The organism is Flavobacteriales bacterium, from assembly GCA_016124845.1.
Lineage (GTDB): Bacteria > Bacteroidota > Bacteroidia > UBA10329 > UBA10329 > UBA10329.
The window spans coordinates 1-96,108 of sequence record WGMW01000027.1 but is presented as its reverse complement, the minus strand read 5'-3'; the positions used below and the strand labels follow the sequence as shown (position 1 = coordinate 96,108).

74 protein-coding genes, 1 tRNA gene and 1 pseudogene are annotated in these 96,108 nt (G+C 47.4%); 41 read left to right on the top strand and 35 right to left on the bottom strand.

The features are described 5' to 3' along the window. The 9 genes and pseudogenes from GC178_11025 to GC178_10985 form a co-directional block, all read left to right on the top strand. On the top strand, positions 1-181 hold a 181-nt coding region (locus tag GC178_11025; protein ID MBI1288093.1), incomplete at its 5' end, for a hypothetical protein. A gap of 228 nt (positions 182-409) precedes the next feature. Next, a complete protein-coding gene (locus GC178_11020; protein MBI1288092.1) occupies positions 410-763 on the top strand; it encodes a hypothetical protein in 354 nt (117 codons plus the stop codon). A 130-nt stretch (positions 764-893) separates the two neighbouring features. After that, on the top strand, positions 894-1,103 hold the full coding sequence (locus GC178_11015) for a hypothetical protein (protein ID MBI1288091.1): 210 nt from the start codon (positions 894-896) through the stop codon (positions 1,101-1,103). Positions 1,104-1,109: 6 nt separating this feature from the next. After that, positions 1,110-1,667: a DDE-type integrase/transposase/recombinase gene (locus GC178_11010; GenBank protein MBI1288090.1), complete on the top strand. Its 558-nt coding sequence runs from the start codon at positions 1,110-1,112 to the stop codon at positions 1,665-1,667. Positions 1,668-2,436: 769 nt separating this feature from the next. After that, a complete protein-coding gene (locus GC178_11005; GenBank protein MBI1288089.1) occupies positions 2,437-2,808 on the top strand; it encodes a hypothetical protein in 372 nt (123 codons plus the stop codon). Further along, positions 2,795-3,091, top strand: coding sequence for a hypothetical protein (locus GC178_11000; protein ID MBI1288088.1), 297 nt, complete (start codon positions 2,795-2,797; stop codon positions 3,089-3,091). Before GC178_11005 ends, GC178_11000 begins: the two co-directional genes overlap by 14 nt. A gap of 979 nt (positions 3,092-4,070) precedes the next feature. After that, positions 4,071-5,270 (top strand): DUF445 family protein, encoded by a 1,200-nt coding sequence (locus GC178_10995; protein ID MBI1288087.1) that lies wholly within the window; start codon positions 4,071-4,073, stop codon positions 5,268-5,270. 86 nt (positions 5,271-5,356) lie between these two features. Further along, positions 5,357-8,791, top strand: coding sequence for a T9SS type A sorting domain-containing protein (locus tag GC178_10990; GenBank protein MBI1288086.1), 3,435 nt, complete (start codon positions 5,357-5,359; stop codon positions 8,789-8,791). Between the two features lie 32 nt (positions 8,792-8,823). After that, a pseudogene (locus tag GC178_10985) lies at positions 8,824-9,377 on the top strand (DUF1768 domain-containing protein). Positions 9,378-9,384: 7 nt separating this feature from the next. Here GC178_10985 and GC178_10980 read toward each other — a convergent pair. Further along, entirely contained in the window at positions 9,385-10,215 is an 831-nt protein-coding gene (locus GC178_10980) for a hypothetical protein (GenBank protein ID MBI1288085.1), read from the bottom strand. Beyond that, a complete protein-coding gene (locus tag GC178_10975) occupies positions 10,212-11,381 on the bottom strand; it encodes a hypothetical protein (GenBank protein ID MBI1288084.1) in 1,170 nt (389 codons plus the stop codon). Before GC178_10975 ends, GC178_10980 begins: the two co-directional genes overlap by 4 nt. A gap of 85 nt (positions 11,382-11,466) precedes the next feature. On the opposite strand from GC178_10975, the gene GC178_10970 reads away from it, so the two are divergent. Continuing rightward, the gene (locus tag GC178_10970) at positions 11,467-14,076 is read left to right on the top strand and encodes a S8 family serine peptidase (GenBank protein ID MBI1288083.1); all 2,610 of its coding nucleotides are present in this window, start codon (positions 11,467-11,469) and stop codon (positions 14,074-14,076) included. A gap of 57 nt (positions 14,077-14,133) precedes the next feature. On the opposite strand, the gene GC178_10965 is transcribed toward GC178_10970, so the two are convergent. The 3 genes from GC178_10965 to GC178_10955 all read right to left on the bottom strand — a co-directional run bounded on the left by GC178_10965 (position 14,134) and on the right by GC178_10955 (position 17,836). Next, complete coding sequence (locus GC178_10965; GenBank protein ID MBI1288082.1) at positions 14,134-14,415, bottom strand: hypothetical protein; 282 nt, start codon at positions 14,413-14,415, stop codon at positions 14,134-14,136. 92 nt (positions 14,416-14,507) lie between these two features. After that, a complete protein-coding gene (locus GC178_10960; protein ID MBI1288081.1) occupies positions 14,508-15,644 on the bottom strand; it encodes a hypothetical protein in 1,137 nt (378 codons plus the stop codon). A 92-nt stretch (positions 15,645-15,736) separates the two neighbouring features. Then, a complete protein-coding gene (locus GC178_10955; GenBank protein MBI1288080.1) occupies positions 15,737-17,836 on the bottom strand; it encodes a prolyl oligopeptidase family serine peptidase in 2,100 nt (699 codons plus the stop codon). Between the two features lie 124 nt (positions 17,837-17,960). Between GC178_10955 and GC178_10950 the strand changes: the two genes are divergently transcribed. Next, positions 17,961-19,934, top strand: a complete 1,974-nt coding sequence (locus GC178_10950) for a tetratricopeptide repeat protein (GenBank protein MBI1288079.1) — start codon at positions 17,961-17,963, stop codon at positions 19,932-19,934. A 66-nt stretch (positions 19,935-20,000) separates the two neighbouring features. Here the strand turns inward: GC178_10950 and GC178_10945 are convergent, their stop codons facing one another. The 8 genes from GC178_10945 to GC178_10910 form a co-directional block, all read right to left on the bottom strand. Further along, positions 20,001-20,264: a rhodanese-like domain-containing protein gene (locus GC178_10945; protein MBI1288078.1), complete on the bottom strand. Its 264-nt coding sequence runs from the start codon at positions 20,262-20,264 to the stop codon at positions 20,001-20,003. Positions 20,265-20,303: 39 nt separating this feature from the next. Next, complete coding sequence (locus tag GC178_10940; GenBank protein ID MBI1288077.1) at positions 20,304-21,728, bottom strand: MBL fold metallo-hydrolase; 1,425 nt, start codon at positions 21,726-21,728, stop codon at positions 20,304-20,306. Between the two features lie 771 nt (positions 21,729-22,499). Continuing rightward, the gene (locus GC178_10935) at positions 22,500-22,862 is read right to left on the bottom strand and encodes a hypothetical protein (protein ID MBI1288076.1); all 363 of its coding nucleotides are present in this window, start codon (positions 22,860-22,862) and stop codon (positions 22,500-22,502) included. Positions 22,863-23,064: 202 nt separating this feature from the next. Beyond that, positions 23,065-24,558, bottom strand: coding sequence for a T9SS type A sorting domain-containing protein (locus GC178_10930; protein ID MBI1288075.1), 1,494 nt, complete (start codon positions 24,556-24,558; stop codon positions 23,065-23,067). Between the two features lie 916 nt (positions 24,559-25,474). Continuing rightward, positions 25,475-26,203 (bottom strand): DDE-type integrase/transposase/recombinase, encoded by a 729-nt coding sequence (locus GC178_10925; GenBank protein MBI1288074.1) that lies wholly within the window; start codon positions 26,201-26,203, stop codon positions 25,475-25,477. Positions 26,204-26,340: 137 nt separating this feature from the next. After that, positions 26,341-26,592, bottom strand: coding sequence for a transposase (locus GC178_10920; GenBank protein ID MBI1288073.1), 252 nt, complete (start codon positions 26,590-26,592; stop codon positions 26,341-26,343). Positions 26,593-27,228: 636 nt separating this feature from the next. Then, positions 27,229-28,014 (bottom strand): SH3 domain-containing protein, encoded by a 786-nt coding sequence (locus GC178_10915; GenBank protein ID MBI1288072.1) that lies wholly within the window; start codon positions 28,012-28,014, stop codon positions 27,229-27,231. Between the two features lie 9 nt (positions 28,015-28,023). Continuing rightward, positions 28,024-29,202 (bottom strand): acetyl-CoA C-acyltransferase, encoded by a 1,179-nt coding sequence (locus GC178_10910; GenBank protein ID MBI1288071.1) that lies wholly within the window; start codon positions 29,200-29,202, stop codon positions 28,024-28,026. 105 nt (positions 29,203-29,307) lie between these two features. Here GC178_10910 and GC178_10905 point away from each other — a divergent pair, with 105 nt between their 5' ends. From GC178_10905 to GC178_10870, 8 genes are all read left to right on the top strand, one after another. Further along, entirely contained in the window at positions 29,308-31,377 is a 2,070-nt protein-coding gene (locus GC178_10905; protein MBI1288070.1) for an HDIG domain-containing protein, read from the top strand. A gap of 109 nt (positions 31,378-31,486) precedes the next feature. Beyond that, positions 31,487-33,517: a hypothetical protein gene (locus tag GC178_10900; GenBank protein MBI1288069.1), complete on the top strand. Its 2,031-nt coding sequence runs from the start codon at positions 31,487-31,489 to the stop codon at positions 33,515-33,517. A 2-nt stretch (positions 33,518-33,519) separates the two neighbouring features. Continuing rightward, the gene (locus tag GC178_10895) at positions 33,520-34,791 is read left to right on the top strand and encodes an amidohydrolase family protein (GenBank protein MBI1288068.1); all 1,272 of its coding nucleotides are present in this window, start codon (positions 33,520-33,522) and stop codon (positions 34,789-34,791) included. A gap of 112 nt (positions 34,792-34,903) precedes the next feature. After that, entirely contained in the window at positions 34,904-35,602 is a 699-nt protein-coding gene (locus tag GC178_10890) for an outer membrane beta-barrel protein (protein ID MBI1288067.1), read from the top strand. A gap of 58 nt (positions 35,603-35,660) precedes the next feature. After that, on the top strand, positions 35,661-36,884 hold the full coding sequence (locus GC178_10885; protein ID MBI1288066.1) for a bifunctional 3,4-dihydroxy-2-butanone-4-phosphate synthase/GTP cyclohydrolase II: 1,224 nt from the start codon (positions 35,661-35,663) through the stop codon (positions 36,882-36,884). Between the two features lie 108 nt (positions 36,885-36,992). After that, positions 36,993-37,065: transfer RNA gene (locus tag GC178_10880), tRNA-Lys, on the top strand. A gap of 507 nt (positions 37,066-37,572) precedes the next feature. Next, positions 37,573-38,643, top strand: coding sequence for a M20/M25/M40 family metallo-hydrolase (locus tag GC178_10875; protein MBI1288065.1), 1,071 nt, complete (start codon positions 37,573-37,575; stop codon positions 38,641-38,643). A 48-nt stretch (positions 38,644-38,691) separates the two neighbouring features. Continuing rightward, on the top strand, positions 38,692-39,801 hold the full coding sequence (locus tag GC178_10870) for a hypothetical protein (GenBank protein ID MBI1288064.1): 1,110 nt from the start codon (positions 38,692-38,694) through the stop codon (positions 39,799-39,801). Here the strand turns inward: GC178_10870 and GC178_10865 are convergent. The 3 genes from GC178_10865 to GC178_10855 form a co-directional block, all read right to left on the bottom strand. After that, positions 39,791-40,492, bottom strand: coding sequence for an FKBP-type peptidyl-prolyl cis-trans isomerase (locus tag GC178_10865; GenBank protein MBI1288063.1), 702 nt, complete (start codon positions 40,490-40,492; stop codon positions 39,791-39,793). The two genes, GC178_10870 and GC178_10865, sit on opposite strands and share 11 nt — an antisense overlap. A gap of 2 nt (positions 40,493-40,494) precedes the next feature. Next, on the bottom strand, positions 40,495-41,091 hold the full coding sequence (locus GC178_10860; protein MBI1288062.1) for an FKBP-type peptidyl-prolyl cis-trans isomerase: 597 nt from the start codon (positions 41,089-41,091) through the stop codon (positions 40,495-40,497). A gap of 91 nt (positions 41,092-41,182) precedes the next feature. Beyond that, a complete protein-coding gene (locus GC178_10855) occupies positions 41,183-42,241 on the bottom strand; it encodes a tetratricopeptide repeat protein (GenBank protein MBI1288061.1) in 1,059 nt (352 codons plus the stop codon). 1 nt (position 42,242) lies between these two features. Here GC178_10855 and GC178_10850 point away from each other — a divergent pair, with 1 nt between their 5' ends. Beyond that, positions 42,243-42,983, top strand: coding sequence for a ferritin-like domain-containing protein (locus GC178_10850; GenBank protein ID MBI1288060.1), 741 nt, complete (start codon positions 42,243-42,245; stop codon positions 42,981-42,983). On the opposite strand, the gene GC178_10845 is transcribed toward GC178_10850, so the two are convergent. After that, entirely contained in the window at positions 42,975-44,489 is a 1,515-nt protein-coding gene (locus GC178_10845) for a hypothetical protein (protein ID MBI1288059.1), read from the bottom strand. The genes GC178_10850 and GC178_10845 overlap by 9 nt on opposite strands. Positions 44,490-44,821: 332 nt before the next feature. Between GC178_10845 and GC178_10840 the strand changes: the two genes are divergently transcribed. The 3 genes from GC178_10840 to GC178_10830 all read left to right on the top strand — a co-directional run bounded on the left by GC178_10840 (position 44,822) and on the right by GC178_10830 (position 55,551). Continuing rightward, a complete protein-coding gene (locus tag GC178_10840; GenBank protein ID MBI1288058.1) occupies positions 44,822-50,554 on the top strand; it encodes a hypothetical protein in 5,733 nt (1,910 codons plus the stop codon). Positions 50,555-50,584: 30 nt separating this feature from the next. After that, complete coding sequence (locus tag GC178_10835) at positions 50,585-54,808, top strand: hypothetical protein (protein MBI1288057.1); 4,224 nt, start codon at positions 50,585-50,587, stop codon at positions 54,806-54,808. Between the two features lie 533 nt (positions 54,809-55,341). Continuing rightward, positions 55,342-55,551, top strand: coding sequence for a hypothetical protein (locus GC178_10830; protein MBI1288056.1), 210 nt, complete (start codon positions 55,342-55,344; stop codon positions 55,549-55,551). Between the two features lie 78 nt (positions 55,552-55,629). Here GC178_10830 and GC178_10825 read toward each other — a convergent pair whose 3' ends face one another. The 8 genes from GC178_10825 to GC178_10790 form a co-directional block, all read right to left on the bottom strand. Next, complete coding sequence (locus tag GC178_10825) at positions 55,630-56,373, bottom strand: hypothetical protein (protein MBI1288055.1); 744 nt, start codon at positions 56,371-56,373, stop codon at positions 55,630-55,632. A 294-nt stretch (positions 56,374-56,667) separates the two neighbouring features. Further along, on the bottom strand, positions 56,668-57,159 hold the full coding sequence (locus GC178_10820; protein ID MBI1288054.1) for a hypothetical protein: 492 nt from the start codon (positions 57,157-57,159) through the stop codon (positions 56,668-56,670). A gap of 32 nt (positions 57,160-57,191) precedes the next feature. Beyond that, on the bottom strand, positions 57,192-58,019 hold the full coding sequence (gene panB / locus GC178_10815) for a 3-methyl-2-oxobutanoate hydroxymethyltransferase (GenBank protein ID MBI1288053.1): 828 nt from the start codon (positions 58,017-58,019) through the stop codon (positions 57,192-57,194). A 365-nt stretch (positions 58,020-58,384) separates the two neighbouring features. Continuing rightward, positions 58,385-59,941, bottom strand: coding sequence for a hypothetical protein (locus GC178_10810; protein ID MBI1288052.1), 1,557 nt, complete (start codon positions 59,939-59,941; stop codon positions 58,385-58,387). 554 nt (positions 59,942-60,495) lie between these two features. Continuing rightward, complete coding sequence (locus tag GC178_10805) at positions 60,496-61,200, bottom strand: cyclic nucleotide-binding domain-containing protein (protein ID MBI1288051.1); 705 nt, start codon at positions 61,198-61,200, stop codon at positions 60,496-60,498. Between the two features lie 106 nt (positions 61,201-61,306). Beyond that, a complete protein-coding gene (locus GC178_10800) occupies positions 61,307-63,157 on the bottom strand; it encodes a tetratricopeptide repeat protein (protein MBI1288050.1) in 1,851 nt (616 codons plus the stop codon). Between the two features lie 32 nt (positions 63,158-63,189). Beyond that, positions 63,190-65,550, bottom strand: coding sequence for a TonB-dependent receptor (locus tag GC178_10795; protein ID MBI1288049.1), 2,361 nt, complete (start codon positions 65,548-65,550; stop codon positions 63,190-63,192). An 84-nt stretch (positions 65,551-65,634) separates the two neighbouring features. Then, positions 65,635-66,642, bottom strand: coding sequence for a hypothetical protein (locus tag GC178_10790; protein MBI1288048.1), 1,008 nt, complete (start codon positions 66,640-66,642; stop codon positions 65,635-65,637). A gap of 211 nt (positions 66,643-66,853) precedes the next feature. Between GC178_10790 and GC178_10785 the strand changes: the two genes are divergently transcribed. Genes GC178_10785 through GC178_10775 form a run of 3 tightly spaced genes read left to right on the top strand, consistent with a single transcriptional unit; the run spans position 66,854 to position 69,683 of the window. Then, the gene (locus GC178_10785; protein MBI1288047.1) at positions 66,854-67,528 is read left to right on the top strand and encodes a cyclic nucleotide-binding domain-containing protein; all 675 of its coding nucleotides are present in this window, start codon (positions 66,854-66,856) and stop codon (positions 67,526-67,528) included. 25 nt (positions 67,529-67,553) lie between these two features. Continuing rightward, positions 67,554-69,158, top strand: a complete 1,605-nt coding sequence (locus tag GC178_10780; GenBank protein MBI1288046.1) for a sulfatase-like hydrolase/transferase — start codon at positions 67,554-67,556, stop codon at positions 69,156-69,158. Positions 69,159-69,161: 3 nt separating this feature from the next. Then, positions 69,162-69,683 (top strand): HD domain-containing protein, encoded by a 522-nt coding sequence (locus GC178_10775; GenBank protein MBI1288045.1) that lies wholly within the window; start codon positions 69,162-69,164, stop codon positions 69,681-69,683. Here the strand turns inward: GC178_10775 and GC178_10770 are convergent. After that, positions 69,673-70,035 (bottom strand): DUF4112 domain-containing protein, encoded by a 363-nt coding sequence (locus GC178_10770; protein MBI1288044.1) that lies wholly within the window; start codon positions 70,033-70,035, stop codon positions 69,673-69,675. The genes GC178_10775 and GC178_10770 overlap by 11 nt on opposite strands. Positions 70,036-70,077: 42 nt before the next feature. Further along, entirely contained in the window at positions 70,078-70,647 is a 570-nt protein-coding gene (locus GC178_10765) for an acyltransferase (protein ID MBI1288043.1), read from the bottom strand. Between the two features lie 82 nt (positions 70,648-70,729). Here GC178_10765 and GC178_10760 point away from each other — a divergent pair, with 82 nt between their 5' ends. Together GC178_10760 and GC178_10755 are read left to right on the top strand one after the other, a co-directional pair. Beyond that, a complete protein-coding gene (locus tag GC178_10760) occupies positions 70,730-71,737 on the top strand; it encodes a GHMP kinase (protein ID MBI1288042.1) in 1,008 nt (335 codons plus the stop codon). Then, positions 71,734-72,561 carry an NTP transferase domain-containing protein gene (locus tag GC178_10755; protein MBI1288041.1) on the top strand — a complete coding sequence of 276 codons (828 nt, stop codon included), beginning with the start codon at positions 71,734-71,736 and terminating at the stop codon, positions 72,559-72,561. Before GC178_10760 ends, GC178_10755 begins: the two co-directional genes overlap by 4 nt. Positions 72,562-72,594: 33 nt before the next feature. On the opposite strand, the gene GC178_10750 is transcribed toward GC178_10755, so the two are convergent. Beyond that, a complete protein-coding gene (locus GC178_10750; protein MBI1288040.1) occupies positions 72,595-78,162 on the bottom strand; it encodes a hypothetical protein in 5,568 nt (1,855 codons plus the stop codon). Between the two features lie 328 nt (positions 78,163-78,490). Between GC178_10750 and GC178_10745 the strand changes: the two genes are divergently transcribed. Then, on the top strand, positions 78,491-79,978 hold the full coding sequence (locus GC178_10745; GenBank protein ID MBI1288039.1) for a hypothetical protein: 1,488 nt from the start codon (positions 78,491-78,493) through the stop codon (positions 79,976-79,978). A 16-nt stretch (positions 79,979-79,994) separates the two neighbouring features. On the opposite strand, the gene GC178_10740 is transcribed toward GC178_10745, so the two are convergent. The 3 genes from GC178_10740 to GC178_10730 form a co-directional block, all read right to left on the bottom strand. Next, positions 79,995-80,198 (bottom strand): hypothetical protein, encoded by a 204-nt coding sequence (locus GC178_10740; GenBank protein MBI1288038.1) that lies wholly within the window; start codon positions 80,196-80,198, stop codon positions 79,995-79,997. 7 nt (positions 80,199-80,205) lie between these two features. Continuing rightward, the gene (locus tag GC178_10735; GenBank protein MBI1288037.1) at positions 80,206-80,940 is read right to left on the bottom strand and encodes an outer membrane beta-barrel protein; all 735 of its coding nucleotides are present in this window, start codon (positions 80,938-80,940) and stop codon (positions 80,206-80,208) included. A 74-nt stretch (positions 80,941-81,014) separates the two neighbouring features. Then, complete coding sequence (locus GC178_10730; protein ID MBI1288036.1) at positions 81,015-82,196, bottom strand: hypothetical protein; 1,182 nt, start codon at positions 82,194-82,196, stop codon at positions 81,015-81,017. Positions 82,197-82,352: 156 nt separating this feature from the next. On the opposite strand from GC178_10730, the gene GC178_10725 reads away from it, so the two are divergent. From GC178_10725 to GC178_10700, 6 genes are all read left to right on the top strand, one after another. Continuing rightward, positions 82,353-82,982, top strand: a complete 630-nt coding sequence (locus GC178_10725) for a hypothetical protein (GenBank protein ID MBI1288035.1) — start codon at positions 82,353-82,355, stop codon at positions 82,980-82,982. After that, positions 82,976-83,608 carry a hypothetical protein gene (locus GC178_10720; GenBank protein ID MBI1288034.1) on the top strand — a complete coding sequence of 211 codons (633 nt, stop codon included), beginning with the start codon at positions 82,976-82,978 and terminating at the stop codon, positions 83,606-83,608. Before GC178_10725 ends, GC178_10720 begins: the two co-directional genes overlap by 7 nt. A gap of 119 nt (positions 83,609-83,727) precedes the next feature. Continuing rightward, positions 83,728-84,399: a YdcF family protein gene (locus GC178_10715; protein MBI1288033.1), complete on the top strand. Its 672-nt coding sequence runs from the start codon at positions 83,728-83,730 to the stop codon at positions 84,397-84,399. A 26-nt stretch (positions 84,400-84,425) separates the two neighbouring features. Beyond that, positions 84,426-85,115 carry a YdcF family protein gene (locus GC178_10710; GenBank protein ID MBI1288032.1) on the top strand — a complete coding sequence of 230 codons (690 nt, stop codon included), beginning with the start codon at positions 84,426-84,428 and terminating at the stop codon, positions 85,113-85,115. Positions 85,116-85,234: 119 nt separating this feature from the next. Then, entirely contained in the window at positions 85,235-85,645 is a 411-nt protein-coding gene (locus GC178_10705; protein ID MBI1288031.1) for a hypothetical protein, read from the top strand. A 224-nt stretch (positions 85,646-85,869) separates the two neighbouring features. Continuing rightward, complete coding sequence (locus GC178_10700) at positions 85,870-86,310, top strand: hypothetical protein (GenBank protein ID MBI1288030.1); 441 nt, start codon at positions 85,870-85,872, stop codon at positions 86,308-86,310. A gap of 1 nt (position 86,311) precedes the next feature. Here the strand turns inward: GC178_10700 and GC178_10695 are convergent, their stop codons facing one another. After that, positions 86,312-86,956 (bottom strand): protein-L-isoaspartate(D-aspartate) O-methyltransferase, encoded by a 645-nt coding sequence (locus tag GC178_10695; protein MBI1288029.1) that lies wholly within the window; start codon positions 86,954-86,956, stop codon positions 86,312-86,314. A gap of 113 nt (positions 86,957-87,069) precedes the next feature. On the opposite strand from GC178_10695, the gene GC178_10690 reads away from it, so the two are divergent. The 4 genes from GC178_10690 to GC178_10675 all read left to right on the top strand — a co-directional run bounded on the left by GC178_10690 (position 87,070) and on the right by GC178_10675 (position 91,296). Then, the gene (locus tag GC178_10690; protein MBI1288028.1) at positions 87,070-88,068 is read left to right on the top strand and encodes a gfo/Idh/MocA family oxidoreductase; all 999 of its coding nucleotides are present in this window, start codon (positions 87,070-87,072) and stop codon (positions 88,066-88,068) included. Positions 88,069-88,149: 81 nt separating this feature from the next. Beyond that, complete coding sequence (locus tag GC178_10685; GenBank protein MBI1288027.1) at positions 88,150-88,977, top strand: hypothetical protein; 828 nt, start codon at positions 88,150-88,152, stop codon at positions 88,975-88,977. After that, complete coding sequence (locus GC178_10680) at positions 88,977-90,392, top strand: exopolysaccharide biosynthesis polyprenyl glycosylphosphotransferase (protein ID MBI1288026.1); 1,416 nt, start codon at positions 88,977-88,979, stop codon at positions 90,390-90,392. The genes GC178_10685 and GC178_10680 overlap by 1 nt, the downstream gene beginning before the upstream one ends. A gap of 40 nt (positions 90,393-90,432) precedes the next feature. Beyond that, positions 90,433-91,296 carry an OmpA family protein gene (locus GC178_10675; GenBank protein ID MBI1288025.1) on the top strand — a complete coding sequence of 288 codons (864 nt, stop codon included), beginning with the start codon at positions 90,433-90,435 and terminating at the stop codon, positions 91,294-91,296. Here GC178_10675 and GC178_10670 read toward each other — a convergent pair whose 3' ends face one another. Then, complete coding sequence (locus tag GC178_10670; GenBank protein MBI1288024.1) at positions 91,297-93,009, bottom strand: hypothetical protein; 1,713 nt, start codon at positions 93,007-93,009, stop codon at positions 91,297-91,299. 53 nt (positions 93,010-93,062) lie between these two features. Here GC178_10670 and GC178_10665 point away from each other — a divergent pair, with 53 nt between their 5' ends. Beyond that, entirely contained in the window at positions 93,063-93,887 is an 825-nt protein-coding gene (locus GC178_10665; protein ID MBI1288023.1) for an EamA family transporter, read from the top strand. Positions 93,888-93,933: 46 nt separating this feature from the next. Here the strand turns inward: GC178_10665 and GC178_10660 are convergent, their stop codons facing one another. Further along, positions 93,934-94,872, bottom strand: a complete 939-nt coding sequence (locus GC178_10660) for a T9SS type A sorting domain-containing protein (protein MBI1288022.1) — start codon at positions 94,870-94,872, stop codon at positions 93,934-93,936. A 92-nt stretch (positions 94,873-94,964) separates the two neighbouring features. On the opposite strand from GC178_10660, the gene GC178_10655 reads away from it, so the two are divergent. Then, on the top strand, positions 94,965-95,975 hold the full coding sequence (locus GC178_10655) for an isopenicillin N synthase family oxygenase (protein MBI1288021.1): 1,011 nt from the start codon (positions 94,965-94,967) through the stop codon (positions 95,973-95,975). A gap of 52 nt (positions 95,976-96,027) precedes the next feature. Here GC178_10655 and GC178_10650 read toward each other — a convergent pair. Then, positions 96,028-96,108: IS200/IS605 family transposase (locus GC178_10650; protein MBI1288020.1), on the bottom strand; the 81-nt coding region annotated here is incomplete at its 5' end.

The following is a 96,108-nucleotide window of genomic DNA, read 5'->3' as shown; positions in this document are numbered from 1 at the left end:
CGATATTGAACCCGATGGACGTGTGACAAACGCCAAAGTGAAAAGCGGTGTGAACGGCCCTTTGAATGAGGATGCGTTACGTGTAGTACGTTCCATGCCTAAATGGAATCCTGCCAAGGATGCTTCGGGAGAAAACATCCGCAGTTCCCGAACGGTGGTGATCAAGTATGGTGAGGATTAACAAGAAGTGAAGTTTTTCACATTCTGAGCTTAAACCCGGTATCTCAAAACTGATATGGCCATTTGAAAAGGCCACTTATTCCTTTACCACTTTCACTAACGAGCGGAGGCCTTGGGCATTCGTGGCTTGCAGCAGATAGATGCGGCTGGGTCAAGTGGAAGCATCCACCGCCCACTTGTCTACTCCTGAAATAGCTTGACACATTTTGAGGGATAAAAAACCCGAAAAATGGAAAAGAAAAAGACGTTCAAGGTATCAGAGAAAAGATGGATGAGAAGAGAGCTGGATGCCAGAAGGCTGAGCATGTCAGAAGCGTGCGAGCTGATCAGCGGGGCCAGCAAAGGTCCACGTTCACTGATCCAGTACTGGAAGAAGAAGTATGCGCCCGGCATAGCAGTAACTTTACCGGTGATGACAGAAAAGGAGCGACAGAAGCTGAAGGCCGCACAGAAGCGGATGAAAGCGCTGGAGAAGCAGCTTGAGGATGCACAGATGAAGAACATCGCCCTGGAGACGATGATCGACATTGCCGAGGAGGATCTTCGGATCAGCATCAGAAAAAAGTCTGGGCCCGGACGGTAGAGCGGCTCAGGCAGTTCTACCCGTCCGCCTCAGGCGGATGCGGTACTGCTGCCAGCTGTTCGGCCATAGCCGTCAGGGCTACTACGAGCAAAAAGGAAAGAAAGAAAAACAGGACATGGCCGATCCCCTGGTGCTGCGGCTAGCGAAGGAGGTCCGCCAGGAGCTTCCGCGTGCGGGAGTACCCAAGCTACAGGTGTTGCTGAAGGACAGCCTTGCGGAGCACAATATCAAGATGGGGCGCGATGCGTTTTACCGACTGCTGGGCGAGCACGGTCATATCATCCGCAAGCGCAGGAGAAGGCCCTACACCACCGACAGCAACCATCGGTACAGGTTGTAACCGAACCTGATACGGGACATCAAACATCTGACACATCCCGGCCGGCTATGGGTGAGCGACATCACCTACATCCGCCTGAGCAACGGCTTCTGCTACCTGAGCATCGTCACCGATGCCTACTCGCACCGCATCATCGGCCATTGTCTGCATCCCACCCTTCACAGCAACGGTCCCATCAATGCACTGGTGATGGCCTGCGGTTCCAAGCGGCAGGCCACGCTCATACATCACAACGACCGTGGTTCGCAATACTGCTGCGATGAGCATGTGAAAATGCTGGAGCACTACGGTATCCGCATCTCCATGACCGAGAACGGAGACCCCTACGAGAACGCCATTGTCGAACGGGTCAACGGCATCCACAAGACCGAGTTCGAACTGCACAGGACATTCTCCGGCCTTGCTGAGGCCGAAGGAGCAGTACACAGCGCAGTGGATCGCTACAACCGCATCCGCCCCCACGCCAGCTGCGACAACCTCACCCCCGACCGGGCACATGAGGGCAGTGGAGTACTCCGCAAACGCTGGAAGACAAGGGCCGAGCATGAGAAAATGATGAACTGAAACAATGGAAATGAGAAGCAGAGAACCACCGTAATGCCCTTTCAGGAATACAGAACAGAAGTGTATAGGCCGTTCAGTAATAAGGCCGAAGCTGCAGGCCCCGAACAGGAATAGCGGCAAGACCGTCAACCCGCATCAGGAACAGCAACAACAGTTGCCGACCAAAAGCAGGAATACACATCCGTTCTGTATCTCAGAAAAAGGAAAAGATCAATAAGCTGTAAGTTTGGTTCAGGGTTATCCTCAAACCCTGTAATGCACTTTTAGAAATCCCCTCTAAATGTGTAAGTTTTTTTTTTGGAAGGGTCACATTGGTATTCAATTGTTGAAGATGTGGATTCTCAGCGGGTGCCTCCGACTTTCAATGTGCAGCATTGGTAATGCAGACCAGGACATTGGAATATCGACCTTGCACATCGGTATTCGCAACCGCTACTCCGATATTCCAATGTTGCAGTTCAAACGCAAATGCTCAATATCGGTATTCCGATCCGCTACTTTGGTCTTTCAAACTCCTGCATTGGTATTGCCATGCGGCACGTTGGAATACCGAAGAGGTCTGTAGAAATACCGATGTTGGATATGGAAGGTTTGCAGAGGAGGAATCAATCAGCGAAGTGTGCGACCAGAAGACCGGATATAGTTCAGAAAAGTTGATACCGAAATTCCCCATCTCAAAGAGGCGACTGTAAAACACCATTTTACAACACTCTACAGAATTAGCTAACGCTAACTGGTTATCTTTAGGCAGTAGTTGTAGCACATAGAAATGAGACACCTTAAACACATCATAATAATTGCCGCAGCGGTTTTTACTTCTTGCAATTCACAACATGACCCGACACCAGCGGACAATAATGACAAACCAAAGGTCATTCATGACACGGTTGAAATAGTAAAAAGAGTAGTTGACACTATCTACCTCGACCAACAGGAAACAAATGACCTTTCTAAAAGCGAATTCTACATACAAGAAAGGCTGCCTGAATGGTTTCTTGAAACAGGTTTACTTAATGGACTTCAAATTGGAAGTCAGTATGAATTTGACAATAGGCTAAATCCGCTCTATCTGGAAGCCGATTTTAACGGTGACAACAATCTCGACATCGCAATACCAAATCAGACACATGACAAATGGTAAAGTTGGTTTTGCAATTATTCACGGCAAGACCAACAAGATTTACATCATAGGTGCTGGGAAAGAAATAAAAAACGGACTTTCAGATGACATGTTTTACATCGACATCTGGAAAGTCAACCGCAATAAAACCAACGCTCCAGGGCTGAACGTTAACGGGGAAATTGACAAAAACGGCCCACTCGTTCTTGATAATCCATCTTTGGAAGTATCGAAATCTGAAGTGGGTGGTGGACAGATTTACTGGAACGGACATGAGTACGTTTATTTCCACCAAACATGTTAAAAGAAAGAAACTACGTGCTACAACAATGCCTAAAATTATTGCGTGGGACGGTGCGTCAATCGGTCTCAGTTTCGTTCTGCCATGTTTCCGTATCTCGAAAACTCAGTAGTTTCAAAACGCAATACTTTTAGGCGCACTGCTGGGGCGCATTGTGTGAAGCCTGAAAGGTTAGCGGTTGACTGAAAGCTTATGAGGTATCTAACATTCATTCTGACACTCTTTCTGGTCGTTGACAGTTTAGCTGTTCAAGGACACACAGCCGACCCAATTGATAGTTTGGAAAGCGCTTTGACAGAACTGTTGACAACAAAAGCTTTGTCTGTGTTCGAAGCGGACTATAGGAAATGGAATACAGTCGTTGCTTCAAATTACGTTTTATGTGACAAATGGACATCTGATTCTACGACACAGATTGAACAGTTTTCAATTATTGGAAATCACCTCGAAACGAATTCGGACATAGGAACTCTATGGACGATTAAAAGCTCGCCCGACTACACGTTTAATCCTAGGGACTCAATAATTGGTCTCTGTACTCGGAGTTCAAGTTTCGTTAGTCTGCCATTTATGGAAATCGGGACAAGGACGGAACGATTACGCAAACTATTGAAGGACAGAATTTCATATGCAATGGACATGAAGACCAAGAATGATGAAACGTTTGTTGTTTTGACCACGAAATGGTTTCACATTATAGTCGTGTGTAAGGACGACATCATAGGTTCAGTCAGTATACATAGAATCTGTAAATGAGACACAACGTCACAACAACACCTGCTACAAAATAGGGCGTGAAGACAGGTTCGCAAGTCTCAGTTGGTTCTGTCAAGTTCGGTTTCGGGCGAAAGGTCGAAGGAATTAAAGCCCTATCTTCTAAGGTGGCAATGAGGTCTGAATGGATGTCTGTGGCAGAATTGAACTACCTTCCCAATAAAAGTAGAATATTGCACCGGAAGTATTTCAAGAACCGACACCGACCGTGCAGATAGCGTCCATCTTCCTCCTGTCCATTCCCATTATTGCCGCGCTGGTAGGTTGGCTTACCAACAAGTTGGCGGTGTGGATGACCTTTTACCCGTTGGAATATGTGGGCATGCGCCCTTTCGGCTGGCAGGGCATCATTCCGGCCAAGTCGCACAAGATGGCCACCAAGGCGGTGAAGCTGGTCACTTCCAAACTTATTTCGGTGGAGGAAGAGTTCGAGAAGCTGAACGCCCATGGAATTGTGCAGGAAATGAAACCGCAGTTGGATGCGCTGAGCCGTTCCATCATCGATGAGGTGATGCAGCAGGAAATGCCGCTTATCTGGCGGCTGTTGCCGCAATCGCAGAAGGATGCGCTGCAACAGGCTGCGGCTGCGCAGTTTCCCATGGCCATTGAGAATGTGCTGCTGGATGTGAAGCAGAACATCCACGAACTGTTGGATATTGACCGCATGATGATAGAAGGGCTTACCGCACGGCCCGAACTGCTCAACACCATCTTTCAGCGTTGTGGCGAGGCCGAGTTCAAATTCATTGAGCGCTCGGGATTCGCGTTCGGGTTCCTCTTCGGCCTCATCCAAATGGTCATCTGGTATTACTATCAGGTATGGTGGCTGCTACCGTTGGGCGGACTGGTGGTGGGCTATCTCACCAACTTCCTGGCGCTTAAACTCATCTTCCGCCCCGTTCATCCGGTCAAGATCGGGCCGTTCACAATACAGGGTCTTTTTATGAAACGGCAGAATGAGGTTTCGGAAGAATACGCACGCATTCTGGCCTCCGAACTGCTCACCTCCGAGCATATCTTCGAATTCGTATTGGAAACCAAGGGAATGGAACCGATAGCCGACATCTGCCGAAAGCAGGTGAAGCAACTGACTGACACGGCCGTTGGAAACACGCGCAAAACATTGGTGAAACTTGCCATCGGCACCAAAGGCTACGAACGCATCAAGCACGTGGCCGCAGAACGGTTGGTGGACGTGTTTCCGGCATCCATCTCAAGCATGTTCGGTTATGCCGACCGCTCGCTACAGATAGGAAAAACGTTGGAGACCAAACTAAAATCGCTTTCCAAACTTGAGTTTGAAGATGTGCTGCATCCCATCTTTCAGGAGGATGAACTCACGCTGATACTTGTGGGTGCGGTACTTGGCGCCATTGCGGGCTTTATACAGATCGCTTTTGTGATGTGAATGGTTGTCCTTACTGAAAGTGTCTTTTCTTCTACCCTGCGTTCCAAAATGTTGCCGTTATCTTTATCGCAAATCCACCTTATCCGATGAGAAGAATTCTACTTGCCCTCGCAGTCCTGTTTTCCGCAAACGCCTTTGCACAGGATACCACTTGGATACAGACCCTCAACTTTAGCGACATCACCAAACGGAGAGACTGGTATCAGTTTCCGGATGGTTCGGACGAATACCGCAAAGTGCTGATGTACTACACGCTGAAGTGTGATGCGGCCACCACACAGGATGGTTACGCCTGTGGCGAATGGGATTACCTCACCTACACCTACGTTTACGACCACACGGGCGTGCTTGACAGCAACCTGCTCAACCACCCGCATTACATGGTTGGCAATGCCAACTGGACCGATTCGCTGCATTACAGCTTTGGTCCCGTTTACGACACCATCGAAACCTATCAGTATCAGCAGATCATTGACAATATCAACTCTGAAACAGCCTACTCAGTAGGAACCACAGATGGTACAACGAACCATCCGTTCAGCGGGCAACAGCATGTGCGAACACAGTTTCTTTGGACGGCCACGGAATTGAGCAATGCGGGGCTTGCGACTGGCGACATCCAACAACTTCGATTTGATGTGTCATCGCTGGGAGACGACCTCTCGAATGTGACCATCCGCATGAAAAACACTTCCACTTCGCAACTCACCATGTTTGAGAATGGTGGTTTTGGCGATTACTTCCTCTCTCCTGTCTCCTTTGCGACAACGGGTTGGCAGAATTTCAATCTCCTCACCCCCTTCAATTGGGATGGGGCCTCGAATGTGATCGTTGAGGTCGGCTATGACCTTCCAACTACGGTGAACGGAACCGAACTGAATTCAGAATCGGTAGATTCCATGGCGGTGGTCAACCAGACCGAAGACCGAATGGTGACCTTTGATGAGGGGAACTATCTTGGAATTCCTTTGAACGGTCATGACTTTGGAGATGAAGTAACCATTTCCTTCTGGGCGTATGGAGATACGGCCGTAATGCCCGATAACTCGTATGCCTTTGAAGCAGTGGACATTGACAACAATCGCGTGCTGAACTGCCACCTTCCTTGGGGTAACGAGAACGTTTACTGGGATGCGGGCGAAGGAAGCGGTTACGACCGTATCAATAAGGCCGCGACAGCTGCGGAGTATGAAGGAAATTGGGTGCATTGGGCGTTTACCAAGAATGCCGCCTCAGGCGAAATGAAGATCTACAAGAATGGCAGCCTTTGGCATTCCGGCACCGGACTGAACCGCTCCATCGGTGCCATCACCAAATTCAATTTGGGAAAATCGGCCACCGGAAACGGCATTTGGCATGGCAATATGGATGAGTTTCAGGTTTGGGATGTGGAATTGGATGCCGCAACCATTTCTGACTGGATGTACCGAACGGTCGATAACACGCACCCGAACTGGAATGACCTGGTGGTCTATTACGATTTCAATGATGAGACCATGGTGAGTGATGCTTCTGGCAATGGAAACGATGCTGCTATGTTCGGCCCTGCGGCCCAGCCGCTCAAATTCGGAGATGACAATTTCTTCAACACGCAGATCTTGGCAGAACGTCCTGTCATTCAATTCGTTCAAGGCGATTACGATACGCATTTGGATTCGGTGGTGGTCTCGAACACACAACTCTCCGAACCGAGCACGCTCACGTCATTCACCACCACGGACCATAGCGTTCACATCGAAGCAAGTGCACAAGTCTACACTGGATATGCTTACACCTACCATCCTGATGGAACCATGGATTCTGTGGCCATCGATGCAACGGGGTCCATGTACAATGACACGCTTTTCTATTACGGTGTTCCTTTCGAGGTCATTGACCGTTACGAGATCGCGCGTTACATCACCCCTTATGGCATTCAGCTTTCATTGGGCCCACAAGGCTTCACATGGATCTATGATGTGACCGACTATGTCGATTTTCTTGTTGACTCGGTCGATCTTTCTGCCGGGAACCAACAGGAGCTGATCGATGTGAAATTCGCCATGATCAAAGGAACACCGATGGCCGATGTGGTTGAACTCAGCCGTCCTTGGGGACAATCGGGTTCTTACTCGTACGGAAACCTCGATAATGACGTGTCGCTTTCAGCTGTAGATGTGGACATTCAACCGAATGCAGAGACCTTCAAGCTCCGCACACGATTAACCGGACACGGCCACAATACCAGCGATCCGAACGGGAACTACCCGCATTGCTGCGAGTGGAAAGACAATACACATTACCTGAAAGTGAACGGTTCGCAAGCGGAATCTTGGCATATCTGGCAAACGCATGATTGTGCCCAGAACCCGGTCTATCCGCAAGGCGGAACATGGCCCGATGCCCGCGAAGGCTGGTGTCCGGGAGATGTGGTGAAAGACCACGATTTCCTTCTCACCGACCTCATTTCAGGAAACTCCGTAAATCTCGATTACGACATCACTCCTGTTCCATCTAACAACCCCGGAATGGCGGGCGGCAACTACATTATTGCCATGCAACTTTTCCAATATGGGGCAGCCAAACACACCTTGGATGCTGAGGTTTATGAAGTGCTTTCACCCACAGATTGGGAATATCGTTCGCGTACCAATCCGTATTGTGATGACGCCAAGATCGTTATCCGCAACGCGGGAGCCACTACGCTTACCAGCCTTACCATCACCTACATGGTAGAAGGAGGTCAGCCGCAGACCTACGATTGGACAGGAAACTTGGCATTCATGGAAACAGAGGAAGTGACCCTTCCGATAGATGACGCCACCTTTTGGCAAGGGGCCAACACGTGGAAGTTCATTGCAACCGTAAGTGCTCCGAACGGTGGAACGGATCAATATGCGGGTAACGACTCGTACACATCATCATTCGAGATGCCACCAGTGTATGAGGGAAATTTCATTGTGCGGTACAAGACCAACAACTATCCGTATGAGAACTATTGGGAGATCCGCGACATCAACGGAAGTGTGGTCGCATCGCGTACAACAGCAGATGCCAATACGCTTTACAACGACACGATGAACCTTGCTCCCGGCTGTTACACCTTCTATCTCTACGATTCGGAAGATGACGGTCTTTCTTATTGGGCGTGGCCGAACCAAGGGAGTGGCTATTGCCGCCTCAAGGCCAATGGTGGAGGCTATTTGAAATACTTTCAAGCTGAATTCGGTGGACAGATAACACACGGGTTCTCGGTGGGCGTACTTGCCAGCGTGAACGAAATTGAATCGGAACACAATATTGAGGTTTATCCGAATCCGAACACAGGTCAGTTCACACTCGAAATGGCCGGATTGACAGGCGAATACCGCATTCAGGTGATCAATACGCTGGGCCAAGTGGTAAGCACAAAGTTTGCAGACATGAACGGTTTCTACGAAACGCAGTTCAACCTGAACAGCGAAGAAAATGGACTGTACTTCGTCCGAATAGTTGGTGATGGAGTGAATGAAACGCGCAGGGTGGTGGTCAGTGCGCCTTAGACTGAATTGTCCTCGAAATTTATACCCTGCAGGTGAGATACTCCATTCAAGATTTAACGGAGCGGTACGATGCCGGGGATAATCTGAAGTATATTTTCTTTTGGGGACACACTAAATCCGAAAACCTGACCAAGACATGTTTCAGTCAATGGTATGAATCGAAATTTGAGGTTGATGGAATAGTCTTCCCAACAGCGGAACATTGGATGATGCCCAAAAGGCTCTTCTTTTCGAAGACGAAGAAGTTTATCAGCAAATCATTGAAGCTTCAAAACCAGGAAATGCAAAAGAACTGGGTAGGCACATTCGAAACTTTGACCAGCAGGTTTGGGATGAAAACAAACTCGAAATCGTTGTTAAAGGCAACTTGCATAAGTTTTCTCAAGATCCAGATTTATCGGATTTCCTAATAAAGACCAACAACAGGATTTTGGTAGAAGCGAGTCCACTGGATACCATTTGGGGAATTGGATTATCACAAGACGATCGAAATGTTTATAACCCGAAATGTTGGAATGGGTTGAATCTGTTGGGATTTGCGATAATGGAAGTACGCGACATACTAAGCAACCAAAGTATCCTGTGAGATAGGGTTACTTGGAAGATTTGGATTCAGGATGTTTGGATAGAATCCTCTTGAACAGTTCCAACCTTTTCTCCAAGGTAATATCCCGGAACCGATAGGTTGGCGTGGAGCCCACTCCCTGTTCTTTCGGCTCAGCCGTTCCATTCAGCACAGACTGAATTACTGGAACATAATTCTCCAAGGTCATCACCGTATTGATGGCCCGCAGCATGTTCGGATTTGGATTTTCGCCCACTTCCTGCTTTTTCTGAAACAGGATCTTACCTGTATCCACTCCTTTATCAACGAAATGAAGCGTCATGCCAACATGATCATAATCCTGATTGTAGCATTGCCAGAACTCCGACCGCGCTCCTCTGTATTCGGGAAGAATCGATGTATGTGCGTTGATCATTCCCAACTTGGGAATGGATATCAATCGAGGTTTGATAATGGATGTTCCGAGAACAACACATACATCCGGTTTGGCCTGCGTTACGGCTGTAACCACTGTGGCCTCATTCAAACTCGGTGTCTCCAGATATTCTACTCCATCAGGACGACCATTTACCTGTAGCGAGGCGATATAATCATTCACAAACGCATTGGCCCGTTGCTGGGTTTCTTCTTCGTACTTAAGAGCTTTGCGCTCCTCAGCACTCAGGGAAATCATGTTTTTCATCCATCGGTAAGATGGCCCAAGTACTGGGCGTAGCATCGTTTTGAGATGGCTTTCCCTTGGAGCGGATGTAGAAGCATCCTCAACCACTACCAGTTTCAGATCCAGACCTGCACGCAACATAAGATGCGCCAGCGTCTGACCGCGATTCGAATTATTGGTTAGGAGAACGACACTCATTCGGATTGAAAAACAACGGAAAAGATACCGTCCGATTCCTTCCGTATAACTGCTTCCTGTTTGATGTTGTCCACAAATACTTCCATAGCATCGGCATTGCCTTTGAAGCTGAAAACCTTGCCTGAAAGGTCATTTGGGGTGAGCGTTTGATAACGGATGCCATCAGCCACAAAGCGAATCGTGTTGCCCGACACTTCAACATGGTCGCGGAGGATGAGATAATCCAACAGTTCGGACGTGGCGGAAAGCATGAGTTCCTTGCTTTTGAATCGTTCCGACAGATTCTTCAAGTCGTTCCGAGTTGTTTCGGGAATGTGCAATGGTCGGTCCATCCCTTTCGGATGACGCTTACCTAAGTGAGAATAAACGATGGCAGTTCCTCCATTGCGAAGCAGCGCATCAATTCTATCGGATGAGATCAGATTGTGAAGTCCATCGATATCTGCATCGGGCCAAGTGCCATAGCGTCTGAAACAATAGAGTGTGGAGCCATCCGCAAACCGTTGTGGGTAATATTGGCGATTATCAATGGGTGGGAACTTTTTGGCTCCCGTTGGCAAATACTGAAAAGCGGATTTCACCGAGGCTTTCATCGTGCTGCCACCCGATCGCTTCACCTCATCATCAAAGGTCGGGTCGCGGTCCTGTCCAATTATGTCGGTCACTTCTCCGTTCCAGATGTAGCGGATGCCAAGCCCTCGGGCAATATCCAGCGAATAGACGAAGTTCTCGTACTCCAATCCAGAACTGTCCTTCAGTTTCGGCACGGCACCTTTGTTGGTTCCATGCATCATGTTGCCCACAAAACTGGCATGATCGATCCAAACCCGGGGTTGGATGCCTGCCTTCTGCAACAGACCTGCTGCCTCAATGGCGTCATCTCGATCGAAGCCACGTTTGCGCGCATGCATATAATCTCCCCACGTATGGATGATATCGTGCAAGTGCGCCTTTCCGATCTCTGGGTTTTCCACAAGATTCACTTGATCCGGCAGATTCTGATTGAAAGAACTGACGAAAAGACTGTCACCGAACGGTATCTCGAGTTCTTCCCAAATAAAACCGTGCAGTTCCTTCCACGCTTCAATGGTCGTATTGTCGGGGTCATTGGCCATGGTAAGCCATGCCTTGTACGGATACGGATATTTGAGAAGCTGCAAACTCATGCGTGGCTAAAATTAGCAGATCGGGTGCGCCACGCAACCCGGCCACAGCCAACGGTTTCTTAGTTTTAGGCCAAACAACTTCGGCATGAGCAAATTCACCTATGCAACCATTCTATTTCTGATAGGATTTCTACCATTTCGGGTAGATGCACAACTCTCTAATCGATTGGCTGAAGCCATAGAAGCGCATCCGAACAGTCTTCACCGCATCCGTATCGAATTCAAAGACAACGTGGATTGCTACGCGCTGAACCATACGTTCAAACAGCAACGCTTGGCCGTTTCCGAACGACCCAAGACCGTCATCACGCAACTACAACAGCAGGCTGATGTTTCGCAGTCAGATATTCTGGAAATGCTACGCACAGAACTGGCTGACCAAACGCGGAATATTCAGCCTTTCTGGATTGTGAACATCATCGTTTTGGAGGCAACTTCAGAAGCCATTCAGACCATTGCCGAATTCCCTCAAGTGGCGCTTATCGATATCGAAGATTCAAGGATACTTCCTCATGACCCGATCATCCGAGGAGAAGAACAGAACAGCCGTTCGGTAGATGGTGTGGAACCGGGTCTTGTAGCCATCAATGCCCCTGGTATGTGGGCATTGGGCTATACAGGTCGTGGCCGATTGGTGTATGATTACGACACAGGCGTTTGGCCCACGCACCCTGCATTTGCAGAACGTTTCATGGCACATCGTTATCCGCTGAGCCAATGCTGGCACGGTTTCTTCAGCAATGTGCCGAATGGAAATGTAAGCGACCATGGCACGCACACGCTCGGCACCATGACGGGACTCGTAGAACAAACCAACGACACCATTGGGGTGGCCTTCGGTTCGTATTGGATCGCCAACGATTTTGTGACCACCACCGTGGAGGCACTTCCACCGCTTACCGATATGATCGGGGCGTTTCAGTGGGCGCTGAACCCCGATGGCGACATCAATACATCGGATGACATTCCAGATGTGATCAACAACAGTTGGCGCTGGCGCGATGACCCCGACACGGTTCAATGCGCTGGAATGATCGTCAGTCTCATGAACGCCATTGAGGCGGCAGGAATAGCCAATGTTTTCTCAGGTGGAAATTCCGGTCCGAACAACACCACGGTAAATGCTCCGCAACGCATCAACACCTCCGAGGTGAACACCTTCTCCGTGGGAAGCGTGAATGGAAATCTACCGTTCCCCTATCCTATCAGCAATTTCTCCACGCGTGGTCCCACGCAATGTCCGAGCAACGGCAACAGTTCGTTGGAGATTCATCCTGAAGTAGTGGCCCCGGGACAGAATGTCCGTTCCGCTTGGGCAACAGACGGCTACAATACCATTTCAGGAACCAGCATGGCCGCGCCACATGTTTCGGGTGCCCTTCTGTTGTTGAAAGAAGCCTTCCCCTATCTGAGCGGTGAAGAACTGCTTTGGGCGCTCTACCTCACAGCGGTCGATCTTGGAGATACAGGAGAGGACAATACCTACGGCATGGGCATCATCGATGTATATGCAGCTTTTCAATACCTCGCACAGACGAATACGCCTGTTGATCCCAACGCGGTGGCATGGGATATCGCCATCAAAATGGAGACAACTGATAATGGAATTATTTGTGGCAATTCCATCAGCCCAGCGGTGGTCATCTCCAACTTGGGTGACAGCACCATCAGTTCGGCTCATTTCGATTACAACATCAACGGAGGAAGCGGACAGACGTTTGATTGGTCGGGAACGCTTCTGCCAGGAGCTACTGCCACGGTCTCATTGCCTACCATCACAACTTCCGATTATGGCGAACTGGGACTTTCCATCGTGGCCAGCATCCCGAACCATCCGAACGAATACGATCTTTACAACAACCATTGGTACTACAAGACCGACCGTAGAGAACCCACTCCGCTGCCGTTTGTGGAGGATTTTGATCACGGTTTCGGATTGCATGATTGGTTGGTACAGAATGAAGACGGTGGTGTGAGCTGGGATACGGTTGTCACATCCGGTTTGGATTGGAATGAGTACTCGGCATCTGTTCAGATGTACTCGTATCTGCCGCGCGCCAACCAGAAGGATGGGTTGGTCAGCCCGCTCCTACAATTGCCAGCAACCACCGAACAAATATGGTTGTTGTTCGATTTGGCCTACCAGAAATGGTCGCAGAGCGCCTCATCTCAGGACACATTTGCCATTCAAGTTTCCACCGATTGTGGAGATACTTTTCAGGAGGTTTACCGAAAATATGGCGATGAACTGAGCACCTCCGATACGATAGAACCGAACTTCCTGCCCGAATTTGCGTGGAATTGGAGACGTGATTCGGTCAATTTGAGTGCGTTTGCAGATTCAGATGTACTGCTGCGATTTGAGACCGCGAACCGAAAGGGGAATAATCTCTACATCGATAATGTGAAAGTGTTTGTGGGAAATACGGAACCTGCGGGAATTACCGACCTGAGTGCGGAAGTGAAACTCTACCCCAATCCTGCCAATGAGACCGTCTATGTAGCGTTGACCAGAAAGTGGTCAACATCGGTTCAAATGCAGCTTTTCAACATGTTGGGAGAGCGAATTGAGACCATCTCCGCAGCACCAAGTGATCGAATAGCGATGGATGTTTCCGAACTTGATGCAGGGCTATACTTCTTGCAGGTAACTGTAGAAGGGCTTTCGACCGTCAAGCGTTTTGTGAAGCAGTAAAAAAGCGAAGGCCCGACCGGATTGGTCGGGCCTTCGCTTTCTAAATAAGATCAACGATTATTTCGGGCTGCTCTCGTTTCCGTGCTCTTCTTTTTTGCCTTCCATTTCTTTATGGGCGGCACATTTTGCCTGATCGGCATGCGAGCAGTTTTTCTTGTCGGCCTCGCTCTTTCCTGCACAGCACGCCATCGTACATCCCGGAGGACACGAATGCTTTTCAGCGCTCTCAGCCTTTACTTCTGTTTTGGCGGCCTCAGCAGCCTCTTTCTTGTCCTGCGCCATTGTAGCGGTTACACCTACAAACAGCAACATCACCAATGTCAATCCAATGTTCTTCATGGTCGAATAGATATTAAAATTTGAAGCGAAGATACCGAGAGGAACCGCTAAAGGTTACGCTTATGTGGAAATTCTGATCAAAATCAGCCATGCTACCGATCATCCGAGCGTCTCAGATATTGCCGCGCATCTTCAATGGACACCTTTTTCCCCTCGTTGAAAGCGACAATGAACGCATCCTTGAATCCCATCAGACGCAGTTCATCCCTCCGTTCCAACGCATTTCCATAACTCTTGAAACGGCCAACGGTAAGCAATGTCAGATCATCCAAGGATACTTCCGAAATGCTGTCCACCATCAGGTAGAAGCGGGCCGACTCTTCAGGCATTGATTCTCTGAAAGCCGCCAACTGGATGCGATAGTCCACATCTCCCCGTATCTGCGCCTTGGGCGATCGCTCATCCAGCGCCACCACCTCCAGCGGAAAACGATCCTCATCTGTGATGTTCACCACGAAGGCATCTGCATAGCCAACGTTCTTCACCACTTCCAACATTTTCTCGGCCTGCGAACGGAAATTGAAATTGCCGATCACGTAACGATACACTCCGTTCATGTCCACATACACTTCCACGTTCTTCAGGCCATCAAATTTGCGCGTCATCTGAGGTTCGAGCAAGGCTGCAACCTGCACGCCATACAGCGTTGCAAGCGTAGAATACTTGTGCGGTTGGGTCTTTATGCGCAGGTCTGGTTTCACCAAACGTTCAGGCACCTCAAGCAACTGCACGGTCGGCTCCTTGCACAGGTTGGCCCACTTCCGCCCGTCCATCAGGTAGTATTCATCATCGGCCAGAAAATCCTGATTTGAGGAAAAAGCCTCCTCTAATCTGGCCAAACTCTCTTTGGCCTTGTCGCACGCACCACAACGGCAATAGGCCAATATCATGTAATAGAACAGATGTTCGGGCGGCCCTACTCCAGGATTGTCCCAAAGTTCTGCAAAGTTGGCATCGGCCCGTTCAAAGAGCCGTGCGGCCCTTTTCGGTCCTTTTCCAACGATAACCAAAGACACACCGAGCAGATAGCTCACATTTGGGTTGAGCGTGTCGAGCTGATAAAGTTCCTCCAGTATTTTGACCGAACGCCCAGCATTGTGCTTGGCAATATTAAGTCGCGCCTGATCGAACCTGTCCCAGTAGGCTTGGTCTTCTGCTTCCTGCGCAGTTGCGATTCCCCATACGAACGAAAGCAATCCGATTACGAGAAAGGAAAAGATAGATTTCACAAACAGATCAGTTGGTCAGTATGAATTTACAGACCGATAATCTAACTACGACAACAGAAATGACTGTATTTCAAGAATCGGGTGTGGATAACCTACTCCACCTTCATTCCCAAATTCTCAAACACGAATGCCCAGATGTCCGCACTCTCATCCAAGGTTTTAGAGAGCGGTTTTCCTGCTCCGTGACCCGCGTCCACATCAATACGAATGAGTACAGGAAGGTCGCCCGTCTGATCATGTTGCAACTCTGAAATGAACTTGAACGAATGGGCAGGTACCACGCGGTCGTCATGGTCGGCCGTGGTGACCAACGTTGCGGGATATGCCTGCTTTTTGATGTTGTGCAAAGGCGAATACGCATACAACGCGTTGAACTCCTCCTTGTTATCGCTGGAACCATAATCGCCCGTCCACGCCCAACCGATGGTGAACTTATGGAACCGCAGCATGTCCATCACGCCCACGGCTGGCAAGGCTACTTTGAATAAATCGGGGCGTTGCGTCATGCACGCGCCCACCAAAAGCCCGCCATTGCTTCTTCCCGAAATGGCCAACCTGTCTGAATTGGTATAGTTCTGCGCAATGAGGTATTCGGCCGCAGCGATGAAATCATCGAACACGTTCTGCTTCTGCAGTTTGGTACCCGCTTCGTGCCATTCCTCGCCATACTCGCCACCACCGCGCATGTTGGCCTGCGCGTAAATGCCTCCGTTCTCCAAGAACACCAATCGGTCGGCAGAGAAACTGGGCGTGATGCTGATATTGAACCCACCGTAGCCGTACAGCAGACAGGGATTCTTCCCGTCCAGTTTCAATCCTTTTTTGTGGACAATGAACATCGGGATCTCCGTACCATCCTTACTTGGAAAGAACACCTGCTTCACCTCGTATTTTTCGGCATCGAAATCGATGGAAGGCGCTTTGAACACTTCGGAGGCACCCGAGACCATATCGTATTGGAAGATGGTTGTAGGATAAGTGTAGGAAGTGAACGAATAGAAAGCCGTGTTGTCCTCTCGGTTTCCACTGAAATTGGCCGTGCCTTTTGTGGGCAGTTCAATGGAGCTAGTGAATGTTCCATCCAGTTCATGCACGTTTATCTCTGACGATACGTCTTTCAGGTAGGAACAAACGAGCTTCCCTCCTGCCAGTTGAGCTCCTTCCAAAACCTGTTCCTTTTCAGGAATAATGACCTTCCAATTCTCAGGTTGCGGATGCTTCGTATCTATTTCCACCACGCGATAGTTGGGAGCGCCCTGATTGGTGTATGCGAGGAGCTTGCCATCCTTGTGATCGAGCAGGCCATACTCAGCGTCAAAGCCATTGACAATCTGTGTGAAATCCTTATCGCCATCGGCCTTGTAATACAACTGCACCCCGAATGTGCTTTCCGATTCGAAGATCACCACCGCATCTTCCGAATAAGGCGTCCAAGCGTAGTAGTTGCGAAGCGGTTCGTTCTGGTTCCAGTAGATCAGCTTATCCTGTTCCTGCGGAGTTCCCAACACGTGGTAATACACCTTATGGAACTCATTCTTACCCGAATAGGCTTTGCCTTCTTCGGGCGCATCGTACCGACTGTAAAAGAACCCGTTCCCCTTCCACGAAACACCAGAGAACTTGACCCAATGGATCACTTCTTCCAGATCATTCCCTGTGTTGAGGTCTTTGATATGGATCTCGTTCCAGTCCGACCCGGCTGCCGCCAACTGATAGGCCATATATCGGCCATCCTTTGAAACGGATGTTCCGCCCAACGCCACGGTCCCGTCTTCCGAAAGTGTGTTCGGATCAATGAGCACGCGTGGTTCTCCACTCAGCGAATCCTGCACATACAGCACGCTTTGGTTCTGCATGCCATCATTCTTGTAAAAGAAGAACTTCCCTCCTTTCTGAAATGGCGTACCATAGCGTTCATAATTGTAAAGCTGTTCCAACCGTTCGCGGATGGGTTTGCGCTGCTTCAGCGTGGCCAGATAACTGAATGTGAGCTCATTCTGTCGTTTCACCCAATCGGCTGTTTCGGCAGAATTATCATCTTCCAGCCAACGGTACGGATCGGGCACTTCCGTGCCGAAATAATCATCCACAATGGTGGAATCTCTGCGCGTTTCAGGATAATTCAAGGTGTGTTGCTTTTTCTCGGCACAGCCGAACAGTAAAACCAGGATGGGGATTGCAATCTTCTTCATTGGAATGGAATTGGTTGTGAAAGGTATACAAACCCGCTCATCGGAATTGAAAAGTGTCGCAGCCGATACATTTTTGACTACTTTTCCGATCATCAACTTCCCCCTCTAACAAACCCAAGGAAGAATGCGAGTTCTTGCCTTTCTGTTTATTTCTCTCGTTCTCTTCCAGTTTGGTGTGGCACAACCAGATGATGAGACAATCGCGAAACAGGGTCGTGTGGTGAACGACATTGAGGTTGGCGACATGATCGTTGACATTGAACCGCATGAGGCCATCAAGTACTACGAAAAGGCGCTGAATACGGCAAAAAAGAAGAACGATTCGTTGGAAATTGCTGCGGCCTTGGTAAAGATGGGCGATGCCAATTACATTCTTGGCAGTTATGGCGAATCACTGGAGAATCATTCGATGGCGCTGGGTATTTATGTGAAACTTGGTGTGGATTCTTTAGAAGCGCATCAGCTCAGCAAGATCGGTTCGGTGTATTATTTCAGCGAACAGAACGAATTGGCGTTGGCCCTCAAATACTACGAGGAGGCCTTCAGTAAATTCAATTCGCTGGGGCTGACAGCCGATGCGGCCTTCAATCTCAACTATTCGGGCTATGTGGAATGGGCGCGTGGAAACGAGGCCAAGAGTCTGGAAATACACCAAGAGGCTTTGAAGATGTTCGAGGCGATAGGCGACCAAAAGGGAATGGCCACTTCGTTGAGTGATATTGGATTCACTCTCAACTCATTAGGCCGTTTTGATGAAGCCTTGAACTATCATTTCAAAGCCCTTGAACTGGAGAAGGAACTTGGGGAGGAACTGATGCAGATACCGACCCTCAACAATATCGGCATCAGCTACCAGAATCTGAAAAAATACGAACTGGCCATCAAATACTCTTCAGAAAGTCTGGCCATGGCGGAAGAACGGCAGGCCACCAACCGCATTGTGGAGGCAAGTCGCACACTTGCAGAGACCTACGAGAAAATGGGGGATCTGAAGAATGCCATTCGCATGCTGAAGAAATTCAAATCCAAATCGGACAGCCTTCTGAACCTGAATGAGGTAAAGAAACTTACGCAACAGAGCATGAAGAATGAGTTTGAGAAGACGAAGACCCAGATGATGCTCGAAGAGGAAAAACGGGAAGTGTTGCAACAGGCCGAGTTGAAGCGGCAGAAACTGCTGGGCGATGGGATGATCATTGTGACGCTGTTCATCGGCATCTTGGCACTTATCCTCTACCGAAGCTACCATGCCAAGAACAAGAGCCATGAAGAACTGAGCCGTATGAATGCGGTTATCCTGAACCAAAACACCCTTGTGGAGCGGAAAAACCGCGACATTACAGACAGTATCAACTACGCGAAACGCCTGCAAGAGGCCATTCTTCCGAATGAGAATCGGATGAAGCGGAAGTTGGCGGATGTGTTCACGTTCTATCTGCCCAAGGACATCGTGTCAGGAGATTTCTACTGGCTTGAAACGATTGATGAATATACATTTGTGGCTGTGGCCGATTGTACAGGTCATGGAATTCCAGGGGCCATGGTAAGCATGGTGTGCTACAGCGCACTGACCCGTTCCATCCGAGAGTTCGATCTACGGAATCCGAACGAGATCCTTGACAACTGCCGCGAAATGATCGTTCGCACGTTTGACGGTGGAAACCACGAAGTACATGACGGCATGGATATTTCGCTGTGCTGCATCAACAGAAAACAGGACAGGCTGCTTTTCGCTGGTGCGCACAATTCCATCATTCACATTCCCAGAAAAAGTATTCTGAGCGGAAATCCCGAACTGAACATCATTACTGCCGATAAGCAACCTGTGGGCAGCTACGTGCGCGAGCAGCCTTTTACACAAACCGAAGTGCATATTGCTGATGGCGACCTCTTCTACCTGTTTACCGATGGTTATGTCGACCAGTTTGGGGGTGTGAACAACGAAAAGTTTAAACAACGAAGGTTGCGGGAACTGATAACCGACATCTGTAGCAAACCGCTAAATGAGCAGTATCGCATCATCGAGAAGACGTTCAAAGATTGGAAAGGAAAACGCGATCAGATCGATGATGTCTGCGTGATGTGCTTTCAGGTATGATCATCCAAAAGAAAACGCCACCACAACTTGCGCTGTGATGGCGTTCATTCTAAGAGCTACGTTAGCTTAGGCGTGCTGCAAGCGATAGTTCACTTCCATCCAGCCTCCTCCGTTCTCGCACTCCACTCCTTGTGCGCGTAGATAAGCTACTGCCTGTCCGCTACGGTTGCCGCTGGCGCAGCAAAGCAACAACGGCTGCTTCATATTGGCGAACTCCTTTACTCTATCTGGAACCTCATGCAGGGGTATGTTCACACTCCCCGCTACATGGCCTCCCTGAAATTCCATCGCGCTGCGAACATCTACGATGGTGTATCCTGCATTATTCATTTCTGTTATTATTAATTTGATTGTTTACTTATTTAACCGTTAAAGCAAGGTTGTAGGACATACATAGTCCGTTACCTCAAACTTGCCTGAATTCTTGATGGCCCCAAAACCTCCGTCCACATCGATGAGGTTCTTGTAGCCCTTTGATCGAAGAATGGAACTGAAGATCATGGAACGGTAACCTCCTGCGCAATGCACGTAGTACGTGTCCTGCTTGTTCAGTTTGGTCATGCTGTCCTCGATGTAGTCGAGCGGTGCATTGGTTGCGTTGACGATATGCTCAGAATCGTACTCGCTCTTCTTGCGCACATCCACAATTTTGATGCTCTTATCGGCAGCCTCCCTTGCAGCGAACTCATCTGCTGAAATGGACTCGATGGTCTCCAACGATTTACCTTCTGCTTTCCAAGCTTCGATACCACCTTTCAGGTAACCGATGGCATGGTCGTAGCCGACACGGGCCAAACGCGTGACCACTTCTGGAATTCTGTCCTCATCGCCTACCAGAAGTATCTTCTGGTTGATGTCGGTGATAACGGTTCCTACCCACACGGCAAAGCTGCCATCAATTCCGATGAAGATGGAACCTGGGATAAATCCTTTGGCGAACACCTGCTGCTTGCGCGTATCCAATACCAGTACATCCTCTGCATCCATGGCGACTTCAAACTCGCGTGGAGAAAGGGCTTTCAGTCCGCGCTCCAGTACGTCATCGATGGAATCGTAGCCCTGAATGTTCATCAGAACGTTCTTTGGGAAGTACCCCGGAGGCGCTGTAAGCCCAGTGATCAGTTCTTTGATGAACTCTTCGCGGGTCATATCCGCACGCAGTGCATAGTTGGTCTTCTTCTGATTTCCGAGCGTATCGTAGGTCTCTTTGCTCATGTTCTTACCACATGCGCTACCGGCACCGTGTGCTGGGTAAACGATAATGTCATCGCTCAGTGGCATGATCTTGTTGCGTAGCGAATCGAACAGATGACTTGCCAATTTCTCCTGTGTTAGGTCAGAGATCACGTGCTGTGCAAGGTCTGGGCGACCCACATCCCCAATAAAGAGGGTGTCTCCTGTAAAGAGAGAGGTGTCCTTTCCGTTCTCATCGGTAAGCAGGTAGCAGCTGCTCTCCATGGTGTGTCCCGGTGTGTGGATCAAGGTAATGGTGGCATTACCGAGTTTGAACTGCTCGCCATCCTTTGCAATGTGAGCATCGAACCCTGTTTGCATGCTGGTCGGGCCGTAGATGATCGGTGCACCTGTTTTGGTGGAAAGATCCACATGGCCCGAAACGAAATCGGCATGGAAGTGCGTTTCAAAAACGTACTTGATCTTGGCTCCGTGATCCTCGGCCATTTTAATGTACTGATCCACTTCGCGAAGTGGGTCGATGATGGCTGCTTCGCCATTGCTTTCGATGTAGTAAGCCCCTTGGGCCAGACATCCTGTATATAACTGTTCTACTTTCATGATGTATGTATTAGTAGGTTTAACTTCTAATTGCTGAGACAAATTTAAGGTAGGTATTTTCCGTGGAAGGAAACTTTAGTCACACGGTTATGTAACCCACATCACGGACGGTTGTTGAGGGAGTGTTCCATCGCAATCATTGCTTTTGGTCCAGTTTGCTCTTAACGCGCTAATTCAACCAATCCCTCTTTCAATTCCGAATAGTTGCTATACCACTTGTAGGCAACCTTCAGACTTTGATCTGAATTTGAAATAATCTCAGTGTATTCCTGATTGAACAGAAATAACAAGACAGGGTGAGCAAACCCAAAAAACGACCCGTTGTTTTCCATAAGGGTTCTGACACTGGCGATATCCTGCTTCTTTATGGTATTTGTCTTAAATGGCCATAACGCGCACCTATACTGAATGTACTTCGGGGTGATCAATACGGTCTTCATACTGTAGACCATTAAAGCAATTAGTAACACGAATACTGCTGAAAAAATCAAGAACAACCATATTCTATCCAGCATTCCGGTGCCCGTCCTTGAAAAGTAAACGACCGATGCCCGGATCAACATTCCTACGGACATTAGTAGGACAAACACCGCGATGAATACTGCTGCTACCCGAAATTTTGATTTAATGATCATCTTCTAAATACCTTCCAGCTAAAGATAACGTCTCAACCTACCACCGTCACAAGCATTAGGTTTAGTAGGTGTTGGCGGTAGTATTTCTTTCATTTTTCAACCAGTTCAAGTAGTGATACGTTTTTATACAAACTGATTATTCTTTCGCAAGTCCTCTTGTGTCGTCAAGTAGCGTATTGAACTCTGATGTCATTCGAAGCTTTTTAACAAACCTGATTTCATTGAGGAAAAGCGTGAAATAGAAATTTTCAGTCTGTGCAAACTTTTCAGCTTGCATTTCTGGTAATGATTGAAATTCCCGCTCCAGTCGTATGGACAATTTCCTGTCGTCAGTTTGTTTGATACTTGTCAGAAGTGTTTGCCTAACTGAATTGTATCGATTTGAAAAGTCTTTGATTTCAACTTCCGATACTCCGTAAACCCAACTGAAGTCGTCCATCCAACCAGCAAACCATCTGAATTTCCGAAAGCCTGCCGCATTGGACAGTGTCTCCGTCAATTGAAGTAAACTTCTGTAAGGTGCGGTCAGTAATTCGATGTCAGACGCGTCCATTTTCATCTTACCGCCAACGGGTGCAGCAATGAAAATAGGGCTTTAGTTCCTTCAACCTTTCAGCCGAAACTGAACTTAGTAAAAACTACCAAAGCTAGCGTACCTGTCGTCACGCCCTATTTTGATAGTAGATGTTGGAGAACGTTTTTTATTCTTTAACTACTTTCAGGTTCGAGACTTTTCCATCGGGGTAAACCATCTTAACCAAATACACTCCCGATGCCTTTGGCAAGGCATATTCAACAGTTCCTGTGACATTTCTTCTCTCGTTCTGAACTAACTCTCCAAAAATGTTGTAAGTATTTATGGTTATTTCAGTACTGACGATGCCGAAGTCAATTTGAATTCTGTCAGATGTTGGATTAGGATACCACGTTGGGGTTTCTGCATGTAAGTGTTCATTTATTCCCGAAAGCATTTCACCAACAACATTAACCGTAACCATTGTCATTGTTTTGTAAATGTAAGTGGAGCTATCGCAATAGGTATCCGAACAGCCATTTGCATCGGAAACGGTCAGACAGATGTTGTAATATCCTTCAGCGGCATAAGTATGGCTTGGAAAAGGTTGATTGGAAGTAGCTCCATCGCCCCATTCCCATAGATACTGAAGTTGACCAGTTCCCGTACTGCTATCGATTGCAAACCAATCATGTTGCTGCGATGGGTTTGGAACTAAACTAAAATTGGCAGAACAAGCTTCGGGAACAATAGAAGGGTCTTCAAATACGGCCAATCCTTCACCACTTGTACCAACCCAAATTCTCCCATCAAGACCTGTTGCCAGGCTTATGATATTGTTACTTGGCAGATCTGAATTTGATGTGGTGTAGAAGGTCCAACTTGTATCATTGAATTTTGCCAGACCATAATCTGTTCCCAGCCATTTGTTTCCCATAAGATCAATGGTAACTGCTTTCACAAGGTTGCTTTGGATGTCCGAATTTGCTGTATTGAAGGTTGTCATTACGCTATCAAACTTGACAAGACCACTGCTGGTCGCTAGCCACTTTGTGTCGTTGTCATCAATTGCTATATCGTTTACAGAGTTCTGTACCGGATATAGTGTCCAAGTATTGCCATCGAACTTGCATACTCTTCCACCTCCTCCGATCCAGACGTGTTGAGAATCATCTATTGCAATACAATTTGCAATGTTTATTTCCGTGTCATCATAGAGTGTCCATGTGCTGCCGTCATACTTCAACACTTTTCCAAGCTCTGAAGCCCCTCCACCCAGCCAAATATTATCACTTGAATCTACAGCAACTACGCGACCATTATAAACCCCGAGAGAACTGGACGGAAGAGGGTAGAGATAGCACGTATCATTAAGGTCACACAAGGTGGTTTGACTGACACTTGGCGCAAGCCATAGATGATTATTTGACTCAAATGCGATACCATCATTTGTATAGGGATGAATGTGCGTACCATTTGTTGTCCATTCCGTGTTATCAAACTTCGAAATACCACTTGTGCTTCCTACCCATTTGTTGCCAACCTGATCTATCTTGATTGCTAGGACAGTATTATTGGGAATGTCTGAATTGATGGTGTTGTAAACAGTCCATTGCTGTGCCATTAGCATGGTAATGCTGCAAAAGTGTAGCAGAAGCGTAGCTAAGAATGTCTTTTTCATCTTATATGTTTTTTAATCAATGGAATTTAACACTAAAATATTTACGAAAACTACTTCGTTTTCAATTCAGAGCTGCGCTTTCAAGCTGCACCAAAATGTTCTCCAACGGGCACCGCTAAAGATAATGCGTTAGAAACTGCTTCCGTTTCGCCATGCTCGGACAGCGCAGAACGAAACTGAGACCGACTGACGTACCGTCATAAGCATTCGGTTTAGTGGGTGTTGGCGTGGCGTTGTTTCTTTATTTTAAATCCAGTCTTCAGATATTCCTGTCTAATTTCATTAAATAGTTTGATCTGGTCCTCCAAGCTAAGAAGGCTGTCGGAACCAACCGTCAGATAGATGAGACGCGTTGGTGTTCCCATTGCAATGTCAAGTTGTTTATGCTCCCCGCTTTTGATTATGTAGTCTACAATAGTGTAGGTTTCAAATGTACCTGAAGGCATATAGCTGAAGGAAACTGAGAACGTATCTGGTGGAAGTTTGACATTATACTTTCCGTCAATGTCAGCAGAGGCTCCAAAACGTATGCCTCTTCTGTTTTCAAATAGTATTTGGGCAAATGGAATGGGGTCTTGATTTTGAGAGACTTACGTAACGTTGCCAGATACTGTACAGGTTTCCGCTCTCTCATTTGATAATAAACTATCTCGGACAAGGAAGCCTTCCACTGCATCAGCGGTTACAATGCGTTCCTGATACTGATACTTGTAATCCCCGTATGCTGGGAAATACATTTCGTGCTGACCAAACGAAACTTGGCAGTTGTAGAGAAAGGTTGATATTAAAATGAGACGTTTCAAATAGCTTTTCACAATGCACGCCAACGGGTTCCGCTAAAGATAAGGTAGCCTTTGAAGCCTTCCCATTTTTCGGACAGGGTTAAATTAGACTTTTTCATTTGATGTTTTGGTTTTCAACGGGGAGGCGCGCCTCCCCGTTGAAGTTGCTTTGATGTATTGCAGCGGGCTATTGCCGTCCAAGGCACTGTGCGGATGGTTACGGTTGTAATCGTCCATACATTTCCCGCAAGGATGCGCACCTGCGCCAAATCACCGAACAGGTAGGCGTCCAAGATGTCCTCCCTGAACAGGCGGTTGAAGCGTTCGATGTAGGCGTTCTGGGCTGGTTTGCCCGGCTGGATGAACAGGTTGCGGATGCTTTTTTCCGCACACAAGTTGCGGAACGCATGGGAGGTGAACTTAGGCCCATTGTCTGTACGGATGACCTTGGGTGTTCCCCGATGGTCGATGACACGTTCCAGTGCCTCCATGACACGGTTGCTGCACAGGGAGAACCCGACCTCAACGGCCAGTGCCTCACGGTTGTGGTCATCGATGATGTTCAACGTGCGGAACCTGCGTCCGCTGGTCAGCGCATCGCTCATCATGTCCATGCTCCAGCATTGGTTTATGCTCTTCGGGACGTTCAGTTCCTCCCGTATCCGCTTCAGCGGCCTTCTCTTGTATCTCCTTCTTCTTGTAAGTTCCATCTTTCTATAAATTCTGAATACTCTTTTCCTGTTCCACTGTAGCCCCTCGCTACGTATGCGACCGTAGTAGCTGTCGAACCCGCGTGTGGGATGCGCCTGTACCAGCTTCTGCTCCACATCAAGGTCGTCCAACCTGCTCCGGTAGTACCACATGCTGCGGTGCAGCTATACCACACGACAGGCACGCTTGACGGTGGCTTTGCGATCATCGACCAGGTACTGCGCACCTTCCCTGCGCGGCGAGGGGCCTATAACTTTTTTTTTTCAGCACATCTTTCAGAAGCTCATGGTCAAGGCTCAGGTCGGCATACATCCAGACCGGCGTTCTCCTCCTGAAGGGCCTTCAGCTCCTTGAGCTGCAGCGCGTCCATGCCCACGTACTTCCTGCGCCAGTTGTAAAAGGTATGTTTGCTTATGCCCTGCTCCCTGCAGATGCTCTCCGTATCACGACCGTTGTCGTAACTCTGCAATATGCGCACGATCTGCGCCTCCGTGAATTTGCTTCTCTTCATGACAGTTGAATTTGATTTTTCCATTTTCATACCGTCCGATTTTTGGGGAAGGCTACCACGGGGATAAACAATTCAATCTAATTATTGCTATTCTGAAAGTACTTTTTATCCTACTAATTACCTTGAAGATATTACCTGCCGAACTTGACATTGGTTTAGAAGAGTTCTTTGAGTCTCCAACAGAATATTGGCAGAATCATTTCAGTATAGACCTGATTGTTCCTCTGGTGGTATTTCTGACGTTAATTGGGGCGGTTCGCAGTTTCTTTGAACTTGTTTTACTGATAATAGCTGGTTTACTCAATCTTCTATTCAAAATGTTTGGATTCATCTGGAGTAAGTCTTTGAAACAGACCTCGATATCCAATTGAAGGGGTTTCCTTGGTTTGTTAATGATGAGGGTAAAAAAGGATGGCTGTTCAATGTGCTTCAAGAAATTTATCACGATTTATCGGGAGATGAGTCTGCACTTCATTCAAACATTAAGCTTAGCCTGTCAATGGTTCTTTTTACATTGGTACTGAAACTGTATTCACTTAGCCTCTTCGGATTTGAGAATCTCTTTCAATTAGTGCTTCTCTACTTCCTGTTCAACTGTGTCGTTCTTGTTTTGTTGTACAGAATCAAAAGTGATTGGATAAGACAACAATTGATTGGATAGAGGAGTCAATCCAACACCCTACGAATCAACCGCAGCTTGTGGGTGTACTTTCCTGTATCGACATTAAAGATGCCTTGGTGGTCGAGTTTATCGATACGAACCTTGCCCGCTGCATGAATAATGGCATTGGGTCCGACCATCATTCCTACATGGATGATGCGGCCTTCGTCATTGTCGAAGAACGCAAGGTCGCCCAGTTCGGCTTCTTCCACAAAGCTGAGCGTATAACCTTCCTCGGCCTGTTGGTAGGCATCGCGCTGAAGCGGAATACCAACCATTTTATACAAAACCTGCATCAGTCCCGAGCAATCTATACCGAACGGTGAGCGGCCGCCCCACAAGTAAGGCGCATTGCGGAACACCATGGCGAATTCCACCAATTGCTTACGGGCCTCATCTGGGTCGGGATGGTTTATCTCGCCATCAAACTCGTAAGCCTCATCACCGAAGGCAATATGTCCTTGATGGTAATTGGGCAAGGAACTTCCTGCCAGAACAGGAATCATGTGCCCCGTTTTCTCATGCTTGACCAATTGCACGAGATCAGAGGCACAGACGGGCAATTTCTTGTTCAGTGCCTCAAAGGCGTTCTTATCGATCTCTACGAACTGCTTCTCGTCTATCCAGCTTTCGTAACCGTCCAACCCATTACGGATCTTGCGCCACTGATTACGTTTTCCAATAATCTCAAAGCTCTCTCCGAACAGCAATTGCGTTACCATCTGACTCTTGTCAGAAGGCTCTTCCCTGCACGGGATGACACTGAGATTACAGATACCGTATGTTGGCATCCAATTAGGTTAGATAACTTCCAAACAAAGGGCGCTGGCACCGCCACCACCATTACAGATGCCTGACGCACCTTTCTTCAATCCACGGTTCTTAAGCGCATGCACCAACGTTACAATGATGCGTGCTCCAGAACAACCAAGTGGGTGACCCAATGATACGGCTCCACCGTTCACATTCACCTTGCTGGCATCCAAGCCCATCTCTTTGTTGTTGGCCAACGCCACCACAGAGAATGCCTCATTGATCTCAAAAAGATCCACATCGCTGCTGCTCCAACCTGCCTTGTCCATGGCCTTAGGCATGGCCTTGGCAGGTGAAGTGGTGAACCATTCAGGTGCCTGAGCTGCATCGGCAAACGAAACGATCTTCGCCAATGGCTTCACGCCAAGTGCTTCCGCTTTCTCCTTGCTCATCAACACAACCGCTGCCGCTCCGTCATTCATGGTAGAAGCATTGGCCGCAGTAACGGTTCCTTCTTTGGTGAATGCAGGTCGCAATCCTGGAATCTTCTCCATCATCACATTCGTGAATTCCTCATCGGTATCTACTACCAACGCATCTCCTCTTCTCTGCGGAACTTCCACTAGAACGATCTCGCTCTTGAACGCACCTGCTTCCCACGATGCTGCCGAACGCTTGTAGCTTTCGATGGCATAGGCGTCCTGCTCCTCGCGGCTGATGTTGCACTCGGTAGCGCAAAGCTCTGCTGCCATTCCCATGGCGTAATCGTTATACACATCTCGAAGACCATCGTAGGCCAAGCCATCCAACATGGTAATGTTGCCGTACTTGGTACCTGTTCGCGAATTCGGCAGATAGTGAGGAACGGAGCTCATGTTCTCCATACCGCCCGCAACAACCACATCGTTGTCGCCAAGCATGATGCTCTGCGCGCCCAGCATGATGGCTTTCATCCCTGATGCACAAACCTTATTTACCGTGGTACACGGAACAGTATTTGAAAGTCCTGCAAAGATGGCCGCCTGACGGGCCGGAGCCTGCCCCAATCCTGCCGAAAGCACATTTCCCATGAATACTTCCTGAACTTCCATCGGATCAACGCCTGCTGCGCTCACCGCACCTTTGATAGCTGTTGCGCCCAATTTGGTGGCCGATACGGAGGCCAACTTACCGTTGAAACTTCCCATCGGGGTTCTTACTGCTGCTACGATATATACTTCTTTCATTGCCGTACTTGAATTTCGTGCGAAAGTAACGATTTCTCAACCACAGGACGTGAAGCCGTCTTTACGCTTTCAACACAAGAATTCACGTAGTTTAGTGGCTCGGAAATGAACAACTTTCTTTCAAACATCAGGAACAACCACGAACGCATTCAGCGGATACTGCTCTTCGTTCTTGCTGGAGCGCTGATTGTATTGATGCTACCGAAGGAAGGTAAGTTCAAGTACGAATACCAGAAAGGCCGTCCGTGGGGACATGAAGACCTGGTGGCACCGTTCGATTTTGCCATTGAAAAACCAAAAAGTGAACTGGCTGACGAGACGAAGCAGACCCGTGATAACGCAAAGGTGTATCTGAAACTGGACGAATCGGCACGCGACAAAGCCTATCAGAATCTCAAGACCAAACTTACTGCTGAGCTGCATCCTGATTCATCCCGAAATCGGGAGATGAAACGGTTCAACAAGAACCTTTTCACGGGACAGAAAATACTTTCTGACATCTATGATAAAGGCATTCTTCGCAAAGCAGATGAACTGGACAACCTGAAAGACGGACAGGTCGTGTATCTGCTCAAGGGCAACACCGCCTCACAGGCCAGCCTCAATCAATTCTACACCGTGCAGAGTGCCTATGAAGAGATCAAAAAAGAACTCGGTAAAAAACATGGTGTGGATGAAGAAGCCTTGGCAAAAGCACTTTCCGAAGCGCTCGTCCAAAACGTGACCTATGACGCGGAATTTACCGACCGTGTCTTACAAGAGGAGCTGAATGCCATCTCGCCTACCCGTGGTATGATCCCGAAGGGCTTGATGGTCATCAGCCGTGGCGACATGGTAGATGCTGAGAATTTTCTTGTACTCGAATCGCTGCGCAAAGAGTATCAGACACGCCTCGGTTCTTCGGGCAGCTTCTATTTGCTTTTAGGTGGACAGCTCATTATGGTGACCATCGTGCTGCTGATGTTCTACCTGTTTTTGGTTCAGTACCGTAGCGACCTGATGCAGAACAACTGGCAGGTCACGTTCTTGCTCATGCTCATCGTGCTGATGGTCTTCATTTCAAGTACCACGCAACGCATTCCGAACATCAACCTCTATTTGGTTCCATTCTGTTTGGTGCCTGTCATCGTTCGGAGTTTCTTCGACAGCCGCATTGCACTCTTTGCCCATATCGTTACGCTCATCATTATCGGATTCGAGGCACCCAACGGTTTCGAATTCATGTTCCTCGAACTCATTGCAGGCATCATTGCCATATTCTCGCTGCTCAGCATGCAGAACCGTTCGCAGCTGTTCATTTCCATGCTCATCGTGTTCGTTACCTATAGTGCCAGCTACTTCAGTATTGCCATCATGCAGGAAGGCGACATCAAGAACATAGATGTGACCATGTTCATCTGGTTTGCGGGAAGTGTGGGTCTTACCCTCCTCGCCTATCCGCTCATCTATCTGTTCGAAAAACTGTTCGGGTTCATTTCGGATGTTACACTGCTCGAACTGAACAACACTAACCACAAACTTCTGCGCCAGATGGCCACCGATGCACCTGGAACATTCCAACATTCGTTGCAAGTGGCAAGTTTGGCGGAGACTGCCATTTACGAGATCGGAGGAAATGCGCTTTTGGTGCGTACAGGTGCGCTCTACCACGACATCGGCAAGCTCTACGCTCCGATGTATTTCATTGAAAATCAAGTGACTGGCGTCAATCCACACGATGACCTCTCGTTTGAGGAAAGCGCCAAGATCATCATCAACCACGTGATCAAAGGCGTGGAACTGGCCAAGAAACACAAGCTGCCCGAACAGCTCATCGACTTCATCCGCACGCACCATGGCACTTCAACCGTGCAGTACTTCTACCGTTCCTATCTGCATAACTTCCCAGAAGGCGAACTGGACAAAACACACTTCAGCTATCCAGGCCCGAAACCCTTTACCAAGGAAATGGCCGTGTTGATGATGGCGGATAGCGTGGAAGCCGCCTCTCGAAGCCTTGGCGAGTACACAACAGAAACGGTGAGCAAATTGGTGGACTCCATCATCGACCGTCAGTTCAATGAAGGTCAATTCGATAGTGCCAACATCACGCTGCGCGACATTACCGAAGTACGCAGCATCTTCAAGAAGAAGCTGTTGAACATTTACCACGTGCGGGTGGAGTATCCGAGTTGAAGCCCCTCTACCTCCCCAAAGGGGAGAATTTTAACCACCTGAAAACTTTTAATCGTGCGCTTCCCCCATTGGGGGATTGAGGGGGCTTTTCTACTACCTTTGCGCTTTAATGAATTTCGCCTATCCCGAATTCCTTTTTGCGCTCGCAGCGATTTCGGTTCCCATCATTATTCATTTATTCAATTTCCGAAGGTTTAAGAAGGTTTACTTCTCAGACATCCGCTTTCTGAAGGATGTTGAAATTGAGACCAAAAGTAGGAACAAACTCAAAAATCTGCTCATTCTCTTCTCGCGCATGCTTGCCATCACGTTCTTGGTCATGGCGTTTGCGCGACCAGTTATTCCCACAGGAACAAAGGCACCGACAGCAAGCAATTCGGTGGTTGTTTACATCGACAATTCATTCTCCATGAGTGCCGATGGCGAGGAAGGTAATCTTCTGGAAGAAGCGAAAGCCAAGGCCATTGAAGTAGGTTCAGCCTATTCAAACGGTGCAGAACTCCGCTTGCTGACAAACGATTTCGACCCGCGCCATTTCCGCAATCTGTCCTTCGAGGAATTCAAGAACGAGGTATCGGCCGTGCAATCATCACCGGTTGTCAGAACGTTCGATGAAGTCGCTTCGCGAACATCGGGAACTACGGGATCAAATACCGCCACAAGTCTTTATTACATCTCCGACCTACAGTCGAAAACCACAACTCCTACAGAATCAATATCTGATTCATTATTAAGTATTTACGTAATCCCAGTAGAAACACAGGTTGAATCAAATATTTTCATCGACAGCTGTTGGTTCGACTCGCCTTCTCGCCTACCGATGCAGCCTGATAAACTCATGGTTCGGGTTCGCAACACAGGCAATTCAGAGGTTGAGAATCTATCTGTGAAACTGAATTTGAATGGCGTGCAAAGAGCCGTTGGAACAGCAACCATTGCACCTGAAAGCTACGAAGACCTTGAACTGGCTTTCACCAATGCGGAGCAAGGAATTCAGTTTGCCGAGGTTTCCATTCAAGATTACCCGATCACATATGATGACCATTATTATCTGTCATTCAATCTGGCGAACACGATAAACATTCTGAGCATCAATGGTGAATCGGCTTCCAAAGCAGTTACACGAGTGTTCGATTCCGAAGCGAATTTCAACATCACCGAAGCTTCGAACGTGGGACTGGATTACTCAGCATTGAACAGCAGCGACCTCGTTATCTGCAACGGTGTCCCCTCCTTCTCTTCGGGCATGGTGCAGGAACTGATGCGATTCGTGAACGATGGCGGCAGCCTACTTTTCATTCCTGCTGAAAAAGCCGACCTCAGCTCTACCAACGAACTGCTGTTGGCGCTTGGTGCTGAGCAATTGACTGCTTCAGACAGCGCCAAACTGAAAGTGGAAGGTGTGAACCTGAAAAGTGAGGTCTTCAAGAACGTTTTTACGCAATGGGAAGACCGCATCGACCTTCCTGTGGTGAGCAAGCATTACGGAACGAACACCTCAACCACCAGTTCCTCCGAACGGTTGATGACCTTGGCCAACGGCCAACCGCTTCTGACCAGTTACCAAAGCGGGAAAGGTCGCAGCTACGTGCTTACCACGGCCATCAAAGACAGCTGGACGAACTTCCATCGCCATGCTTTGTTCGTGCCTGCACTGTACAACATGGCGTTGAATAGCGTGAACAACGGCATGAGTGCCGAAACCATCGGTTCCGACCGCTTCATTCCTGTTCATTCCAAACTGACCGATGCAGAGATATTGGAAGTAACGCGAAGCGGAACCAACGAATCATTTGTCCCCGAGCGCGTGGCACGAACGGAAGGCAATGGCATCTTTGTGCATGATCAGGTTCGTAATGACGGACAGTTCGTTCTGAAAACGGGAGCTGGAGATACGTTGCAACCTGTAAGTTTCAACTACGACCGAAGTGAAAGCGACATGCATTTCCTCTCCACCGAAGAACTGGCACAGAAGGCATCCGAACTTGGCATTTCCAACCTACAAATTGTGGATGGAACCACCGAGAACATTGCCAACCAAGTGAAGGAATTACATGACGGCAAGCAGCTTTGGAGGCTTTTCCTCATCCTCGCATTGCTGGCATTACTGGCCGAAACCATACTGATACGAATACTTTGACCATGCAGATACTGATTCGCGAAGCCAAGATCATCGACCCGACATCCGAGCACAATGGAAAGGTGGCGGGTGTGCTCATCACAGATGGAGTCATCACCCAGATCGGGAAAGACATTGACTCGTATGGAATTGACGAAGTGATCGAAGGAGACGACCTGCACATTTCCACAGGTTGGGTGGATCTGTTCGCCACATTCGGTGATCCAGGCAGAGAGTACAAGGAAGACATCGAATCTGGTCTGAACGCGGCTGCGCAAGGTGGTTTTACCCGCGTGGCCATCTCGCCAGAGGCGGAACCTGCGGTAGATGACAAATCAGCCATCCGCTACATTCTGAAAAAGGCAGAAGGCCATGCCGTACACGCACTTCCGCTTGCGGGAATGACCAAAGGTCTGCTTGGTGAAGACCTCGCTGAAATGTTTGACATGCAAACTTCAGGAGCGGTTGGCATCAGCAACGGAAAGCACACCGTTTCCAATACGAAAGTGCAGCATCTCGCCTACCTCTACAGCAAGAACCTGAATATGCCCATCTACAGTTTCTGTCAGGATGGGAAAATGGCAGCTGGCGGCCAGATGCACGAAGGTTTGGTGAACACAAGCATCGGAATGAAAGGAATTCCCGCCTTGGCGGAGGAAATTGCCGTTGCGCGCGACATCTATTTGGCCGAATACGCAGATGTTCCCGTTCACTTCTCGCACATTACCACCAAAGGTTCAGTGGAACTGATTCGGCAGGCCAAGGCAAAAGGATTGAAGGTAACAGCAAGCGTTCCCGCGCATCACCTTTCCATCAAGGACGACTCTATCGCAGATTTTGAACCGAACTTCAAGGTAATTCCACCTTTTAGGGACAGCGAACATATTGATGCGCTGAAAGAAGGTTTGACAGACGGCACCATCGATGCCATCATCTCCGACCACCAACCGCATGAGATTGAAGCGAAATTCTCTGAGTTCAGCATTGCCGAACCTGGCATCATTGCACTCGAAACCGCCTTCTCGGTTGCGTTGGAAGCACTTTCCAAGCACATGAAATTGGAAGACATCATCGCCAAGTTCACGAGTGGTCCGCGAAATGTTCTGAATCTGGAAACGCCAACCATCAAAGAAGGCTCGGAAGTAGAACTGACCATCTTCACTCCTACGCTCACATGGGTTTACGAGAAGAAGGACATCAAAAGCAACTCAAAGAATTCACCGCTTATCGGACAGCAACTCACGGGACTTCCTGTGGGAATTGTCAGCAACGGGCAGCTTTACCTGAACAACTGATCGAGTTCAAATAAGGTATTTTCCGTTGGCTAATTGACAATTGTAGCAATTACGATTGTAAGTTGCCAAATTTCCGGTGCATTTTGTTTTACTTCGTGTAAAACGAAATGTCATGAAAGCAAAAGCCATCATTATTGCTTGCACCATCATCCTGTTCGGATTTCTTGAAACGCAAGCGCAGACCACCTACAAGGGAAGAATGTTTGTTGGAGGGAATTTGAGCATAACTTCTCTTTCCAATTCCACGATAGATTCCACGAAAACGAGTAGCATCGGGTTTTCCATCACCCCCAATTATGGCGTATTCGTCTCCCGATCTTTTGCAGTTGGAGCTATGCTTAATTACAGCTACAATTCCAGTAAATATGAAAGTAATACGTTTGCTCCTCCCACTTACAAGCAAAAGCAACTCTCGAATGTTTACGGTATAGCAGCATTCGGCCGTTATTACAAGTTTTTTGGGGATAAATTTGCCTTGATTGTAACAGGAAATGTTGGCTACTCTTATGGGCAGAATTCAAAAAGCATCACGGGATACAATTCTGTTACAACTAAAACAAATAGCCGCAGTCATGATATTTCCGTAGTGATCACCCCAGGTGTCGTTTATTTCATCTCTCCGAAGTTTGGGCTGGAAACAAGTTTTGGACAGGTCAGCTACGATTACATCATGACCAAGGATGAACGGAACTCCAGTAACAATGGGGTTAACTCCAACTTCCGACTCAACTTTGGCCTCACTTCGCTTCGGTTCGGACTGAACTATTATTTCGGAAAGGGCAAAGCCAAGGAGGCGAAAGCCACCGAATGATGAACAGTTAGCACGGTTTGGCGTTTGGATTGAGTACCTTTGCGGCCCAATTTCAAACATGACTGAGGAAGACTTTCAACTGGACAGCATTGAAGCTGCCATTCAAGAGATAAAAGACGGGAAGATCGTTATTGTTGTTGACGATGCCGATCGTGAGAATGAAGGGGATTTTGTGGCTGCCGCCCGTTCCGTCACTCCCGAAATGATCAATTTCATGGCCACCCACGGACGCGGACTTATCTGCGCGCCATTGGTGGAAGAACGTTGCGATGAGCTTGGCCTCGAACTGATGGTGAAGAACAATAACGCAGCCTACGAAACACCATTCACCGTTTCCGTTGACCTTATTGGCCACGGCTGCACAACAGGTATTTCGGCCAGCGACCGCGCCAAAACGGTCAAAGCACTCATCGACCCAAATACACGTGCAGAAGAGCTTGGTAAACCAGGTCACATCTTCCCGCTGAAAGCGAGAAAAGGTGGCGTGTTGCGCAGAGCTGGACACACCGAAGCCGCCATCGATCTGGCGCGTTTGGCTGGCTTTGAAGCTGCGGGCGTGATCGTGGAGATCATGAACGAGGATGGCACCATGGCGCGACTTCCCCAATTGGTGGAGATTGCCAAAAAGTTCAACCTGAAACTCATTTCCATCAAGGATCTGATCGAGTACCGCGTCAAGAACGAATCACTCATCGAGCGCCAGATCCATGTGAACATGCCTACAGAGTGGGGCGATTTCAAAATGATGGCCTACAAGCAGACCACGAACGACCAAACGCATCTCGCCTTGGTAAAAGGAACGTGGGATGATGATGAACCAATACTTGTCCGCGTGCATTCTTCTTGCGTTACGGGAGATATTTTCGGCTCATGTCGTTGCGACTGCGGTCCGCAGTTGCATGCAGCCATGGAAATGGTAGAAAAAGAAGGAAAAGGTGTTATCGTGTATATGAATCAGGAAGGCCGTGGCATTGGGCTTCTGAATAAGTTGCGTGCTTACGAGCTACAAGAAAAAGGCATGGATACCGTAGAGGCCAACCTTGCGTTGGGCTTCGAAATGGATCAACGCGATTACGGCATTGGTGCTCAGATACTCCGCGACCTTGGAGTGACCAAAATGCGCCTGATGAGCAACAACCCAAAGAAGCGTACCGGACTGATCGGTTACGGCCTCGAAATCGTTGAGAACGTGCCTATTGAAATAGATGCAAACGAGCACAATCGCTTCTACCTACAGACCAAACGCGACAAAATGGGGCATTCCATTAAGGTTGAAAAGTAAGTCAATCAACTGTAAATCAAACGTTTGAAACGTTGAATCATAAAACCTTAACGTAGGTTTGTTTTCAAAGATCAAGGGTATATATTTGCAACCGCTTTAAAAAAGCACGACTCGATAGCTCAGTTGGTAGAGCATAACACTTTTAATGTTAGGGTCCTGGGTTCGAGCCCCAGTCGAGTCACAAGAACAGAAGCCTTTCCAATTTCGGAGAGGCTTTTTCATTTATCTGGGGCGAGAAGTTCATCCTGAGTGAGGAACGAATCGAAGGAAGCCCCAGTCGAGTCACAAGAACAGAAGCCTTTCCATTTTTGGAGAGGCTTTTTCATTTATCTGGGGCGAGAAGTTCATCCTGAGTGAGGAACGAACCGAAGGAAGCCCCAGTCGAGTCACGAGAACAGAAGCCTTTCCAATTTCGGAGAGGCTTTTTCATTTATCTGGGGCGAGAAGTTCATCCTGAGTGAGGAACGAACCGAAGGAAGCCCCAGTCGAGTCACAAGAACAGAAGCCTTTCCAATTTCGGAGAGGCTTTTTCATTTTTCTGGGGCGAGAAGTTCATCCTGAGTGAGCAACGAACCGAAGGAGGCGCTGGTTGAACCACTTGAAAGCCTTCTCCTTTACTGCGAAGGCTTTTTTATTTTGTTAACCGCACGTTATATTTGCGGAAAACCATTAGCACAAACTAACAGATATGCGTAGCGAAAGTCTCGAATTCCTCAGAACCTATATTAATAATGCATCACCAACGGGTTTCGAGTCTTCGGGGCAGCAACTCTGGCTGGATTACCTGAAACCTTACATCGACACCTACTTCACCGATGTGTACGGTTCTGCGGTCGGTGTCATCAATCCAGAAGCCAAGTACAAAGTAGTTATCGAGGCGCATGCCGATGAGATCGCATGGTTCGTGAATTACATCACGAAGGAAGGTTTGATCTATGTGAGACGCAATGGTGGTTCCGATCACCAAATTGCTCCTTCCATGCGGGTGAACATCCACACCAAAAAGGGAATTGTGAAAGGCGTTTTCGGATGGCCTGCCATCCACGTGAGAAACGCTCAGAAAGAAGAAGCGCCAAGCCTTACCAATCTGTTTATCGACACAGGTTGCAACAGCAAGGAAGAAGTTGAGGAAAAAGGGATTCATGTTGGTTCGGTCGTCACATTTGTAGATGAGATGATGGAACTGAACAACCGCTATGTGGTGGGTCGCGCATTGGATAACCGCATCGGTGGTTTCATGATCGCTGAAGTGGCGCGATTGATCAAAGAGAAAAAGAAGAAACTTCCGTTCGGATTGTACATCGTGAACTCGGTTCAGGAAGAGATCGGGCTCAGAGGCGCAGAAATGATTTCGCGTAGGATCAAACCTGACGTGGCCATTATCACGGATGTTTGCCACGATACGCAAACTCCAATGTACGAGAAGAAATTACAGGGCGATCTTACCTCTGGGAAAGGCCCCGTGCTGACCTACGGACCTGCGGTACAGAACAACCTTTTGGACATGATCGTGGATGTGGCCGAGAAGAAAAAGGTCCCATTCCAACGTGCATCGGCCACGCGTGCCACGGGAACAGATACCGATGCATTTGCCTATTCGGGTGAAGGTGTTGCCTCGGCACTCATCTCACTTCCTTTGAAGTACATGCACACCACCGTGGAATCTGCTCACAAGGATGACATAGACAATGTGATCAAGTTGATCTACGAGATGTTGATTCAACTCAAAGAAGGACACGACTTCCGATACATCAAATAGATTGCCTTCAGCTATTGGCTAATTGCCGTTAGCATTACCTTGCATCCGATGTCGTTGTCGGAAAAATCGGTGAATTCGGATTCTGTGGAAGGATTGCTGCTGATGCTGCAAGAACTTCAGTCGAAAGGAGATTCCGTTTATCCGAGAGGCATTTTTCCATCGCAGCGATTCCACCCATTTCTTCCTTACAGCAGAGAGGATGACAACCTTTTCTTCACTGCTTCGGTCGTTCATATTCTTCAACAACTTCAAAACCGACTTTCGGCTGCTGAACGTACAATTGCTGATGACATCATCCAAAACGGAATTTCGGCCTACTCGCTTTTCAAGAACAAGGACGGACTGGACACCTATAATTTCTGGCAGACCAGACCGAGCCGACATTTCCCGAACGGAATGTTCATGCATCGTTTCAAGCATTTTCAGATTCCAGATGATGTGGATGACACTGCTTTGGTATTTCTCACCGAAAACGCATCGAAGGAACGCGTGGCTCAGCTTCGCGAAAAATTGAAATCCCACGCGAATTTGGCATACAAACGGGCGTTCAATCCATTGCCAAAGTACCGCGACCTGAAATGCTATTCGACCTTCTTTGGCAAGCAGATGTACATCGAATTCGACATCTGTGTGCTGAGCAACCTGATACGAGTGATTCTGAAACATTTCAAGGAGGATGAACTGAACGAATACGACCGCTACACGTTGCAATTCATAACTGAAGTGATCATGAATGATGAACATCGGTCACTTCCCTTCTACTCTGCTCCGAACTATCCAACCACCGAGTTGATCCTTTATCATGTGGCGCGATTGATTCCATTGCTTCCCGAATCTTACAGAAAGCAAATTGAACCAAAACTGAAAACGGACATTCAAGAGTTCTTGAATGATTCGAACGGAATGAAGCGGATTCTGCTGGAGAATGCCGCCATGAAACTCGGTCTGGCCTTCGAACCGAACAAGCAAGATTCTTTTACTCCTCTTGAAGACAGAAACTTCTTCTTCTTCCATGCAGGGATGATCACGGCATTCGAGAATTCTGTGGCGCAGAAACTGGCCGATCGGAAGTTTTTCCACCTCCAATATGCAAGCAAGGCCCTCAATGGGGCCCTGCTAATTGAAAATCGTGTATGGAAACGGAGTCTTACTCCTTGATCACTTCGATCAGTTTCACATCGAATACCAACACTTCGTTCGGTCCGATGCCACCACGTGGGTTTCCGTTCTCACCGTAAGCGAGATCTGAAGGAATGAACAGCTTGTATTCTGCTCCTGGCTTCATCAACTGAAGTGCTTCGGTCCAACCAGGAATAACGCTGCGAACGTAGAACGTCACAGGCTGATTTCTTTCGATCGAACTATCGAATACCTCACCGTTCAGCAACTTACCTGTGTAATGCACCATTACCTGATCGGCAAGTGTTGGCGAATCGCCAGAACCCTCTTTCAGAACGATATATTGAAGTCCGCTGTCGGTGGTCACAACGCCAGGTTTCCCTGCATTATTGACAAGGAACTCTTCACCTGCAGCAAGGTTCTTCTCCGCTTTTTCATCATTCATCTTCTGAAAGAAACGATCCACAACCTCACGTGCGTCATCTTCCGAGAGCATGGTCTCACCACTCGTCAACGCTTCCGACAGAGCCGCGATCATCAATTCACGATTGTAGGTACTATCGACTCCCTGAGATTCGAAATCACGGTTCAGGTTCAGACCGATGGAAGTTCCCACGGCATAGCTCGCAGAATCCTTGAAATCCTTCAGTTCAACTTTTTTGTGTCCAACACCCGTATTGCAGGCAGAGAACAGCGCGCCAGTAGCGGCAATCAGCATCAGCTTTTTCATATTTAGTGTACTTTGATGAGTTCTACTTCAAAAATCAATGTGGCAAACGGTGGAATACTTCCTCCTGCTCCGTTTTCGCCATAAGCAAGATCGTAAGGAATGAACAATTCCCACTTGTCGCCTTCTTTCATCATAGGCAAAGCTTCCTGCCAGCCCTGAATGACGCCATTCACAGGAAACGTTGCTGGTGTTCCTCTATTTACTGAGCTATCGAACACTTTTCCATCGATCAAACTGCCATGGTAATGCGTGGTCACTTGATCGGTAGGTTTTGGAGAAGCTCCCGAACCAGAATTGATCACGCGGTACTGAAGACCGCTTGGAGTCACCGTTACATCATCGCGCTTCGCGTTCTCCTCCAAAAACTTCTTGCCTTCTTCTAATACCGGACCATGTTTTTCGGCCTGTATTTTTGCCATGGCCGACTGCAATGTTTCATTCACTTCAGGCACGGAAAGTTTCAGCTCATTCTTACCATAGTGGTCTTCCAAAGCATTGGTGAAAGCTCCGTAATCGAACCCTTCAAACCCTTGTTCCTGTAGATTTTTGGCAATGCTAAGCCCTAATGCGTAACCCAACCGCTCCTTTTCTGTCGTCATGCTTCTGATTTTGTGTGATGTCGATCATTCGACCATGAAAGCGGCTGCAAACTTAGTCCTCGTAGGTTCAAGAAGCAAACCCGAACTGTTATCATTTGCAAAGGCCATCCAAAAGCAGTTTGGCCTGTTCGTATCCAAGTTCAGCGGCCTTCTTGATGTTCTCGCAGGCAGCCTCATGATCTTTCTCTCTGTAGAGTGCCACACCTTTATCGAAATAGGCCGTGGCATAGTTAGCATCCAACGAAATGGCCTTGCTGTAATCTTCGATGGCATCCTTTACTCTACCCGCTTTTTCCAATGCAATTCCGCGATTGCGGAACGTGCGTGGGTTCGAAGGCTCCAATTTCAGTGACATATCGAAATCAGAAATGGCCTTTTCCAACTCACCTTTCTGTTCGTAGGCCACAGCCCGATCGCAATAGGCCAAGGCACTTTTCGGTTCGAAACTGATAGCAGCCGAAAGATCGGCTATCGCACCATCCAGATCATTATTGTTGGCTTTTAGAAGTCCGCGCAGATAATAGCCTCTGGCATAATCTGGACTGAGCCGCAAAGCAAAATCATAATCTTCCATGGCACCTTTGAGGTCTTGCGTGCGACTACGCACCAAACCCCTGTTCAAGACAGCCGTTGCATCTGCGGGGTTGAGTTGCAATGCACGGTTCAGGTCATTCAGCGCAGCCTGATGATCGCCCGTTTTCTCCAAGATCACACCTCGGTTGGCATAAGCAATACCGAATGTTGAATCGATGGAAATGGCCTGGTTCAGGTCAGCCAACGCCCCTTCTGCATCACGCAGCTGTTGACGCACCACCGCACGGTCAACATAGGCTTCTTTGAACTCCGAATTCATCTCAATGGCTGTTCCGAAATCTGCCAAAGCCCCTTCTCTGTCTCCCATACTTGCCTTGGCCGCTCCCGCTTGATGATATGCTTCAGCATTCTGCGCGAAAGCGCGCTGCACTTGAGCAAAAACCACTATCAGAGCAATTACTAAATGAATCTTATGCATGAGGGCAAGATCAGTTTTTTCGGCAATCGGTGCAAGAGGATCACTACAGAGAAAAACACAACCGAATGTTAAAGAATGCCAATGCCATACTAAGTCCCTACAAGCGTGGTTAAGGGAAAAACCAAACTTCAGAACCATGATCAAATCGTCAACTTATTGGAAAGAGCATTTCAAGGAAAATCTCAGGATAAAGCGCGTGGATTGGACGCAGCAGCCTACCATAACGGACCAAGAAAAAGCACAGATACTATACTCACTTAAAGCATGGCAGTTGGGCGAAACCAGCGATGGCCGCCATCTATTAGCAGCTGCCGCCAAATACGCTGAGCGTACGGACGACCCCGAGTACGTGGAAGCGATACGGTTCTTCATTAAAGAAGAACAGAAACACGGGGCAAACCTCGGTAGATATATCGATTCTATTGGCGAGAAAAGGACGCAGCGCGACTGGGGCGATTGGCTCTTCCGAAGAATCCGCTACTTCAACACGAGCATGGAACTTTGGACAATCACCGTAATTATTGTGGAAAGTGCAGCCCAAGTGTTCTATCAGGCATTGCATGACGCCACTGAATGCAAACTACTGCAAAGCATCTGCAAGGACATTCTTATCGATGAAGCACACCACATTAAATTCCAGAACGAACGTTTGTACACCATTTTCAAAGACAGGCCTTTCTATGCCAAGGCATTTGCCGTCACTTGGTACTGCCTGTTGTTCTTCGTCACCATCCACGCGGTTTGGTTCGGACACGCAAAAGCACACCGAGCTGGCGGTGTGAACAGAGATGAGTTCATGCGTCAGATGTATTACAAGTTTTTCCGCACCATTCATTTCATTCATCAAGCGGAAAAACAACCGATCTTAGCCTTACAGTAAAGAAGGCCGATGGTTTCGATACATGTCCTTTATTAGAAGGATCATCGGTCTTCCAAGCGATAGACTTTCAGTCCAAACCAAAAAATCGAACTCTCCCATCAGGGCAGTCCGCAATTCCAATTCCATCTGCTTCAGTTTTTGGTTCAGCTCCGTCATTATCGACATCAGTTCATGTTTCGGTTTTCCGTAAGCCTGCTTCAACGTTTTCATAACCAATTCCTCCCACTCATATCCCGAATCCAGCTTCTTCAATTGACGACTCCAAGACAGCCACCTCGATTCGAACATCGACTGATCGTTTAAATGGAACCAGCATAGCAACTCGATCCAACGGACGCAATCGTTCAGCGCATTCGAATCGGAAATAGAATATTCGGTATTGATGTAATGGATGGCCTTGGAATACTCTTCCTTATAAAAGTAAGCCAAGGCGATGGCAGACATGATTCTTTTCTTGATCACCGTTACCAGAAGTTGTGGTTCTGTGCTCGCCAGCAACCCCTCCCCGACCATGACCGCTTCGTTAAGATGACCGCTTAGTAAAGCATTGTTCATATCAGCCAAAGAACGACCCATTTTCACTTTTGCGGCTGTCAGATCGAAGAATGCCGAATTGTAAACCATGCCAGCTTCAAACTCCTCTCTGGTCTTCAAATAGTTGTCGTGATCATAAATGAGCTGGTAGAGATTGGCCAGATCCATAAGCATGACCATTCTGTTTCGAATGTTACTCTCAGACCCATCTTCGAAGGCAGGCATTCCTTCCAGTTGCGTGATCCCTGTCCGAATTGCTTCCTCCCATTGGCCTGAGAAGTAATAGCATGCCGCCTGTATGCGCAAACGAAGTACGTAAGTACGATAGGAGTTCTTCGTTGCCTCCTGAAGAGCAGGATGCTCAAGAATCTCCTGAACCAGTTCATTCCTAACTTTCTTTGTAACGAAGCCTTCCTGTAAAATGCCGGAAATCCTTCGGTAGAGATAATCCAGATGAATACTTCTTTCGAGATTCTTCACGGCATCCAAAGAAATGGAGTAATTGTCCGCATCATCCTCGGATGTTGGCTGATGGCTTATGCGAAGCGCCATTTGCTTCAGACCATTCAGCTCTACCAAACTCGGATAGTGTTCGTTCGACCGAGCTATTTCAATACCGCGTTCAATTTCTCTGAGACCGAGGGTTCTTTGCTTCCGCCTGATAAGCAATCTGGCCGCAACGATTATCTCATTCAGTTCAATCTCAGGCGTGCTCCCAGCATGATATTGTCTCAACGAACTCAAAATGACGGGAAGAAGCCGTTTGTAGATCTCCTTCGGGTTAACCTTCTGATTCTGAAGCTTATCTGTAATGGCGGTCTCATCAAAATCGTCAAAGCTGTTGATGATGTCGAAACCAATGGCAAGCTTACTTTCAGTTTTGCCGAAACCACGCTTTTTGATGTAGGCCTTTTCGGTTCTCGAAAGCCCCTTTATCAGTCCGAAAACCTCTTCTGCCAACTTTATTCGCATACCCAAATGTAGATGCCACAAGCTTTCAAACTCGTATTCAACCAAACAAAATCAATTGTTTGAAACACCCTTAATTCCAAGGAAACGAAAGGTTATCCAAGTTCAAAAAAGACCGATTCAATCGTTAAAAAATCGTTTTAAACCACCCCGAAATGTAAAAAGTTGTTTGGGTAAGCGTTGGCTTGGGGCAGAACTTTGAAATCAAGTTCAAAAAGTGCCGAACAATGACCTTTTGAACACGACCAATTCAGAATAGTGTAAAACAGAAATGTAAAACTGTAATGGCAACAGCAATAGCGCAATCGACCTTTGGGAACATCAAACCATCCATCATGAAAAAGTCAACTCTCATTCAAATTCTGGTTATCAGTTTTATCCTTTTGCTGGCCTCATCCCTTCAAATGGTACACGCTCAGAACGGTGTGGGCATTGAAGTACCGAATCCGTTGGAAATGCTTGACGTGAACGGGGCCATCAAGGTCGGCACTGACTACAACAATACAACAGGCGCGCCTCAGGGCGGTGCTGGAACCATCCGTTGGAACGGTACCAACTTCGAGGGTTGGGATGGCACGCAATGGGTCATTTTCGGAAGCGGTTCTTCAAACCTGCTCGAAGATGCCGATCAGGACACCAAGGTACAGGTTGAAGAAAGCCCTGATGAAGACCTGATCAGGTTTGACGTGGCCGGTACCGAGTATTTCCGAATGGAAGCGGGACGGGTTCGCATAACCAACACCAATTGGAACGTTTTCTATGGAGATGACGCTGGTGAATTGACGGGGACCGGTCAACGAAACACAGCCTTTGGAACAGGTGTACTGCGAAGTTTGGTGAATGGACAATACAACACGGCCATTGGTGACCGTCCGCTGCTCAACCTAACAACGGGAAACTATAATGTGGGCATGGGTTCAAGAACCATGAATTATATGGTTTCTGGCGACCACAACATCGCTTTCGGAAGGGATGTGATGTGGAACAACACATCTGGATCCCAAAATATCGCCATCGGTTCCTATGCTTTGTACCAAAACAATGGAGATCAGAATGTGGCGATAGGTGTCGAGGCTGGAAATGCCAATACAGGCAGCAACAGTGTCTTTTTGGGCAATGCCGCTGGACGGAACTCATCCGGTTCCAATAAGCTCTATATCGCAAACTCCAATACCAACAGTCCGCTGATCTATGGCGAGTTTGACAATGCTCTGCTGCGAGTGAATGGAACGCTTAATGTGAACAACACTTATAGTTTTCCAACTGTAGATGGTACCAATGGCTATGTTTTGGCCACGGACGGCACCGGTTCGGTTTCCTGGACAGATCCAAACTCGTTGATCGATGATGGTGATTGGACGGTCAGCGGTAATGATGAATATTCAGCCGTTTCAGGCAACGTGGGTGTTGGAACATCAACCCCTGATGCAAAGTTCCAAGTGGTCGGTTCATCCATTGTAGGTTTTGATGGGCAAACGGTTACCGGAAGCAATGCCGCAATCGGTGCCGGTTATCAGAATTCAGTTGCTGGTAATAACGGATTTGCGGCAGGTTATCAGAACACGATCACCTCAGGAGGCGCCTACTCCGCAGTATTTGGCAGAGAGAGTACGGCCAGTGCAGGAGCAGCCTTTATAGGTGGTGGCGACAAAGCATTTGTCGGGTCATCCAGTTCAGCCGTAATAGGTGGAATGAAAGACACGGTCACAACTGGAGCCTCATACAGCGTAATTGCCGGAGGAGAAATCAACACTATTTCTGGCGACCACAGTTTTATTGGTGGCGGTGCTACCAATGATGTTTCTGCACCCTACTCAGCAGCTTTTGGTCAAGGAAACTCGGTAACAAGCGGTAGAAGCATCGTTGCCGGTTCTGGCAACACGGTTTCAAATGTTTACTCAGCCGCGTTTGGCCAGAATAATTCGGTGGGTGGTCAGAAGTCGATGGTCGGTGGTCAATTCAGCCATATGGCTCAGGGCAATAATTCTCAATCCTTTGTTTGGGGATACAGAGACACCCTATCTGGAAGCCAATCTGCCATTGCCGGTGGTGAGAGTAATACCATTTCGGCTGATGAGGCGTTCATCGGTGGTGGAATTTCCAATTCCGTTACTTCGAGAGGTGGCTTTATTGGAGCGGGAAACAGCAATAGCGTTTCTGCAAACAATGGTGCTGCATTCGGACAGAATAACACGGCTTTTTCCTATAGTGAATTTGTTGTGGGAGCAAATGCTACCGAATACGTTCCAACAAGTACCAACGGATACAATGCAAATGACCGGAGTTTTGTGGTCGGAAATGGCATCAATTCAGCCAATAGAAGCAATGCACTTACCGTTTACAAGAATGGAACGCTCAATATCAATGATGCATACGACCTTCCAAACGCTGATGGAGCTGGCGGCTATTTGATGACCACCAATGGTTCGGGAGTCGTTTCGTGGACCGACCCCACAACCATATCAACCGCTGATGATGGAGATTGGACCATTAACGGAAACGACCAATATTCGGCCGTATCGGGCAATGTGGGAATCGGTGCTACCACACCCTCAGAATTGCTTCATCTCAGAAAAGACGGTTCTGACAATTATATTCGAGTTGATGCGGCATCGGTCAATTCCGGTTATGCTGGAATCCGTTTGGCCGAGCCAACCTACAATTACGGTTGGTTCATGCGGTTCAATGCCGCGCCCGCTGGAGGATTGCATTTCGCATTCAACGATAACTCGAACACCTACGACCGAGTGACCATTCAACCGGATGGTAACGTGGGTATTGGCACCACTTCGCCCTCCACCGCCCTCCATGTTATTCCAACCAGCGCAAGCGGACCGACCGTTACCATTGAAACAGGAAGCAACCAGTATCCGTCATCATTGGTCATCACCCCTTCTACACATCCAACCAGTGAAAGAGCAACAGTACGGATAGACGATTGGGGTATTTTACAGGACAGAACAGGTACGGGTCTAAAAGACTTTGCCATCTATCAAAACTCAACCGCTTCCCAGCGCTTCAATATCGATGTGAACGGAAATGTGGGCATTGGCGATGAGACACCGGATACGAAATTGGATGTAGCAGGACATATCCAGATGGAAACAGGTGCTGCTGCCGGTTACATTCCTGTTTCCGATGCCAACGGAACCATGACCTGGACCGATCCTACAACTATTTCAACCGCTGATGACGGAGATTGGACCATAAGCGGAAACGATCAATACTCCGCAGTAAGTGGCAATGTGGGCATCGGCACAACAACTCCAACGAACCTGCTGAGTTTGGGTTCAGGTTTAGGAAGTTCGATAACTGATGTGGCCGGTAAGAAGCTGGCCATTTACAACAATGCAGCGGGAACTGACTTCTACGGATTGGGAGTGAGTTCCAATGCGCTTCAGTTCCATGCGCAGTCCACCGCATCAGAAGCACCGGACATGGTACTGCTTAGCGATGGGAATGTGGGAATGGGAACTACTGCTCCTCAGCATAAACTTCAATTGGACAATAATGGAATACAAAGTGGCTTCAGCGTAGATCTTGGCACCACGGGTTCAAGCATCATTTATAAGGATTATGGAGCCACAACGAACGATCTGCATTTCATATTTGAGGATCAGACCAACGCGCAAACAGAGGTGATGACCGTTGTAGGCGTTGGAAACACGGGATACGTTGGGTTAGGAACCAATACCCCTGGAGACCGACTTCATGTGGCAGGCTCTATAAGAATGGTGGATGGGAACCAAGCTGTGGGGTATATCCCGGTTTCAGATGCCAACGGAACCATGACATGGACCGACCCAAGCACCATTGTTTCAAACCAAGGATGGAGTTTGACAGGAAACTCGGCAACCACACCATCCTCCAATTTCATCGGGACAACGGACGCGCAGCCACTTATGATCAGAGTAAATGGAGAAAAGGCTGGATACTTGGATCTTGGAACCCCTTTCAGTACTTCATTCGGATATCAGGCACTGAACGTGAATACGGGGATAAACAACGCAGCCTTCGGGTATCAGGCATTGGCTTCGAACACGTCTGGACGCAACAATACTGCCATAGGCAAAGGAACTTTAGGGGCCAATACCAACGGAAATTACAATACGGCCATTGGCAATGCTTTGACAAGCAATACAACTGGAGATAGCAATTCGGCAGTTGGAGATGGCGCTCTGAGCTCGAATACCACAGCACATTCCAACTCCGCCTTTGGTAAAGATGCCTTGCACACAAATACCACAGGAATATTCAACACTGCCGTTGGCAGAAACACTCTTAACAGCAACACCACTGGCAACGGCAATATTGCCATGGGATACAATAGCTTGGAAAATAATACAACCGGCCAATACAATGTAAGCATTGGAAATTGGTCGGGACGGAACAACATCTCGGGGTCAAACAACACATATCTGGGCTATTCCGCAGGCTATGGAAGTACCGGAAGCAACAACGTTTTTTTAGGTTATTCTGCCGGATGGCAAGAAACTGGTGACAATAAACTATACATAGAGAACACCAACTCAACTTCGCCTCTTATATATGGTGAGTTTGACAATGATCTTCTCCGAATAAATGGAATACTGAATATTAATAATGCCTATAGCCTACCTACTGTGGATGGGAGCAGCGGTTATCTGATGACCACAGATGGTTTGGGCAACGTGGTCTGGACCGACCCCACAACAATAACTACAGCAGACGATGGCGATTGGACCGTGAACGGAAACGATATGTACAACAGCAATACAGGAAATATCGGAATTGGAACAGCCACTCCAGACCGCCAACTGAATATTGAATCGGCCACAGGACCACAGATGCTTTTCACCAGAAATGACAACAACACGAACGATGGTGAAGTGATGGGCGAACTGCTTTTTGACAATAACGATGACACCGCACCATCAAGTGTGGATGCGGCAGCCGTTATACGTGCTACAGCTTCTGGAAATCAAGGAAACAGCAACAAGAGCGGAAATATCCTGTTCATGACCAAAAACAATCAGACGAGTAGTGCATCCGCGACAGAACGAATGCGCATAGCCGCCAACGGAAATGTAGGTATCGGTGCCTCTTCGCCCCAAGATGAACTGCATGTGATAGGATCCATCAGAATGGTGGATGGCAACCAGAGTGCGGGATATATCCCTGTTTCGGATGCGAACGGGACCATGGTCTGGACAGCACCAGCCTCGATAACCGGAATAAACGAACTGGTGGATGCCGATGGTGATACTAAGATCCAAGTGGAAGAAAGCACAGATGAGGACTATATCCGATTTGACGCTGGTGGTGTTGAGGCCATGGTCATTGACAACTCCAAACATGTAGGCATCGGTGGTGTTTCATCAGGCGAACCGCTTCACCTTACAAATACTGGAGGTATTCAGTTGACCAACTCCGAAATATCCAACACCACTGATGCCAACGGTGTTCTTTTCTTTGATGAGAACTACTACAATACGGGCGAGGCCGGAGACGGTCATTTCAACGGAAATGGTGGCGGTCTTGCCATCAAGAACCAAGATGGCTGGGGAGCTCTCGTTTCTACCGCCAACATGAAATGGTTGGACATGGATCTGAACAGCCTTCACGTTGGTGGCACGTCTGATCCAGGAAACAATAACCTTGTGGTGGATGGGAATATAGGAGTTGGAACTGTGAGTCCAAGTGCGACTCTGGATGTTGAAGGAGACTTTCAACTGGTGGATGGCACACAGGGCGCCAATAAGGTACTTCAGTCTGACGGTAGTGGAAATGCAAGTTGGGGTTTGGCCATGTATCAGAGCATGGGCAACACCGGCTATCAGGTCATCGGAAACATGGTCATTGCCTGGGGGCGCGTCAATTCCACAACCGATGGAAACCAACTTGTTACTTACCCAAGTTCCTGGCCTACCATGTCAGCCGTATATCATATTGATGCTCAGGTAATAACTGTTGATGATTCATCCGGTCGAATAGGTTTTTACAACACCACATCCTTCATCTACAATAGAGATGATAATGTAAGTGGTACTTCAGAATCATTGCAGTTCATGGTCATTGGTAGTCTGTAATAAAAGATCCCAAAGGCAAACGTTAAAGTCATGAGACAACCACACCCTAAGCATCAACATGTGCGCCAATACAAAATCAATATTCCCAATAACATGAAAAAGCTCCTCCTTTCTCTCCTTTTTCCTTTTTCCTTTTTCCTTTTGCCCGCACTCGCGCAGCAGGCCCCGCAGAAGTTCAACTACCAAGCTGTGGCCCGCGATGCTGATGGAAAAGCCCTATCCGATTCGGAAGTAATTCTTCGGATCGCCATCATGAGCGGAAACGACCTCGACCGGCCGGTCTATTCTGAGGAACACACCGTGACGACCAACAAACTCGGTCTGTTCAATCTGGCAATTGGAGCAGGTGAGATTCTCGAAGGCGAATTCAGCACAATCGATTGGGGAGCTGATTCGCATTATCTGAGCGTGGAAATGGATGCGGAAGGCTACGGCCATTTTCAGCAGATGGGAACCTCTCAACTGCTCAGCGTTCCTTATGCACTTTATGCAGAAAGAAGCGGTTCAGGCAATGATGGCGGCTCGCGGAACGACCCAAATGATTGGACCATCAATGGAAACGCTGGTACTGATGATTCGGTCAACTTCATCGGCACGCTGGATGCGCAAGATCTGACCATCAGAACAAACGATATGGAAGTTGCCCGTTTCACCACCGATGGTGAGCTGGACATGGACGCTGATGCACGCATCACCTTCGGGGGAGAGAACGCGCTTCACATGCTGGGCGACCTGAACGTGTCCATTGGTCCCGGTGCGGGCGATGGCATTGCCGCTGGAGGTTCTGGAGAACGCAATGCATTTATTGGCGACCATGCAGGTAGCAAGGTAACCAGCGGAAGTCGAAATGCATTTATCGGTTATTATGCAGGTTATAACACCACCACGGGAAACAACAACATCGCCATCGGGAATGCCGCAGGTTACAAGAATCAGTCAGGTAGCAACAATACCAACATCGGTTTCCAGTCGGGCTACAATGCGGTGGATGTGAGCAACAACATTTACATCGGCTTCCAGGCCGGTTACAACACCACCACGGGCGGCAACAACTCGTATGTCGGTTTTCAGGCAGGACGTGAGAATCTGATAGGCACAGCCAACAGCTACTTCGGAACATCAAGTGGTCGGTATGCCACAGGTTCATCCAACACCTTTTTGGGCTATCGGACGGGTTTTGCCACCACCACGGGTGCAGGCAACACGTTTCTGGGAACCAATGCCGGAGATGGCAACACCACAGGCAGCAGCAACACATACATAGGGGCCAATGCCGATGGCAGCCCTACCCTATCCAACGCCACGGCCATCGGTGCGGGGGCAACAGTAACTCAGAGCAATTCGCTCGTGTTGGGCAGCAGTGCCAATGTGGGTATCGGAACTTCTGCCCCATCCGCCAAGCTGCATGTGGAGGGAACCATGAAATTGGTTGATGGCAATCAGGCCGATGGCTATGTGCTTACCAGCGATGCCAGCGGCAATGCCAGTTGGCAAGCAACCGCCACGGCCATTGAGATTGCGGATGCTGACGGGGACACCAAGATACAGGTGGAGGAAAGTGCCGATGAGGACATCATCCGCTTTGACATGGCAGGTACCGAATTCTTCAGAATGGACAGCGGACGGTTGGAAGTACTAAATACTGGAAGCTCCGTATTCCTTGGAGAATTAGCTGGAGCAAGTGACGACCTTGACTACAATTCCAATACCGCATTGGGATACCTTACGCTCAATGAGAACGAGACGGGGGCTTATAATGTGGTTGTTGGATCCCAAGCATTGCAACGTGGTAACGTAAACAATAATACCGCTGTGGGTTACTGGAGTTTAAGGCAACAGTCTTTTCCCGGTAACGTTGGAGATGAGAACACGGCATTAGGCTACAAGGCGGGGTATGGTTTTGAAGGCAGTAATAGTGTATTGTTGGGAGCACATGCCGGAGAAAGCATGGTTGGCGACAACAAACTTTATATTGAAAACTCAAATGCTGATTCCTCGGCCGCGTTGATCTATGGTGAATTCGACAATGATTTCCTTGCCGTAAACGGAACGCTGCGCATCAATAACGGAACGCAGGCCGATGGCTATGTACTGACAAGTGATTCCGTGGGAAATGCCAATTGGACAGCCGCCTCTTCCCTGCCAGTCACTTCCGTTTTCGATACACTGAATGGGGTTGTTCTTCCAGGCAGTATGGTGGATGAGACCGCAGACGACTTCGTGTTCGGCTCCCCCCAATTGGATGATGATGGGAACACTGACCATGACAGCCGCTTCTTCTTTGACAAAGGTAAAGGTGCGTTCCGCGCGGGTCTGGTCAATCTCAATGAATGGGACGCATCCAACATTGGAAACTACTCGTTTGCCAGCGGATACGGCACCACGGCCAAAGGCATATCTGCTACCGCGTTAGGCTATCTGACGGACGCCAGCGGTGTCAAGGCCACAGCACTGGGATCACAGACCACCGCCAGTGGTGACGTCTCAACCGCCATGGGAACTTCCACCGTGGCCAGCGGAGTAAACGCTACTGCCATGGGGTTCAATACAACTGCCAGCGGAGGATATTCCACTACCATGGGATTGTTCTCAACTGCAAGTGGATATTCGGCCACGTCCATTGGACACTACACAAAGGCACCTTCTGCTTATGAGGTCACCATAGGCAGATACAGTACGAATTACACCCCTAGCAACAGTAGCGACTGGGATCTAGCAGACCGCCTCTTTACAATCGGTAATGGAACAGGCTCATCCAATCGTTCAGATGCAATGGTAGTTCTGAAAAGCGGAGAAATAGGCGTTGGTACCAGCACACCCGATACCACCCTGCATGTGGTGGGGCAGATAAAATATGAGGATGGCAACCAGGCCGATGGCTACGTGCTGACCAGCGATGCCGATGGAAACGCCAGTTGGCAGTCGGTGGCCACATCTGCCGAATTAACAGATGCTGACGGTGACACTAAGATTCAGGTTGAGGAAAGCGCGGATGAGGACATCATCCGATTTGATATTGCGGGGAGTGAACGATTGACGATTGGAACAAATGCTTACGGTTACACCAATATTGCTTTCGCCAACGACCCGGATGACAACACGTTCATCGGTCGCGCGGCCGGAATCTCAAACAGTAGCGGTACACTTAATGTCTTTCTAGGAGGACTGGCAGGCGAAATGAATACGTCCGGAGGAGCCAATACCTTCATTGGAAGAAAGGCCGGTTCATCAAACACCACTGGCTCGAACAACACATTTGTAGGCAACATCGCAGGACGATATCAGACCACGGAAACAGAGAATACGTTCATAGGAAGTTCATCTGGGTACAATGCAAGTTCCGGAGGAGCTAATGTTTATATCGGATACCAATCTGGCTTCAACGCCACAAATGGCGCTTCTAACGTTTACATTGGCAACGGAGCAGGACGGGAGTGTGCGAATGGAACCCACAACATATTCATCGGAAAAAACGCTGGCTACAATGAGACAGGTTCGAACAAGTTGTATATCGCCAACTCAAATACATCAACTCCCCTGATCTATGGAGAGTTTGACAATGATCTGTTGCTGGTGAATGGCGAACTGAACGTCACGAACGGCCTTGAGGTGAACACCACTGATGGCACCACCGAAACCAAACTGCTGAGTTTGCTGACAGCCACAGGCAGAAACTTCGACATCCTTACACCCGACACGGCTGACCTCAACTCCCCTTTCGTTTTCAAAACAGGAAACTCATTTCTTTTCAGGGTAGATGCCAGCGATGCCTTGACCATCAATCAGAATGGTAACGTTGGAATTTTTGCAACCAGCCCAACCTATGCGCTACAGGTGAACGGCACGGCCGCCAAAACAGGCGGTGGCAGTTGGACCGCCACCTCAGACCGCAGACTGAAGCAGGACATCAACGAGTACAGCGATGGCTTGGAGGCATTGATGCAGATACGCCCCGTTACTTATCACTACAATGAGAAATCAGGCTACGATACCGAACCGGAATACGTGGGTGTGATCGCGCAGGAATTGCAGGAAATTGCCCCTTACATGGTGGGCAACTTCGAAAAGGATGGCACAGAATACCTGAACGTGGACAATTCGGCCATGACCTATATGCTGATCAATGCGGTGAAGGAGTTGAAAGCGGAGAATGATGCGTTGAAAGCAGAGCTTTCTGCTGAAAAAGCATCGAATTCATCCCGCCTCGAAAGAATTGAAGCACAATTGGGATTGGAATCAACCATTTCCAAATAACATCAAAAGAATGAACACATGAGAACATTCAGTTTCACTACAGCCCTCATCTTCCTGCTTTCCTCCGCCCATTCGCAGACCGACCATGTTTGCGTAGGCGTGAAAGGTTCGGGAAGCTGAGGAAGTATGAATTTCAGGATCGGAAGTTACAACTCCAACAAAGACCGAACAACACAACCGGCTGGGATAATGACGACCGACCATTTGTGATCTGAAATGGAATCTACCTGAAAAATTCCAATGCCATGGTGGTACTCAAAAGTGGAGGGATCGGCATTGGTACCAGTATACCTGATACCACCCTGCATGTGGTGGTACATATCAAGTATTAGGATGGTAACCAAGCAGATGGTATGTGCTTACCTCTGACACAGATGGTAATGCAAGTTGAACGTCCGTTGCATCGTTGGCTACTGATACCGTTGCAGATGCAGCTAATGACACCAAGGTCCAAGTGGAAGAAAGTGCAAATGAGGATAAGACGGGACTTCCCAATAGGTTGACTATCTTGCATCAAACCAAAAACACCGACCATGAAAAAGATCGTACTAATGCTTGCAATGTTCTCAGCTGTTGCGGGATTCAACTCATGTAAGAAATGTGCAGAGTGCAGCAATTGCCCATTAGGAGCTTCACCTGAATTCTGTGTGGATGATTACAGTTCAAAAGACGATTACAATGCGGCTGTGGCCAATGCCAAAGCACTCGGATGCGACTGCAAGGAAAAACTGAAGACAAAATGATCAACGTAATCCTCTGAAAGAAACATCCCCGGGCGAATGGCTTGCCCGGGGATGTTTTACAATCTACCGCATTGGAATTCAGTCTTTGACACACCGGACCGAGTAGCCATAAATTTTCTGCGAATGGTATCTGGCCGCAACAGCATTATTGTGGTCAAGGCCACAATAAATGGCCTCGCCTGCACTATATGAAGTAGTGCTCCAGAACCAAGCAGCGAAGGAATAGTGGGTGTAGGTCGGCCCGATCGGATACATCCGTCCAGCAGGCAGGGCCGTAAAGCCACTCTCATTGGTGGCATCCAAGTTGGGATCGCCCCAATGGGTGAATCCGGTCTCCTTCATCTTACCACCGGCCGTGTTCGTTCCTCCCAAGTAGGTCACCAGCTCGTCCCATTCAGCTTGGGTCGGAACATGCCATCCGGCAGGCGCCAATTTGTCGGTGTTCACAGCATACCACGAATAGAGCATGCCCATGATGCGGGTGGTATCCGTATTGCGCGTGTCGTTGTAGGTGTAATAGATGCCTTCCCCCGAAACATACCACCCCACCGAGTCGGCAACACCCAGATGGATGTTGCTGCCATCATTGTATTTCGTGGTCCGTAGGTTTTCGGCCATCCAGGTCTGATTGCCGATCTGGATGGTCTTGTAGGAATTTCCCTCCACATCGGTCATCGTTCCATAGGTAAGGTTCTGGTTAAAGACAATGGAAGTTGTGCCGCTGTCATCAGGGTCATCATCCTTTTTACAGGAGCTGAAGGATACAACAACGGAAAGGGCAATAATGCCCAAAACTGTGGTTTGTGTTTTTCTGGATAACATGATTTTTCTTTTAAAATGTTAACTCAAAGATCTCTTTGCGAAGGCGTCATTGAGAATGACGGCCATCATCAGGTCAGATGATTTATCGTGCAGCGCGCGTGTTCGATTGACGGAGGAGCATACAGATGGAATGATACTCTACAAAGCATGACCTTCACGTCATCCGGAATTGCAAGGCAATACTTAAAGGCAAATGTTTTAACATAGCTGAATGCACCGAAGGCTCCCCACTTTCGTGAGAAGCCTTCGGTGTTCCAGTTCCAGGTTTGTTGGTTTGCGGATCTCTTTTTCCTGTCAGGCCACCCGCATAGCCCAAAGCATTATTCTTCCACTTCCGAGTTTCATTACCGGACCCTTATCGGCAGTCAACTTTTCGGTCAATTCTGCCATTAGATCAACTCCGGTATTTCTGCTGAACTCAGCCAAAAGTGTTTTGAACTTATCCATCATCTCGGCCGTAGGCACAGTTCCAGCTTCGCTTATGGCCAAAGCATGACGGACACGTAGGTCATTTTTGCACTCGTTGATCAGTTGTGCATCTCCCCAACCGAAACCTTCTTGCATAATGATCATTGCAGCAAGGGTTCTTACAGGAAGCAGCGTTCTGATGCCTTCCTCGGTCAACTCCTCGAAATCGTAGTCCTCGATCTTATCAGTTACGTGGTTGCGGAAGGTGGCGTACCATTCCATTTCCTGATTGTTGAGGTTATCGATGAATGCATCGAAGTTCGGGTAAGAGAAGCCTGGAGAAAGACTCTTTGCAATTTTCAGGTAAGACGTTTCCATGGGTCGTAGGTTTTTGGTCGGTTCGACTTGGATTACGCTACCTTAAGTAGTTGCAACTGCTCTTTGGCAGGAGCATAGGTCTCTTTCGCAGATGGGAAAGCCTCTGCATGCACATCGGCTGCAAACTGATTCACTGCATCTTTGATGAGGTCAGCTCCGTACATGTAGGTCCTTACGAACTTTGGCTTGAAGTCGGTTGAGAAACCGAGCATGTCCTGAAGAACAAGTGCCTGGCCATCCACCTCGATGCCCGCTCCCACTCCTACTACTGGGATGGAGACCGCATCTCTTACAGCAGCTCCAACATGTTGAGGAACCGCCTCCAGAACAACAGCAATACAACCGAGCTCTTCCAGTTTCTTCGCGTCTTCCACGATCTGCAACTCACTTTCCAGGTCTTTCCCTTGAACTTTGAATCCTCCGATCATGTTGTGGTGCGATGGTGTAAGGCCAATGTGGCCGATGGCTGGGATGCCAGACTCAGACAGGTGAGCATAAAGCTCTTCGTTGCCCTCCACTCCTTCAATCTTTACCGCATTTGCTCCGGCACGGATCAGGGTTTCCACATTATCCATTGCATCTTTCAATCCCTTGCGGTTGCTCATAAACGGCATGGCAGCGATAAGGAATTTGTCTTTCGCGCCTTTTCTCACAGCTCTGGTGTGCATGGCAATCATGTCCACGTCAGAATTCAACGTGTCTTCATGCCCATGCATCACCATGCTTGAACAGTCACCAATTAAAATACCGTTTACGTCAGTCTCGTTAAGGATCTTGGCACTCCAGTAATCGTATGAGGTCACCACTACGATCTTTTTGCCTTCGGCCTTCAGTTTTTTAAAGTTTTTTAGAACACTCATAATCTTTAGGTTTTATGCCTCTCGGTGGTCAGGCCGATCAGCGGGGGTTTTTAAATCGTTTTGTTTTTGGTCAGTTGTTTCGATTTGTTGACCCAAAGGTGAGCTGCTTATATAATATGGTTGTCAAGAGTTCGGGTAATTCTGAACAGTCAGAAACCAATTAAAACGCAGGAAATGCCTGTGAATTAAGGATTACAGAGCATCCTAAATAAGTGTTAATTAAATCATCAAAAAATGGACAAACAACTGTAACCTTTCGATAAAAGGAGAAAATGATCGACAAAATCGTTTGTTATGACCGACTGATAGACCAACGACATGCCTCATCGGTAAAGCACGAAAAATCAAGAATTGGAGAGTGGGAATTACTGTAGAACAGCTTCGCGGAAAATATACTGGCGGCTATAATTTGGCTCGTAGGCGCGCTCTTCCAACTTGTCTGTAAACCATGTATGGAAACAGATCATTTCGGGAGTTTGCAGCAGCCAACCTGTTTCAATATTATCAAGATATAGTTGTTGGAGAATTTCCTTTTTAGCCTCCGCAACCTCTTGAAAATCGTAGCTCTTTTTACGCAATTCCACCAGTAGTTCCAATATCAGCTTATCGCGTTGTCTTACTTCAATGCCTTTAAGCCCCTCACGCATAAATTGGCGAAGATTGACAATCTGCGAATCGGCATAATCATGCTTCTCGCGTTCAATGGCAAGCATAATGCTCAGCACACGTGAACCAATGTTCCACCCTTCCTTATCCTTACCTATGTGATGGCTGTTTGCCAGCCGCAGGTTCACTTTTCGGAACTCGCCCTTGGCAAACGACACGCAAGCAAGTAGGTAACTTCTCACCGCCTTGCGGAACTCACTCTGATCGACATGCTTGCTTTCTACAATGGTTTCAAGTACTTGCTCGGCCTCTGCCATCTTGCCAGCATAAAATAAAGAATAGAAAAGCAGTTCTGTGATCACCGCATGGTTGCGGGTATTCTCGCGGATGTAGGTCAAACTGGTCTCAAACTCCTTCTTTGCCTCTGCGAAATGATGCCGCCAAAGTTCATTGGCCCCAAGGTTGAGGTGTACACTCGCCAAGCGCACCTTTCTTCTTATAGCTGGATTATTCTCAAGGATCTGCGCCAGGTTGGAAAGCGATTCAGACGATTCTGCCAGATTATTCTGTAGTTGATGATATTCAACCAAAAGGAAGAAATAGTAATACCCGACCGTTGCCGAACCGGTCTTTTCAAATGCATCCTGAAGGTTGTCTATTCTTTCCTTTAAGAATTCAAGCTGCTTCGGATCGGCCGGCAGACGGCTCAGCCCCTTGAAACCATACCGCATCGTGATCTCCTCGAAATACTGCTTCGCCAAGTTGGCTGCATCTCTTTTCTTCGCGTATTCTTCAATTTCTGAGACCAGATCATAGAAAGCCTGATCTGAACCAGTATAGGCCTTGACAAGCTGCCGCTTCATGGAAAGCATTTCCACCAGATCATCATAAAACTCATATTGAACAGCATTCTCAATGGCCCGATCCAATACGAAGAAGCCGAATTTTCGCTGACCTCTTCCAAGAAGTAGCCCTGATTGCAACTTTCCGAGAACCACCGTTGCCCTAACACGTGCCTGTTCATCATAATTCTCTTCTCTTGAAACATTGATGTCCAGACTGAGGGAAGCGAGCATCTTCTCTCTGAGTCGCATGATGACCATCCTCCTTGCATCTTCCGAAGGAATCTTCTTTTTGAGCAGAAGGAGAACCTTTTTGTCGTCCTCATATTTCTCAAGAAGGTCGAGGAGAATGACCGATCGGGGTTTATGCCCCTTCTTTCTCGATTCGAAGCAATTGAGATAGTTGCGCAATGCAACCTTCTCATTCCTGTCCATCATGAAGTGGATACTGCGCAGTTGTTCCAGCCCTTTCAAGGTCAATTGTGTCGTTTGTCGATAAAAAATAAAAGTATCGATAAACGACCAAACGAATACAACGCCTTTCACATAAAAGGACTCAGTCTAACCAATTAAAAATAAGGAATTATGGAACTTTTAATCGCTGTATTGGTCGCATTCGGAGTAATAACAACACGAGATACTTCAAACATTGACCAAGCTACCATTGACAAATTAATCAAAGAGAACAACATCACTCAAAGTCAGATCGATGCAGAAGCAAAGATCATCGGTCTTGAGGAAACAGATTATTAATACAAACGCTAATAGGATTCAAACCTTCGACCGCAGCATTCGGATTGGTCCCCGAAACAGGAGTTTTTAGGTTTTCTCCTTAGGTCGAAGTAAGTTGAGGTTTTAGGTTTTCCTCAATTCTTATAAGAATCCGGTTTGTTGGTAAAGGAGCGCAAATTGCGCTCCTTTTTCTTTTGACCAAATTCAATAAAAAAACCGCGAGCAGTACTGCTCGCGGTTTTGGTCTGGCTGAGACTGAGAATCTCTAAAACGAATCCAACCCCTAATTTTATCCGTTAAGCCAGACCTGTTGATGTCAATGACGCCAACCCCTTAGTGTCAGACACCAAAATCGTATTCCGATCAAACTTGATGATCTTATCTCTCTTCAGGTCATTCAACACGCTCGTTACAAACTGACGTGATGTTCCTGTGAGATTTGCAATATCCTGATGGGTGAGAAAATGTTCCAAAAGCACCTCGTCACCATACGTTCTTCCAACCTTGTCCACCATACCTTTAATGAACTCAACAACCCTTGTTCGCGAATCCTTAAAAATGATAGACTCCAACCTGCTTTCGGTCCTTCTTATACGCGAGCCGATGCGGTCTATAAGTCGAAGGCTCAACTCCGGATTATCCTTCATGACCATTTTAAGGTCGGCCACATATATCATATAGAAAGAACATTCTTCTTTCATGGTAATTGCGAATTCATTTCGCTTCTCCTCACCGGCCAATCCCATTTCTCCGAAAAGCTCACCGGGCTGTATGATCGCCTTGATCACCTCTCTTCCATCATCAGAGTAATTACCAACCTTGATGCGGCCTTCTTTTAAAATGAAAAGCACTTCGCTTGGATCTCCGGGATGGTAGACATACGAGTTTTTAGGTCTACTTCTCAGCGTAGTGAAATTTGAAACTTCCTCTAAGACCGAACGAGGAATATTGTCGAACAAATTGAACTGCTCTAAGTGAATATAGTTAGCCTGTATGTCCATAATCTGCAATTATTATTACGTGAAACACGTAACAAATATCGCATAATATTTTCACTAATCCTCAATATTCAGGTGGACAAACAGGTGGACAAAGGACTTTACGCACCTAAAATGAAGTCACGAAATCCTGCAATGACATTTCATTTTCCAACGAAAGTTTCTTCTTCAATCTATAGCGACCTTTCTTTATAGAATCAGGTGAAACACCGAGGATATTGGCAATCTGTATGGTAGACAGGTTGAGTTTCATTAGCAGAAACAGTCGCTGATCGGCAAGTGTTAGACCGTTATATGTTTCCAATAACCGATCGAGAAGTCCACGGTGCACACCATCAAAAAGTTCTTTGAATTCGTTCCAATCATCTTCGGTAAGAATTCTAACGCTGGAAAAATCGTCCATGATCTTCTTGCCTTGAGAAGGTTCTGAAATCGCGGTTTCAACCGTTTCCTTCAATCGGTTTTCCAACTGCCCTACCAGCTCATTCTTTTTGATAAGATTCTCTGTGTAAAGTGCCAGTTTCTTTTGATTGTGTCCCAATTGGTCGGCCATGTTCTTCAATTCCAATCTCCGCAATTCATCCTGTGCCACAAGCAATTGTGTTTCCTGTCGGTGCTTTCGTTTCTGATTGTCGATGAAGAGAATACCGAAAATGATTGCCAGAAATAGTCCCATTGCCAAGGTGAGCCATCGATTGGCCACGATCGTTTTTTCCTGTTGCAGCAATTGTATCTCTTGCTCCTTCGTCTCTGTTCCGTAGCGTACTTCCAATTCATTGATGGCCTCATTGCGTTCTGCGGTGTTCAAGCTGTCTTTCAAGGCAAGTAATTTGGTCTGCATATCAAATGCAGCCCTATAGTTTTCCTCTTTGCTGTGAATGCGAATAATGTTCTCGTACGAACGGACGACATCCCGCATCTGTCCATTTTGAACTCCTTTTTCCAGCGCCAGTTCGAAATATCGAAGTGCTTCGTCTTTATCGCCCAACTTCGCAAAGCAATGACCGATGTTGTTGAGGATCACTGTGGTCTGTGTAAGATCGTTGGCACGGGTTTTCACTTCAATGGCTTCTTGTAGGTACCGCAAAGCCTGTGTCCAGTTTTTCAACCCCATGTATCCAAGGGCAAGGTTGTTCAGGCTCTCGCCCTGCCCTTTCAGGTCATGGATATCCTTTCGAAGTTCGTATCCTGTAATGTTGTATTCGATCGACTTTTGATAATTGCCACGCTGATATTCTATCAAACCAAGCAGCGACCAGCCGTATGCAACATTCTTCTTATTCCCAATACGCTTGTTGTAGTTGAAAAAAACTTGAATATCCTGCTCGGCCCTGTCCAGGTCTTCCTGTAGAAAACGTACTGTGCCCCTTCCCACAAAAACATCGGCAATGAGGGCAGAATCATTCAGTTCCTCACTCAAGTTCAAGGTTTCGAACCATTTGACGAGACTTTGCTCAAGTTTTCCCTGATACCGAAGATTGTCTGCCAGAAGCGCATTCAGCTTCGCATACAGTTCTCGATATTCAGTCCCCGTATTTTTAATCGCGTCTCTAAGTAGCCGATCGGCCTTGAAATAATCTCCTTTGTACGAATAAACAAGACTTCTATCCAGATCATAAAACCCTTTCAGCCAACCGTTCAGGTCATTATCTGCAAGGATCGAACTATCGGAAAGAAGTTGTTCAGCCTTTAAGATGCTATCGTTTTCGAGGAGCAGATAAGCGTAAGTCAACTTTGACCAAAGTCTGAGTTCGAAATCTGAATCTGCTGTAGAACGAACAAGCTCATTCGCGTACAAACACGAATTGGACGAGCCGACCCGATGTTCCTTCTGCATCTTCTCGAACAATTGTTCTGTATTTGGAGCCAAACCTTCGTAAAAAGGAACAAGCTCGGCCGCAGAAATGCTGGAACAGCTAAATACGGTGATAATGACAGCTACAAAACGCAAACCTTTCATCGGTCTCAAAGAAACACGATCCCGAACGGAAATCAGAATTCAACCCTGAACTTGAGTACCGGAATGATTCCCTGCTGATACTTGGCAACAACTTTTTGTTGGGCTGGGTTGTATTTGCGGTTAATCTCGTTCAGTCTATTGGTCACGTTCTGAACATCGAGCGAAACCTGCCAAGCTATCTTCTTCAAATTCTGCTTGAAGCGCAAACGCATATCCAGCCGGAAATAATCTGCAATACGACCTTCCAGTATTCGGGTCTCATCCTTCACTTCCGACCCTTGGGCAATGGAGGCCTGAAGATCGATCGGTGTAATGCGTCTTCCACCTGCATAAAACAGTTTAATGTTCACACCGATAATGTTCTTACCGTTCTTACCAACCCGAAAATCCTTACCCGCTGTAAGGCTGGTTATATAGTTGCCATTGTATCTGGTATTTCTCCAAATATGATCGGAACCCTGATAACGTGAATTATAAAGCGACCCTGTGACCAGCACGTAGTAGTTCTTCGAGAAACTCTTGTCAATGGTCAATTCCAACCCGTAATTCATACCAAGCCCGTTATTAACCAGCGCACGTTTGCTGTACGAATCCATATCGTTAATGGTCGAGTAATCGTTCGGTTTTTTCTTCACCGGAATTCCGTACAAGTACTGATAGTAAGCTTCCGCATGAAGATTCAAATTCCTGAGAATCTGGAAATCGTACGCAAGTACAGCATGCACCGCCCGACTGAAATCCAAGTAGCGGTTCACGGGAGTGGTACTCGATCCTGACTCAATGAAATAGAATGCAAGACTCTCTTGACGACTATGCATTCCAGCACCGAAAGAGAGCTTGTGTTTAGGAGCAAATTTCCAATCCAAGGCAAATCTTGGTTCAAACGCAAACTTGGCGTTCACATCAAAGTAGCTGATGTGCATGCCCGTGTAAATCGTAAAATCAGATGTGACCCGATAGCGATGCTGCACATACGTTTGGTAAAAATTGGCAATTCCGTTAGCGAAATAAGACTTTCCCCAACCTTCCAACCATCGGTCTTCCATTGAAAAAATAAGCCGACTGTAGTTGAAGCCATAACGCAGATGATGTTTTGAACTGAGCTTGGTATTGACCTGCGTTGCAGTACGGATTGCGCGATTATAAACGTTGTACCACCAATAGTCTTGTAAGGTCAGCGAATCAGTGAGGTAACTGTTCTGAAGGTTGTTCCCCGATTGGGTGTAAGCAATGGTGGTCTGAATGTAATTCCGTTCGTTGATGATGAAACGATGTCCGACCCCGGTAGCGATGTAATTATTCTTCGAATCCTGATTGATACGGCTTTGATCCCACCCCTTTCTCCATTTGGTCGTATCGCGTTCAGCCGCAAAACCAGCATCGCTGAGACCTCCAACCAAGAACGCTGAAATGACCCCGAACTTTTTGGTCGGAAAATTCAATTTCATGTTAATGTCCTGAAATGCGGTATTCAGATCGCCCTGCAACTTAACGCCAGCGGCTTTGAACAGACCAAGGGTCGAGTATCGGTAATTGATGAGATAAGATGACCTCTTTCCTTTTATGAATGGGCCTTCGACCGAAGCCTCCAGACCAAGGAATCCGGCCTGAACCGTGTATTCCCTTTTTTGGTCATTTCCGGAACGTAGGCGCAGGTCGTAAACGCCAGAAAGTGCGTTACCATATTCCGCAGGGAAAGCTCCCGTAGAAAAATCACTGGTGGATAAGAGATTATTGGAGAGGATGGAAACATTTCCCGCGTAAAGTCCATCGATACTGAAATGATTGGGAACCGGAACTTCCACCCCTTCCAATCTCCAAAGCAGTCCTTTCGGTGCATTTCCCCTAATTGATATAGCATTGGTAATGTCATTGGTAAGATTGACCCCCGCAAAGGAAAGTGCCATCCGTCCGGGGTCGTTCATGCTGGCGGCAAATCGCTCCGACTGCTCCAGAGAGAACGAACGCGTACTTACCACGGCCATCTCATTGTTCGGTTTCGAAGGATCTTTCTCAGCCTTCACAACCACTTCCTGCAACTCTGCGGTCGATTCCATCATTTCGATGGTCAAAACCACTTCTTTCCCACTACCTATATCTACTTGGTTGATGTTCTTAGGTTCGTAACCGAGATACTGAACCTGCAGATCATGCCTCCCGATAGGAACATTCAAAAGTGTAAATCGACCGTCAACATCTGTAGAAGCTCCGATCAGCGGATCCGAGTCAACCACAAGAACAGTTGCACCGATAAGGGGAATTTTCGTGTCTTGATCCACAACGGATCCACGAACCTGCCGGGTAAGTTCCTGGGCACTTGCCGAACGCATATCGAACAGGATTGCAACCAGCAACCAGCACATCGGTAAGCATTTGAAAACGGAGCGACACATCAGAATCTGCAAAAGTAGTTGCAATACCCATGAATATATCAGGTCTGAATGAATCGCAGACGGTATAATATCTGAATCGAAAAACTATTCTTTACCCTTTACAGGATAGACCAGGTCTGTCTGCCACTTATTTGAATCTGTTTCGTTGTAATAGCCCACCTTATACGCTTCATAAAACAATCCAACGGATTCCAAACCGTTTTCCCTCATATAATTCTCCACTACGTAGTGGCCATCTCCAACATTTGACAACCCTCCGTTATGAGTTACAATAATTGCTTCGGGATAGTTGACATCTACCATTTGAAGCTCTCCTTCGGTCTTAATCTTTCGGTCAGTTATCACTAAGGCAGCAACATCAACTACCGAATCTGACCAACCGTAAAACACCGCAATTGGGACCTGTGTAACCGATGCTCGTTTTTCCGAAACATAATTCTCCAAATCCACGAAAGCCGAGCGGAGAAAATAGTCAAGCTCTCCTTTATTCACCATGCGTCTGATGAACAGACAGTTTTTATTGGAAATACTTCTGATGAAGATTTCGTAGTCATTAACCACCTTAGGGAGTGCTTCGGTACGGTTTTTTAGCGCAGTAAGGGCGTTCGCAACAAATTCGTTGAGTTGATGTCGGTAAACAAGATTAAGTGGTCTTCTTAATAGTGGTTCTTCTTCGCACTTCATTTTCCAAGTAACCGTTGCCAACCCATTCAGTGGTTTCAACCCGATATCAATGGCATGATGACTCCTGTGGTTAAAACCCGTAAGCTCCAAACCGAGGAGCTCATCTTCTTCTAATGACCTCAAAACACATTTTACTTCACCTTTATCGCCACCATTCCATGAAACCCAAGCACCCTTTCCACACGGATTATCGGAATAGGTCCTGATACTATGATCCAACATTGAATCCATCGGGCACCAGTATTGCCATTGGTCGAAACAATTTAGTTCCGCAAATACTGTCGCAACAGATTTATTTACCGTAATCGATTTTTCAACCTGCACATGTGATGGTGAAATTAAGGCAAGTGCAAGGTATCCAACCGACAAAACGATAAGCAACGTAAGTAAGATTCTTGAAGATCTCATAACCTACCAAAATTCGAAAAACAATTTCCCAAAAATAGTGAGGAAGTGGAAAGTAAACATCGAAACCTAATCGGCTGTTCCATTATTGTGTCTTGGAAAGTAGTTTGTCAAAAAAATACAGTTGGAGACATGATTGAAAGCGGTTGAAACAAGTGTGTAACCGTTTGTTGATATGATGCGGAAATTTGGATGAATGTACAATTAACGACATATGATAGTGGAAGCTGACGTCTTTGAGAGTGTGCCTGTGTTGCGAGATCTTCCTGCTGAACATCAGGATTTCCTGAATCGATTTGTACAGTTCAAGAGTTTTCCGAAAAATGCATTCATCTACAACCCTGGAGAGATGGCCGACTGGGTCTATTTTGTTGTCGATGGCATGGTAAAAACCGGAACCATCAATGACGAAGGAAAAGAGGTCATTAAAAACATCTTTTATCCAGGCGAAATGTTCGGTGAATTGGGGCTGTCGGGCATGATTGAACGCCCTGATTTCGCAGCTACCCTCAAATCAGGAGTTGAGGTACTGAGAATTCCTGTTCATGCGCTGAAAGAACTCATCAACAAGAGTCCCGAAGTTGGTTTACGGATGATCGAGAAACTCGGTGAGCGCATTACACGGTCAGAAAAACGTTTGGAACAGTTGGTTTTTGACGATGCTCGCACGCGCATCATTGCCTTTCTTAAGGAGCAGGCAACCAAGAACGGAATCAAATTCGCGGACGAAACGCTTATTAAACACGGTTTTACGCATCAAGACATGGCCAACATCACAGGTACTTCGCGCCAATTGGTGACCATCGTACTCAATGAACTCAAAAAAGAGAATCTCATCAATTTCGACCGTTCGAGCATTCTCATCCGTGATGTGGATCAACTGAAATAACCTGTAATACGGTTATGTTTGGCGCATGAAGCGCACCATTCTCATTTCTTCTCTTCTTGTAATTGTTGTTTTGCTTGCATACGGTTTTTGGCCGTTGACATCGAAGCGTTTTGAGATCACGTTCGATCAGGAGAAAATCCACGAGAAACAGGAGTTTCTGAGTACGATTCATCCAGATTCGGTCAGAAAACCGAACATCGTCATCATCATTGCTGATGACCTCGGGAAAACTGACATCTCTCTTTACGGCCATCCGCCCATCCAAACCCCCAATATCGATTCCATTGGCCTGAAAGGCATGACCTTTACCGAAGGTTACATCACTTCGCCCATCTGTGCGCCTTCAAGGGCTGGAATGTTGACAGGACGCTACCAGCAGCGTTTCGGTTTCGAGTATCAGCCACATGACCGCTATCCGAAAAATCGGATCGAGATGTTCGTTTACAAGAATTTCATTGCCACGGGAGATTGGCTTGTTGCCGATCAGATCGAGTTTCCACGATTTCAGGATATGATGAAAAACGGCATGCCGCCCTCTGAGATCATGCTCTCAGAAATTCTTCAGAAAGCAGGTTACAGAACAGGAATTGCGGGAAAATGGCACTTGGGTGCTGGCGAACACGCCATCCCTATCAATCGCGGATTCGATTATCAGTACGGTTTCTACGAAGCCTATTCCTTATATATGGCCGATACGAGCGACCCGAACATTGTCAACCAACACCACAAGGATTTTTCAGACCCTTTCATCTGGGGAAAAGGCAGAACAGGAAATTGCGCCATCCGAAGAAATGACGATGTGATCGATGAGAAGTTCTACCTCACAGACCGAATTGCGGAGGAAGCCAACGGATTTGTTGACAAGCACAAGGATGAACCGTTTTTCCTCTATGTTCCGTTCTTGGCGCCACACACACCATTTCAGGCCACCAAACCGTATTACGACAAGTTGGAACACATCACCGACCGCAACAAGCGGGTTTACAACGCCATGATCTGGCAACTGGATGACGCGGTCGGAAGCATCATCGGTCATCTGGAAGAACTCGGATTGATGGAGAACACCATCGTTTTCTTTCTGAGCGATAATGGTGGTGCAACTTATACAGGAGCAACAGATAATGCTCCGCTGAAGGGTGGTAAGTTCACCAATTTTGAAGGCGGTCTGAATGTTCCGTTCATGATCCGCTGGGATGGACATGTGGCTCAAGGCACCAACTACGGCAACCCTGTTATTTCCATGGACATCTTCTCAACTGCGCTGGAATTGGTCGGAATTGATTACGATGCAAACCGAGTTACAGACGGCACTTCCCTCCTGCCCGTTCTGGTCGATTCGTCAACAGAAAAATTGCACGACAAACTCTGCTGGCGGTCGGGTTACAACCGTGCCATCCGAATGGGAGATTGGAAACTGATAACGGACGGAATGAGCGGCAACCATGCGCTTTACAACGTGACGGAAGACAAGGAAGAACGAACAAATCTTTACGATTCGCACCCTGAAATTGTGAAGCAACTGATGGAAGAACATGCCAAATGGGAATCGGAAATGATGGATCCGAAATGGCCGCGTGTGATGGATTACCGCTGGTGGGACGGTAACGAACCGTATTTCTTTCCATTGTAAACGATGAATCGGATCGAGGAAATTCTGAAAGATTTTCTGCCCGAACTCGGTTCAGCGGCACAGCCTTATCTCAATCACGCAACACGCGTATTCTTTCTCGCCAAGAAGTTGGACAGCGATAATTCTCTGAATGATGAAAAACTGGCCATCGCCTGTGCTTTTCACGACCTCGGAATTTGGATGGAAAACACGTGGAACTATCTGGAACCATCAGAAAAGTTGTGTTCTGAGCATCTCGATGCAATCGGAAAATCAGCTTGGACGGACGAGATTCTGATGATGATAGAACAGCACCATAAACTACTGCCTTACCACGGAACGTTCGAAACTTCCGTGGAACTCTTCCGAAAAGCTGACCTGGTAGATTTCTCAGGAGGTCTGATCCGATTCGGTATTTCCAAGAAGGAATACAGCCAACTGACCAGACAGTTCCCATTGCTCGGATTTCATGGAATTCTCTTCCAAAGTTTCAAACATCATCTCAAGAAAAAGCCTTGGAAACCTTTTCCGATGGTCAAGCTTTGATCGGGTTTTCGAAATATTCCCTCGCCAACACCAAGTTCTTACGGTTGGCTTTGAAGAAAAAGTCAGAAATGCCACCGATAACGGGAATTCCGCCCAGCAGGAAGTCGAAAACGATATTGGCCACCATGCGCAAGATCAGTCCAAGCGGCATTCCGTTGCGCACCAAGGCAGAAACGATCAATGCGGAAATGAGGAATGAAACAAGATCACCCACCCACGGAATCAGGCCAAGAATGGGGTCGAGACCAAATCTGAAATTGATGAAAGGAACTTTGAACTGATCGTCCATCAAACGTGTCAAACGTTCAGCATACTCCAGTTCTTTTGGTATGGCTGCTTCTATTCTGTACATGGTTCTCTAAACGTATTAAACCGTACCAGATTGCGTTTGTTGCTATTCTGTCAGTTTCGGGTTGTACTTCTCAGGATGTTTGGCCGTGACCTTAGCATAAAAGTCTTCAATGTATTTGAAGTCGGCTTTTTCATCATCCGTAGGCCAGAAAAGCTCGCCCATGCCCACCTCCTTCTTCGCAAAATCCATATAAGCGAGTATGATCGGAACGCCTGCCGTTTTGGCTATGTAATAGAAACCTGTTTTCCATCTCGGCTTCCAAGCACGCGTTCCTTCAGGTGCGATCACCAAAATCAGTTCGTCCCGCTCCCTGAAGAAATCCGCAGCCTGTTCCACCATGTTCTTGCTCTTGGCCCGATCGATAGGAATTCCGCCCGTTGCACGGAACATGAATCCCATCGGACCATCGAAAAGCTCTTTTTTAGCAATGAAACTTGCATCACGATGTTCAGAATACCATGCTCCAATACCAACTGGAAAATCCTCATTTGATGTATGCGGGGCAGCAGCGATCACCGCTTTCTTCAGATCTTTAGGAAGCGGGGAAACCACTTTCCAACCACCGATCCTGTACCAGAAAAAATGCGCCAGCCAATAAAAGAAACGTCCCATAATTCTTTCGTTTGCTCCAAATGTAGGTCATTGTAGTTTTCTGTTTCACGTCTCAGGTCAGCCTAACAATTAAATTTGCCACATGGCATCTGGCGTTATAGGTATTGCATATCCGCGCGCAGCGCTGATCGGAAACCCATCGGACGGTTTTGGGGGAATGACGATTGCCTTCGTGTTCAGCGACTTTCATGCAGAAGTACGTTTGGAGGAACATGACCGAATTCAGGTAATGCCTGGAAAAGTGGATCTGCTGGAATGGGAAGATCTCGGTGCATTTGAGCGTTCTGTAGGTAACATGGGCTATTACGGTGGCCTTCGATTGCTGAAAGCAACGCTGCTCACCTTCATCCGATATTGCGAGGAGAACAACCTTCCATTGCATGACCGCGGCTTTCGTTTAAGTTACACGACCGATATTCCTGTATTGCTCGGACTTTCTGGTTCAAGTGCCATTATTTCGGCCTGTTTGCGCGCCTTGGGCGGTTGGTATGGTGTAAAAATGCAGCCTTGGCTACTGGCAAACTTGGCATGGCAGGTAGAAACGGTTGAATTGGGCATACCCGCAGGCCTTCAAGATCGCGTGGCCCAGGCCTACAATTATCCCGTCTTTATGGATTTTGACGAAAGCCATTTCAATACTAATCCACACGGGAAATATGAACGCTGTAAACGTCCGTTGAAGAACATTTACATCGCTTATTCTGATGTTTTGGCAGAAGGATCCGAGAAGACCCATAGCAGTCTTCGCGACCGTTTCAATAAAGGCGACACGGAGATGTTAGAGGCCGTGGAAACATGGAAAAAACTCACCCTTAAGTTCAAAAGTGCTTTGGAAGAAGGTGATTTTGATGTGATGAATGATTGCATCAATGCAAATTTTGATGCTCGAAACCGTTTGACGCAGCTGCATCTGAAGCAAGTAGAATTGGTCATGCTGGCACGAAAAAGTGGAGCGAGCGCTAAGTTCTGTGGTTCTGGCGGAGCCATTATTGGCATGTACCGCAATGAAAAAATGCTTCAACAGTTGAAACGAGATCTTGCATCAGCAGGCGTGAACATCCTTCTACCCGAAATCGTTTACGAGGAATGAGAGTGCGAAAAGCGGTTATTCCTGCAGCGGGTTTCGGTACCCGCATGTTACCTATCACATCCATCGTTCCCAAAGAACTGTTACCAGTTTGCGGACGACCTGTGATCGAACACGTGGTAAGCGAAGCGGTTGAGGCCGGTATTGAAGAAGTGATCCTTGTGATCAGCGAGGGAAAAGAAGCGCTGGCAGAGTATTTCCGTCCAAACAAACGCTTGGAACAACAGCTTCTGATGAGCGGAAAGCACCAGCAACTTGAAGAGTTGGAACGTATTTGGAACATGGTGAAAGTGACCGTGGTCTATCAGCGAGAACAAAAAGGATTGGGGCATGCTGTCCTGTGTGCCAAAGAAGCGGTAAGAAATGAACCATTTGCCGTTCTACTTGGCGACAGCATCATTCATACAGACGACAACATCTCATTCACAAAAATGCTGGTTGAAGCTTTTGATAGATATGAACGCTCTGTGGTTGGTGTAACCGAAGTGGACGAGTGCTTGGTATCACGTTATGGAATTCTGGAAGGCGCTGAATTTGAAGATGGAATCTACCACGGAAAACAGGTGATAGAAAAACCTGACCCAAGCCAGACGGATTCGAATCTTGCTTTCTGCGCGAGATATGTGTTCACCCCCGCTCTGTTCGACCATTTGGAAGCAACAGCACCTGGCGTACTGAATGAGATACAACTAACGGACGCCATGCAATCACTGCTGATCTGCGATGGCCTGAACGGTGTAAAGCTAAATGGAGAACGTTACGACATCGGTGATTCTCACGGTCTGTTGTTGGCCAATCTGAGCTTGACCGAGTTCAGGCCAGAGTAGCAAAAAGACCTCCAAGCATTCTCGCTATCAGACTTACTTCGATTCCAATTGTTCCAACCGAAGAAGCAATTCATCTAATTTGGCCTGTAGCTCCTGACGTGCTTCGCGCTCCTGCTCTATGATCTCCTGCTGCTGTCTGGTTGCCTCGAAAAGAACCGACACAACCGCATCGTAGTTCATAACCAGCGTACCCGTCTCTTCCATTCTATGAACGGTTTCAGGCATCACTTGCTCGATATCCTGCGCCACGAAACCATATCTCCAAGCAGTATCAGCCGCGCAGACGGGCTTCGCTCCTTCGCCATAGAGTTTGTTCAGATCCCACTTGAATGCTTTCGGCTGGATACTCTTCAATGCAGCGATTGCATCGATCCGGTCCTTGACAGGCATGATGTCCTTCTTCATGTTCTGATCGCTGACCGAATAAGCGGTGCTGACATAGCTATAGCGTGTGTAAACATCCTGAAATGCGTTCCCGCTGGCACCCAAACGGACATAGTTTCCACCAGGCGTGGGCATTATACGTGTGCCGTTATCCATATAAAGATCGGCCGAAAAGCGTCCAGTTCCGCTTACATGCAACTTTGCGGCAGGCGTCTCATTTCCAATTCCAACATTTCCATCACTTCCAAGGCTCATGGCGAGATTGTAACTCCCGTTATTCCAATAGAAATTCAAATCGTTACTTGACGCTCGCGGTCCACTCATGTGCCAAAAACCGTTATTGTTCGTCAAATTGATCTGATTTGAATTGGTCGTACTGTTTTCGATCTGCAGACCAGCTTGCGAAGAATCAAAAACATGCAGTTTTTGTGTTGGTGATGTAGTGCCAATTCCTACGCTACCATTACTCGCGATCCGCATTTTTTCAGAATATCCATTATCTGTGGTGAAAAATCGATGCAAACCAGTATTTCCTGAACTACCTGGACCTGCATAATAATCGACAGACCATCCAGTTGAATGATTGATCTTTGAGCCATTCGTACCTGCATTGGTCAAATGTATTTTTTCGTAACTATCGCTACTGTACAACTGCAAGGTTCCATTTTCCACCCTTGCAGTTCCAAGCATGTGAAGTTTCTGAGCTGGTGAAACAACACCGATTCCGACATTTCCACCAGGTTGCTGCAACACAAGGTTTTTCGAGGCTGAGGACGCATAATCATACGCATAAAGATGTCCTGCATCGGATGGCGAATCATAGAATACTCGGATTCCTGTTCCGGCCGTTGAGCCCAGACCACCTCCAGCACTTGACCGGAACCATCCCGTACCGCTTACATCCACCGATGAGATCGGAGCTGACACGCCAAAACCAACATTGCCGTTGGCGGAAATGCGCACTCTTTCCGTAGCAGTTGCTCCACTTGCCTGACTATTCTTGGTAAGGAAAAGGATATTGCCTCCCTTGTTGCTATTTCCTTGGTTGCCAGCCGCGGTGGCGCGAATAACAGCGGCAGCATCAACGCTTGAAGGTGCGGTATCATCATTATTGTCAAAAAGGAGCTCGCCCATCACCTCGCCATCGGTGGTATTGTTGTCGTTTCTGGTGAATAGCATTTGAGGGCCAGTTGCAGATTCGATATTCAGAAGACGGTCGGGAGATGTCGTTCCAATACCCACATTCCCGCTATTGGCATTGCTCATGTCATTTCCATTCAGAGTCCAATCCCCATCATCAGCTGTGGTAATGGTTGTTGGGTCTGTCCACGTCATGGTTCCGCTGGCATCGGAAACAGGAATGTAGCCAGCAGCTTGGTTGCCATCCACCATACGGATGTTGCCAACCACATGTAATTCATCTTGCGGAGCTTGCGTTCCCACTCCCAATTTGCCGTTCACGGCCAGTATGTCATTGTCAAACTCTCCGTAAACAAGTGGTGTGCTGGAGTTCGAGTTCTCGATATAAAGTCGATTGCCGGACAGTTCATTTTTTCCTGCATTATGGCCAAGAAACACGCTTCCTGAACCCGTGTTGTTCGATCCGGTACCTACCCCTATGAACACGTTTGTGGAACCGGTATTGCTTTGACCAGAACCCGCACCCAACATGATATTGTTCGATCCTGAAACATTGGCCTGGGCCACATTGATGGAGCCGATAAAAACATTCTGAGTACCAGAGGTATGGTTGATGCCGGCCTGAACCCCGAGAACCACGTTGTATGATCCATTGGAGTTATTCATGCTATTATGTCCGATGGATATGGTCCCATACGCAGTTGTACTGTTCATCAATGAGTTCCCAATGGCAACGTTATAATTTGAATTATTGGAGCGTAGAGGACTTGCTCCAATGGCCACGTTTGCTGAACCCGTTGTGTTATCGCGGCCAGCGTTGTTGCCGATGAAAACGTTGGCATTTGCAGTAAGATCATCGCTACTGCCCGCATTCGGACCAATGAATACAGAGTTGCCTGAATTACTCGGTTCCAGACGCGTGCCGGTCATCACCCATCTTTCTGTACCTGCAAGATCAAAGCGGATGATGTCCTCATCGGAACTTTCCTCCACTTGAACTTTGGTATCACCATCAGCATCGACCAAGTGGTTAACTCCTGAAATAGCGGAAGCGGCCGTCCATGTCATGGTTCCGCTGGCATCTGAAACAGGGATGTATCCGGCCGCTTGGTTGCCGTCAACCATTCGTACGCTACCAACCACATGTAATTCATCAGCTGGTGTGGTTGTTCCAATACCTACGTTTCCTGCTTGGGAAATAAGCATTCTCACGTTTCCATAAGTAGCATCCGTCTTTGCAGTAATAAAGCTGATTCCATCATAACCTGAAACCGCAAGACCGTCAGCATAACCGGTTCCTCCTCCACTATGGTCGTACGCGTTGAGACCGACATGATAGCGGCCAGCGTAACCACTTCTAAGCGTAAGACCTACACCCGAAACGCCATTTGCGTTGATGGTCGTATTTCCCTCGACAAACAGAGGTGTGTTCGGGGTTAAATTGCCGATACCGACATTTCCTGCTTGGGAAACGAACATCCGAACGTTTCCATAAGTATTGTCGGTCTTATTAGTTATGAAGCCGATTCCGTCAAAACCCGAAATGGCCAACCCATCGGCAAAACCAGTACCATTTCCACTGTGGTCATATGCAAGGATGCTCTGATAGTAACGACCCTGATAACCAGCCCTCAGTGTGATGCCTTCGCCAGAAACACCATTTGCATTGACGATGGCGCTTCCTTCCAAATGAAGTTTAGTGGCTGGCGCTGTTGTACCGATACCAACGTTTCCTGATACCGCAGAATATTGATTGTTTCCGCTGATGGTCCAATCACCATCATCTGCTGTGGTGATCGTGGCTGGATCGGTCCAGGTCATGGTTCCGTTTGCATCTGAAACGGGAACATATCCCGTTGTAGCCCCAGTTCGCATTCTTATCTTACCATTGACATCAACTTTCTGAGTGGGTCCATTTGTTCCAACTCCAACGTTACCCCCAGGAAGCTGAAATGCAAGGTCTTTGGCCACTGCGTTCGTGTAATCGTATGCGAACAATTGTCCAATATTTGAGGGCGAATCGTAGAATACTCTAAGCCCCGTTCCAGCCGAAGAGGCCAAACCACCACCGCCACTGGAGCGGAACCAACCACTTCCGCTTACGTCAATTTTGGAGATAGGGGTTGCCGAACCAACACCAACATTACCTCCATACTTGTTAAGTACCAGATCGCTATTAGTGATAAGGTTTGTTCCTGACCTTCCTTGAATGTCATTTCCATCGTATCCGATCATAACGGCTTTCGGAGTGGTTGTTTCTCCAATGAGAAGCGGTTGATTCCCTGTGGTATTTACACTCATTATCGGTGTCATGTTGATGCTGTATGGTGCACCAACAGTCAGTTTTCTGTTCGGAGTAGTTGTTCCAACACCAACGAAGCCGCTATTTGAGTTGTAAATGTTGTTGCCACTGACGGTCCAATCGCCATCATCGGCAGTGGCAATTGTTGCTGGGTCTGTCCAGATCATCGTTCCGTTGGCATCGGAAACAGGAATGAATCCAGCAGCTTGGTTGCCATCTACCATTCGCATTGCCCCGGCTACGTGAAGTTTGCTTTGTGGATTGGTTGTTCCGATACCGACATTACCACTGTCTGCCGCGCGCATTACCTCTCCAGTACTTGTATTAAGAACGATAGCACCATTTGCAGTTTGAGCATTGATGATCATGTGAGGTGTCGATCCACCGCTTCCCAGATAGATTCGTCCTGCTGACCCCGATCTGACCATGTTGAAGAAAGTCGCTCCAGTTGATGAAGGGTCTCCAAGTGTGGTAATTCCAGCAACATGAAAAGTAGATACGGGGGCTACAGTGCCTACACCAACTCTTCCTGCGGTTGTAATCACCATTCGCTCAACGTTATTTGTCAGGAATCGAACGTTATTATTATCCGTTGTACCGATGAAGTTGTTGGTTTGATCAATACCAGCATTTCCCGTGAGACTCCAAGCCTGCGCCCCAACCACAGTACTCGGGTCGCTCCATGTCATCGTTCCATTGGCATCCGAAACAGGAATATAACCTGCTTGTTGGTTGCCGTCAACCATTCTTACAGAGCCTTGCACATGCAATTCGTCCTGAGGATTGTTGACGCCAATACCCACATTACCTCCTTTCAAAACTGTAAATGCATCTGATCTGGCAGCGTTGGAAGCGCCATTACCTATATTGAAAATACGGTCGGAGGCATCATAGCCTGTGGTATTGGCAGGGCTATAGTTGGTCGAATACATTCCTACCACTACCTCAGCATAAGACGGTGCCGTAGTTCCGCGCCCAAATGAAGATGAACTGCCGCCACTTGCAGTAGTTTGTTGTCCAGAGGCAAATGACCACTGCCCACTTGCGACAGTGCCTCCGTTTATGGCATGACTACCATAACCACTGGCCGTGTTCTGCTGACCTCCAAGGGCAGCAGATAAAGTTCCACTGGCCGTATTGGTCCAACCCATGGTTACGGCTCCTGCACCGCTTGACGTGTTCTGTCTACCTGATGAAAAGCCCTGTGCCCCTGATACGGTGTTGTCCTCTCCAAAGGCAACCGATCCGACACCAATGCTCCCGTTGTCCCACTGAGTTCCTGTAACCGACCCTGCTCTGAAAGAGTGTTTTGCGGGAATCCACATTAAACGCGAACCGGCACCACTTGCAGGAGTGATTCCTGTGGAACTGTTGCCACTTGCCCATAACGCACCTCCTGTAGACAGGCGAAGTCCTTCTTCATTGAATCTTTTGATCACAATATCCTGATCATCAGTTGTTCCGATAAAATTGGTTCCAGGTGTTGTTCCAGCGTTACCCGTCAATTCCCAACCTGCTGCGCCACTGCCAGAGAAGGTGATCCATTGCGTACCATCCCAACCTTGGAAATCAGTTCCGTTCCAGCGGATGGTTCCAGCGCCACCGGTAGGCGCAGCATTGGAGTTGTTAAAGTCGGTGCCGACCTTGATAGCACCTTCCACCTGAAGCATCTCAAGTGGATTGTTGGTACCAACTCCCATTCCCTGTTGCGCAATGGACCGATGGTGGACGAAAGACAATAGAAAAAGAAGAGGAAGAATACGGATGGGCTTCATGCTAAATTAGGGTTGGTGGTTAAATGAAAGGTTGGTCAGATTGCCGTGCGTCCTGTCCAATGGTAGAGAATAAACGAATGATAAAGAAGTCCGCAGGCTCATATTGACTCTTGGTCATTTTAATATAGATCAAAGTTAGCTTCGCAAAAGCAGTAAATGCAAACAAGATTTTAGTAAAGACCAATGTTCTTAGCTGATTATGAACCTTGCATAAAAGTACAAACAATTGATTTTCAAGCATATATAAGACAATATTCTCCGAAAGACCAGAAGTTCCAAAGAATGTACAATTATCCATCTATCCAAGGTTCGCACTAATTTCATTGCCATGAAAAAGACATTGGCAGAGGAAGCATACAATCTGGTTAAGACCATGTCGGCTGCCGAGAAGAAATACTTTAAGCGGTCTCTCGTTGACCGCTCGGACGGTAAGCTGAAGAAGGTGTTCGACATCATCAATGGCATGGAACACTTTGATCAGCAAAAACTGAATGAGACGGTGAGGAAAAACTATTCTGACACGACCGCTGCCTATAACCAGATCATCTCTACAGGTCTTCGGACACTTGGGCAGTTCAATCAGAAACTCTGGAAAGAAATTGAACTCAATATGCTGCTTACTCAGGCGCGGGTGGCCTTGGAGCGAAAGCTTATTCCAACGTTCGAAAAACTTGTGAAGCGTGGTTTTAAAATGGCTGAGGAGAATGACCTGGAATCCTATCGATTCATGTTTCTGGAATTGAGCATGGTCCCCAGAATTGAGCTGACCACATCCAACCTCGAGTATTTCAGGTTGAACAAGACACAAATGATCGAATCTACAGACAGGTTGAAGGTATCTGCAGAGATCGATTTTCAGCGCCTCCGATTAATGTGGATTCAGGCCTGGCCTGTGATGACCCTTGAGAACTGGCAACGCTTCAATGACGAGTCTGAGATCTTCCTGAGACTCGATGCACAAGGATTTTTAGCGAATGGAAACCTTTTGACCGCCTCGCGCTTGTTTCTACTGAGATCGGCCACGGATTTCGTACTCGGAAATTGGGAAGGGGCTCTGAAAGCTTGCAATGATGCTGTTGATGCTCTTGGGCACCCGAAACAATTGCCTGAACGTGTTTTTCTTGCATGGTCAGGTCACATGCGCAACATCCTCAACATATCTAAGGTTCTGGATAAGCGAACCATGTTCTTGCAAGCAATGGACGAATTGCGCAAAGCATTCGCTGATCGCGGAATGAAATTACCTGAGTTCACCTCTCAACGAATGCGCCTGCACGAGGTAGGACATTTGGCCCGAGCAGGCGAACTGGAAAAAGCGGTTGCTGCATTTGATGAGCTGATCGAGAACCAAAACCCGTTCCTGAACCGATCTGAACTTGAATGCGAAAAGACGTATGTTTTCTTCATGATGGAAGAGTACGGGAAGGTTCTTGCATCGATCAATAAACTTTTGGTGGAACAGGAGGACAGCTTGGACAACAAGATGATCTGGTCACTACGATGGTTGGAAGTCTTCGCCTCATTCATGCTTGAAGACCGTTTACTCTATGAGGCCAAGGTGCGGGCATTAAAGCGTATCTTGAAAAAGAACAATTCCGGTTTTGTCTGGGAAGCCATGATCATCAATAGATTGAACAAATCGTTTGGCAAGAACATAGAGGAACAGAAAAAGCAATTCACCGAACTACTATCAGAATTGGAACCGATGAAATATCAGTTGCGTTCATGCTTCACCATCTTCGATCCATTCAACTGGTTTCAATCAAAAGCGGAAGGATTATCTGAGGTGGAATACCTGAAAATACGTTATGTCTGACCGAACCACTCTCCCACTACTCTACCCGAATGCCATGTGAATTGGCGATGCATTCGTTGCAGTAGGTCTTGCCATCGCATCCGACCACTCCAGGACAATCGGCTGTACAATCAATCGTATAGAACTGTTCTTCAAGTGCTTTATCGTAGCAGTCTTTCTTGCAGGAACTAAGCGTGGCCATTGAAGCGAAAAGCAATATGATCGAACCGAAGATCTTCATAAAAAGTCTATTTGCTTACACGATTAAAGTATGCGGTAAGAGACACTCCTGCCGACCAGTAGCGTATTTCCAGCGGGTCGCCACTGTTTCTGAAAAGCTGATGCTGGAAATTCGGTTCCACTCTCAGACCGAACTTGTCAGTTACCGAGACATCAATACCAGCAGAAACCGTTGGTGCCAGATTGATCGGATTCTTGGTCAGCGGCTCCACTCTAACATACGTTTCGCCAACCGCAGGATCAACGGTCCGGATCTTATCTGCTTGAACCAAAACTTGCGTTACGAGACCAATTCCGGCACGGAAACGTACTCTTGAACCTCCAGTTCTGACAATGAATTTGAGCGGGGCTTCTACATATTGCATTCGGTACAGAAAATCGTAGCGGTCGTACAGTCTCGATGAAGCGTAGCCAGATCTTATCGCATCATACACATATCCTTTTTTGGAGTATCCCAGCCCGAACTCCACGCCCATGTTCTGATGTAGAATAAGACTTATTCGTAGTCCTACATTGGGTGCAAAAATGCCAACATCGCCACTTTGGATGGTAGAAATGTTCGGATAGTTCTCCGCTCCCCAATTCCCTTGATACGTCAAGCTTCTGAAACTGTAGCTGGGATTGAAGATCACTCCCATTTCGATGCTCAGGAACGGACCATTGCGTTTTACCTTGGTGCTATCCTGTGCCCATGCCGATGACAGAAAGAGCAATAGTAGCGTAAACAAAACCGACTTTTTCATTGGGGTTAAGCTAAAGATTTTTTGTCGAGATAGTTAGAACATCCCAACCTCCTAATAGCACAGGTCGATTTCGACTATGCCTTCTCTCCGATCACAGGACAGCGTTCGAATGGAGCATTCCGATCGAAGAGATAGCGGTATGTTGCATGCGTCTTGATCACCTCGCCCCCCAATTGCTCGCACACCCGCATCATCTTCGGGTTGAAATCGCCACACCAGTTCATTTCAATCGTCTCATACGGCAGCCCTTTGCCCCACGCCAGTTTACTGAACGCAATAACGATGGCGGCCTCTACTCCTTTTCCGTGCCATTCAGGCACCACACCGAATACCAGCCCCAATGCCTTATTGCATGTTCCCATGGTCTTGTGATAAAGGAACTTCAGTTTACCAACGAGATTCATTTTTCCATTGACATGCTTGAACAACTGGTTCAATTCTGGTATGGAAATGAAAAAGGCAATGGGCTGTTCCTTATAGAATCCGAAGTAAAGTAGACGCAGGTCTAAAATGGGTTTCAACTTCTTGAAGAGCTTCTCGCATTGTTCCATCGTCATGGGTTTTACCCCCGAATGCCCACCCCAGGCCTTGTTGTACACTTCGTGGAAGTAGGCCGCTGCTTTTGGAAGATCCTTCTTGGTGAGATGGCGGAAAGTCAGATCCGGATTGTCCAGACTTTGCTGAGCACGCTCATAGAAACGCGGTTCGAAATCCTTGGTTTTTCGGATGTCGCGTGCGTAAGTGAACTGCTTGAAGTACAACTGAAAACCGTAGTTCTCAAAAAGCCGCTGATAGTATGGCGCATTATAGAACATGCCATAATTCTGTTGCTCAAAGCCATCAATAAGCACGCCCCAGAATTTATCACGCTCACCAAAATTCACAGGACCGTCCATGGCTTCCATGCCATGCTCTTGCAACCAGTCTTTAGCAGCATGAAAGAGTATGTCTGCCGCCTCTTGATCATCTATGCAATCAAAAAAACCGCAACCACCCGTGGGCTGTTTTTCCTTGGAAGCAGTACGGCCATTGACAAAAGCAGCTATTCGACCGACCACCTTTCCACCACGCTTCAGAAGCCAACGGATGGCCGTACTTCCCTCCTCTTGAAAAACTCTGTTCACCTTCGGATCGAACACATCCCGAACTTCTTGGTCGATAGATCGGATGTAATTGGGATCATTGGCATAAAGCTCGGATGGAAATGCGATCCATAAACTCTCCTGTTCTTCTGAAAGTACTTCTTCCAAATACATGGAACAAGAATATAATGGTTCATGAAAAGTCGCCTACGATTTGGTCAAGTGACCAAACTGGAATCATACCGCGTTGCAAATTCTTTAACATTCGTTAACAGACGCAATTTCCAGCTCATAGGTCGAGTTTAAGCAGCAAACCAACCACACACAACCATGCTTCGGAAAATCCCCATTATCCTATTGCTTGGCATGCCAATTCTGGCCGCGGCACAGCAGGAACTCAAGATCAAAAATCACCATGGCGGACTTTTTTCGCTTGGGATGCGCACCACCATCAGCACATTCAATCATGGCGATTGGCAAAGCGTTGGAACCGGTGCAGGTGGCCAATTCCGTCTGCAACTGCATGATCGCATCAATACCGAGTGGTTTGCCGATTATCTCACCTCATCCATAGGTTCCACGGGCAATCGTAGAGATGCGCACATCGGATGGTCGGTAATGTATTATCCCCTGAAGGATAAAACGTTCAAAAAGCTGATGAAGCCATACATCGTCATGGGGCATTGCTTCGATTACACGAAGGTGCAGGAGAACGTGAATCCGAACAATCGGATGGCCAGATGGAGTTCAGCGATACAAGGCGGTATCGGCAACCACTTCAATCTGACCGAGCACTTCGACCTCACATTTATTGCGCAGTACATGATCCATTTGGGTAAACATGTAGAGGCGCATGAAGAAGAGGGAATGTTCGAGATTCATGAGCATGGAGGCCTGAGTTTGGAAGGTCATCTCCTATTCACAGTTGGTATTAACTACAAGATCGCAGACCTATGGTAACCAGCAACTCCCGAAATAAGATTCTGACAGCAATTCTGCTGCTTTTGAGCACCAGCGTGTTCGCCCAGAAAAACTGGAACAGACCCGAACCGGAAGGTGATGACATCATTCGAAAAGGGCTTGTCCGTTCACAACTGACCATTTCTCCGGGATGGATGATCGGACAGAATAACACCAACATCTTCCTACAGGGCGATCTGGAATATTACGTGACCCGCAAGATCAGCATCAAGGGAGACATGGCCTATTTTCTGGACACACAGGGAAGCGGAAACCTGAAAATGGACCACAGCCTTTTCTTCGGGGCAAACTACCACTTCCCTTACAAACGGTTCGACCCATACATAGGGCTTCATCCGGGCGCAAGCCTTATACAGATGCGAAATCCGAATGCCGGATCGCTGGAACTGCCAGTGGCATACGCGGAATCGGTCATGAAGGTATCTCCTGCCATTTCAGTCACTACCGGTTTCAACTTTTATATATGGAAGTTCTTTCACTTCCTCGGAAAAGTGACCTATGTACATGCAAATCATCCTACTGAATGGGGCAGCAATTATGGGCTCGATGAATTTAGAATTGCCTTTGGTCTGGGACTGAACGTGAACACGATAAAGAAGAAGTGATCTTGGGAAGGGGTTGAGGACAGGTGGCTACGGGCAACCTGCAAAAGCCTTGCCCCTCCCTTTTTCTTTCCGAACAATTACATGAGCTATTGGTTTATAACGGAACCAATAAATGAGTCATGAAACGATTTGCTGAACTGTTCCTGATGCTTTTACTACTGTTTTCTTCTGCTGGCCTAACGCAGGCCAAGAATGTGGAGAAGAAGTACGATGCGATCATTGTACCCGGTTTTCCTTTTGAACCTGACGGAAAGATGAATGCCGTGTATCGCATGCGCTTGGCCTGGGCCTATGAACTCTATCAACAAGGTAGAACGGGTCATATCATCTTGTCTGGAGGAGCAGTTCATACACCCTATGTTGAATCCGAGATCTTTGCGCTTTATCTTATGAAAATGGGAATTCCGGCAGAGGCGCTTATACTCGAACGGCAGGCTGAACACAGTTTGGAAAACGTTTTCTATTCGATGGAAATTGCTGAAAAATACGGTTTTGAGCATGTTGCGGTAGCCACCGATTGGTGGCAGTCGGGCATGATTCAGTTTCTTGGTAAACTGGAAGGCCACGACCTGAGCAAAGTGGATTTCGTTCCCGCCAAATTCAGCATTGTGAACCGTTACTGGAAGTCTTTCGAATTTGAAATTGATCACCAAATGGCGTATGAATCGGAATTTGTTCCACTCGTTAGTCGTGAAACTAAACAACAACGGAAGTTGGGTACTCACGGACTGCTATGGAAGCCGTCCGAAAATGTGGAGATATGCTTCGCTACCGAACTGAATAAGCAATAACTTGCTCTGGTATTAGTTCTCAGAACATGAAAGCGTTCGTAAGATTTGTATATTTCAATATCGTGGTTGTCATGGTAGTTTCGGTTGCCTCTTGCGGAAGTACGCAAAGAGCTTTTCGAAATGCGGAGCCTCAAATGCCATTTGATGTGGTGATCGTACCTGGGGTTCCTTTCGACACCGCTTGGAGTGATGTGATGCGTATGCGCGTGCTTTGGAGTTACTATCTGTACAATCGAGGTTACACCAAGAATATCATTTTCTCTGGCAGCGCTGTTTACACGCCTTACATTGAATCGCGGATAATGGCAGAATATGCAGAGAAACTGGGTATACCTGCTGAACATATTTTTACGGAAGAACGTGCTGAACACAGTACCGAGAACGTGTTTTATTCCTATTACATGGCCAAAGATCTGGGGTTCAGGAATATTGCCCTGGCAACCGACCCTTTTCAGACCAAAATGGTGAAGTCGTTTGCTAAAAAGAAGAAACTGGACATTGCCTATGTTCCTGCCATCTTCGATACCATCCATGCATATTACGCTGACGTTACCGCCACCATCGACCCCACTTGGGCTGAGGTTGACAATTTTGTGGCGCTTCCTGAACGCGAAGGATTCTGGAAAAGATTTGCCGGAACCATGGGTAAGAACTTAAAGTATACGCCCGATCAGATCACCGATGCTTCAATGAAATACGATGACCTGAAACGGTAGTCGGCTCATGGAATCTTAATTATGCCCCATTGTTTATCGTTAAGGAGACAATTCGTGTCACCATGAATACCATTTTTACGTGTTTCACTTAGTACATTTGCGAAATATTCGCATGTGTAATGAAAAGAACCGTAAGGTCAAGTATTGGTGAAGTCTCTGTAAGAGAAGATGGAATTATTTTGGGAAAAGTGTTTGCGGGCTCTGAGATCAACCTGGATGATGCCAAGGACTTTTACTCTCTGATAGAGTATTTGTCAGATAATAAGCCTCACTGTACAATCATGGATCTGACAGGAATATCTTACATGTCAGCAGAAGCCCGAGCCTATATTCAGGAACGAAGTTCGGAACTTGCAAAAACAATTGCAGTAGCCATCGTAACCAGCAGCTTTACCTCTAAAATGATAGGTAACTTCTTTCTCACATCAAATAAACCCAGCTTTCCGATAAAGCTGTTTTCCGAAATGCTATTGGCCCACCAATGGGCAAAAAGCGAATTGGACCGTTTTCATTCCAAGTTAGCTTCTTAAAATCCGTTCTGGACAAAGTGCGATTTTGGCCTGACATCAAGTTCCAACTGACAGAGCAGGTCTAATGAAATCCTCCCAAAGGCGTGTTGAAATCCGTTTGTAGATGGATGGATAAATGAAACAGACAGGTTACTGAACGGCATTTTCCAGTCGATGGTCGATTGAGAGGCTCTACATGAAACCCGGCAGTTCAACCCGCGTTTCAATCAGAAATCCGTTTGTGCATGGTACGATCAGCTTATACCGAGGTCGCTCAAATTGAAATCCTTTTAGGAAACCTGATACATGTTACCATGAAGAATGGTGCTGAGGTGGAACTTGAACAGGCAAGGAATCTTGTCCGTACGATCAATTCTCAACTTGACAACGATGATATTTTCCGAGGCGGAGTATTTGATATAACAGGGTTGACATACGTGAATGCGGAAGCTCGAAACTATCTTTCAAGTGGTGAGGATGCCAACGGCATTACCGTTGGCATTGCGCTGGTTTCCACATCGTTTCTTGGAAGAACCATAGGAAATATGTTCATTAATTTGAGTGGCATCTGTGAAAGGTTTCCGGTCCAATATTTCGATTCCCCAATTAGGGCAGAACATTGGGTACGGACACTTATGCGAATTGCAAGAGAAGAGAATGACTCCTCTAAGAAGAAGGTGGCCTAAACTACTGATCCTTATCCTCCAACAGCGGCACAAAGCGGAATGAGCCGTGCTCAGCGATGACGAATTCCCCGTTCTCCTTTTTGGTGATGGTCTTCATGATCTCCTCATCGCCATTTGATACAGGAATGACCATGATGCCGCCAGGCTTCAGTTGCCCCAGCAAACCTTCGGGAACAATTGGAGCACCAGCGGTAATGATGATGCGGTCGTAAGGTGCCCAAACAGGAACGCCCAGATTGCCATCACCGAAAAAGGTCTTTACCAAGTAGCCGAGCTTCGGCAGCAATTTGCTGGTGCGGTCGTAAAGTTCTTTGATGCGTTCGATGGTGAAAACCTTGGCACCCATCTCGTAGAGCACCGATGCCTGATAACCGCTTCCTGTGCCGATCTCGAGCACCTTCATTCCCCGTTTCACCTGCAAAAGCTCACTCTGAATGGCCACCGTATATGGTTGCGAAATGGTCTGTCCCGCACCGATGCTGAAGGGGCGGTCCTCATACGCAAAGCGTTCAAAGGCACTATCGAGAAATAGATGGCGCGGAACTTTCCCGATCGCTTTCAGCACATTCTCATCTTTGATGCCCTTTTCTCTCAGATGCTCTACCAGTTTCCTTCTGCTACCCTGCTGCTTGTGCGTGTCCTTCACCTTCGGAGATGTTAAATTCTGAGTGTTGAAAAGAGAATGCCGATGCCAAGATCGAGGCGGCTAAATGTAATAATTTGCGAAGCGTTGAGGACGAAGAACAAGAGCATTTATCCATGAAAAACCTGAAGGTCGGTGTGTTGGGAGCGGGGCACCTCGGTAAGATTCATCTGAAGTTACTGAAGGAAACCGAAGGCTACGATCTCGTGGGATTTTACGACCCCGATAATGGACAGGCCGACATTGCCAAAGAACAGTTCGAAATACCAGCATTTGAGAGTATTGAAGAATTGATAGACGCAGTGGATGTGGTAGACGTGGTCACTCCCACTCTTTCGCATTTTGAATGTGCTTCGTTGGCTTTGCGAAGATCGAAACATGTGTTCATCGAAAAACCCGTGACCAACACATTGGAAGAAGCTGAAAGCTTGATGAAACTGGCCGAAGAGGCGAAAGTGAAAGTGCAGATCGGTCATGTGGAGCGCTTCAACCCTGCGTTCATCTCAGGCAGACCGTACATCGATCATCCCATGTTCATTGAGAGCCACCGGTTGGCACAGTTCAATCCACGTGGCACCGATGTTCCAGTAGTGATGGATCTGATGATCCATGACATCGACATCATTCTCAGCATTGTCAACTCCAACATCAAGCGCATCAGTGCCAGCGGAGTTTCGGTGGTGAGCGACACGCCCGACATTGCCAATGCCCGCATCGAATTCGGAAATGGTTGCGTGGCCAACATCACGGCCAGTCGCATTTCACTCAAGAACATGCGCAAAACGCGCATCTTTCAGCGCGATGCCTATATCGCCATCGACTTTCTGAAAAAGAAGGCCGAAGTGGTGCGAATTGATGATGCAGAAGTGGCGACCAGCACCAACGACATGTACATTGAGTTGGCCGACAAGACCAAACGTAGGATCAATTTCGAATTTCCACAGGTGGAAGAAAACAACGCCATTCAAGAAGAGCTGCGCGCTTTTAGAGAATGTATTGAGAATGATGCACGGCCGGCCGTAACAATTCAGGACGGTTACAACGCCTTGCAAGTGGCGCATCAGATCGTATCGAAACTGAACCTCGATGCCAACCTTCTTACCTCCAGTATATAATAAGTTAACTTCGCGTCCGTTGCCACCAGCATGCACGGTATGAATACCCGATCGTCTCTTTTCTTCGTTTTATTCTTTTCGATGGTGATATTGAGCTCATCATCCTGCGATATCATCAACCCGAAAGAAAAGATCCCATCCTTTATTCGCGTAGATTCCATTCGCTTGCAGGTGAGTGCCGGACAAGGCAATCCAGTTCAGAATTTTACCGATGCTTGGCTTTTTGAAGAGGAAAAGATGGTGGGCATCTACGAACTGCCTGCCACGTTTCCGATACTGAAAGATGGCGTTACCAGTATCCGCATCCAAGGCGGTGTAAAACTGAACGGACAGGTGGCCACACGCATTCCTTACTTCTATACCGAAGATTATCTGCATGATGTGGAACTTTTCCCAGACAGCGTCATACACATCAACCCAACGCTCAAATTCAAGGATTGGGTAACCTTCGATTGGCTGGAGGATTTTGACAATGGCGGACTGACATTGACATTGAACAGTCCCAACAGCCAAGGAACATTGACACGTGTTTCAGGGTCAGAAGCTTACGATGGCCAATCCATCAAACTTTCACTTGGCGCAGACGAAACTTTTATAGAGTGTAAAAAAGGTGGCGATCCGTTGAGTTTGGGTGACGTGAGTACACCTGCCATGATCGAATTCACCTACCGCTGCAATAATTCCTTTGCGTTCGGACTTTACAGTACATCACCAGGGAACATAACTCAACAACCCATCATTTTTCTAAACCCAAAGGAAGAATGGAACCATATTTACATAAATCTAACGGATGCTAAGGGTAACAATCCAAACTTTTACGAGCATCGGCCGTATTTCGGTTTTTTCCGCGATGATGGTTTGGAGGGTGAAGCGTACGTATACATCGATAACATCCGATTGGTGCATTGATGAACCGAAGGCTACAGACGTTCAAATACATCCTTTTTGATTGGATTGCCGCTTCGGTGGCTTGGAGCCTTTTCTTCTACTACCGAAAAGCATTTGTAGAAAGCAGCAAATACGGCATTCAGATCTTGGTGGAAATGGATCAGCGGTTCATTCAGGGGCTGGTGCTGATACCGATATTCTGGCTGCTTTTCTATACCGTTCTTGGCACCTATCGCAAGGTTTATCGCAAATCCAGACTGAAGGAGTTTTTCCAGACAATTCTCAGTACGGTCATCGGTGTCACCTTCCTGTTTTTTGCCCTTATTTTGGATGATGTGGTGCTGAACCATCGCACGTATTATCAATCGTATGCGGTGCTGTTCGGGCTTCATTTTACACTAACGTTTCTGGTCCGTTTCATGCTCTCCTCCATCACGGCAGGAAAGATCCATCGCAGAGAGATAGGTTTCCCAACGCTGATGATAGGAAGCGATGCCAATGCCGTGGAACTCTTTCAGGAACTGGAAAATCAGCAGCAGGCATCGGGCAACCTTTTCAAAGGTTTTATCCGCGTGAAGAAGCGCGAAAGCTATCCGCTGGAAGATCACCTACCATTTCTGGGTGATCAGGACAAATTGCAAGAAGTGATCCAAGAACACCGCATCGAAGAGGTGATCATTGCATTGGAATCGAGCGAGCATCAAGACCTGCAGCATATTCTCAACGAATTGGAAGGAACGGATGTCATTGTCAAAGTGATTCCCGACATGTACGACATCCTTTCGGGTTCTGTAAGAATGGATTCCATTTACGGCACGCCATTGATCCAGGTCACGCAAGACATCATGGCGCCATGGCAGCAGGTGACCAAACGCGCTGGAGACATCGTTCTGTCATCACTTGCCTTGATCGTGCTCAGCCCAGTTTATCTGGCTACGTCATTGTTCGTAAAACTGAGCAGCCCCGGCCCGATTTTCTATGCACAGGAACGCATCGGGAAAGGAGGAAAACCGTTCATGATCTACAAGTTTCGATCCATGGTGGTGGATGCCGAAAAAATGGGGCCAGCGCTTTCCAGCGATCACGACCCACGCATTACATCATTCGGTCGGTTTATGCGGAAAGTTCGTTTGGATGAAATTCCACAGTTCTACAATGTGCTTATTGGAGACATGAGCCTTGTCGGCCCGCGGCCAGAAAGGCAGCACTTCATCGATCAGATCGTGCTGAAAGCTCCACATTACAAGCATCTGCTGAAAGTAAAACCCGGAATCACCTCTTGGGGAATGGTAAAATACGGCTACGCAGAAAATGTAGATCAGATGATCAGACGGATGAAATTCGATCTGCTTTACATTGAGAACATGAGTCTTTTGGTGGACATCAAAATCCTGATTTACACCGTCCAAACGGTTATGATGGGACGCGGGAAGTAGCAGAAATAATTTTCACTTCAATTTCCCGTTCTGCTATCTGATGAAACTTCTACCCACCGCTTCCCTCCTATTTCTCTGCTTGAATCTTCTTGCACAACCCAAGAAGCATTCGGTGTTTTTTGAGCATGACAGCTATGAGGTTTCGAACGCACAGGAAGAAGAACTGATGACATGGCTGAATACATTTTCAGACACCGCCACCAAAGTAGAGGTCATCGGTTTTACCGACCATCTGGGTTCCAATGGTTACAATCAGAAACTCTCTGAAGAACGTGCGAAAACGGTAGCCGACCTGCTGGAAAGACAGGGCAAGTTCCACTATAGAATGAGTATTACTGATGCAAAAGGCGAGTCGGAAGCAGAACAATTTGAGGATGCAAGAAGAAACCCAAAAGACAGGCGCGTGGATGTGATGGTTTCGATAAAGCCAAAACCAACCGCAAAACCTATAGAAAAAACAGAACCGATTGCAATAGAAGAACCGCAATCGGATGCTCTAAAGACAGATTCGGACCTCTTGGTCCGTGCAGAGGTCGGACAGACAGTTGTGCTGCGCAACCTGAACTTCTTTCCTGGAAGACATTATCTCATTCCAGCGGCATTGCCCGAACTGGAGCGGCTTGCGCAGATACTGAAAGAGAATCCGACCATGGAAATTGAGATCCAAGGTCACATCTGTTGCAAACTCGACACATTGGACGGCTTGGATGTGAACACGGGAACTTACAGCCTTTCATTCAACCGTTCCGAATACATCTTCAATCAGTTGGTGCTGGCAGGCATTGAGCCTGAAAGAATGAGTTATCGGGGTTTTGCGGGAGGCCGTCCGTTGGTGAAACCTGAAATGACCGAAACCGACCGTCAGCGCAACCGAAGGGTAGAGATAAAGATCTTGAAAAAGTGATCACTTCTCTTCGCTCTCCACAGGGTCTTGGAAAACGATCTCCAAAGCCGAAGAGCCTGAAAGGTCGGACCGAAGCTCTACGGAATGCGTTGAAATGCCATCAGAAATGGTCATTGTAACCGTATTGGGCGGCTGCGTTCCCAAGTTGTGCGCGTGCAAATAGATGTAGATCTTATTGAATCGCGAAGCATCGTAGGTCACCGTTTTCTTCTCTGCCGTAATGCTGTACTCCTTTACAATGCACTCGTCACCAACATAAATGGAGACAATATCACCATCGACCACCTGCGCATCCCAGATATTGAAGGTCAGCTGGTGTCCGCTCATCACAAGCCGATGCTCCTTGCGTATAGGTTTCACCCTCCGATTGTTTTTGACCGATTCCACTTCCAGGTCCACGCGGTCTTCTGGTTTCACTGGTTCGTATGTTTCAATCTTTTCCGGTTCTTTCAGCACCACGTTGATGTTGGTAGGACCTTTTTTCACATCCTGAGGAACGTCCTCCACAGGTTCTGCATACTGAACGATCTCTACTTCCGGCTCCACTTGTTCTTCAACAGGTTCTACCTTCTTTCCTTTCTTCTTGGGTTCTTCTTCCGGAACATCTTCCACGATCCTCCAAAGCTTTATGCTTTTGTCCAAACTACCTGACAGGATGTAATTCGGGCCATTGTCAAGGTCGAACGAAAGGATTGTCCCTTGCTCAGCTCCTTGGTCAAGTACCAATTGTTTCTTACTCAGATCCCAAACATTGAAGCGTGAGGCATGGTCTCCCGTGACCACGTACTTGCCATCTTCTGTAAATGCCAAATTGCTGAATTTCCTTCCGCTGCTTCCAGACCGGAAACTTGTAATGAGATAAAAATTGGAAGGGTCGCGCATATCGACCCGCGAATTATCGCACCAGGTCAATAAACGCTCTCCGTCATCAGAAAACTCCAATGCGTTGATGAGACACGAACCGGTATTGTACTCTCTTTGTACTTCTCCGGATCTCAGATCCAAAGCCATCAGATATTGTCCGGCAGCAAAGATCAGTTCCTTGCCGTCTGGGCTCAGAATTCCACATCTGATCGACTCCTTGGGGTCTTTATAGATCACCTCAGGATCTTCCTCACTTTTCAGCGCAACTTTACTCAGGAACTTGTTCGTGCCTCCGAAATACACCATTCCCATTCCAGAAGAGACCAGCGCAAAATTGACCTTGTTCACGGGACTCTCAGGGGGCGTTGGACTCACGATCCGCTGTAGGCAATAACCTGTAATGGCATCCCAGACCTTCACCTGTCCATCCTCTCCCGCAGACACCAGATATTTTCCATCCTCAGAGTAGTGGAGATCGTTGATGGATCCATAATGCCCCTCCAATTTCTTTCTGCCGCTTTCGCCATCAATGGTCCAGATGAATACCTCACCGCGCGTTCCACCACTCGCAAAATGAATGCCGTCTGGCGAAAAGATGACGCGTCTGACGCCATGCTCATGACCGTTGAAGGTACGGATATGCTCCAGTTTTAAGTTCTGAGCCTGTCCAACGTTCAGCACAGAAGAAATCAACAAAAGACTGAGACAGACGTACCTTTTCATTTTCCCGACCAACCAAGCCATAGTTAGGCATTTTTTTGATCTGCCGCAAATATCTGCGCTCAACCAGTTTGAGAAATACAATTCTCGTTGCACGGTATGTAAGCAAGGTTGCTCCTGAATACGCATGTGGAACTTGAAAATATGCACTTTTGCGGCACATGTCGCGCGGTATCGGTTTCATGCTCATCAGCACATTTGCATTCTCGTTGATGCAACTCTGCGTCAAGTATCTGCATCACCTCCCAACACACGAACTCATTCTTTTCAGAAGCGCTATTTCACTCATTCTTAGTTTGAGCTACCTGCTTCCCAAGAAGATAAATCCGCTTGGCGTCAATCGGAAATTCTTGCTGTTGCGGGGTGTTTTCGGAGTAACGGCATTGAGTCTGTTCTTCATCACTTTGCAACATATACCGTTGGCGAGTGCCGTGACCATTCAATACCTCTCACCCGTCTTCACCGCCATCATCGCCATCTTCATGCTGGACGAAAAAATGCGTCCCGTGCAATGGCTGTTTTTCGGGTTGGCTTTTGTTGGAGTAGCGTTTATGAAAGGGTTTGACGAAAGGGTCTCTTTGTTCTATCTGCTTCTCGGATTGGGCTCTGCCCTCTTTGCTGGTGCGGCCTACAATTGCATCCGAATTGTAAAAGACACCGATCATCCGCTGGTGGTTGTTCTATATTTTCCTTTGGTGGCCACGCCCATCATGCTGGTTCTGTCCTATTTCAACTGGGTAACCCCGATAGGTTGGGATTGGTTACTACTGTTGCTGTTGGGGATTTTCACACAGATCGGCCAGGTGTTTATGACAAAAGCACTTCAATTGGAAAAGGCCAATCTTGTAACAAGCATGAAGTACCTGGGATCCATTTATGCATTAGCATACGGCTACTTCCTGTTCGGTGAAAGCTATGATCTTTTCGGTCTTTTAGGAATTCTACTGGTATTGGCAGGCGTTATCCTGAATGTAACCTTGAAGCCGAAAGCAGATTTCAACGCATAAAAAAAGCCCCGATTTCTCGAGGCTTCCTTATGAACGGTAATTGTCCCTATTCAATGACCATTTTCTTGGTGATCACCGCATTTCCATCCGAAATGGAATAGAAGTAAACACCGGCAGGTAGGCCATTTCTATCGAACTCAAATCGGTTGACACCTTGATTGGCCTGAATTCTTTTTGCAGCCAGTTGATCTCCCAAAATGTTGAATACTGCAAACTCAACAGCCTTGGCTTTTGAAGAATTGAAAGTGATGACCGTGCTTAAGCCAAATGGATTGGGTTGATTCATAACCTTCGTAAACCCTTCCGAATCCGCTTCGTCAATTCCTACTCCGCTGGCGCGCACATCAAGTGTGTTCCCATCCAAACGGATTCCATGAACCGTAAAATTGGTATCGCCAAAGGCATCCAGAAGCACGCCCATATCGGTCAACCATACATCATAACCCACATATCCACCAATGGCAGATGGTGAGAAATTAGCTGCACGTGCATCCAAGAAAACAGTCAGAGGATAAAGTCCATCGCTGTTCGGGCCTCCGCCTGCGGCTGCAGTCCAAGCAGCAGCCGAACCTGTGATGCTGATGCAACCTGTGGTCTGCTGAAAACCAGTTGTCGTGTCACCGGGATTTATCCAATAACCGAACGGATTCTCTACCGCATCATACGTGGTATCGAAAGCAGCATCTGTCGTGTAGCTCAATCCAGCTGGCAGGCCAGCGATCGAATCCAAACGAAAGCGATCAGCAAATACCGTTACATCCAACGGATTTCCTGGCGAGAGTTCGATCGTCAGCGTGGTATCGGCAAATGTCTGTAGACTGAGAACCACCTCTTTGTCCCCGCAATCGGTACACGCAAAAACAGGAGGCAACGCAGTTGGTCTGAAAGCGATTCCGGAACCAGAGAAATCAGTTGCAGGAACGCATTGAGCAAACAGTTCAACTGATGCCAGCAAGAAGAATGAGAAAAGTAAGTGTCGTTTCATAGTTGATGAATTAGAATTGTCGGTAAAACTAATCCTATTTCTAACATTGAAATTTGATCTTTGCCAAGTTCACATTTGAGACAAATTTGTTGATGGACATGAAGATTCCGGTTATCGATATTTCGCCACTTATTGAGATGAATGACCATGCAAGCGCCATGGAAACGGCCAAGCGCATTCGTCAAGCATGTCGCGAACATGGATTCTTTTACATCCAGAATCATGGTATCTCCGAATCACTACAGGAGAAATTGGAACAATTCAGTAAAGAATTTTTCTCCCTGTCTGAAAAGGAGAAGATGGAAATTGCCATGCAGAAAGGCGGTTCTGCTTGGCGGGGTTATTTCCCTGTCGGGAATGAATTCACTTCCGGAAAACCAGACCAGAAAGAAGGACTCTATTTCGGAACCGAACTTACTTCCGAGCATCCTAAAGTGACCTCGAAAACCCCGATGCATGGAGGCAATCTGTTCCCACAGGATCCAAAAGAATTGAGAGAAACCGTTCTGGCCTATATGCATGAAGTGACCAAAGTTGGGCATGCCGTTCTTCGTGGAATCGCGCTCAGTTTGCAACTTCCTCACAATCATTTCGAATCATCCATCACAAAAGATCCATTTATTCTCCTTCGTGTTTTCCACTACCCGAAAGTTGAAGTGCAAGATGAGAACTGGGGGGGCGTTGGCGAACATACCGATTACGGATTGCTTACGATCTTAAAACAAGATGACTGTGGTGGATTGGAAGTGAGATCGAACGGAGAATGGATCGCTGCCCCGCCCATTGCAAACACATTCGTTTGCAACATTGGCGACATGCTTGATCTCATGACAGGTGGTCTTTATGTATCAACGCCTCATCGCGTCAAGAACACATCCGGTAAGAACAGACTCTCTTTTCCGCTCTTCTTCGACCCCAATTTTGATGCGGTCGTCAAACCAATTCCCGGTTTTGAAAAAAGTGTGGCCGACCACGCTTCACGTTGGGATGGCCAGAATGCTTACGACTTCAAAGGAAAATATGGCGATTATGTGGTTGTGAAAGTTTCCAAGGTGTTTCCCGAACTGTTTCGAGGAATTTCGAATCCGGACGATAACAACTAAACCACTATGGACTGGAAGTCCATAGGTTTGATTGACGACTGAAAGTCGTCTTTCACTCAATGATGAAATTGCTTCCGCCATTGTCATCACTCCTTCTGTGATGCTCCAGATATTCATTCACCATTTCATCTGT

Coding starts and splice junctions, on each gene's coding strand:
- GC178_10870 (MBI1288064.1), top strand. CDS start 38,692: ATGTCGTTGTCGGAAAAATCGGTGAATTCGGATTCTGTGGAAGGATTG.
- GC178_10980 (MBI1288085.1), bottom strand. CDS start 10,215: ATGAGTGTCGTTCTCCTAACCAATAATTCGAATCGCGGTCAGACGCTG.
- GC178_11000 (MBI1288088.1), top strand. CDS start 2,795: ATGACAAATGGTAAAGTTGGTTTTGCAATTATTCACGGCAAGACCAAC.
- GC178_10770 (MBI1288044.1), bottom strand. CDS start 70,035: ATGTACAGAATAGAAGCAGCCATACCAAAAGAACTGGAGTATGCTGAA.
- GC178_10755 (MBI1288041.1), top strand. CDS start 71,734: ATGAGAGTGCGAAAAGCGGTTATTCCTGCAGCGGGTTTCGGTACCCGC.
- GC178_10735 (MBI1288037.1), bottom strand. CDS start 80,940: ATGAAAAAGTCGGTTTTGTTTACGCTACTATTGCTCTTTCTGTCATCG.
- GC178_10805 (MBI1288051.1), bottom strand. CDS start 61,200: ATGGACATACAGGCTAACTATATTCACTTAGAGCAGTTCAATTTGTTC.
- GC178_10860 (MBI1288062.1), bottom strand. CDS start 41,091: ATGACGACAGAAAAGGAGCGGTTGGGTTACGCATTAGGGCTTAGCATT.
- GC178_10705 (MBI1288031.1), top strand. CDS start 85,235: ATGAAAAGAACCGTAAGGTCAAGTATTGGTGAAGTCTCTGTAAGAGAA.
- GC178_10900 (MBI1288069.1), top strand. CDS start 31,487: ATGAATTTCGCCTATCCCGAATTCCTTTTTGCGCTCGCAGCGATTTCG.
- GC178_10700 (MBI1288030.1), top strand. CDS start 85,870: ATGGTACGATCAGCTTATACCGAGGTCGCTCAAATTGAAATCCTTTTA.
- GC178_10875 (MBI1288065.1), top strand. CDS start 37,573: ATGCGTAGCGAAAGTCTCGAATTCCTCAGAACCTATATTAATAATGCA.
- GC178_10675 (MBI1288025.1), top strand. CDS start 90,433: ATGAAACTTCTACCCACCGCTTCCCTCCTATTTCTCTGCTTGAATCTT.
- GC178_10920 (MBI1288073.1), bottom strand. CDS start 26,592: ATGAAAATGGAAAAATCAAATTCAACTGTCATGAAGAGAAGCAAATTC.
- GC178_10710 (MBI1288032.1), top strand. CDS start 84,426: ATGAAAGCGTTCGTAAGATTTGTATATTTCAATATCGTGGTTGTCATG.
- GC178_10790 (MBI1288048.1), bottom strand. CDS start 66,642: ATGAGATCTTCAAGAATCTTACTTACGTTGCTTATCGTTTTGTCGGTT.
- GC178_10680 (MBI1288026.1), top strand. CDS start 88,977: ATGAACCGAAGGCTACAGACGTTCAAATACATCCTTTTTGATTGGATT.
- panB (MBI1288053.1), bottom strand. CDS start 58,019: ATGAGTGTTCTAAAAAACTTTAAAAAACTGAAGGCCGAAGGCAAAAAG.
- GC178_10835 (MBI1288057.1), top strand. CDS start 50,585: ATGAGACAACCACACCCTAAGCATCAACATGTGCGCCAATACAAAATC.
- GC178_10940 (MBI1288077.1), bottom strand. CDS start 21,728: ATGAAAGTAGAACAGTTATATACAGGATGTCTGGCCCAAGGGGCTTAC.
- GC178_10930 (MBI1288075.1), bottom strand. CDS start 24,558: ATGAAAAAGACATTCTTAGCTACGCTTCTGCTACACTTTTGCAGCATT.
- GC178_11005 (MBI1288089.1), top strand. CDS start 2,437: ATGAGACACCTTAAACACATCATAATAATTGCCGCAGCGGTTTTTACT.
- GC178_10655 (MBI1288021.1), top strand. CDS start 94,965: ATGGACATGAAGATTCCGGTTATCGATATTTCGCCACTTATTGAGATG.
- GC178_10865 (MBI1288063.1), bottom strand. CDS start 40,492: ATGAAAAAGCTGATGCTGATTGCCGCTACTGGCGCGCTGTTCTCTGCC.
- GC178_10775 (MBI1288045.1), top strand. CDS start 69,162: ATGAATCGGATCGAGGAAATTCTGAAAGATTTTCTGCCCGAACTCGGT.
- GC178_10905 (MBI1288070.1), top strand. CDS start 29,308: ATGAACAACTTTCTTTCAAACATCAGGAACAACCACGAACGCATTCAG.
- GC178_10785 (MBI1288047.1), top strand. CDS start 66,854: ATGATAGTGGAAGCTGACGTCTTTGAGAGTGTGCCTGTGTTGCGAGAT.
- GC178_10895 (MBI1288068.1), top strand. CDS start 33,520: ATGCAGATACTGATTCGCGAAGCCAAGATCATCGACCCGACATCCGAG.
- GC178_10685 (MBI1288027.1), top strand. CDS start 88,150: ATGGTGATATTGAGCTCATCATCCTGCGATATCATCAACCCGAAAGAA.
- GC178_10965 (MBI1288082.1), bottom strand. CDS start 14,415: ATGAAGAACATTGGATTGACATTGGTGATGTTGCTGTTTGTAGGTGTA.
- GC178_10910 (MBI1288071.1), bottom strand. CDS start 29,202: ATGAAAGAAGTATATATCGTAGCAGCAGTAAGAACCCCGATGGGAAGT.
- GC178_10970 (MBI1288083.1), top strand. CDS start 11,467: ATGAGCAAATTCACCTATGCAACCATTCTATTTCTGATAGGATTTCTA.
- GC178_10725 (MBI1288035.1), top strand. CDS start 82,353: ATGCTTCGGAAAATCCCCATTATCCTATTGCTTGGCATGCCAATTCTG.
- GC178_10745 (MBI1288039.1), top strand. CDS start 78,491: ATGAAAAAGACATTGGCAGAGGAAGCATACAATCTGGTTAAGACCATG.
- GC178_10750 (MBI1288040.1), bottom strand. CDS start 78,162: ATGAAGCCCATCCGTATTCTTCCTCTTCTTTTTCTATTGTCTTTCGTC.
- GC178_10740 (MBI1288038.1), bottom strand. CDS start 80,198: ATGAAGATCTTCGGTTCGATCATATTGCTTTTCGCTTCAATGGCCACG.
- GC178_10765 (MBI1288043.1), bottom strand. CDS start 70,647: ATGGGACGTTTCTTTTATTGGCTGGCGCATTTTTTCTGGTACAGGATC.
- GC178_10990 (MBI1288086.1), top strand. CDS start 5,357: ATGAGAAGAATTCTACTTGCCCTCGCAGTCCTGTTTTCCGCAAACGCC.
- GC178_10890 (MBI1288067.1), top strand. CDS start 34,904: ATGAAAGCAAAAGCCATCATTATTGCTTGCACCATCATCCTGTTCGGA.
- GC178_10845 (MBI1288059.1), bottom strand. CDS start 44,489: ATGCGAATAAAGTTGGCAGAAGAGGTTTTCGGACTGATAAAGGGGCTT.
- GC178_10915 (MBI1288072.1), bottom strand. CDS start 28,014: ATGCCAACATACGGTATCTGTAATCTCAGTGTCATCCCGTGCAGGGAA.
- GC178_11020 (MBI1288092.1), top strand. CDS start 410: ATGGAAAAGAAAAAGACGTTCAAGGTATCAGAGAAAAGATGGATGAGA.
- GC178_10690 (MBI1288028.1), top strand. CDS start 87,070: ATGAAAAACCTGAAGGTCGGTGTGTTGGGAGCGGGGCACCTCGGTAAG.
- GC178_10825 (MBI1288055.1), bottom strand. CDS start 56,373: ATGTTATCCAGAAAAACACAAACCACAGTTTTGGGCATTATTGCCCTT.
- GC178_10730 (MBI1288036.1), bottom strand. CDS start 82,196: ATGTATTTGGAAGAAGTACTTTCAGAAGAACAGGAGAGTTTATGGATC.
- GC178_10800 (MBI1288050.1), bottom strand. CDS start 63,157: ATGAAAGGTTTGCGTTTTGTAGCTGTCATTATCACCGTATTTAGCTGT.
- GC178_10925 (MBI1288074.1), bottom strand. CDS start 26,203: ATGTGGTACTACCGGAGCAGGTTGGACGACCTTGATGTGGAGCAGAAG.
- GC178_10760 (MBI1288042.1), top strand. CDS start 70,730: ATGGCATCTGGCGTTATAGGTATTGCATATCCGCGCGCAGCGCTGATC.
- GC178_10840 (MBI1288058.1), top strand. CDS start 44,822: ATGAAAAAGTCAACTCTCATTCAAATTCTGGTTATCAGTTTTATCCTT.
- GC178_10955 (MBI1288080.1), bottom strand. CDS start 17,836: ATGAAGAAGATTGCAATCCCCATCCTGGTTTTACTGTTCGGCTGTGCC.
- GC178_10820 (MBI1288054.1), bottom strand. CDS start 57,159: ATGGAAACGTCTTACCTGAAAATTGCAAAGAGTCTTTCTCCAGGCTTC.
- GC178_10795 (MBI1288049.1), bottom strand. CDS start 65,550: ATGTGTCGCTCCGTTTTCAAATGCTTACCGATGTGCTGGTTGCTGGTT.
- GC178_10720 (MBI1288034.1), top strand. CDS start 82,976: ATGGTAACCAGCAACTCCCGAAATAAGATTCTGACAGCAATTCTGCTG.
- GC178_10715 (MBI1288033.1), top strand. CDS start 83,728: ATGAAACGATTTGCTGAACTGTTCCTGATGCTTTTACTACTGTTTTCT.
- GC178_10945 (MBI1288078.1), bottom strand. CDS start 20,264: ATGAATAATGCAGGATACACCATCGTAGATGTTCGCAGCGCGATGGAA.
- GC178_10660 (MBI1288022.1), bottom strand. CDS start 94,872: ATGAAACGACACTTACTTTTCTCATTCTTCTTGCTGGCATCAGTTGAA.
- GC178_10780 (MBI1288046.1), top strand. CDS start 67,554: ATGAAGCGCACCATTCTCATTTCTTCTCTTCTTGTAATTGTTGTTTTG.
- GC178_10975 (MBI1288084.1), bottom strand. CDS start 11,381: ATGAGTTTGCAGCTTCTCAAATATCCGTATCCGTACAAGGCATGGCTT.
- GC178_10830 (MBI1288056.1), top strand. CDS start 55,342: ATGAAAAAGATCGTACTAATGCTTGCAATGTTCTCAGCTGTTGCGGGA.
- GC178_10855 (MBI1288061.1), bottom strand. CDS start 42,241: ATGGTTCTGAAGTTTGGTTTTTCCCTTAACCACGCTTGTAGGGACTTA.
- GC178_10670 (MBI1288024.1), bottom strand. CDS start 93,009: ATGCGTATTCAGGAGCAACCTTGCTTACATACCGTGCAACGAGAATTG.
- GC178_10950 (MBI1288079.1), top strand. CDS start 17,961: ATGCGAGTTCTTGCCTTTCTGTTTATTTCTCTCGTTCTCTTCCAGTTT.
- GC178_10665 (MBI1288023.1), top strand. CDS start 93,063: ATGCTCATCAGCACATTTGCATTCTCGTTGATGCAACTCTGCGTCAAG.
- GC178_10885 (MBI1288066.1), top strand. CDS start 35,661: ATGACTGAGGAAGACTTTCAACTGGACAGCATTGAAGCTGCCATTCAA.